This is a genomic window from Kitasatospora sp. NPDC001095 (genome assembly GCF_053598615.1).
On the sequence record NZ_JBSFKQ010000003.1, the window covers coordinates 114,528 to 225,312 of the forward strand.

Sequence of the window (110,785 nt, forward strand, 5' to 3'; positions counted from 1 at the left end):
AGGCGCCGTCCAGCGGCTTGCCGTCCATCAGGGCGCTGACCCAGGCCTGGAGGTTGCCGGAGTCACCCGACTGGGCGTACAGCGGCCAGTCGGTGCCGCGCAGCGCGAGCGAGACACCGGCCGCCAGCACGCCGGAGGACAGGCCCGCGACCGCGGCGGCGGCGAACCGGACCGGGACGTCCGCCCAGCGGCGCATCGCCGGCACCAGGACCAGCACGATGACGCCGAGCAGCAGCAGGAGGCGGAGCTGCAGCGCGGCGAGGCCGCTGACCTGGCCGATCCGCGACATGGGGTTGAGCTGGACGGACGTCGCCAGACCCGTCATGAGCAGGGCCGCCGTGACCGCGGTCAGGATCTCCGCGGCCCAGAGGACGGCGGGTCGGCGCAGGGCTGCCCGTCTTGCTCGGCTGGACGGTATGCCCTGTTGCATGCCCGGGGTGGAGGCGGGCTGCACGCTCGTCGTCACTGTTCGGTCCTTCTGCCTTCCGCAGCGATTCGGTGCGGAGGCGGTGTGTGGTTTCGGTGCCGGACACCGCGATTCTGCCAGCACCCCGGGCACGGGATCATCAGGGGCCGAACCACCCTGCCCTAGTAGGCCGTTGTCGTCCACGAGGCAGGAGCGCGTTGGCTCCGCCAGATGGCCGCGTGGCACACTGCCGATGCGCTTCGACTCGTGGTGGCGGGAACCGAGGCGCGCCGCCCGGAGCCGACCGGTGGCGGGAACCGAGGCGCGCCGCCCGGAGCCGACCACGACGAGATCGTCAAACTCATACAAGTAGGGAAGTGTCCCGGTGCAGCCGCTGATCGACTCTGCCCACACGTCCGACGGTCCGGACCGGGGTGAGGACGGCGGCACGAACGCGCCCGACACCCCGGTCGTGCCGGCCCGGCTGCGGGCGCTCGCCGCCCACCGCTGGTTCTGGCCGGTGGCCCTGCTGCTCGGGTACGGCGGGCAGGTGGTGTTCCGCCTGGTGCTGTCGATCCACAACTACTTCCCGTCGGTGCACGCCGACGAGGACTCCTACCTGGTGATCGCGCGGGTGCTGGCCGGCCGGTCGGCCACCGAGCTGCCGGTCGGCGTGGTGATCCCCGGCGGGTACCCGCTGCTGATATCGCCGGCGCTGCGGATCGCCGACAGCCCGGCCATGGCGTACCACCTGGTCATGGGCATCAACGCGGTGCTCAACGCGCTGGTGTTCCCGCTGGCCGTGGCGGCGGCGCGCCGGCTGGGCCTGTCCCGGCCGCACTCCTACCTGGTGGGCACCGCCGTGGCGCTGGTGCCGCCGGTGGTCTTCTACTCCCAGTTCGCCATGTCGGACACCGTGCTCCCGGTGCTCCTGCTGGCCTGGCTGCTCGCGATGCACGGCTGGCTCTCGCCCGGTACGACGGGCCGCCGCGCGCTGTACGCGGTGGGGATGGGCCTGACGGCCGGCTACTCGCTGGCCACCCACGACCGCGGCGGCGTGGTCGTGGCGCTGACCGCGCTGGTCCTGGTCGTGGTGCTGGCCTTCGGCTGGGCGCCGAGACTCGCCTCGTTGGCCGGCGTCGGCGCGCTCGGGGTGTCGTACCTGGGCGCGCAACTGCTGGCCGGCTTCGTCAGGAGCCGGTTCAAGGACGTGCCGCCGAGCGACGTCGGCAACAAGGTCTTCGAGAACCTGGGGGACAGCAAGTACATCGGCACGATCATCGCCCGCACGTTCGGACAGCTGTGGTACTTCATGACCTCCACGTACGGCTTCGGGGCGATCGCCCTGGTGCTGTGCGTGGTGGTGGTGTTCCGACGCCGGTACACGGTGGCCGAGCGGGTGGTGGCCTTCACCATGGTGGCGCTGCTGTTCGGCACCGCGCTGGCGTCCGCGGCCGGCCTGGCGGACAACGACCGGACCGACAACTGGGTGTACGCCCGGTACTGCGCGGTGCTGGTGCCGCTGTTCCTGGTGGTCGGCCTGGCCGCGCTGTGGCGGGCCGGGGTCCGGGCGCTGCTGTGGTCGGCGCTGGCCGGCACCGTGCTGATCGGGGTCATCCAGCTGTCGGTCGGGGCGTACGCGGGCTCCGCGCTCAAGCTCTGGGTCAGTCCGTGGACGGTGCCGGACGCGATGTTCCTGGCCTCCACCTGGGAGGGCCTGCACATGATCCGGACGACCTTCGGGGCGCTGGCGGTGCTGGCCGCGTGCCTGCTGCTGCGGGTGGCCGGCGGGCGTCGGGTGGTCGCCGCCGTGGTGGGGTGCGTGACCCTGTTCGCCGCCTACGCGACGGTCGCCGTCACCGGCAACGTCGCCGAACCGCACGCCAAGGAGCGCAAGTACCAGGCGGTCGGAATGGCCAAGGAGGCGGGCCTGCGCAAAGGCGACAACGTGGTCCTGGACATGGACCTCGACTGGGACGCCCGGATGTCGATGGCCTACGAGGTCTACTGGGGCCGGGTCTGGTCGGACGACCTGAAGGACGGCTCCAACCCGCCGCAGGAGGCCACCGCGTACCTGGCCGGCTGGGCCAAGGGCGCCCTGCCCCAGGCCAGCTGGCCGGACGCGCGGCCCGGCTGGCACATCGCGAAGTTCAACAAGGACAAGGGCTGGGTGCTCTGGCGCAGGGACTGACCTGGGCCGTCACCCCTCGGGGCCGGTGAGGAGCGCCTCACCGGCCCCGATTGGCATCCGGGCTGCTCCATGTGGCAGTATGTCCAAGTTGCTCGGTTGAGTGCCGATGCTGCGCGCCTCCCGCCGGGAGGACCGGAAGCGAGTCCCATGTACTCGTCGTTCCCGTGATGGCCGTCAAGCGTGAGTTCTACGCCACGGCAGCTGCGGGGCGAAAGTACGGGAATCTTCCGGGAAGCGTGAGCGGGGCCTCGACCCGGCACCCCACCACCCCGAAAGTTCGAAACCGACGAAGTACTTCGCCGGTTTTTTGCAAGCGCGAGTGCGACACGCCCGAGCGCGGGGGTCGGAGGGGGTCGTGCAGTGACTAAGGACAAAGGACTACTGAGTAGCCATGGCGGGACAGAAGATCCGCATCCGGCTCAAGGCCTACGACCACGAGGTCATCGACTCCTCGGCGAAGAAGATCGTCGAGACGGTGATTCGTACTGGTGCGCAGGTCGCGGGCCCGGTGCCGCTGCCCACTGAGAAGAACGTGTACTGCGTCATCCGCTCGCCGCACAAGTACAAGGACTCGCGCGAGCACTTCGAGATGCGTACTCACAAGCGTCTGATCGACATCCTCGACCCCACGCCGAAGACGGTTGACTCGCTGATGCGTCTCGACCTGCCGGCGGGCGTCGACATCGAGATCAAGCTCTGAGAGGCGCACCGAAGATGGCTAAGCAGATTAAGGGCATCCTGGGCGAGAAGCTCGGCATGACCCAGGTCTGGGACGAGAACAACCGGGTCGTCCCGGTGACCGTCGTCAAGGCCGGGCCGAATGTCGTGACCCAGGTCCACACCGCCGACAGCCCGGCCGGCTACGACGCCGTCCAGATCGGCTTCGGCGAGATCGACCCCCGCAAGGTGAACAAGCCCCTCGCGGGCCACTTCGCCAAGGCCGGTGTCACCCCGCGCCGTCACCTGGTCGAGCTGCGTACCTCGGACGCGTCCGAGTACACCCTGGGCCAGGAGATCACCGCCGAGCTGTTCGAGGCGGGTGTCAAGGTCGACGTGACCGGCACCTCCAAGGGCAAGGGCTTCGCCGGTGTCATGAAGCGCCACAACTTCCGTGGTCTCGGCGCCGGTCACGGCACCCAGCGCAAGCACCGCTCGCCCGGTTCCATCGGTGGCTGCGCCACCCCGGGCCGTGTGTTCAAGGGCCTGCGCATGGCCGGTCGGATGGGCCACGAGCGTGTGACCACCCAGAACCTGACCGTGCACGCGGTCGACGCGGAGAAGGGTCTGCTGCTCATCAAGGGCGCCGTCCCGGGCCCGAACGGCGGCCTCGTCCTCGTCCGCACCGCGGCGAAGGGGCTGTGAAGGATATGAGCACCATTGACATCCTGTCGCCGGCTGGCGACAAGACCGGCAGCCTCGAGCTGCCGGCTGAGATCTTCGACGCGAAGGTCAGCGTTCCGCTGATGCACCAGGTCGTCGTGGCGCAGCTCGCTGCGGCCCGTCAGGGCACCCACAAGACCAAGACTCGCGGCGAGGTCCGTGGCGGCGGCAAGAAGCCGTACCGCCAGAAGGGCACCGGCCGCGCCCGTCAGGGCTCGACCCGTGCGCCGCAGTTCGCCGGCGGTGGCGTCGTGCACGGTCCCGTGCCGCGCGACTACTCGCAGCGGACCCCGAAGAAGATGATCGCCGCCGCCCTGCGCGGTGCGCTCACCGACCGGGCCCGCCACAACCGCATCCACGTCGTCACCGGCGTGACCGCGACCGAGGCGCCGTCGACCAAGGCCGCCAAGAGCCTGTTCGGCAAGATCACCGAGCGCAAGAACGTCCTCCTGGTCGTCGAGCGCGAGGACGAGCTGGGCCTGAAGTCCGCTCGCAACCTGCCGCACGTGCACATCCTGGACGCCGGTCAGCTGAACACCTACGACGTGCTCGTCTCCGACGATGTGGTCTTCACCCAGGCCGCCTTCGAGCGTTTCGTGGCCGGTCCGGCCGCGTCCGCCAAGGCCGTTGCCGCTGAGGGCGAGCTCGAAGGGAGCGCCGCCTGATGAGCGACGTTACGAGCAAGACGTTCACGGACCCCCGTGACGTCCTGGTGAAGCCGGTCATCTCGGAGAAGAGCTACTCGCTCCTCGACGAGAACAAGTACACGTTCATCGTGTCGCCGGGCGCCAACAAGACCCAGATCAAGCAGGCCGTCGAGGCGGTCTTCTCGGTCAAGGTCGAGGCTGTCAACACGATCAACCGTCAGGGCAAGCGCAAGCGCTCCAAGACGGGCTTTGGCAAGCGCAAGGACACCAAGCGCGCCATCGTGACGCTGGCCGAGGGCAACCGCATCGACATCTTCGGTGGTCCGGTCTCCTGAATCAGGAGATCGTGATCGTCGATTAGGACGAGGACGAGAGAGCCAAATGGGCATCCGCAAGTACAAGCCGACTACGCCGGGCCGTCGCGGCTCCAGCGTGGCCGACTTCGTAGAAATCACGCGGTCCACCCCGGAGAAGTCGCTGGTTCGCCCCCTGCACAGCAAGGGCGGCCGCAACAACGCCGGTCGTGTCACCGCTCGCCACCAGGGTGGCGGTCACAAGCGCGCCTACCGCGTGATCGACTTCCGTCGTCACGACAAGGACGGCGTGCCGGCCAAGGTCGCTCACATCGAGTACGACCCGAACCGCACCGCGCGCATCGCGCTCCTGCACTACGCGGACGGCGAGAAGCGCTACATCATCGCGCCGCGCGGCATCGCGCAGGGTGACCGGATCGAGAACGGCGCTGGCGCCGACATCAAGCCGGGCAACAACCTGCCGCTGCGCAACATCCCGGTCGGTACCACCATCCACGCGGTGGAGCTGCGTCCCGGCGGCGGTGCCAAGCTGGCCCGCTCGGCCGGCTCCGGCATCCAGCTGCTGGCGCGTGAGGGCAAGATGGCGCACCTGCGCATGCCCTCCGGTGAGATCCGCCTCGTCGACGCGCGCTGCCGCGCCACCGTCGGCGAGGTCGGCAACGCCGAGCAGTCGAACATCAACTGGGGCAAGGCCGGCCGTATGCGCTGGAAGGGCGTCCGCCCGACCGTGCGTGGTGTGGCCATGAACCCGATCGACCACCCGCACGGTGGTGGTGAGGGTAAGACCTCCGGTGGTCGCCACCCGGTCTCGCCGTGGGGTAAGCCCGAGGGCCGTACCCGTCGCCCGAACAAGGCGTCGGACAAGCTCATCGTGCGCCGCCGCAAGACCAACAAGAAGCGCTAGGAGCAGGTCAGATGCCGCGCAGTCTCAAGAAGGGCCCCTTCATCGACGGCCACCTCATCAAGAAGGTGGACGCTCAGAACGAGGCGGGTACTCAGAACGTCATCAAGACCTGGTCCCGTCGTTCCGTGATCTCCCCGAGCATGCTCGGTCACACGATCGCGGTTCACGATGGCCGTAAGCACGTCCCGGTGTTCGTCACCGAGTCGATGGTCGGCCACAAGCTCGGCGAGTTCGCTCCGACCCGCACCTTCCGTGGCCACGTGAAGGATGACCGGAAGTCGAAGCGCCGCTAGAGAGCCCATCAGTGGCCCCTGGCCACGGGCTGAGCTTGCGCGCCAATAAGACTCAATGACTTACTCCATTAAGGGGACAACCATGGAAGCCAGGGCACAGGCGCGGTACATCCGCGTGACGCCCATGAAGGCCCGCCGCGTGGTGGACCTCATCCGTGGCATGAATGCCACGGAGGCCCAGGCCGTCCTGCGTTTCGCTCCGCAGGCCGCCACCGTGCCGGTCGGCAAGGTGCTCGACAGCGCCATCGCCAACGCCGCGCACAACTACAACCACTCCAACGTGGACGACCTCTACATCTCCGAGGCGTACGTTGACGAGGGCCCGACCCTGAAGCGGTTCCGTCCGCGTGCCCAGGGCCGCGCCTACCGGATCCGCAAGCGGACCAGCCACATCACCGTGGTCGTCAGCAGCAAGGAAGGGACCCGGTAATGGGCCAGAAGGTTAACCCGCACGGGTTCCGCCTCGGCATCAGCACGGACTTCAAGTCCCGCTGGTACGCCGACAAGCTGTACAAGGACTACGTCAAGGAAGACGTTGCCATTCGTCGCATGATGACGAAGGGCATGGAGCGCGCCGGCATCTCCAAGGTCGAGATCGAGCGCACCCGCGACCGCGTCCGCGTCGACATCCACACCGCCCGCCCCGGCATCGTCATCGGTCGCCGTGGCACCGAGGCCGACCGCATCCGCGGCGACCTGGAGAAGCTGACCGGCAAGCAGGTCCAGCTGAACATCCTCGAGGTCAAGAACCCCGAGCTGGACGCCCAGCTCGTGGCTCAGGGCGTCGCGGAGCAGCTGTCCTCCCGCGTCTCCTTCCGCCGTGCCATGCGCAAGTCGATGCAGGGCACCATGAAGTCCGGCGCCAAGGGCATCAAGGTCCAGTGCTCCGGTCGTCTCGGCGGCGCCGAGATGAGCCGTTCGGAGTTCTACCGCGAGGGTCGCGTGCCGCTGCACACCCTGCGGGCGAACGTCGACTACGGCTTCTTCGAGGCCAAGACCACCTTCGGCCGCATCGGCGTGAAGGTCTGGATCTACAAGGGCGACGTCAAGAACATCGCCGAGGTCCGCGCTGAGAACGCCGCTGCCCGCTCGGGCAACCGCCCGGCCCGTCCCGAGGGTGGTCGTCCCGCCCGCGGTGGCGACCGCCGTGGTGGCGAGCGCGGTGGCCGTGGCCGTCGTCCCGCCGCTGCCGAGGCCCCCGCGGCCCCGGCGGTCGAGGCTCCGGCTGCCGAGAACACCGGAACGGAGGCCTGACCCCAATGCTGATCCCCCGTCGGGTCAAGCACCGCAAGCAGCACCACCCGAAGCGCCGTGGCGCTGCCAAGGGTGGCACCGAGCTGGCGTTCGGCCAGTTCGGCATCCAGGCCGTGACCCCGGCCTACGTGACGAACCGTCAGATCGAGTCCGCTCGTATCGCGATCACCCGTCACATCCGCCGTGGCGGCAAGGTCTGGATCAACATCTACCCGGACCGTCCGCTCACCAAGAAGCCGGCCGAGACCCGCATGGGTTCCGGTAAGGGTTCGCCGGAGTGGTGGATCGCGAACGTGCACCCGGGTCGGGTCATGTTCGAGCTGTCGTACCCGAACGAGAAGGTTGCTCGCGAGGCGCTCACCCGTGCCGCGCACAAGCTGCCGATGAAGTGCCGGATCGTCCGGCGCGAGGACGGTGAGAGCTGATGTCGGCCGCTACCAAGGCTGCTGAGCTTCGTTCGCTGGACAACGAGGGTCTCGTTGCCAAGCTGCGCGAGGCCAAGGAGGAGCTGTTCAACCTCCGCTTCCAGGCGGCGACCGGGCAGCTCGACAACCACGGACGGCTCAAGCTCGTCCGTAAGGACATCGCGCGGATCTACACCCTGATGCGCGAGCGCGAGCTGGGCATCGAGACGGTGGAGAACGCCTGATGACTGAGAACACCAACGAGACGCGCGGTTTCCGCAAGACCCGTGAGGGTCTCGTCGTCAGCGACAAGATGGACAAGACCGTCGTCGTCGCCGTCGAGGACCGCGTCAAGCACGCTCTGTACGGCAAGGTCATCCGCCGTACGAACAAGCTGAAGGCGCACGACGAGGCCAACGCCTGCGGCATCGGCGACCGGGTCCTCCTCGCGGAGACCCGCCCGCTGTCCGCGACGAAGCGCTGGCGCGTCGTCGAGATCCTCGAGAAGGCCAAGTAACGAAGCCGATGAGGTACGGCCGTATGTGCACCGGGTCCCGCAGGGGCGCCGATGTGAGCAGCGGCCGGCCCGTCGACTCTCGTTGACGATCAGGAGAAAGCTGTGATCCAGCAGGAGTCGCGACTGCGCGTCGCCGACAACACTGGTGCCAAGGAGATCCTTTGCATCCGTGTTCTCGGTGGCTCCGGTCGCCGCTACGCCGGTATCGGGGACGTCATCGTCGCCACCGTCAAGGACGCGATCCCCGGTGGTTCGGTGAAGAAGGGTGACGTCGTCAAGTGCGTCGTCGTCCGCACCGTCAAGGAGCGTCGTCGTCCGGATGGCTCGTACATCCGTTTCGACGAGAACGCCGCGGTCGTTCTGAAGAACACCGAAGGTGACCCCCGTGGCACCCGCATCTTCGGCCCGGTGGGCCGCGAGCTGCGTGACAAGAAGTTCATGAAGATCATCTCGCTTGCGCCGGAGGTGCTCTAACTCATGGCGAACAGCATGAAGATCAAGAAGGGTGACCTGGTCCAGGTCATCACCGGCAAGGACAAGGGCAAGCAGGGCAAGGTCATCCAGGCCATGCCGGCTGAGAACAAGGTCCTCGTCGAGGGTGTCAACCGGGTCAAGAAGCACACCAAGCCGGGTCCGGGTACCCAGGGTGGCATCGTGACCGTCGAGGCCCCGGTGCACGTCTCCAACGTCCAGCTGGTCGTGGAGAAGGACGGCAAGAAGGTCGTCACCCGCGTCGGCTACCGCTTCGACGACCAGGGCAACAAGATCCGCGTTGCCAAGCGAACCGGTGAGGACATCTGATGTCTGAGACGTCTGTTGAGAAGGTGACCCCCCGCCTCAAGGAGCGTTACAACTCCGAGATCAAGGGTCAGCTGCAGGAGCAGTTCAAGTACGAGAACGTCATGCTGACGCCCGGCCTGGTCAAGGTCGTCGTCAACATGGGTGTCGGCGAGGCTGCCCGTGACAGCAAGCTGATCGAGGGCGCGATCCGCGACCTGACCGCCATCACCGGTCAGAAGCCGGCCGTGACCAAGGCTCGCAAGTCCATCGCGCAGTTCAAGCTGCGCGAGGGCCAGCCGATCGGCACCCACGTCACCCTCCGTGGTGACCGCATGTGGGAGTTCCTGGACCGTCTGGTTTCGCTGGCTCTGCCGCGTATCCGTGACTTCCGCGGTCTCTCCCCGAAGCAGTTCGACGGCCGTGGCAACTACACCTTCGGTCTGACCGAGCAGGTTATGTTCCACGAGATCGACCAGGACAAGGTCGACCGTCAGCGCGGTATGGACATCACCGTCGTGACCACCGCTCAGACCGACGACGAGGGCCGGGCGCTCCTGCGCGCTCTGGGCTTCCCGTTCAAGGAGGCGTGAGCCAATGGCGAAGAAGTCCCTCATCGCGAAGGCCGAGCGTAAGCCGAAGTTCGGCGTCCGGGCCTACACCCGGTGCCAGCGCTGCGGCCGTCCGCACTCGGTGTACCGCAAGTTCGGCCTGTGCCGTGTCTGCCTCCGTGAGATGGCGCACCGCGGCGAGCTGCCGGGCGTGACCAAGAGCTCCTGGTAATCCAGGCGCTTTAGGCACACAGCGACGCAGAGGTGCCCGATCCCACACCGGTCCGTTTTGGGCCTGCCGTACGGAGTCCCGTAAGGTAGTGGGGTCGGGCCCCCTGCCGCGGCTTCCCCATGGACGTCCGTGGCCCTTCAGAGGAAGGGCTCGCACCCAGTCTTACTACGTCGTAGGTCCCCTGCGCTTGTGCCCCTGACGAACTCGGAAGAGTGCGGAAGGGGGACCTGGCGCGGAGAAACCACGGCGAGAGAGGCCTGAGGCCATCATGACCATGACCGACCCCATCGCAGACATGCTCACGCGTCTGCGTAACGCGAACTCGGCGTACCACGACACCGTGGCGATGCCGGCCAGCAAGATCAAGGCGCACGTCGCCCAGATCCTGCAGCAGGAGGGGTACATCTCCTCCTACAAGGTTGAGGAGCCGGCTGAGGGCGAGGTCGGCAAGAAGCTGACCATCGAGCTCAAGTTCGGCCCCAACCGTGAGCGCTCCATCGCCGGCATCAAGCGCATCAGCAAGCCGGGTCTGCGCGTTTACGCAAAGTCCACCAACCTGCCGAAGGTTCTCGGCGGCCTGGGCGTGGCGATCATCTCCACGTCGTCCGGCCTCCTGACCGACAAGCAGGCCGCCAAGAAGGGCGTAGGCGGAGAAGTTCTCGCCTACGTCTGGTAATTCGGGAAACGGAGGTACAGCAATGTCGCGCATTGGACGGCTGCCCATCCAGGTCCCCGCTGGCGTGGACGTCACCATCGATGGCCAGGCGGTCTCGGTGAAGGGCCCGAAGGGCTCGCTCACCCACGTCGTCGCCGAGCCGATCGGGATCGGCAAGGCCGAGGACGGCACTGTGCTCGTCTCTCGTCCGAACGACGAGCGTCGCTCGAAGGCCCTGCACGGCCTGACCCGCACGCTGGTGGCGAACATGATCACCGGCGTGACCGCGGGCTACCGCAAGTCGCTGGAGATCAGCGGTGTTGGTTACCGTGTGACCGCGAAGGGCTCCGACATGGAGTTCGCGCTCGGTTACAGCCACCCGATCCTGATCACCGCGCCGGAGGGCATCTCCTTCGTCGTCGAGTCGCCCACCAAGTTCCACGTGGACGGCATCGACAAGCAGAAGGTCGGCGAGGTCGCCGCGAACATCCGCAAGCTGCGCAAGCCCGACCCGTACAAGGCCAAGGGTGTCAAGTACGCGGGCGAGGTCATCCGCCGCAAGGTCGGAAAGAGTGGTAAGTAAGCGATGAGTGTCTCTGTCAAGATCGGCAAGGGCAACGCCTACAAGAGCGCCGCTCGCAAGCGCCGCGCGATCCGCGTTCGCAAGCGCGTCGTCGGCACCGAGGTGCGTCCGCGTCTCGTCGTGACGCGCTCGAACCGTCACATGGTCGCCCAGGTCATCGACGACGCCAAGGGTCACACCCTGGCGTCGGCGTCCACCCTCGACGTGTCCATCAAGGGCGCCGAGGGCGACAAGACCGAGCTGGCCAAGAAGGTCGGGAGCCTGGTCGCCGAGCGCGCCAAGGCCGCCGGCATCGAGTCGGTCGTCTTCGACCGCGCGGGCAACCGGTACGCCGGCCGCATCGCCGCCCTGGCGGACGCGGCCCGTGAGGCCGGGCTCGACTTCTAAGCCGCTCGTCGACTCTGTCGACGGACGTATTACGAGAGAGGTAAATCCAATGGCTGGACCCCAGCGCCGCGGCAGCGGCGCCGGTGGCGGCACCGGTGGCGAGCGGCGCGACCGTAAGCGTGACGACCGGGGCAACGCCCCCGCCGTCGAGAAGACCGCTTACGTCGAGCGCGTCGTCGCGATCAACCGTGTCGCCAAGGTTGTCAAGGGTGGCCGTCGCTTCAGCTTCACCGCGCTCGTCGTGGTGGGCGATGGCGAGGGCACCGTGGGTGTCGGTTACGGCAAGGCGAAGGAGGTTCCGGCCGCCATCGCCAAGGGCGTTGAGGAGGCCAAGAAGAACTTCTTCAAGGTCCCCCGTATCCAGGGCACCATCCCCCACCCCATCCAGGGTGAGAAGGCCGCCGGCGTCGTGCTGCTGAAGCCCGCCGCCCCCGGTACCGGTGTTATCGCCGGTGGTCCGGTGCGCGCCGTCCTGGAGTGCGCCGGCATCCACGACATCCTGTCGAAGTCGCTCGGCTCGGACAACGCGATCAACATCGTGCACGCCACCGTGGCCGCTCTGAAGGGCCTCGTGCGCCCCGAGGAGATCGCCGCCCGTCGTGGCCTGCCGCTGGAGGACGTGGCCCCCGCCGCTCTGCTGCGGGCGCGTGCTGCTGGGGTGAGCGCCTGATGGCTCGCCTGAAGATCACGCAGACCAAGTCGTACATCGGCAGCAAGCAGAATCACCGTGACACCCTGCGTTCGCTTGGTCTCAAGCGCATGCACGACGTCGTGGTGAAGGAGGACCGTCCCGAGATCCGCGGGATGGCCCACACGGTCCGTCACCTGGTGACGGTTGAGGAGGTGGACTGATCATGGGCGACAACCCGATCAAGATCCACAACCTGCGTCCCGCCCCGGGTGCCAAGACCGACAAGATCCGTGTGGGTCGTGGTGAGGGCTCCAAGGGTAAGACCGCCGGTCGTGGCACCAAGGGCACGAAGGCCCGCTACCAGGTTCCGCAGCGCTTCGAGGGTGGCCAGATGCCGCTCCACATGCGCCTGCCGAAGCTGAAGGGCTTCAAGAACCCGTTCAAGATCACGTTCCAGGTTGTCAACCTCGACAAGCTGGCCGAGCTCTACCCGCAGGGTGGCGAGGTCACCGTCGAGGACCTGGTCGCCAAGGGCGCGGTTCGCAAGAACTCCCTCGTCAAGGTGCTCGGCACCGGCGAGATCTCGGTCGCCCTCCAGGTTGCGGTGGACGCCGTCTCCGGTTCGGCCGCCGAGAAGATCAAGGCCGCCGGCGGTACGGTCACCGAGCTCATCTGAGCCCGCTGAATTCCGCCCACGAGCCCCGCACCTCCTTCGGGAGGTGCGGGGCTCGTGCCGTTCCCGGGGATTTCCGGCCCGACGGCGCTCGTTCTTTTGTGTGGCAAAACCGGGCATCCCGTACCCCATGAGTGGGGGACCGGCGGTACGCGCTTCTTCCGAGTGGCCGCGCACTGTTAGAGTCCGTGGAGTTCCCTTGTAGGCTGCGCGTAGGCTCGCCTGTGCCGTCTGTACGGGAGCCCGTACCGCAAAACTCCCCATTCAGGACCGACCCTCCCGCCGACGACGCGCGGGAGGCGCAGGAGGCACCGTGCTCAGTGCGTTCGCGCGGGCGTTCCAGACGCCCGACCTGCGCAAGAAGCTGCTGTTCACGCTGGGCATCATGGTGCTGTTCCGGCTGGGCTCGCACATCCCGATTCCGGGCGTGAGTTTCACGGCCGTGAACGAGTGCGTGAAGGAGACCAAGAACAGTGGCCTCTTCGGACTCGTCAACCTGTTCAGCGGTGGCGCGCTCCTCCAGCTGACGATCTTCGCCCTCGGCATCATGCCGTACATCACGGCGAGCATCATCCTCCAGCTCCTCACCGTCGTGATCCCGCGACTGGAGATGCTGAAGAAGGAGGGGCAGGCCGGCCAGGCGAAGATCACCCAGTACACCCGGTACCTGACCATCGCCCTCGCCGTGCTCCAGGGCACCGGCATCGTGGCGACGGCCTCCAGCGGCGCGCTGTTCTCCGGCTGCCCGCTGGCCAACCAGATCGTCCCGGACACCAGCGTGTTCCGGATCGCCGTCATGGTCCTCACCATGACCGCGGGCACCACGGTCATCATGTGGCTGGGCGAGCTGATCACCGACCGCGGCATCGGCAACGGCATGTCGCTGCTGATCTTCACCTCGATCGCGGCCCAGTTCCCGTCCTCGATGTGGGCGATCAAGCAGTCCGGCACCATCGGCGACGGCTGGGTCGAGTTCCTCTCCGTGGTCGCGGTCGGCATCATCGTCGTGATGCTGGTCATCTTCGTCGAGCAGGCCCAGCGCCGGATCCCGGTCCAGTACGCGAAGCGGATGATCGGCCGCCGGGCGTTCGGTGGGACCTCGACCTACATCCCGCTCAAGGTGAACCAGGCCGGTGTCATCCCGGTCATCTTCGCCTCGTCGCTGCTGTACATCCCCGCCCTCGTGGTCCAGCTGACCAACAGCCAGGCGGGCTGGGCCACGTGGATCCGGACGAACTTCGTCAAGGGTGACCACCCGATCTACATGGCCACCTACTTCCTGCTGATCGTCTTCTTCGCCTTCTTCTACGTCGCCATCTCCTTCAACCCCGAAGAAGTTGCCGACAACATGAAGAAGTATGGTGGGTTCATCCCGGGTATCCGGGCCGGCCGACCGACGGCCGAGTACCTGAACTACGTGCTGACCCGAATCACGTGGCCGGGTTCGCTCTACCTGGGCCTGATCGCGTTGATCCCGATGATCGCCCTGGTCGCCTTCGGACAGCAGACCAACTTCCCGTTCGGCGGCACCAGCGTGCTCATCGTCGTCGGCGTCGGACTCGAAACTGTGAAGCAGATCGAGAGCCAGCTCCAGCAGCGCAATTACGAAGGGTTCCTCCGCTGATGCGTATCGTCCTCGTTGGTCCTCCCGGGGCCGGGAAGGGTACTCAGGCGCACCTGCTCGCCAAGACCCTGTCCATCCCCCACATCTCCACCGGCGACCTGTTCCGTGCGAACATCAGCCAGGGCACCCCGCTCGGCCTCGAGGCCAAGAGCTACATGGACGCGGGACACCTGGTGCCGGACGAGGTCACCATCGGGATGGCCAAGGACCGAATGCTCCAGGAGGACGCCGCCAACGGCTTCCTGCTCGACGGCTTCCCCCGCAACCTGGGGCAGGCCAAGGCGCTGGACGAGTTCCTCGCCGAGCAGGGCATAAAGCTGGACGGTGTGCTGGACCTGGAGGTCCCCGAGGACGAGGTCGTCCGCCGGATCGCCGGCCGTCGCCTGTGCCGCAACGACGGCGGCCACGTCTTCCACGTGGACTACAACCCGCCGAAGGTCGAGGGCGTCTGCGACGAGTGCGGCGGCGAGCTGTACCAGCGCTCGGACGACACCGAGGAGAAGGTGCGCACGCGCCTGGAGGTCTACCACACGGAGACCGAGCCGATCATCGACTACTACGTCCAGCAGGGCCTGGTGGCGACGATCTCGGCCCTCGGCAAGGTGGACGAGGTCACCGCCCGCTCGATCGAGGCGTTGAAGCAGGACAGCTGAGTCTCTCGGCGAACGTACGACGGTACGGCCGGGTCGCCCGTGAAGCGGGTGGCCCGGCCGTTTCGGCGTCGTACGGTGGTAGCAGTGGTAATCCGGACTTGGAAGGCGTGACCAGATGGTGGAGATCAAGACCCCCGAGCAGATCGCGAAGATGCGAGCGGCCGGGCTGGTCGTCGCCGAGGCCCTGAAGGCCTGCCGCGAGGCTGTCGTCCCGGGGGTGACCACCCAGGAGCTCAACGACATCGCGGACAAGGTCATCACCGACCACGGCGCCACCTCGAACTTCCGCGCCCACCACGGCGGGCTCTGGTTCCCGGGCGTCATCTGCGCCTCGGTGAACAACGAGGTCGTGCACGGCATCCCCGGCGAGCGGGTGCTCCAGGAGGGTGACGTCATCTCGATCGACTGCGGCGCCATCCTGGACGGCTGGCACGGCGACTCGGCCATCACGGTGGCGGTCGGCGAGGTCCGCCCGGAGGTCGAGATGCTGAGCCGGGTCACCGAGGGCTCGATGTGGGCCGGCATCGCCCAGATGAAGAAGAACAACCGTCTGGTCGACGTCTCCAAGGCGATCGAGGGCTACATCCGCCGCCAGCCGCTGCCGCCTAAGGGCAAGTGGGGCATCACCGAGGGCTACGGCGGCCACGGCATCGGCACCGCGATGCACATGGAGCCGCACGTGCTGAACTACGTCGAGCGCGGCCGTGGCAAGGGCCCGAAGCTGGTGCCGGGCACCGTGCTGGCGATCGAGCCGATGGTCTCGCTCGGCACCCCGCACACCACCGTGCTGGAGGACGACTGGACGGTCGTCACCAACGACGGCACCTGGGCCTCGCACTGGGAGCACTCGGTGGCCGTCACCGAGCAGGGTCCGCTGGTGCTGACCGCCTTCGACGGCGGCAAGGCGGAACTGGCCAAGCTGGGCATCACCGCAGCTCCGGACCCCCTCGCGTAGTCACGGCGGCGCCCAACCGCCGCCGCTGACAAGGGATCAGAGCCCTGGAGGTTTGGACCTCCAGGGCTTTTGTCCTATTTTTATCCGCTGGCAGTGGTCAGTAGTGGTCAGCAGTGGCTTACGAGCGAGCAGGAGACAGCACGTGCTCAAGGGATTCCGCGACTTCATGATGCGCGGCAACGTCGTCGACATGGCGGTCGGTGTGGTCATCGGTGCCGCGTTCACCGCGGTGGTGACCGGCTTCGTGTCCGCCTTCCTCACCCCGCTGGTGGGTGTGGTGGTCGGCGCGGCCGGCGACTTCAGCTCGTACAAGGCGCACATCGCCGGAGTGACCTTCCCGTACGGGCAGTTCCTCAACGTGCTGATCGCGTTCTTCATGACCGCCGCGGTGCTGTACTTCTGCGTGGTGCTGCCGATCACCAAGGCGACCGCGCGCTACATGCCGAAGAAGCCGAAGGCGCCGAAGCGCCCGTGCCCCGAGTGCCTGACCGAGATCCCCGAGGCCGCCCGCCGCTGCTCGGCCTGCACCGCCCACGTCGAGCCGCTGACCGTCACCACCCGGGCCTGACGGAACGGGTGTGACGGCTACCGCTTTCCGGGGCCCCCGTTTTGGTCCACCGCACGCGCTGGCGTAGGATGGACCGTCGGCTCACTCGTAGCGTGCTTCAGCGCGCCCTCTTCCCTCCGGGGTAGGGGTGAACCCAGGTTCGCACGAGCGTTCCGCATACGGTAGCCGGTCCCGGAAGGTGGATCTCGCAGTTCATGGCTAAGAAGCAAGGCGCCATTGAGATCGAGGGCACCGTGATCGAGTCTCTTCCGAACGCGATGTTCAAGGTCGAGCTGCAGAACGGTCACAAGGTCCTCGCGCACATCAGTGGCAAGATGCGCATGCACTACATCCGCATCCTGCCGGACGACCGGGTCGTCGTGGAGCTCAGCCCCTACGACCTCACGCGCGGGCGGATCGTCTACCGCTACAAGTAAGAACGTCAGATCTAGACCCGGAGAACCTGAAACATGAAGGTCAAGCCGAGCGTCAAGAAGATCTGCGACAAGTGCAAGGTGATCCGCCGCCACGGCCGGGTCATGGTGATCTGCGACAACCTGCGCCACAAGCAGCGCCAGGGCTGATCGCTCTCCAGCATTTCTCGTAGTACTTCGCGCGACGCGAAAACGTCATAAGCGGGCTACCCGATCCGTCCCCTCGTGGACGGACTGCCACCCCCGGTCAGAGGCCGGGGCTCCATCGTCGAGAGGCGAAGGAGTAGGTAGCACGCAAGACCTCTGAAGAACCACAGGAGCCTTGAATGGCACGCCTCGCCGGCGTTGATCTCCCCCGTGAGAAGCGGATCGAGATCGCCCTCACCTACGTGTACGGCATCGGCCGTACCCGCGCCCAGCAGACCCTGGCCGAGACCGGTGTCAACCCGGATGTCCGCGTTCGCGACATCTCCGAGGACGACCTCGTCAAGCTGAGCCAGTACATCGACGCCAACTACACGGTCGAGGGTGACCTCCGCCGTGAGGTGGCCGCCGACATCCGCCGCAAGGTCGAGATCGGCTGCTACGAGGGTCTGCGTCACCGCCGTGGCCTGCCGGTCCGCGGTCAGCGCACCCACACCAACGCGCGTACCCGCAAGGGCCCGCGTCGCGCGATCGCCGGCAAGAAGAAGCCGGGCAAGAAGTAGTCCGTCCCGTAACCGGACATCCCTCCGGCCCGCGGGTCAGCGGACCGACCACCTCAGTAGGAGAACAGACTTATGCCCCCCAAGGGTCGTCAGGCTGCCGGCGCGAAGAAGATCCGCCGCAAGGAAAAGAAGAACGTCGCTCACGGCCACGCGCACATCAAGAGCACGTTCAACAACACCATCGTTTCGATCACCGACCCCGCGGGCAACGTGATCTCCTGGGCCTCCGCCGGCCACGTCGGCTTCAAGGGCTCGCGCAAGTCCACCCCGTTCGCCGCGCAGATGGCCGCCGAGGCCGCTGCCCGTCGCGCGCAGGAGCACGGCATGCGCAAGGTTGACGTCTTCGTGAAGGGTCCGGGCTCCGGCCGCGAGACCGCGATCCGTTCGCTCCAGGCCACCGGCCTGGAGGTCGGCTCGATCCAGGACGTCACCCCCACCCCGCACAACGGCTGCCGCCCGCCGAAGCGCCGCCGCGTCTGACGCAGCGCCTTCGGGCTCGCAGTACCTGCTGTAAACCTCGTACGGGGTCCTGCTTCTCGGCGGGACCCCGTACGCTTGGTCCTGTCGGCATCAAATAGTGGGTGCCGAAGACAACCGGAGGATTTCCCCCATGCTTATCGCTCAGCGTCCTTCGCTGACCGAAGAGGTCGTCGACGAGTTCCGCTCGCGGTTCGTGATCGAGCCGCTGGAGCCGGGCTTCGGCTACACCCTCGGCAACTCCCTGCGCCGCACGCTCCTGTCGTCGATCCCGGGTGCCGCTGTCACCAGCATCCGCATCGACGGCGTCCTGCACGAGTTCACCACCGTGCCGGGCGTCAAGGAGGACGTGACCGACCTCATCCTCAACATCAAGCAGCTGGTCGTCTCCTCGGAGCACGACGAGCCGGTCGTGATGTACCTGCGCAAGCAGGGCCCGGGTGTCGTCACCGCCGCCGACATCGCCCCGCCGGCGGGTGTCGAGGTGCACAACCCCGAGCTGGTCCTCGCCACGCTGAACGGCAAGGGCAAGCTGGAGATGGAGCTGACCGTCGAGCGCGGTCGCGGCTACGTCTCCGCCGTCCAGAACAAGGCCTCCGGCCAGGAGATCGGCCGCATCCCGGTCGACTCGATCTACAGCCCGGTGCTGAAGGTCACCTACAAGGTCGAGGCCACCCGTGTCGAGCAGCGGACCGACTTCGACAAGCTGATCGTCGACGTCGAGACCAAGCCCGCCATGCGTCCGCGCGACGCCATGGCCTCGGCCGGCAAGACCCTGGTGGAGCTGTTCGGCCTCGCCCGCGAGCTGAACATCGACGCCGAGGGCATCGACATGGGCCCGTCCCCGACGGACGCCGCCCTGGCCGCCGACCTGGCGCTGCCGATCGAGGAGCTGGAGCTCACCGTCCGCTCCTACAACTGCCTCAAGCGCGAGGGCATCCACACCGTGGGTGAGCTCGTCGCCCGCTCCGAGGCCGACCTGCTCGACATCCGCAACTTCGGTGCGAAGTCGATCGACGAGGTCAAGGCGAAGCTGGCCGGCATGGGCCTGGCCCTCAAGGACAGCCCGCCCGGGTTCGACCCGACCGCTGCCGCCGACGCCTTCGGCGCCGACGACCTCGACGACTCGCACTTCGCCGAGACCGAGCAGTACTAAGAGAATTGGCCGCGGGGGCGGTTCCACGGAACCGCCCCCGTCGTCCTGAAAGCCGTACGGGCACAGTGCCCGTACGCCCGCTGCGGTACCTGGTACGGCCGCAGTCGGAGATTCGAGGAGTAATTCCATGCCGCGTCCCACCAAGGGTGCCCGCCTGGGCGGTGGCCCGCACCACGAGCCGCTGCTGCTCGCCGGTCTGGCCCGTGAGCTGTTCCAGTACGGCCGCATCACCACCACCGAGGCCAAGGCCCGCCGCCTGCGCCCGCTGGCGGAGAAGCTGATCACCAAGGCGAAGAAGGGCGACATCCACAACCGTCGCCTGGTGCGCAAGACCATCACCGACGTGTCGGTGCTGCACACCCTCTTCACCGAGATCGCGCCGCGCTACGAGAACCGCCCGGGTGGCTACACCCGCATCACCAAGATCGGTCCCCGTCGTGGCGACAACGCCCCGATGGCCGTGATCGAGCTGGTCGAGGCGCTGACCGTCGCGCAGACCGCCGTCGGCGAGGCCGAGGCCGCCACCAAGCGTGCCGTCAAGGAGGCCGACGCCAAGGTCGAGGCCACCGAGACCGAGGCCGCCGAGCAGGCCTGACACCACTAGGTGTTGTTGCGGGCCCGCTTCCCCAGCGATGGGGGAGCGGGCCCGTTCCTCATGTCCAGGGAGTGAAGAGCAGTGGTCAACGATTGCGCCGAGCGGCCGCCGGCGAAGGACGGCCCGGCCGACGGGTACGTCCGGGTCCGGCTGGACCTTGCCTACCAGGGCGCCGAGTTCTCCGGCTGGGCCCGACAGAAGGGCGGCCGCCGGACGGTCCAGGAGGAGATCGAGACCGCGCTCCAGATCGTCACCCGCAGCTCGGAGCTGTTCCCGCTGACCGTGGCCGGGCGCACCGACGCCGGGGTGCACGCCCGCGGCCAGGTCGCCCACGTCGACCTGCCGGCCGAACTGTGGGAGGCGCACCGGGAGAAGCTGCTGCGCCGACTGGCCGGCCGGCTGCCCGGGGACGTCCGGATCTACCGGGTCGGCGAGGCGCCGGCCGGGTTCGACGCCCGCTTCTCGGCGATCTGGCGCCGGTACGCGTACCGGGTCGCCGACCACCCCGGCGGGGTCGACCCGCTGCTGCGCGGCCACGTGCTCTGGCACGACCGCCCGCTGGACGTGGACCGGATGAACCGGGCGGCCGAGCTGCTGCTCGGCGAGCACGACTTCGCCGCGTACTGCAAGAAGCGCGAGGGCGCCACCACCATCCGCACCCTGCTGGAGCTGCACTGGGACCGCGTCCCGGTGGACTCCTACGCCGCCCAGGAGGGCTCCCTCGCGGTCGCCACCGTCCGGGCCGACGCCTTCTGCCACAACATGGTCCGGGCGCTGGTCGGCGCGATGCTGCTGGTCGGCGACGGGCACCGGCCGGTGGAGTTCCCCGGCGAGGTGCTGGCCGGCGGGGTGCGCAACTCCGCCGTCAACGTGATCCGGCCGTACGGGCTCACGCTGGAGGAGGTCGGCTACCCGCCGGACGACCAGCTGGCCGAGCGCAACCGCGCGGCCCGGCGGATGCGCACCCTGCCGGGGCGGAGCGCGTAGTGAGGTAATCCGTTTTGGCCCGGCGCGTCCGCTTGGGAGAATCGCTCCCATGGGACACGTCGAGATTTCGCACCTGGAGTACTACCTGCCGGACGGGCGCGTCCTGTTCGACGACGCGTCCTTCCGGGTGGGCGAGGGAGCCGCGGTCGCCCTGGTCGGCGCCAACGGCGCCGGCAAGACCACCCTGCTGCGCATGATCGCGGGGGACATCCAGCCGCACGGCGGCTCGGTGACGATCAGCGGCGGGCTCGGCGTGATGCGCCAGTTCGTCGGCACCACCGGCCGCGAGGACCAGCAGGCCACGCCCGGCGCGCTGCCGGCCGACGCCTCGGTGCGCGACCTGCTGGTGTCGGTCGCCCCGGAGCGGATCGCCAAGGCGGCCCGCGCGGTGGACGCCGCCGAGCTGGCGATGATCGCCCAGGACGACGAGAAGACGCAGATGGCCTACGCCCAGGCGCTCTCCGACTGGGCCGACGTCGGCGGCTACGACTACGAGACCGACTGGGACGTCTGCACCATGGCGGCCCTGGGGATGCCCTTCGACAAGGCCCAGTGGCGCGGCCTGAACACCCTCTCCGGCGGCGAGCAGAAGCGGCTCGTCCTGGAGGCGCTGCTGCGCGGTCCCGACGAGGTGCTGCTGCTCGACGAGCCCGACAACTACCTGGACGTCCCGGCCAAGCGCTGGCTGGAGGAGGCCATCAAGGCCACCTCGAAGACCGTCCTGTTCATCTCGCACGACCGCGAGCTGCTCTCCAAGACCGCGGACAAGATCATCGCCGTCGAGACCGGTGCCACCGGCAGCAGCGTCTGGGTGCACGGCGGCGGCTTCGACACCTTCCACGAGGCCCGCAAGGCCCGCTTCGCGCGCTTCGAGGAGCTGCGCCGCCGCTGGGACGAGGAGCACGCCAAGCTCAAGAAGCTGGTCGTCACCCTGCGCCAGGCCGCCGCGGTCAGCCACGAGATGGCCTCCCGCTACGCCGCCGCCCAGACCAGGCTGAAGAAGTTCGAGGACGCCGGCCCGCCCGAGACGCCGCCGCGCGAGCAGACCATCACCATGCGGCTCAAGGGCGGGCGCACCGGCGTGCGCGCCTTCACCATGGAGCAGCTGGAGCTCACCGGCCTGATGCAGCCCTTCGACCTGGAGGTCTTCTACGGCGAGCGGGTCGCGGTGCTGGGCGCCAACGGCGCCGGCAAGTCGCACCTCCTGCGGCTGCTGGCCGGTGACGGGTCGGTCGCGCACACCGGCGAGTGGAAGCTCGGCGCCCGGGTCGTGCCCGGCCACTTCCGGCAGACCCACGCCCACCCGGAGCTGTTCGGCCGCACCGTGCGGTCGATCGTCGAGGAGGAGCACGCGCTCAGCCGCGGCGCCGCGATGGGTGCGCTGCGCCGGTACGAGCTGGACCGCCAGGAGGAGCAGAAGTTCGAGTCGCTGTCCGGCGGGCAGCAGGCCCGGCTGATGATCCTCAAGCTCGAACTCTCCGGCGTGACGGCCCTGTTGCTCGACGAGCCGACCGACAACCTGGACCTGGAGAGCGCCGAGGCCCTGCAGGCCGGCCTGGAGGCCTTCGACGGCACCGTGCTGTGCGTGACCCACGACCGCTGGTTCGCCAAGACCTTCGACCGCTTCCTGGTGTTCGGCGCGGACGGCCGGGTGTACGAGTCGCCGGAGCCGGTCTGGGACGTGACCCGGGTGGAGCGCGAACGCTGAGTGACGGCGGGGGTCGGTCCCGGGCGCTTTTGACCCGCCCCCGCCCTGCCGGTAACCTGGACGCTTGATGTGCGTATTGGCTCGCTCTATCTCACGTGAGAGGTCGGTACGCCGGAGACATCAGGTCGTCGACCAGCGGTCCCCCTTGAATTGCGTCCAAGGATGGCCAGGCTGCTCTTCCGTCCGGGTGCTCCTGTCAGGACTCACTCACTGAAAAGCGAAGGCTACGACCGTGCGTACGTACAGCCCCAAGCCCGGCGACGTCCAGCGTCAGTGGCACGTCATCGACGCGACCGACGTCGTGCTGGGCCGCCTGGCCTCCCAGGCCGCCAACCTCCTCCGGGGCAAGCACAAGGCGATCTACGCGCCGCACGTTGACACTGGTGACTTCGTCATCATCATCAACGCCGACAAGGTGCACCTGTCCGGTAACAAGAAGACCCAGAAGCTGGCCTACCGCCACTCGGGCTTCCCGGGCGGTCTGCGCTCGGTGCGCTACGACGACCTGCTGGCGAACAACCCGGAGAAGGCCGTCGAGAAGGCCATCAAGGGCATGATCCCCAAGAACAGCCTGGGCCGCCAGATGCTCTCGAAGCTGAAGGTCTACTCGGGCGACCAGCACCCGCACGCTGCCCAGCAGCCGGTGCCGTTCGAGATCACCCAGGTCGCGCAGTAATTCGGCCACCAAGCCCCCCAACACTGAAAAGAGCTGAGGAACACCGTGGCCGAGACCACTGAAACCCTTGAGGTCGACTTCGACGAGACCGTCGTCGAGGGCGAGTACACCTCCGAGGAGAGCTACACCTCCGAGTCGCTGGCCGGCCGCTTCGGCGAGGCCGTCCCCGGCGCCGGCCTGGGCCGTCGCAAGGAGGCGATCGCCCGCGTGCGCATCGTCCCCGGCACCGGCCAGTGGAAGATCAACGGTCGCACCCTCGAGGGCTACTTCCCGAACAAGGTGCACCAGCAGACCGTGAACGAGCCCTTCAAGCTCCTGGAGCTGGACGGCCGTTACGACGTCGTCGCCCGCATCAGCGGTGGCGGCGTCTCCGGCCAGGCCTACGCGCTGCGCCTCGGCGTCGCCCGTGCCCTGAACGAGGCCGACGTGGACAACAACCGCGGCGCGCTGAAGAAGGCCGGCTTCCTGACCCGTGACGCCCGCGCCGTCGAGCGCAAGAAGGCCGGTCTGAAGAAGGCCCGCAAGGCGCCGCAGTACAGCAAGCGCTAATCGCCTCCCCGGGGGTGCGGTCCGCCCTGGCGGCGCACCCCCTGGTTGCGCGAAACCGTCGCCCCGGAGTACCTCGCGTACTCCGGGGCGACGTGTTCCCCGGCTACTGTGCGGCGGCCGGGATCATCGGTTGGGTTCCGAGCAGTGGTGATGGAGGACGGGACAGTGGGACGACTCTTCGGTACGGACGGCGTGCGCGGGGTGGCCAACGAGGGCCTGACGGCGGAGCTGGCCCTCGGCCTGTCGGTCGCGGCGGCCCATGTGCTCGGTGAGGCCGGCGCCTTCGACGGCCACCGGCCGGTCGCGGTGGTCGGCCGTGACCCGCGCGCCTCGGGCGAGTTCCTCGAGGCCGCCGTCATCGCCGGTCTGGCGAGCGCGGGCGTCGACGTCCTGCGGGTCGGCGTCCTGCCCACCCCGGCCGTGGCGTACCTCACCGGCGCGCTCGGCGCCGACTTCGGCGTGATGCTGTCCGCCAGCCACAACGCCATGCCGGACAACGGCATCAAGTTCCTCGCCCGCGGCGGCCACAAGCTGGACGACCGGATCGAGGACGCGATCGAGACCCACTACCGCAAGCACTCGCTCGGCGACGAGGACTGGAACCGTCCGACCGGCGCGGCCGTCGGCCGGGTGCGCGAGTACACCGAGGGCTTCGACAAGTACGTCGCCCACCTGATCGGCGTGCTGCCCAACCGCCTGGACGGCGTCAAGGTCGTCATCGACGGCGCCCACGGCGCGGCCGCCTACGTCGCCCCCGAGGCCTTCGCCCGGGCCGGCGCCGAGGTGGTCCACACCCTGGGGGCCGAGCCCACCGGCCTCAACATCAACGACGGCGTCGGCTCCACCCACCTGGACCGGCTGCGCGTCGCGATGAAGGAGCACCAGGCCGACCTGGGCATCGCCCTGGACGGCGACGCCGACCGCTGCCTGGCCGCCGACGCCGAGGGCAACGAGGTGGACGGCGACCAGATCATCGCCATCCTCGCCGTCGCCATGAAGGAGGCCGGCACCCTGCGCCGCAACACCGCGGTGGCCACCGTGATGTCCAACCTCGGCTTCAAGCTGGCGATGGAGCGCGAGGGCATCGAGCTGGTGGAGACCGCCGTCGGCGACCGCTACGTGCTGGAGGCGATGAAGGAGCACGGCTTCGCGCTGGGCGGCGAGCAGTCCGGCCACGTGATCCTGCTGGACCACGCCACCACCGGCGACGGCACCCTGACCGGACTGATGCTGGGCGCCCGGCTGGCCGCCACCAAGCAGCCGCTGGCCGACCTGGCCGCCGTGATGACCCGGCTGCCGCAGGTGCTGATCAACGTCAAGGGTGTCGACAAGTCCCGGGTGCGGACCAGCACCGAGCTGGCCGCCGCGGTCGCCGGCGCCGAGGCCGAGCTGGGCTCCACCGGCCGGGTGCTGCTGCGCCCGTCGGGCACCGAGCCGCTGGTCCGGGTGATGGTCGAGGCCGCCGACCCGGCGCAGGCCGAGGCGGTCGCGCAGCGGCTGGCCGAGGCGGTGCGCACCCACCTGGGCTGAGCCCCGTACGGCACGAGGCCCCCACCGGGTTCCGGTGGGGGCCGTCGGTGTTGCTCCGAGGACGCCTCAGAGCTTGCGCAGCAGCGCCCGGCGGACCTTGTGGTCCTGGCCCTTCTGGAGGATCAGGGTGGCCCGGCCGCGGGTCGGCAGGACGTTCTCCAGCAGGTTGGGCTTGTTGATGGTGCGCCAGACCTGCCGGCCGTACTCCATCGCCTCCTCCTCCGGCACCTCGGTGAAGCGGCGGAAGTAGGAGTTCGGGTCCTGGAAGGCGGTCTGCCGAAGCTTGCGGAAGCGGTCCAGGTACCAGTGCTCGATGTCGTCGGTCCGGGCGTCGACGTAGATCGAGAAGTCGAAGTAGTCGGCCACCGCGAGGCGGGTGCGGCCGTCGGTGCCGGGCAGGGCCGGCTGGAGCACGTTCAGGCCCTCGACGATCAGGATGTCCGGGCGCTCCACGGTGAGCCGCTCGCCCTGCACGATGTCGTACACCAGGTGCGAGTAGACCGGCGCGCTGACCCGCTCCTTGCCCGCCTTCACGTCCGCGACGAAGCGCATCAGCGCCCGGCGGTCGTACGACTCCGGGAAGCCCTTGCGGGCCATCAGGCCGCGGCGGCGCAGCTCGGCGTTGGGCAGCAGGAAGCCGTCGGTGGTGACCAGTTCGACCCGGGGGTGCTCGGGCCAGCGGGCGAGCAGCGCCTGGAGCAGACGGGCGGTGGTCGACTTGCCGACCGCGACGGAGCCGGCCACGCCGATGATGAACGGGGTGCGGGTGCGCTCGGTGTCCGGGGTGTCCAGGAAGGTGCCCAGCGCGCCGCGCAGCTCGTGCGTGGCGTGGATGTACAGGTTCAGCAGTCGCGACAGCGGCAGGTAGACGTCGCGGACCTCGTCCAGGTCGAGGGCGGTACCGAGGCCGCGCAGCCGCTCCACCTCCTCGGCGCTCAGCGGCAGCGGCGTACGCTCGCGCAGCGCGCTCCACTCGGCCCGGCTGAGGTCCACGTAGGGAGACGGGGACGGGCCGGGCGTGGCGGCGCCCCGCGTACAGAGTTCGGTCAGCACATGCTCCATTGTGAGCCGTCGCGACGTTCACGGTTGCTGTGGTGTCGGTCACGCAGCGTTCGCGCGCGGCGGGAAAACGGCCACAGAACCGCCCTTATGCTGGCACGCATGTGCGGAATTGTTGGATACGTGGGCGCTCAGTCCGCCCTCGACGTAGTAATCGCAGGCTTGCAGCGCCTGGAGTACCGGGGTTACGACTCGGCCGGTGTCGCGGTGCAGGTCCAGGACTCCGAGGGGCAGTGGAGTCTGGCCACGGACAAGCGGGCGGGCAAGCTCGCCAACCTGGAGAAGTCGCTCGCCGAGTCCCCTCTGCCCGGCGGCACCACCGGCATCGGCCACACCCGCTGGGCCACCCACGGCGGCCCGACGGACGCCAACGCCCACCCCCACCTGGACGACCGGCAGCGGGTGGCCGTGGTGCACAACGGCATCATCGAGAACTTCGCCCAGCTGCGCGCCGAGATCGCCGAGCGCGGCCACACCCTCCGGTCCGAGACCGACACCGAGGTCGTCGCCCACCTGCTGGGCGAGGCCTACGCGGGTGACCTCGCCGAGGCCATGCGGGTGGTCTGCCGTCAGCTGGAGGGCGCCTTCACCCTGGTGGCCGTGCACGCGGACGCGCCGGACGTGGTCGTCGGCGCCCGCCGCAACTCGCCGCTGGTGGTCGGCCGCGGCGAGGGCGAGAACTTCCTCGCCTCGGACGTCGCCGCCTTCATCGCCCACACCCGCGAGGCGATCGAGCTGGGCCAGGACCAGGTGGTCGAGCTGCGCCGCGAGGGCGTGACCGTCACCAACTTCGACGGCACCCCGGCCGACGTGCGCGAGTACCACGTCGACTGGGACGCCTCCGCCGCCGAGAAGGGCGGCTACGACTACTTCATGCTCAAGGAGATCGCCGAGCAGCCGAAGGCGGTCGCCGACACCCTGCTCGGCCGGATCGGTACCGACGGCCGGCTCACCCTCGACGAGCTGCGGATCTCCGACGCCGACCTGCGCTCGGTCGACAAGGTCGTCATCGTGGCCTGCGGCACGGCCTTCCACGCCGGCATGATCGCCAAGTACGCGATCGAGCACTGGACCCGCATCCCCTGCGAGGTCGAGGTCGCCTCCGAGTTCCGCTACCGCGACCCGATCATGGGCCCGGGCACGCTGGTCATCGCCATCTCGCAGTCCGGCGAGACCATGGACACCCTGATGGCCCTGCGGCACGCCCGCGAGCAGGGCGCCAAGGTGCTGGCGATCTGCAACACCAACGGCTCCACCATCCCGCGCGAGTCGGACGCGGTGCTGTACACCCACGCCGGCCCGGAGGTCGCGGTCGCCTCCACCAAGGCGTTCCTGACCCAGCTGGTCGCCTGCTACCTGGTCGCCCTGTACCTGGGCCAGGTGCGCGGCACCAAGTGGGGCGACGAGATCTTCGCCGTCATCAAGGAGCTCGGCGACGCGCCGAAGCAGGTCGAGCAGGTCCTGGAGACCATGGAGCCGGTGCGCGAGCTGGCCCGCTCGCTCGCCGACGCCCGCTCGGTGCTGTTCCTCGGCCGCCACGTCGGCTTCCCGGTGGCCCTGGAGGGCGCGCTCAAGCTCAAGGAGCTGGCGTACATGCACGCCGAGGGCTTCGCGGCGGGCGAGCTCAAGCACGGCCCGATCGCGCTGATCGAGGAGGGGCTGCCGGTCGTGGTGGTCGTGCCCTCGCCGCGCGGCCGGTCGATCCTGCACGACAAGATCGTCTCCAACATCCAGGAGATCCGGGCCCGCGGCGCCCGCACGATCGTGATCGCCGAGGAGGGCGATGAGGCCGTCGTCCCGTACGCGGACCACCTGATCCGCATCCCGGCCACCCCGACCCTGCTCCAGCCGCTGGTCGCCGCCGTCCCGCTCCAGGTCTTCGCCTGCGAGCTGGCCACGGCCAAGGGCCACGAGGTCGACCAGCCGCGCAACCTGGCGAAGTCGGTCACCGTCGAGTAGTGACGACCACGACGCCCCTGCGGTGGCTGTGCCCTACCGCAGGGGTGCCGTGTCGAGCGTGAAGGAGAACGGGGCGGGTGGCCCTTCTCCCTCCGGTGGGTCCGTGCCGAGCCACAAGGTAGGCGTACGGGCGGACACCGGCGGGGCATCCAAGTGGGTGTCACTCGAAAGTGTGCCGCAGTCCGGCCTGCCGTGGGGCCGCGGCGCGGGCTAGCGTCGGTGGTACGCCGATCGCCGAGGGAGACCCGCCATGCGTCATGCACACCCTGTGGAAACCGTCCGGGCCGCGGAGGCGGAGCTGATGGCGCGGCTGCCGGAGGGCACGTTGATGCAGCGGGCGGCGGCGGGGTTGGCGGCGACCTGTGCGCGGCTGCTGACGCGGCGTCGGGGGCGGGTGTACGGCGGTCGGGTGACGGTGCTGGCGGGCAGCGGGGACAACGGGGGTGACGCCCTGTACGCCGGGGCCGCGCTGGCCCGGCGCGGGGCGCGGGTGACGGCGGTGCTGCTGACGCCGGAGAAGGCGCACCCGGGCGGGCTGGCCGCGCTGCGGGCCGCCGGCGGACGGGTGACGGTGGAGGAGGAAGTCGGCCTGGCCGACTTCTCGCGCGCGGACCTGGTGCTGGACGGCATCGTCGGCATCGGAGGCCGGGGCGGGCTGCGCCCCGAGGCGGAGCCGTACGCGCGGGCCCGGCGGTCCGGGACCGTGGTGGCGGTGGACCTGCCGAGCGGGGTGGACGCCGACACCGGCGAGGTGCCGGGCGCGGCGCTGCGGGCGGACGTCACGGTCTGCTTCGGCACGTACAAGCCCGGGCTGCTGGTCGACCCTGGGGCCTCGTACGCGGGCGTGGTGCAGCTGGTCGGCATCGGGCTGGAGCCGCCCGCCGGGGAGGTGACGGCGCTCCAGCACGCGGACGTGGCGGCGCTGCTGCCGGTGCCGGGCGCGGAGAGCGACAAGTACCGGCGCGGCGTCGTCGGGGTGGCGGCCGGCTCGGCGACGTACCCGGGGGCGGCGCTGCTGGCCGTTGCGGGGGCGCTGCACGGCGGCGCGGGCGCCGTCCGGTACGTGGGCACGGCGGCCGAGGAGGTGGTGCGGCGCTTCCCGGAGACGCTGGTCACCGAGGGCGGCCCGGCCGGTGCCGGGCGGGTGCAGGCCTGGGTGGTCGGGCCGGGCGGCGGTGAGGGGGCGCGGCAGGCGCTGACCGAGGCGCTGGCGAGCGACGTCCCGGTGCTGGTGGACGCGGACGCGCTGACCGAGCTGGGCCGGCTCGGCCCGGGCGCGCTGGCCGGCCGCACCGCGCCCACCCTGCTCACCCCGCACACCGGCGAGGCGGCCCGGCTGCTCGCGGGCGCCGAGGGCGGCGCGCCGCCGGCCGCCGACGACCTGGCCGCGGCCCGGCTGGCCACCGCCCGCCGGCTGGCGGCGCACTACCGCGCGACGGTGCTGCTGAAGGGCTCCACCACGGTGGTCGCCGACCCGGGCGGGGCCGTCCGGGTGAACCCGACCGGCACCTCCTGGCTGGCCACCGCCGGCAGCGGCGACGTCCTGGCCGGGCTGGCCGGCTCCCTGCTGGCGGCGGGCCTCGCGCCGCTGGACGCCGCGTCGGTGGCCGCCTACCTGCACGGCCTGGCCGGCCGCGAGGCGGCGGGCGCGCCGGGCGCCCCGACGACGGCGCTCGCGGTGGCCGGGGCGCTGCCGGCGGTGTGGCGAGCGGTCCGCGAGGGGTGGGCGCCGGAACCGGAACGTCCGGTCGCGGCGTCCTGAACGGGGTGAACGGGCGGTCCGCCGCACGTCGGCGCGTCGTAGGGGGCCGTCGTGTCCGACGGGCCGTTCGGCGAGGACTCCGGGACGTCTGGGAGACTGACCCTGATGACAACTGCGAACACGACCGGCACGGCCACCCTCACCGACGGCGTACGGGCCGAGGCGACCATCGATCTCGCCGCCCTGCGCGGCAACCTCGCGGCGCTGCGCGAGCGCGTCGGCGACGCGGCGGTGATGCTCGCGGTCAAGGCGAACGCCTACGGCCACGGCGCGGTCGAGTGTGCCCGGGAGGCGGTCGCGACCGGCGTCGGCTGGCTCGGCTGCGCGACCCCGGACGAGGCGCTGGCACTGCGGGCCGCGGGCATCCGCCCCGAGCGGGCCCGCATCCTGTGCTGGCTGTGGACGCCGGGCGGCCCGTGGCGCGAGGCGCTGCGCGCGGACCTGGACATCTCGGTCAGCGGCCAGTGGGCGCTGGACGAGCTGCTGCCCGCCGTGCGCGAGACCGGCATCCCGGCCCGGGTGCACCTGAAGGCCGACACCGGCCTCGGCCGCAACGGCTGCCAGCCGCGCGACTGGCCGCAGTTGGTGGCCGCCGCCCGCCGGGCCGAGGCGGAGGGACTGCTGACGGTCGTCGGCGTCTGGTCGCACTTCGCCGCGGCGGACGAGCCCGGCCACCCGTCGATCCAGGCCCAGCTGGACTCCTACCGCACCGCGCTGGCCACGGCCGAGTCCGCCGGGCTGCGCCCCGAGGTCCGGCACCTGGCGAACTCCCCGGCCGCCCTGCTCCTGCCCGAGGCGCACTTCGACCTGGTCCGCACCGGCCTGGCCGCGTACGGGCTGTCGCCGGTGCCCGAGGTGGGCTCCCCAGCGGACTTCGGGCTGCGCCCGGTGATGGCGCTGACCGCGCGGCTGGCGCTGGTCAAGCACGTTCCCGGCGGACACGGGGTCAGCTACGGCCACCACTACACGACGCCGGGCGAGACCACCCTGGGCCTGGTGCCGCTCGGCTACGGCGACGGCATCCCCCGGCACGCCAGCGGCGCCGGCCCGGTGCAGATCGACGGCAAGTGGCGCACGGTGGCCGGCCGGGTCGCGATGGACCAGTTCGTGGTGGACCTCGGCGGCGACACCCCGGAGATCGGCGACGAGGTGCTGGTGTTCGGCAACGGCGAGCGCGGCGAGCCCACCGCCGAGGACTGGGCCCGCGCCTGCGGCACCATCTCGTACGAGATCATCACCCGGATCGGCGCCCGGGTGCCCCGCCGCTACCTGGGCGGCAGCCACACCGAGGGCCCGTCGGCATGACCGACGCACCGGCCGAGCGAGGTCCGGTCGCCAAGGCGGCCGGCGCCGCCGGGGTGAGCCGGGCGGGAGTGATCGGGATCTCGGTCGGCGTGCTGGCGGCCGGGGCGGCCGCGGGCGTCGCGATAGAGCGGCTGACCGTCGGCCGGGCGACGCGCCGCCGGGCCCGGGCCGAGCTGGACGCGAACGCCCCGTACGGCTCGCTGCGCGGCCGTCCGCGGACGGTGGCCGCGCCGGACGGCACCGAGCTGTACGTCGAGCTGGACGGCACCGGCTGGAGCGAGCCGGACGGCGACGGCCGCGCGGCGAGCCACCACCCGGAACCGCTGACCGTGGTGTTCTGCCACGGCTACTGCCTCAACCAGGACAGCTGGCACTTCCAGCGGGCCGCGCTGCGCGACGGCATGCGGCTGGTCTTCTGGGACCAGCGCAGCCACGGCCGCTCCGAGCGCTCCCGCTCCTACCTGGCGGGGGAGCCGGCCGGCATCGACCAGCTGGGCGGCGACCTCAAGGCGGTGATCGACGCCGTCGCCCCGACCGGGCCGCTGGTGCTGGTGGGCCACTCGATGGGCGGCATGACGGTGATGGCGCTGGCCGACCAGCACCCGGAGCTGTTCCGCGAGCGCGTCACCGGCGTGGCGCTGGTCGGGACCCTCGCCGGGGACTGGAACGACGTCAGCCTGGGCCTGCCGAAGGCCGGCGCGAAGCTGTTCAAGAAGGTCGCGCCCGGGATGGTGAAGCTGCTGGGCCGCCAGGTCGACCTGGTCGAGGCGACCAGGCGGCTGGGTTCGGACGTGGCCGCGTTGTTCTACCGGAGGTTCTCCTTCGGCGGCCGGGACGTCGACCCCGGCGTGGTGCGCTTCGCCGAGCAGCTGCTGGACGCCACCCCGATCGACGTGGTCGCCGAGTTCTACCCGGTGTTCGGGGCGCACGAGAAGTACGAGGCGCTGGTCGCCCTGCGCGGCCTGCCCGCGCTGGTGCTGGCCGGGACGAAGGACCTGCTGACGCCCTCGACGCACAGCGAGGCGATCGCCGAGCGGCTGCCCGGCGCCGAGCTGGTGCTGGCCGAGGGCGCCGGGCACCTGGTGATGCTGGAGCGCCCCGAGCTGGTCGACCACGAGCTGGCGCGGCTGCTGCGCCGGGCCGGCGGCTTCGCCGGGGCGGCGCCGCTGCCCGCGGCCGTCCTCGACCTGGCCCGGGAGCGGGCCGCGGGCAGCGTCGCCGATCCGGTGTGATCCCGGGCCCGGCTCAGGGCCCCGCCCGCCGCACGGGGGCGCGCGGATGTGGCACGGTAGCGGTGGCGGCCGGTGGTCGGTGCGCCGGTACGGACCGAAGGGCAAGACACGCGCATGGGCTCGCACGCCACTCTCACCGTCCCAACCCCGGAGCGGATGGGCCGGCTCGGCCGGGAGCTGGCCGCGCTGCTGCGGCCGGGGGACCTGGTGCTGCTCTCCGGCGAGCTGGGGGCGGGGAAGACCACGCTGACCCGCGGCCTGGGGGAGGGCCTGCAGGTCCGCGGGGCGGTGACCTCGCCGACCTTCGTGATCGCCCGGGTGCACCCCTCGCTGGTCGGCGGCCCGGCGCTGGTGCACGTGGACGCGTACCGGCTGGGCGGGGACCTGGACGAGATGGAGGACCTCGACCTGGACGTCTCGCTGCCCGAGTCGGTGGTCGTGGTCGAGTGGGGCGAGGGCAAGGTCGAGCGGCTGTCCGAGGACCGGCTGGAGGTCCGGATCGAGCGTGCCATCGGTGCCACCGCGGACGGCGACGACCAGGACCCGCGCCGGGTGGTGCTGACCGGCATCGGCCCGCGCTGGGCGGACGCGGCGCTGGCGGACCTCGGATAGCCGACGCGTTGCCGACACGTTGCCGACAAGCTGTCGGCAAGATGTTGCGGGCGGGGTGCCGGGCGTGGTGGGATGGGTGCTGCGGTTAGGTCTGCCTAACTAGGGAGGCGCCATGTCGAGCCCCACCCCCGTCCCGAAGCGCGCGGTCCCCGCCGCCGGGGCCGGAGACTCCGCCCGCCGCGCTCCGGGAGAGCCGATGCGGGCGCTGCTGGCCGCGTGCGCGGCCGCCGAGGCGGTGTCCACTCCGCCCGAACCCCGGCCCGGGCAGCACGAACGGCCCGAGGCGCGGACGCCCCGGGCCGCGTGAGGCCGGTCCTCCCGGCCCCCGAGCGGGCCGCCCGGATCAGGCGATCACGACCACCTTGGTGTCCTTGGGCGCGAAGTCCCAGAGCAGCTGCCCCTCCGGGCGGCCGCTGCGGATGCCGCCGGTCTTGGCACTCGGGTCGACGGTCGGCGTCGCGCCGTCCACCGCCGCGCTGAAGCCGAACACCACGCCGTTCTGCTGCGCGAAGCGCACCACGTGCTCGATCTGCTTGCCGTCCGACCCGGTGGTGGTCTGGGTGCGGCTGTACACCGCGTAGCTGCCGGGGGCCGGCTCGACCGAGCCCGGGGTGACCGGGAAGGCGGCCGCGACCTGCGGGGTCTTCTTCGGGTCGACCAGCCAGACGTAGTGGCTGCCGATCGAGTACACCACCCGGATGCCGGTGCCCGAGACGGCGCCGGCCGGCAGCGCCGGGACGGTCGGGGTGGGTGCGGCGGTCGGCGCCGCGGCGGTGGCCGTGCCGGTCGCCGTGGTGGTGGTGGTGGGCTTGGCGCCGCCCGCCCGGTCCTGGGCGCCGTTGGCCTGGAAGGCCAGCAGGCTCACCACCGCCAGGGCCCCCAGGGTCAACCCCGTGACCACCACTCCAGGACCCATCTTCGCCACGTTGCCGCTCCCGCCGCCGTCCCTTTACGTACGGCCCCATCGTGCCAGGTTCATCCGCGCGGGTCGCAGCGCCTCGGATGTGTGTTCCTGGGTGGTACACCTTGCCGATCGGCCGGTCGGCCCAACGTCGGTCTAACCTTGACCCCGTGCTGCTGCTCGCGTTCGACACCGCTACCCCCGCCGTCACCGCCGCCGTCCACGACGGCACGGCCGTCCTCGCCGAGACCCACCAGGTCGACGCCAGGCGCCACGGCGAACTGCTGCTGCCCGCGATCGACCAGGTGCTGCGGGCCGCCGGTGTGGACAAGCACCGGCTGACCGGCATCGCCGTCGGCGTCGGCCCCGGCCCGTACACCGGCCTGCGGGTCGGCCTGGTGACCGCCGCCGCGCTCGGCCACGCGCTCGGGCTGCCGGTGCACGGCGTCTGCACCCTGGACGCGATCGCCTTCCAGGCCCGCGCCGAGGGGCTGGCCGGGCAGCCGTTCACGGTCGCCACCGACGCGCGCCGCAAGGAGGTCTACTGGGCCTCGTACGACGCCGAGGGCCGCCGCACGGAGGGCCCCGGCGTGGACCGCCCGGCCGAGCTGACCCCGCAGGAACGCTCCGTCGGCGCCGGCGCGCTGCTCTACCCCGACGCCTTCCCCGGCGCCCACGGCCCCGCGCACGTCTCGGCCGGCGCGCTGGCCGGCTTCGCCGCCGCCGAACTGGCCGCCGGGCGCGAGCTGCTGCCGAACCACCCGCTGTACCTGCGCCGCCCGGACGCCCAGGTCCCCGCGGGCTACAAGGCGGTGCTCCCGGCGTGAACCACGGCACCACCCTGCGCCCGATGCGCTGGTGGGACATCGCGCCGGTGCTGGAGCTGGAGCTGCGGCTCTTCCCCGAGGACGCCTGGTCCGCCGGGATGTTCTGGTCCGAGCTGGCCGAGTCCCACCCCGGCGGCACCCGCCACTACACCGTCGCGACCGCCCCGGACGGCCGGATCGTCGGCTACGCCGGGCTGATGGCGATCGCCGGCGAGGGCGACGTCCAGACCATCGCCGTCGACGAGCGCCACCAGGGCGCCGGCCTCGGCGCGGCGCTGCTCACCGACCTGATCCGGGAGGCCGCCCGGCGCGAGTGCGCCGAGCTGCTGCTGGAGGTGCGGGTGGACAACCCGCGCGCCCAGCGGCTGTACGAGCGCCACGGCTTCGAACCGGTGGGCATCCGGCGCGGCTACTACCAGCCCGCCAACGTCGACGCGCTGGTGATGCGCCTCGACCACCCGAGCACTGACAGCACCGACCCGAAGGACATTGAGGACCCCCGCCATGGCTGACGAACCGCTCGTCCTCGGCATCGAGACCTCCTGCGACGAGACCGGCGTCGGCATCGTGCGCGGCACCACGCTGCTGGCCGACGCGGTCGCCTCCAGCGTCAACGACCACGCCCGCTTCGGCGGCGTCGTCCCGGAGATCGCCAGCCGGGCGCACCTGGAGGCGATGGTCCCGACCATCCAGCGCGCGCTGGACACCGCCGGGATCAAGGCGACCGACCTGGACGGCATCGCCGTCACCGCCGGCCCCGGCCTGGCCGGCGCGCTGCTGGTCGGCGTCAGCGCCGCGAAGGCGTACGCATGGGCGCTGGACAAGCCGCTGTACGGGGTCAACCACCTCGCCTCGCACATCTGCGTCGACCAGCTGGAGCACGGCCGGCTGCCCTCGCCGACGATGGCCCTGCTGGTCTCCGGCGGGCACTCCTCGCTGCTGCTCAGCGAGGACATCACCAGCGACGTCCGCCCGCTCGGCGCGACCATCGACGACGCGGCCGGCGAGGCCTTCGACAAGGTCGCCCGGGTGCTCGGCCTCGGCTTCCCCGGCGGCCCGATCGTCGACCGCACGGCCCGCGAGGGCGATCCGAAGGCGATCGCCTTCCCGCGCGGCCTGAGCGGCAGGAACGACCCGGAGTACGACTTCTCCTTCTCCGGCCTGAAGACCGCCGTCGCCCGCTGGGTCGAGGCCAAGCGCCGGGCCGGCGAGGAGGTGCCGATCGCCGACGTGGCGGCGTCCTTCCAGGAGGCGGTCACCGACGTGCTCACCCGCAAGGCTGTCAAGGCGTGCAAGGACAACGGCGTCGACCACCTGATGATCGGTGGCGGCGTGGCGGCCAACTCGCGGCTGCGCGAGATGGCCCAGCAGCGCTGCGACCGGGCCGGCATCCGGCTGCGGGTGCCCCGGCCGGGCCTGTGCACCGACAACGGCGCGATGGTCGCGGCGCTGGGCTCCGAGATGGTGTGGCGCGACCGCACGCCGTCCGCCTTCGACCTGTCGGCGGACTCCTCGCTGCCCGTCACCGAGGTCCACGTGCCGCACACGGACTTCCACGGCCAGGCCTACGAGGCCCTCGGCGGTGGCGCGGCATGACCGTCGCCGCGATGTGGGAGGCCCGGGCGGCCGCCGGCCGGGGGGCCGAACTCGCCGCCTGGGTACGGGAGTCGGCGCTGCCCGGACTCCGCGGCTCGGCCGGGCTGGAGCGCCTCGAACTGCTCTCCGCCCCGGGTGAGAGGGTGCTGCTGATCGCCTGGTGGACCGGCGAGCCGGTGCCCGTCGCCGACCCGCCGGCCGAACTGCTCGGCCGCCCGGTGCACCGCTGGTCCTTCACCAGCGAGCACGTCGAGCAGTCCGTCGAGCAGCCCTCCGAGTAGTCCGTCGAGTAGCCCCCGGTCGGGAACCGTGGGCCCGGTCGTTACCGTGCTTAGCTGATAGAAGGCTGAACGGGAACCGGGAGCGGGCTGCGGTGATCAGGGACGGGCGGAGCAGGACCAGGACGTACGCGGTGGGGGCGCTGGCCGTGCTGGCCCTCGCCACCGCGTGCGGCGGCAACGGGGGCGGTGGCGGCAGCGCCGCCCCCGCCGCCACGAGCGCGCCGACCGCACCCCAGAGCGCCGCGCCGGCGCCGACCCCCTCGGCCGGCGCCCCCGCGGGAGCGGCCGCGGCGGCCTGGGCCAAGTGGAACCTCACCCCGCTCGCCCCCGCCCCGGCGCCGCCCGCCGACAAGCCGATCAAGCTCGAACGGACCGGCCCCGTACCGGTGTTCAGCGAGGTGAAGACGAGCGACAAGGTCGTCTTCATCACCATCGACGACGGAGCCGAGAAGGACCCGAAGTTCGTCGAGATGCTCACCGACCTCAAGGTGCCGATATCGATGTTCCTGACCCGGGACATCGTCAAGAACGACTACGGCTACTTCAAGCCGCTCCAGGCGCTCGGCAACCACGTCCAGAACCACACCGTCGACCACCCGGTGATGAGCAAGATCCCGGCGGAGAAGCAGAAGTCCGAGATCTGCGACGCGCAGTCCGCGCTCACCCAGCAGTACGGCACGCCCCCACTGCTGTTCCGTCCGCCGTTCGGCGACGGCGCCAACACCCCGACGCTCAACACCTCCGTCCAGCAGTGCGGCCCGCGGGCGATCGTGCTGTGGCGCGAGTCGATGCAGATCCACGACATGCAGTACCAGTCGGGGGACAAGAAGCTGAAGCCCGGCGACATCATCCTGGCGCACTTCCGCGGCCCCAAGGAGCTCAAGGGCGCCACGATGACCCAGATGTTCGGCGACCTGCTGGCCCGGATCCAGGAGCAGGGCTTCTCGGTGGCCCGGCTGGAGGACTACGTCCAGGCGCCCGCGTCCTGAGGAGCCCGTACGGGCTGCCCCAGCATCATCAGCGGTCCGTGGTCGGTGCGGCTGAGGATCACCGTGACGGTGTTCGGCCCGGAGGGCTTGAGCTGGCGGCGCAGCTCCTCCGGGGTGATCGCCATCCCGCGCTTCTTGATCACCACCGTGCCGACCGCGCGCTCGCGCAGCAGCGCCTTCAGCCTCTTGATGTTGAACGGCAGCACGTCGGTGAGCTCGAAGGCGTGCGCGTACGGGGTGGCGACCAGCTCGTCCGAGGTCAGGTAGGCGATCTTCGGGTCGATCAGCCGGCCGCCCACCTGCCCGGCCACCTCGGCCACCAGGTGGGCCCGGATCACCGCGCCGTCCGGTTCGTACAGGTACCGCCCGACCGGGCCGGCCGGCGGGTCGGGCAGGTCGCCGCCGGTCAGGCTGGCGCCCTGCGGCAGCAGGGTGGCGCGGTGCGGGCTCGCGGCCCGGGTGCCGAACCAGAGCACCGCCTCCTTGACGTCGCCGTGGTCGGAGACCCACTCGGCCTCGGCGTCCTCGGGCACGGCCTCGTGCGGGATGCCGGGGGCCACCTTCAGCGCGCCGATCGGGGTGCGCCGGCCCGCCTCGATCGCCCAGGAGAGCGGCGGGGCGTACGCCTCCGGGTCGAACACCCGGCCGCGCGAGGTGCGCCGGGCCGGGTCGGTGAACACCGCGTCGTAGCCGGTGACGTCCACCTCGGCGACGTCCGCGCAGCGCACCTCGACCAGCTCGGCCAGGCCCAGCGCGGCGGCGTTGGCCGCGGTGGCGGCGCAGGCCGCCGGGTCCTTGTCCACGGCCAGCACCTCGATGCCCGCCCTGGCCAGCGCCAGCACGTCGCCGCCGATGCCACAGCACAGGTCCGCCAGCCGTCGTACGCCGAGGTCGGCGAACCGTCGCGCCCGCCACTCGGCGACGCTGCGCCGGGTGGACTGCTCGACCCCGTTGGGCGTGAAGTACATCAGGTCGGCGTCCGCCCCGAACTTCGCCCGCGCCCGCTGCCGCAGCCGCGCCTGCCCGAACGCCGCCGACACCAGCTCCGCCGGGTGCTCCCGCCGCAGGCGCGTCGCCAGCGCCAGTTCCTCCTCGGGGGTGAACTCGCGCAGTTCGGCGAGCAGGGCCTGGCCCTCGGGGGTCAGCAGCGGCTGGAGGTTCTCGGTGTCCACGAGGCCATTCTCGCCGGTCGGGCGAGGAGGAACGCGGTCACGGCCACGCCGGACGTCGTCACCGCCACAGGACGCCCGAGGAGAAGAGCGCCGGCAGCACGAGCGGGGAGAGCGCGGCGGTGACGGGGAGGAAGCGGTAGCCGGACCGCCGGGTGCGGAAGGCGACCACGAGGCCCACGGCCAGCGTGACGACCGGGGCGGCCAGCATCCCGATGCCCAGGAAGGCCCAGATGAGCCCGTCCCCGTCGTCACCGTGCCCGGGGCCGCTGCCGAGGCAGACGACGAAGGAGAAGACGACGAACGGCAGTACGGCTCCCAGCAGCGGCAGTGCCAGCAGGGAGAGCGCCGCGTCCTTGAGCCTGGACGGGTCGATACGGGCCGGGATCGGGGTCATGGCAGGGAGTCTGTCGGGGCGGGCCGCCTCGCACATGAGTACGGCTACTCATCCGCGAACCGGGGGCCCGAGGGCGCGCCGTTGGCACTCTGGTTGACTGAGTGCTAACACGGCCCTATGGTCGTCCTTGGCACTCCCCACCAGGAGAGTGCTAACGCGACGACGCGTGTCTGACCCCCGCGACGGCAGACCCGCAGGATCGCCCCTACCCGTTAGAAAACCCCGTAATCTCCGAAGGGGAGCTCGGACGTGACCACCAGCAGCAAGGTTGCCATCAAGCCGCTCGAGGACCGCATCGTGGTCCAGCCGCTCGACGCCGAGACCACCACGGCCTCCGGCCTGGTTATCCCGGACACCGCCAAGGAGAAGCCCCAGGAGGGCGTCGTCCTGGCCGTCGGCCCGGGCCGCTTCGAGGACGGCCAGCGTCTGCCGCTCGACGTCGCCGTGGGTGACATCGTCCTGTACTCGAAGTACGGCGGCACCGAGGTGAAGTACCAGGGCGAGGAGTACCTGGTGCTCTCCGCCCGCGACGTTCTCGCGATCATCGAGAAGTAAGACGTCCCGACCCGCCCCGGATCCGTGTCCCAAGTGACAGGGGCCCGGGGCGTGGTTGTTGGTTCACGTAGTTCGGCGGCCGGTGGCCCGGCCGCAGCCCCGAGGGAATAGGGAACATGGCGAAGATCCTGCAGTTCGACGAGGACGCCCGCCGCTCGCTGGAGCGCGGTGTCAACAAGCTGGCCGACACCGTCAAGGTGACCATCGGCCCCAAGGGCCGCAACGTCGTCATCGACAAGAAGTTCGGCGCCCCGACCATCACCAACGACGGTGTCACCATCGCCCGTGAGGTCGAGCTGGACGACCCGTACGAGAACCTTGGCGCGCAGCTCGTCAAGGAGGTCGCCACCAAGACCAACGACGTCGCGGGCGACGGCACCACCACCGCCACCGTGCTGGCCCAGGCCCTGGTCAACGAGGGCCTGCGCAACGTCGCCGCCGGCGCCGGCCCGGCCGCCCTGAAGAAGGGCATCGACAAGGCCGTCGCCGCCGTCTCCGAGCACCTGCTCTCGGTGGCCCGCGAGATCGAGGGCAAGGACGACGTCGCCGCCGTCGCGTCCCTCTCCGCCCAGGACACCCAGGTCGGCGAGCTGATCGCCGAGGCGATCGACAAGGTCGGCAAGGACGGTGTCATCACCGTCGAGGAGTCGAACACCTTCGGCGTGGAGCTGGACTTCACCGAGGGCATGCAGTTCGACAAGGGCTACCTGTCGCCGTACTTCGTCACCGACGCGGAGCGGCAGGAGGCGGTCCTGGAGGACCCGTACATCCTGATCAACCAGGGCAAGATCTCCTCCATCCAGGAGCTGCTGCCGCTGCTGGAGAAGATCCTCCAGGGCGGTTCCTCCAAGCCGCTGCTGATCATCGCCGAGGACGTCGACGGCGAGGCGCTGTCGACCCTGGTCGTGAACAAGATCCGTGGCACCTTCAACGCCGTCGCCGTCAAGGCCCCGGGCTTCGGTGACCGCCGCAAGGCGATCCTCGGCGACCTGGCCGTCCTGACCGGTGGCCAGGTCATCTCCGAGGAGGTCGGCCTCAAGCTCGACCAGGTCGGCCTGGACGTGCTGGGCACCGCCCGCCGCGTGACCATCACCAAGGACGAGACCACGGTCGTCGACGGTGCCGGTGACGCCGAGGCCGTGGCCGGCCGCGTCGCCCAGATCAAGGGCGAGATCGCCGCGACCGACTCCGACTGGGACCGCGAGAAGCTGCAGGAGCGCCTGGCCAAGCTGGCCGGCGGCGTCTGCGTCATCAAGGTCGGCGCCGCCACCGAGGTGGAGCTGAAGGAGCGCAAGCACCGCCTGGAGGACGCCATCTCGGCGACCCGCGCCGCGGTCGAGGAGGGCATCGTCGCCGGTGGTGGCGCCTCCCTGGTCCACGCCGCCAAGGTGCTGGAGGACGGCCTGGGCCTGTCGGGTGACGAGGCCACCGGTGTCGCCGTGGTCCGCAAGGCGCTGCACGAGCCGCTGCGCTGGATCGCCCAGAACGCCGGCCTGGAGGGCTACGTCATCACCTCCAAGGTCTCCGAGCTGGAGATCGGCCAGGGCTACAACGCCGCCACCGGCGAGTACGGCGACCTGGTGAAGGCCGGCGTCATCGACCCGGTCAAGGTCACCCGCTCTGCCCTGGAGAACGCCGCCTCGATCGCCTCCCTGCTCCTCACCACCGAGACCCTCGTGGTGGAGAAGAAGGAGGAGGAGGCCGACAACGGTCACGGCCACTCGCACGGCCACGGCCACTCGCACTGAGGCTCCGACGCCTGACCGGAGGCCCGGTCCGCGCCCCGCGAGGGGAGGCGGGCCGGGCCTCCGGCGTTCACCTTCACGCTTCAACTATCAGTAGAATTTTGCAGAATGCAAAGTTTGCCTTATAACTAAGGCATGATCGAGGCCCGCCACCTGCGCGTCCTGCGTGCCGTCGCCCGCACCGGCTCCTTCTCCGCCGCCGCCCGCGAGCTGGGGTGTACCCAGCCCGCCATCAGCCAGCAGATGAAGGCCCTGGAGAAGTCGGTGGACACCCCGCTGGTGGTCCGCTCGGGCCGCGGGATGCAGCTCAGTGAGGCCGGGCGGGTCCTGCTCAAGCATGCCACCGGAATCCTGGCCGGGCTCTCCGCGGCCGAGGAGGAGGTGGCCGCGATCGCCGGGCTGCGGGCCGGGCGGGTGCGGCTGGTCTCCTTCCCGACCGCGAGTTCCACCCTGGTGCCGCCCGCGGTCGCCCGCCTGCGGGACAGCCATCCGGGGGTGCGCGTGTCGCTGGTCGAGGCGGAGCCGCCGGAGTCGCTGGCGATGCTGCGCGGGGGCGAGTGCGAGATCGCGCTGGCCTTTCGCTACCCGCAGTCCGACGGCGCCGTCGCGCTCCCGGCGCCCGCCCACGGCACGCCGCGCGAGGCGCGGGCCGAGGCCAATCTGGAGGCGCAGCAGCTGACCGCCGGCACGGACTGGTCCGACCTGGTGGTCACCCCGCTGCTGGACGACCCGCTGGTGGGCCTGCTGCCCGCCACCCATCCGCTGGCCGGGCAGGGCGTGGAGCTGGCCGAGCTGGCGGGGGAGCAGTGGATCGCCGGCTGCCCGCAGTGTCGGGGGCACCTGGTGGAGCTGTGCGCGGGAGCGGGTTTCGAGCCCCGGATCGACTTCGCCACGGACGACTACCCGGCGGTGGTCGGCCTGGTGGCGGCCGGGCTGGGGGTGGCGGTGCTGCCGCGGCTGGCGCTGCGGTCGGTGCGCCCTGACGGCGTGTCGACGGTGCCGGTGCGGACGGCCTCCGGGGCGCCGGCGGTGCGCCAGGTGGTCGCGCTGACCCTGCCGGACCTGGCCGAGGTGCCGGCCGTCGCTCTGATGCTGGAGCGGCTGGCGGGGGCGGCCGCCGATCGCTGACGGTGGGTGACGAAGCCGCCGTGGTGCCGCACCCAGGGTGAACTGGCGGGCGTACGGTGGGCCGACAGGCTGAAGCGCCGCGAAGAAACGTTTCTTCACTGCGCTCGTAGGGGCGGGTCTAGCGCTGGGCGACCGCCGGCGGGGCGAGCGGGACCTCGACCAGCCGGTGTCGTGAGCGGCCCAGCATCTCCTCGCGTTCGTCCTCGGTCATCCCGCCCCAGACGCCGTACGGCTCGCGGACCGCCAGCGCGTGCGCCGCGCACTCGGCGATCACCGGGCAGCGCATGCAGACCTCCTTGGCGCTGGCCTCGCGCGAACTGCGCGCGGCCCCGCGCTCGCCCTCGGGGTGGAAGAAGAGCGAGCTGTCCACGCCACGGCAGGCTGCGGAGAGCTGCCAGTCCCAGAGGTCCGCGTTGGGACCGGGGAGGCGGGAGAAATCTGCCATGGCTCATTCCCTTCAGAGGCTGTCGGCCGTGGGCCGGGCGTTCGGCGGGTCTGCTGCCGAGCGGTGCGGCGGGCTTCTGCACTGGTGTGGACACCTGGAAATATGACTTAAGGCAACTCCATGGACAAGTCACCCACACACTGGCACAACAGTCAATGACCATACGAAAGCTATAAAAACGGGCATAGTGGGCAAGGGCTCCGCCGGGCGCGGGCGTGGCAATCGGGTGGCCGACGGGCGCACGACGTGCCGAATCGGTGTGCGGGTCGTACGCCGACCGCGCGCGAGCTGCGCAAAAGTGCGGCGTGTGCACCGCGATGCGGCTGATCGGTAATGGATTGGCCACGTACAGTGGTGGAGGTGGCTCCGAAGGCCGTAACTCATTCGAGTGACGGTCGTTGGAAGTGCGGAGGCGGTTAGCGGGCGCCGGACGTCGGGAACGATCGCGGGCAGGTTGGGGCGATCGCACGGAGTCTGTCGCCGATCGGCCGTGTCGGAGAGGTTCGTACCAGCCAGGAGGCTCAACGTGACGCGGATCAGCTGCGGAGGACGACGGTCATGACTTCCGTTCTCGTTTGCGACGATTCCCCGCTCGCCCGCGAGGCGCTTCGCCGCGCGGTCGCGACCGTACCCGGTGTGGACCGGGTCACCACCGCGACGAACGGGGAGGAGGTCCTCCGCCGCTGGGTGGCCGACCGCTCCGATCTCGTTCTGATGGACGTCCGGATGCCCGGCCTCGGCGGGGTCGAGACGGTCCGGCGGCTGCTGTCCGCCGACCCGGGCGCGCGGATCATCATGCTCACCGTCGCCGAGGACCTCGACGGGGTCGCGCTGGCGGTCGCCGCGGGTGCCCGCGGGTACCTGCACAAGGACGCCTCGCGCGCCGAGCTGCGGGCCACCGTCACCCAGGCCCTCGCCGACCCGACCTGGCGGCTCGCCCCGCGCCGGCTGCGCAGCCCCGACATGGGTGCCGCGCCGACGTTGACGGCGCGTGAGATCCAGGTGCTGGAGGGCATGAGCCACGGCCGCAGCAACGCCGAGATCGGCCGCGAGCTGTTCCTCTCCGAGGACACCGTCAAGACCCATGCCCGACGGCTGTTCAAGAAGCTCGGGGCCTCCGACCGGGCGCACGCGGTGGCGCTGGGCTTCCGCTGGGGCCTGGTCCGCTGACCACCGGCGGCGCCGCCGGTTGCGGCGTGCCGCCGGAGGTTCCCGGAGCGGGTCCCGCACGGGCGTGTGACGTTACGGTCCCGAGGTTGCACCATGGAGGAGTGGAGCACCTCGGGGACCAGCGGACAGGCACTGCGGCGAACCACACGGCCGCGGGGCACTCGGCGGACGGCGCGACGGACGGGACCACCGACGGCGACGGGGCGGGAGGCGGCACGGTGCAGGAGGGGCCGGTGGTGCGCGGTACGCCGTACGGTGCCGCAGCGCATAACGTTCCGGTGCACAACTCCGGACGCGGTGCCGCGTTTTCCCGCTCGACCAGGCACCATGGACCGATGCGTGACGACGTCGCCGGTGCGGCCGGCCAGGCGGACCCGGTGGAGGCCGAGCCCTCCGGTCCGGGCCACGATCCGTCGTACGCCGATCCCGGCGGTCCCGCCGGGGAGACCGGTCCTGGCCGCCCGCCGGTGCTCGGCACGGGCGGCTCGCCGCTGGTGGGCGAGCTGGTCGCGGCCGCGGTGCGCGGCGAGGGCCCGGCGATCGACGCGCTGCTCGCCTACGTCCACCCGCTGGCGCTGCGGTACTGCCGCGCCAGGCTGGTCCGGCTGCCCGGCGGGGCCCGGCACCACGTGGACGACGTCGCGCAGGAGGTCTGCGTCGCGGTGCTCTGCGCGTTGCCCCGGTACAAGGACCAGGGGCGCCCGTTCGAGGCCTTCGTGTACGGGATCGCCGCGCACAAGATCGCCGATCTCCAGCGGGCCGCGATGCGCGGGCCCGGCTCGACCGTCGTGCCGCAGGACGACCTGCCCGAGGTGCCGGACGAGGCGCTCGGCCCGGAGGAGCAGGCGCTGCTGAGCAGCGACGCGGCCTGGGCGAAGGAACTGCTCTCCAACCTGCCGGCCCGTCAGCGCGAGCTGGTGCTGCTGCGGGTGGCCGCCGGGCTCTCGGCGGAGGAGACCGGGGAGGTACTCGGGATGTCCCCCGGTGCCGTCCGGGTCGCCCAGCACCGGGCGCTCAGCCGGCTGCGGGCGCTCGCGGAGGAGTCCTCCTGACCTGGCGGCCCGAGCCGTCCGGCCGTCCGGGTTCGTGCCGGTTCCTCCGGTTGCGGGGGGAATGAGCCCCGGGACGGGGATGTTGTCAAGGGCACACGAGGGCACATTCGCGGTGCCAGTACCATTGGGTATCGGCGCCTGGGCGGGTTGCCAAAGTTTGACGGGTGCGCGCGGGGTCCCCTTGGAGGATCCTCCCATTGCACCCGGCTTCGGCGGTCTGCGCGAGTGAGCGATGAATGCGCCCCCACCCTCAGGGCGTGAGCGGATAAGGCCGGCCACGGAAGGTACCCCCCAAATGTCTTACAACGCCGCAGGCGTACCCGAGAAGTTCGCCATGCTCGGGCTCACGTACGACGATGTGCTGCTGCTGCCCGGGGCCTCCGAGGTGCTGCCCAACCAGGTGGACACGTCCTCGCGGGTCTCCCGGAACGTGCGCGTCAACATCCCGCTGCTCTCCGCGGCGATGGACAAGGTCACCGAGTCGCGCATGGCCATCGCGATGGCGCGCCAGGGCGGCGTCGGCGTGCTGCACCGCAACCTGTCGGTCGAGGACCAGGCCAACCAGGTCGACCTCGTGAAGCGGTCCGAGTCCGGCATGGTCACCGACCCGATCACGGTCGGCCCCGAGACCACCCTGGCCGAGGCCGACGCGCTGTGCGCCAAGTTCCGCATCTCCGGCGTGCCGATCGCCGACGAGGCGGGCAAGCTGCTCGGCATCGTCACCAACCGTGACATGGCCTTCGAGTCGGACCGCAGCCGCCAGGTCCGCGAGATCATGACCCCGATGCCGCTGATCACCGGCAAGGTCGGCATCTCCGGCGTGGACGCGATGGCCCTGCTGCGCCGCCACAAGATCGAGAAGCTGCCGCTGGTCGACGACGAGGGCCGGATCAAGGGCCTGATCACCGTCAAGGACTTCGTGAAGGCCGAGCAGTACCCGAACGCCGCCAAGGACGCCGAGGGCCGTCTGCTGGTCGGCGCCGCCGTCGGTGCCAGCGCCGAGGCGTTCGACCGGGCCCAGGCCCTGGTCGAGGCCGGTGCGGACTTCCTCGTGGTGGACACCTCGCACGGCCACAGCCACAACGCGCTGGCCTGGATCGAGAAGATCAAGTCGGCCGTCGGTATCGATGTGGTCGGCGGCAACGTCGCCACCCGGGACGGCGCCCAGGCGCTGATCGACGCCGGCGTGGACGGCGTCAAGGTCGGCGTCGGCCCCGGCTCCATCTGCACCACCCGCGTGGTCGCCGGCATCGGCGTCCCGCAGATCACCGCCATCTACGAGGCCGCGCTGGCCTGCCAGGCGGCCGGCGTGCCGGTCATCGGCGACGGCGGCCTGCAGTACTCGGGCGACATCGGCAAGGCGCTGGCCGCCGGTGCCGACACCGTGATGCTCGGCTCGCTGCTGGCCGGCTGCGAGGAGTCCCCGGGCGAGCTGCTGTTCATCAACGGCAAGCAGTTCAAGTCCTACCGCGGCATGGGCTCGCTGGGCGCGATGCAGTCCCGCGGCCAGGGCCGCTCGTACTCCAAGGACCGCTACTTCCAGGCCGAGGTGGCCTCGGACGACAAGCTCGTCCCCGAGGGCATCGAGGGCCAGGTGCCGTACCGCGGCCCGCTGTCGGCCGTGCTGCACCAGCTGGTCGGCGGTCTGCGTCAGACCATGGGCTACGTCGGCGCCGCCACCGTCGCCGAGATGGAGAGCAAGGGCCGGTTCGTCCGGATCACCTCGGCGGGCCTCAAGGAGAGCCACCCGCACGACATCCAGATGACCGTCGAGGCGCCGAACTACTCGGCCCGCTGAACGGTGTGAACGACCGAGGGGCCCGCTGCCGCACTGCGGTGGCGGGCCCCTCGCGCTCTCGGGGCCGTGGGGCGTCGGGGCGGGACCAGCGGTAGTACGGGATACTGGGGTGCGGCCGGGGTGACCCGGTGGGCATGAGCAACAAAGCAGAAGGGCTCGAAGTGACTGAGATCGAGATCGGGCGAGGCAAGCGCGGCCGACGGGCGTACGCCTTCGACGACATCGCCGTCGTCCCCAGCCGGCGCACGCGTGACCCGAAGGAGGTCTCGATCGCCTGGCAGATCGACGCCTACCGCTTCGAGCTGCCGTTCCTGGCCGCCCCGATGGACAGCGTGGTCTCGCCGCAGCAGGCCATCCGGATCGGCCGCCTCGGCGGTCTGGGCGTGCTGAACCTCGAGGGCCTGTGGACCCGCTACGAGGACCCGCAGCCGCTGCTGGACGAGATCGCCGCGATCACCGACGAGTCCACCGCGACCCGCCGGCTCCAGGAGATCTACGCCGCGCCGATCCGCGCCGAGCTGATCAAGCAGCGGATCCAGGAGGTCCGCGACTCCGGCGTGGTCACCGCCGCCGCGCTGTCGCCGCAGCGCACCGCCGAGTTCTCCAAGGCCGTGGTGGACGCCGGCGTCGACGTCTTCGTCATCCGTGGCACCACCGTCTCGGCCGAGCACGTCTCCAGTGCCGCCGAGCCGCTCAACCTCAAGCAGTTCATCTACGAGCTGGACGTGCCGGTGATCGTCGGCGGGTGCGCCACGTACACCGCGGCGCTGCACCTGATGCGGACCGGCGCCGCCGGTGTGCTGGTCGGGTTCGGTGGGGGCGCGGCCCACACCACCCGGAACGTGCTGGGCATCCAGGTGCCGATGGCCACCGCCGTGGCCGACGTGGCGGCGGCCCGTCGTGACTACATGGACGAGTCCGGTGGGCGCTACGTGCACGTGATCGCCGACGGCGGGGTCGGGTACAGCGGGGACATCCCGAAGGCCGTCGCCTGCGGGGCGGACGCGGTGATGATCGGTGCGGCGCTGGCGCGGGCCACGGACGCTCCCGGCAAGGGGTTCCACTGGGGGATGGAGGCCGTCCACGAGGAGCTGCCGCGGGGCAAGCGGGTGGACCTCGGGACGGTCGGCAGCACCGAGGAGATCCTGACCGGGCCCTCGCACACTCCGGACGGGACCATGAACCTGTTCGGCGCGCTGCGGCGGGCGATGGCCACGACGGGGTACACGGAGCTCAAGGAGTTCCAGCGGGTCGAGGTGACGGTGAACCCGGCGCTGGACCACCGCTGACGTCGAGGTGTGGTGACGAGGGCCCCTGCCGGTGGTGGAGGCCTTCGGGCTTTTCGGGCGCGCGGGCTCCGGCCCGCGCGCCCGTGGGCCTTCCCGGGTGCGGGGTGGTCAGCTGCGGGTGGCGGCGCGGCGGGTGAGGAGGTAGCCGCCGATGAGGGCGATGGCGTAGAAGGCGGCGTCGAGGGGGCGGAGGTCGGCGCGCCAGGTGGTGACGGTGTCGTTCAGGAGACCGTGGGGGGTGGGGGCTCCGGGGTGGACGCGGCGGAGGTGTTCGATCAGTTGGCCGAGGAGGAGGGCGCCGGCGGCGAGGAGGGCGCCGAGTAGGGGGAGTAAGCGGCCCTGGCCGCCGAGGCGGCCGAGCGGGAGGGCGACCAGGCCGGCGGGGGCGATGGCCAGCCAGCCGAGGCTGTCGGCGGCGCGCAGGGGGGCGCTGCCGTAGGCGAGGCCGCCGAGGAGCATGGCGAGCAGGGCCAGGGACACGGCCAGGGCGGTGCGGCGGCGGGGGGCGGGGCGGGGTGCGGGTTCGGCGGGTTCGAAGCCGGGGACGTGGGCGCCGGGCATGCCGGGGGCGATGTAGCCCTCGGGGGCGGCCGGGAGCGGGGCGACCGAGTAGTGCTGGGCGGTGCGCGGCCGGGTCGATGGGCCGTCAGTGCCCGGTGCGGGTGCGGTCATGGGCGTCGAATCCCCCCGGAAAGACGATGAGCTGCCGAACGGTAGCAGTGACCGGGGCAGATCTTGGCGAGTTTTCGATCACAGATCGGGCACGGAGCGCCGCACCCGTTCCGGTTCGTCCCGGCTTGTGGCGGGGGGTGGGTGGTCGAGGGCCCTCGGGACAGGGGATGATGGAGGCTTGGGCGTTCGGGACCCAGGTCGGGCCGACGCGCCGTCACCACGACCGCCGGCAGCACATGGGGGAACGTTCCGAATGACCCAGGCGCAGGGTTCCACCGGCCGCCTCCTGGCGGGCCGCTACCGCCTGAACGGCGTGCTCGGGCGCGGTGGCATGGGTACGGTCTGGCGCGCCGAGGACGAGATGCTGGGCCGGACCGTCGCGGTCAAGGAACTGCGGATGAACGCCAGCGTCGAGGAGGAGGAGAAGCACCGGCTGATCACCCGGACGCTGCGGGAGGCGAAGGCGACCGCGCGGATCCGGCACAACTCGGCGGTGACGGTCTTCGACGTGGTCGACGAGGACGACCGGCCGTGGATCGTCATGGAGCTGGTCGAGTCCCGTTCGCTGGCCGACGTGGTGCGGGAGGACGGGCCGCTGTCGCCCGGCCGGGCCGCGGAGATCGCGCTGGACGTGCTGGGCGTGCTGAGCGCCGCGCACGCGCTGGGCATCCTGCACCGGGACGTCAAGCCGTCCAACGTACTGATCGGCGAGGACGGCCGGGTGGTGCTCACCGACTTCGGCATCGCCAGTGTGGAGGGCGACGCCTCGGTCACCTCGACCGGGATGCTGGTCGGCGCGCCCTCGTACATCTCGCCGGAGCGGGCCCGTGGGCAGAAGCCCGGGCCGCCGGCCGACCTGTGGTCGCTGGGCGGCACGCTGTACGCGATGGTCGAGGGACGGCCGCCGTACGACCGGGGCTCGGCGCTGGCCACGCTGACCGCGGTGATGACCGAGGACCTGGTCCCGCCGGTGAACGCCGGGCCGCTGCTGCCGGTGATCGAGGGGCTGCTGGCGAAGGACCCGGCCGAGCGGCTGGACGCCTCGCAGACCCGGTCGATGCTCAAGCGGGTGGTCGCGGAGTCGACCTCGCGGGCCGAGTCGACCACCCAGCACGCGGTGCCGTTGGAGAAGCCGGTCGAGGCTCCGGAGCCCGCGGAGAAGGAGAAGGAGCCGGAGCAGGCGGAGGACGGCAGCAAGCGTCCCGTGGGCGGGCTGCTGGGGACGGTGCGGGTCGGTAGCCGGGCGCAGGACGGGGAACCCGCCGAGAAGCCGTCGGGGGATCCGGCGCCGGAGTCGATCCGTCCGGTGACCAGCGAGTGGACGATGGGCGCCACCCAGGCGGCCGGGGCCGATCCGCGCACCGGCCGGCGGCGGCTGGCCATCGCCACCGTGATCGTGGTGCTGCTGCTGATCGCGGGCGTGGTGGCGGTGATCCGGATGGTCGGCAACGGGGACGCCGGGTCGGGCGACGGGGCCACGCGGAGCGCGGGGGCCACCGCGCCGGTGGTGGCCGGTACGGAGCCGGCGGCGAGCGAACCCGCGCCGGCGCCCGCCCAGCCGACCAGTGAACCGGCCGCGGTGCCGGACGCGCCCGTGCAGTCCGCCGGTTCGCCGGCGGCTCCCGCGCAGCCCCCGGCGCCGGCGCCGGCGCAGCCCGCACCGGCGCAGCCCACGCCGGCGGGGGTGCCGGCCGGGTACCACGAGTACAAGGACCCGAGCGGCTTCTCGGTCGTGCTGCCGGACGGACTGCAGCCGACCGGGTCGGACGCCAACCGGCGGATCTTCAAGAACGCGGCCGACGGCAGTCAGCTGCGGATCGAGTGGACCACGTCGCCGGGGGCGAGCGCGGTCGCGGACTGGCAGGAGTCGGAGCCGAACGTCCGCGGTCAGGTCAGCAACTACCAGCGGCTGAACCTGGCGGCGATCACCTACCGGCAGTGGACCAACGCGGCGGACTGGGAGTGGACCAACGGCACGCCGAAGACGCACTCGCTCAACCGCGGCTTCGTGACCGGCACCCCGGCCAAGTACGGGTACTCGATCTACTGGATCGTCCCGGACACCGAGTGGGCCGCGCAGGCCCCGGTCCGGGACGTCGTGTTCAACAGCTTCCAGCCGGCGCCCTAGGTGTAGAACTGCCGGTCGACGACGGGCCCTAGCCGATCAGGCGCTGCTTGGCGCGGGTGAACTCGTCCTCGGTGAGGGCGCCGGAACCGTGCAGGGCGGCCAGTCGTTCCAGCTGGCCGATCAGCTGTTCGCCGGTGGCGTCCGCGGCCGGTGCGGTGGGGAGGGCCTTCGGGGTGTTGCGGGCGGTCCGGGCGGCGGCCCGGAGCTGTTCGGCGAAGAAGTCGGCCTTGACCACGTCCTCGAAGCGGTGTGAGCCGGTGAGCGCCACCACCAGGAGCACTTCGCCGTTGAGCTTGGTACGGGTCACGGTGACGTCGGTGACGGCGGCGAGCGGAACCGGGACCGGCGGCTTCCCGTCCTTCAGGAAGAGCAGTCGATGGGTGGTCAGCACCAGCACTCCCTTGCGGAAGTGGTCGGGGTGGCGCCCGGCGGTCGAGGCGACCGGCTTCTCGCCGTCGATGATGTTCGCCTCGACGTTGCGGACCGCCTCGGCGCGGTTGCCCCTGCTGTTTCCGGATGCCTCGAAGGCGGTGTCGATCAGATCGGTCCAGTCCATGGGATCGAGCCTAAGGGAGCCGCTCAGTAGGCTGGTCGGCGAGCGAGAGGAACTGGCATGCGAGGCGGCCCCGGGTTGTTGCTGGCGGGGCGGTACCGGCTGACGGACCGTCCCGAACCGCTGCGCGCCCGCGCGGTGGACGAGCGGACCGGTGAGTCGGTGCTGCTGAGTGCCCTGGAGCTGCCGGCGGTGCTGACGGTGGGCCAGGATCCGGACGAGGCCGCCGCCGCGCGGGCGGACCGGCTGGTGCGGCGGGTGGCGGCGGTCGGTTCGGCCGCGCCGGTCGGGCACCCGCGGCTGCTGCGCGGGGTCGGCGCGTTCGTCGAGGACGAGCTGCTGTGGACGGTGGAGGAGCGGCCGGCCGGGTGGACGGTGGCCGAGCTGCTCGCCCAGGGGCCGCTGCCGCCGTACCGGGCGGCCGAGTTGGCGGCGGACCTGGCCGGGGCGCTGCGGGCGCTGCACGCGGCCGGGCTGACCCACGGCGCCCTGGCCGCGGAGTCGGTGCTGGTCTGCGAGGACGGCGCGGCGATGCTCGGCGGGCTGCTCGCCGGGGTGGCGGAGGAGGCGTTGGCCGAGGAGCTCGGCGGGCCGGGCGGGCGGCAGCGGTACGAGGTGCGGGCCACCCTGGTCGGCCCGGTGGCGGAGCGCTGGCCGTTGGACGGCGGCCCGGCGGGCGACTGCTGGGCGCTCGGGGTGCTGACGCAGCGACTGGTCACCGGCCGTGCGCCGTACCCGGAGCGGGACGTGCCGGAGTTGGTGACGGCCGTACGGGACGGGCGGCGGGAGCCCTCGGTGGTGTGCGGGCCGCTCGGGCCGCTGGTGGAGCGGCTGCTGCAGCCCGATCCGGTGCGGCGGCCGACGGCGGAGGCGGTGCGCGGGGAACTGGCGGAGCTGTTGGCGGGGGCGCCGGAGCCGGTCGACGAGGAGCGGGCGGCGGCGGTCGCGGCGCTGGACCCGGCGGCGCCGGCGGTGCCGCGGCAGCCGCGGGTGCGGGGCGGGAGGGCCGGGCGCTCCGGGGCGCGGGGGAGTGCCCGAAAGGGCGGCAACGGCGGGGACTTCGGGGCAGGAAACGGGGCGAAGCCGCCCCGGATACCCCCCTCCCTCTTGGGGCCGCTGCTGGTGGGCGGGGTGTTTGTGCTGCTCGCGCTGGGAATTGTCGCGGTGGTGCTGTTCGCGGGCTGACGATCCGCTCGGATTCCGGCATTGCGGTCCAGGGGGTGGGCGTGATTACCGGGGGCGGCAAGGTGCGCCTAATGTGTGCGTGGGATTTGTTCGAACAGTGGTCTGCACCAGGCCCTCCGTCGCGGTGACGGCAGGCGGAATGTGTGGGGGAGCGGGCGCAGATGGGCGTGCAGGACCGGCCGGAGGCGGCCGAGGCGGAGCGGTTGCTGGCCGGGCGGTACGAGCTCGGCGAGCGGCTCGGCCGGGGCGGCATGGGCACCGTCTGGCGGGCCTGGGACCGGATGCTCGACCGGGAGGTCGCGGTCAAGGAGCTGACCGTCAACCACCTGCCAGAGGAGGACCTCCAGATCCTGCACACCCGGATGAAGCGCGAGGCCAGCGCGGCCGCGCGGATCAAGCACCCCGGTGTGATCACCGTGCACGACGTGCTGGAGCAGGACGGCCGGCCGTGGATCGTGATGGAGCTGGTCGACGGCCGCTCGCTGGCCGACGTGATCAGCCAGGACGGCACCCTGCAGCCGCGCGCCGCCGCCGAGGTCGGCAGCCAGGTGCTGGCGGCGCTGCACCGCGGCCACCAGCTGGGCGTGCTGCACCGGGACGTGAAGCCGGCCAACGTGCTGCTGGAGCGCGGCACCGGGCGGGTGGTGCTGCTGGACTTCGGCATCGCGAAGTACGAGGGCTCGACCGAGCTGACCCGGCCTGGCGACCTGGTCGGCTCGCCGGACTACCTGGCACCCGAGCGGGCCCAGGGCGAGCGGCCCGGGCCGGCCTCGGACCTGTGGGGCCTCGGGGCGACGCTGTACGCGGCGGTCGAGGGCCAGTCGCCGTTCCGGCGGGACTCGCCGATCACCACGCTCGCCGCGGTGGTGGACGAGCCGCTGCCGGAGTCGCGGCGGGCCGGGCCGCTGGGGCCGGTGCTGGCCGCGCTGATGGCGAAGGACCCGGCGGAGCGGCCGACGGCGGACGAGGCGGCCCGGATGCTGGCCGAGGTGCAGGCCGGGCACACGATGGGCCTGAAGTCGGTGGCGTCGGTGCGCACGCCCACCCAGTCGGTGCCGGTGGTGGACCGCAGCGAGGGGCCGACGCCGGCCGCGGAGCCGGTCGAGGGCTCCGAGGAGCCGACCGAGCCGAAGGCTCCTGCCCCCGCCCCCGCCGAACCGGACACCACCGAGGGCGCACAGGACGCGGCCCGGGCGCACACCGCGCCCGTCGCGCCGGTGCCGCACCCGTACGCGCCCGCGCGTGGACCGGCCAAGCGCCGCAACCTGCTGAAGATCGTCGGCATAGCCGTGGGCGTCGGGCTGCTGGCCGCCGCGGGCACCTTCCTCGTCACCCGGCACGTGGTGGGCGGCGGCCCCGTCGAGGACCCGACGCCCACCGCGGTCGAGTCCACCGGGCCGGAGCCCACCAGCGACGCCTCCCCCGCGGTGGCGCCGCCCAACGGCTACCACTGGGTCGACGACCCGGCCGGCTTCCGCTTCCCGCTGCCGAACGGGACCCCGTCCTGGCAGCGGATCAGCTCCGGGGACAACCAGATCTACTACACCCCCGACGGCAAGGTGCACTACCTCCAGTTCGCCGTCACCGTCGGCCAGTCGGTCAAGCCGCTGGAGCACATGCGGCAGATGGAGGCCAGCCTCTCCAAGTCGCTCAAGGACTACAAGCAGCACCGGATGGCCGGCACGGCGGTGAAGGGCCAGGAGGCGGCGGTCTGGGAGTTCAGCTACGCGGCCAAGGAGGGCGGCCGCCGGCGCGCGATCGAGACCGAGTTCATCAGCCAGGACGGCACCAGCTACGCGATCTACTCGTCCAGCCCGGAGAAGGGCAGCGAGTGGAACGAGGCCGAGCAGCGCTTCTACGCGGTGCTCAACAGCTTCACCCCGATCCGCTGACCGGGCCGGGCGGCGCCCGCTTTCACCCGACTGGGGCAGATTCTTGTTACCGACGGGTACCGGACCGGCCGCCGAGCGCCTAGGCTGCGCCGTATGTCGGACCTCACAGCAGATGCAGTGGCCACCGAACACTCCGGCGCCGGCAACCCGGCGGCCCCCGGCGGCGGCCGGACCGTCACCGCGGCCGTTCCGCCGTCCCTGGTCGCCAGGCTGGCCTCCGGCGTCACCGCCACCGGCGAGCCCGACCTGGTGGAGACCGTCGCCCCGCTGACCGGCGAACGGCTGGCCAGCCTGCCGCAGTCGACCCCGGCCGACGTCGAGGTCGCCTTCCAGCTGGCCCGCCGCGCCCAGGCCGCCTGGGCCGCGCTGCCGGTGCGCCGCCGGGCCGCCGTCCTGCTGCGCTTCCACGACCTGCTGCTCAGGCGGCAGGACGAGGTGCTGGACCTCATCCAGGCGGAGACCGGCAAGGCCCGGCTGCACGCCTTCGAGGAGGTGCTGGCCGTTGCCATGGCCGCCCGGCACTACGGACGGGCCGCGCACGGCTACCTCAAGGACAAGCGGCGCGGCGGCGCGCTGCCGGTGCTCACCCACGCCGTCGAGGCCCGCCGCCCCAAGGGCGTGGTCGGCCACATCTCGCCGTGGAACTACCCGCTGGAGCTGTCCATCGGCGACGCCCTGCCCGCCTTCGCGGCCGGCAACGCGGTGGTCAACAAGCCCGACACCCAGACCGCGCTGACCGCGCTGTGGGCCCGGGAGCTGCTGGTCGAGGCCGGGCTGCCGGCCGACCTGTGGCAGATCGTGATCGGCGACGGACCGGTGATCGGCCCCGCCGTGGTGGAGCACGCCGACTACGTCTCGTTCACCGGATCCACCCGCACCGGCCGCGACGTCGCCCAGCGCGCCGCCGCCCGGCTGGTCGGGGCCTCGCTCGAACTCGGCGGCAAGAACGCCATGTTGGTGCTCGCCGACGCCGACCTCGACGCGGCCGCCGCGGGCGCCGTCCGGGCCTGCTTCTCCTCCGCCGGACAGCTGTGCATCTCGATCGAGCGGCTGCTGGTGCACCGCTCGGTGGCCGACGAGTTCCTGGAGCGCTTCGCCGCCCGCACCCGGGCGCTGCGCCTGGGCGGCGGCCTCGCGTACGGCGCGGACATGGGCTCGCTGGTCTCCGCCCGTCAGCTGGAGACCACCACCCGGCACGTGGACGAGGCGGTCAAGGCGGGCGCCACCGTGGTGGCCGGCGGGCGCGCCCGGCCGGACCTCGGCCCGTTCTTCTTCGAGCCGACCATCCTCGACGGCGTCACCCCGGACATGGCGGTCTGCGCCGAGGAGACCTTCGGACCGGTCGTCTCCCTCTACCGCTTCGACACCGACGAGGAGGCGGTCGCCGCCGCCAACTCCACGCCGTACGGCCTGAACTCCAGCGTCTGGACCAGGGACCTGCGGCGCGGCCGGACGGTCGCGGCCCGGCTGCGCACCGGCACGGTCAACGTCAACGAGGCCTACGCCGCCGCGTACGGCTCGGTCGGCTCGCCGATGGGCGGCATGGGCGACTCCGGGCTGGGCCGCCGGCACGGCGCCGAGGGCATCCTGCGCTTCACCGAGGCGCAGACCATCGCGACCCAGCGGCTGGTGCCGCTCGCGCCCTCGTTCGGCCTGGACGACAAGCAGTTCGCCGCCGTGATGACCGGCGGGCTGCGGGCGCTCAAGGCGCTGCGCTTCAAGTAGGACCCGACCGCGAACCGGGCCCCGCCGGACGGTCGGGGCCCGGTTCGCGGTACCCACAGGCAGGTTCACCCGGCGAAGGAGCGGTGGCAGATGGTGCAGTCCGGCGGTGCGGCGGAGTTCGACTACGACGTGGTGGTGGTCGGGTCCGGCTTCGGCGGTTCGGTCGCGGCCCTGCGGCTGACCGAGAAGGGCTACCGGGTCGCCGTCCTGGAGGCCGGGCGGCGCTTCGACCGGGACGAACTGCCCAGGAACTCCTGGGACCTGCCGAACTACCTGTGGGCGCCGCAGCTCGGGCTGTACGGCATCCAGCGCATCCACCTGCTGGCCAACGTGCTGATCCTGGCCGGCGCCGGGGTCGGCGGCGGCTCGCTGAACTACGCCAACACGCTGTACGTGCCGCCGAAGGCCTTCTTCGAGGACCGGCAGTGGCGCCACATCACCGACTGGCAGGAGGAGTTGGCGCCGTTCTACGACCAGGCGCAGCGGATGCTCGGGGTCCGGCTCAACCCGACCGTCACCCCCTCGGACGTCCACCTCAAGGCGGCCGCCGAGCGGATGGGCGTCGGCGACACCTTCCACATGGCGCCGGTCGGGGTCTTCTTCGGCGACGGCGGGGACGCCGGGGGCAGCGCCAAGGCGGCGCCCGGCGGCGAGGTCGCCGACCCGTACTTCGGTGGCGCAGGCCCGGCCCGCAAGGCCTGTGTGGAGTGCGGCGAGTGCATGACCGGCTGCCGGCACGGCGCCAAGAACATGCTCACCGAGAACTACCTCCACCTGGCCGAGAAGGGCGGCGCGCAGATCCACCCGCTGACCACGGTGGCCCGGATCCGGGAGATCGGCGGGGCCGACGGGAGCCGCGGCTACGCGGTGGACGTGCGCCGCACCGACGCGCGCTCGAAGACCGACCGGGTGAAGGCGGGCGCGCGGACGATCACCGCGGCCCGGGTGGTCGTCGCGGCCGGCACCTACGGGACCCAGTCGCTGCTGCACCGGATGCGGGACGGCGGCCACCTGCCCCGGATCTCGGCGCGGCTGGGCGAGCTGACCCGCACCAACTCCGAGGCCCTGGTGGGCGCGCAGACCACCGACCGGTGCTACGGCGCCAAGGCGGACTTTACCAAGGGCGTCGCGATCACCTCCTCGATCCACCCGGACGCCAACACCCACATCGAGCCGGTCCGCTACGGCAAGGGCTCCAACGCGATGGGCGCGCTGTCCATCGCCCAGGTCAAGGGCGGCGGAACGATTCCGCGCTGGCTGCGCTACCTGGCGAACTCGGCGCTCCACCCGTTGACCTTCGCCCGTTCGATGGACCAGCGCCGCTGGTCCGAGAAGACGATCATCGGCCTGGTGATGCAGTCGCTGGACAACTCGATCACCGTCTCGCTGAAGAAGGGCCCGCTCGGCAAGGCCCGGCTCACCTCCACCCAGGGCCACGGCGAACCCAACCCGACCTGGATCCCGGCGGCCGAGCGGGGCGCCCAGGCGCTGGCCGACGAGATCAACGGCTTCGCCGGCAGCACCGTCGGCGAGATCTTCGACATCCCGATGACGGCGCACTTCCTGGGCGGCTGCCCGATCGGCGACGCCCCCGAGACCGGCGTGGTGGATCCGTACCACCGGCTGTACGGCTACCCCGGGATCAGCGTGGTGGACGGTTCGGCCGTCTCCGCCAACCTGGGCGTCAACCCCTCGCTCACCATCACCGCGCAGGCCGAGCGTGCCCTGTCGATGTGGCCGAACAAGGGCGAGGCGGACCCGCGCCCGGCCCAGGGCGAGGAGTACCGGCGGGTCGCGGCGGTCGCGCCGGTGCGGCCGGCCGTGCCGGAGGGCGCGTTCGGCGCGCTGCGGCTGCCGCTGCTGCCCGTCCCGGAGGTCCCGAAGAAGCGCGACTGAACCCGTCCTGCGGGCCAATCCGCCTGCCCCGGTTCCCGGTTGACATCCGTTCGGGTCCGATGGGATAAACGGGCTCCCTGGGGCCGCCAGGGACTCGTCGATCGGGGGGAGCGCGGGCCATGGCCGACTGCGCATCGTGCGGCGCGACTTCGCAGGAGGGGGCGGTCGTCTGCGGTTCGTGCGGGCGGCCGTCGGCGCCCCCGCCCCCGCCCCCGCCGGCGGGCGCCCCGCCCGCCGCACCGCCCGTCCCGCCCTCGTACGGTCCGCCGCCCGGTGCCCCCGGGTACCCGCCGCCCCCGCCGCCGCCCGTCGCCGGGCCGCCCGCGGTGGGCAGCTGGGGCAGCGGGAACCCGTACGAGCCGCGGCGCGGGCCCTCGCCGGTGATGCGCTGGCTCACCGGATCGGACTGGCGCCCGGCGCTCCGGGCCGCGATCGCCCCGACCGGCGTGCTGCTCGTGGCGGCGCTGATCACGGCCGTCCCGAGCGGCTACGACTACGACGCGTTCATCGCCTCGCCCGGCTACGGCGACCGGTTCGGCGCGGCGCTGGCGATGACCCTGAACGCCTTCGGCGCGCCGTTCCGGCTGACCGGGCACCCCGCGTCCAGCCGCGACACCCTGGACGACCTGGAGCTCGCGTTCCGGGTGCTGCCGATGACCGTCACCGTGCTCTGGGCACTGGCGCTCTGGCTCGGCCTGCGGGCCGGGGCCCGCGGGCGCAAGGCGGCCGGCGCCCAGCTGACCCGCGGCCAGGCCGGTGGCGAGGCACTGCGCACCGCCGTGGTGCTGGCCGGGGTGGCGCTGCTGATCGGGCTGGTCGGAGGAACGACCTGGCATCCGGCGGACCGGTTCGACGACGAGTCCGGCTACCCCCTGCGGAGCACCGGCATGAGCTTCGGCGCGGACTCGGGCTGGGTGGAGGCGGTCGGGTGGACGGCCCTGCTGGCCGCCGCACTGGCCTTCGCCGTCCACGGCACCGACGCCCTGCGCTGGGCGGCCTGGCGCAACCGGTCGGTGCGCGGCTGGGCGGTGGCCGCGCTCACGGCGGGCCAGGCGCTGGCGCTGGCGGTCGGCCTGGCCGCACTGGTGGCCTTCGTGCTGGTCGCGGCGAACAGCAAGGAGGGCGTGGAGACGGCGGTCTCGCTCGCTTTCCTGCCCAACCTGGGCCTCCTCCTGCTCGGTTTCGGCTCGGGGTCGACCTGGCGGGTGCACTCCGGGCTGTCCGGCCAGGGCGAGAGCTGGGGCGACCGCAGCAGCGACGCGGAGATCTCCTTCCTCGACCTGCACGACGCGGCCGCGGACTGGCGCTGGTGCGGCCTGCTGGCGCTCGCCGCGGCGGGCCTGCTCGGCTGGTCCGCGTACCGGCGCCGACTGGACGCGGCCGACCGGCTCCGGCTGGCGGCCGTGTACGGGGTGGCGCTCACCGCGCTGATGGCGGTGGCCGGTGCGCAGATGACCAGGACGATGTCGATGCGGGGCTGGACCTCCTCGGCCCGCGTGGACATGTCCCAGGAGACCTCGGTCGGCCTGGTGTTCCTCAGCGTGCTGCTGGCCAACCTGGTCTGGTCGGTGGTCGGCGCGGTGCTGGTGCCGCCGCTGCTGGCGGCCGTCCGCGGCCGGGGTGTGGGCGCGCCGCAGACCGCGGTGCCGTACGCCGAGTCGCCGTTCGCGTCCGCCCAGGGCGCTGGAGCCCAGGGCGCCGGCGTGCAGGGCGCCGGGGCCCAGGCCGGCGGGCCGTACGCGCAGGTGCCGCCGCAGGCGCCGTACGCGACGCCGGGGGCGCCGGTGGCACCGGGCCACGGCGTGCCGCCGCAGTCCGGCGGGCCGAGCGAGGTGCTGGACTCGCACCCGGCGCCGCCCGCTCCGGCCGGCGGGACGTCGGCGCCCGGCGCGGTGCCGCCGCCCCCGGGCCAGGAGCCGGTCGACCCGAGCGTCTGGCGCGAGCACCCCTGACTCCGGGCGCCCCTGACTCCGGGGCTCCCGAAAAGGGCAAAGGGCCCCGCGGGGGAACGGGGCCCTTTGTCGTTCAGCACTCGGCGTCAGGGCCGCGCCGGTGCTGCGGTGACGGCGCCGGGGGAGGAGCGCCGTCGTGTCGGTTGGCTTCGGGGTGCGCCGTGCGGCTCCGGCGTGGGTGGCCGGTCGCGCGGGGCGCGGACGTCCGTGGGCGGCGGGTCGGTGCGCAGGTCTGCGCCGGGCCCGCGCTCACGGAGTGTGAGCGGTAAGCCGCTGCCGCCTCCCTGCGGCGCGGCTGCGGAGAACGCCGTCGCGGGCCTCCTCGGCGAGCCGTGAGGCGCCGGGAGAACCGCTTACAACGAGCATCGTGCTGGACGAGGGGCTCGCTCTGCAACCGGTTCGGCACAGTTCGGCACAGAGCATTTCCCGTCGAGCCCGCCGCTGATGATCACGGTGAGTAGCGGTTCGGGTGGTTGTGGCGCACGGGGACGCGCGTAGCGGCGCCGGCTGGACGGGGGAGTGCGCTCGGGCGCGCACCGGATCGGACCGGGGGTGTGACGACCGGTCCCGGGCGTCCCCGGACCCCGGCCGTCCCACCTCTCGGCCCAGTCGCGGCCGGGTTCGCTGTCCCCTGCTGGCCGGCCGCGGCACCCGCGCACGGTCCCACGGAGCCGTGCGCCCGGCGGGCCGGGCGGCGGCACCACGTGCGCCGGTGTACTGGGGTGAAGCTCCACGCGTGGTCCTGCTGCCGTACGGCGGTGCCCCCGCGGGGGCGGCGGCGCGTCTGGCGGACGCGGCGCGGCCGTACGTTCGTCAGAAGCAACGAACCGCCGCCCCGCGCGGTCACGGTCCATTGGACGTGCAGACGAGTGAAACCGGACAGCCCGGTAGAATCGGTGTCCAGACACCCCACACCGTCCGCCGCAGCCGCAGCCCCGCCGGGGAGGCGGCCACGCGCGACACCTCGATACCGCTGCCGGAAGGCCGTCCGTGTCCTCTGCAATTCCCGTCCAGTCCGCGCCGGACAACGACCCCGTCCTGGTGGTCGACTTCGGCGCCCAGTACGCCCAGCTCATCGCCCGTCGGGTGCGTGAGGCGCGGGTCTACAGCGAGATCGTGCCGAGCAGCATGCCGGTCGCCGAGATGCTCGCCAAGAACCCCAAGGCGATCATCCTCTCCGGCGGCCCGTCGTCGGTCTACGAAGAGGGCGCGCCGCAGATCGACCGCTCGATCTTCGAGGCCGGTGTCCCGGTCTTCGGCATGTGCTACGGCTTCCAGCTGATGGCCAAGAGCCTCGGCGGCACCGTCGACAACAACGGCGCCCGCGAGTACGGCCGCACCCCGCTGACCGTCTCCCGCACCGGCTCCACCCTGTTCGAGGGCGTCCCGGCGCAGCACTCGGTGTGGATGTCGCACGGCGACGCCTGCTCCGCCGCCCCGGAGGGCTTCACCGTCACCGCCTCCACCGACCTGGTCCCGGTCGCGGCCTTCGAGAACGACGAGGCCCGGCTCTACGGCGTCCAGTACCACCCCGAGGTGCTGCACTCCGACCACGGCCAGCAGGTCCTGGAGCACTTCCTCTACCGCGGCGCCGGCATCGCCCCGACCTGGACCACCGGCAGCGTGGTCGACGAGCAGATCGCCCTGATCCGCGAGCAGGTCGGCGACAAGCGCGCGATCTGCGGCCTGTCCGGCGGCGTGGACTCCGCGGTCGCGGCCGCCCTGGTCAACAAGGCCATCGGCGACCGGCTGACCTGCGTCTACGTCGACCACGGCCTGATGCGCAAGGGCGAGACCGAGCAGGTCGAGAAGGACTTCGTGGCCGCCACCGGCGTCCAGCTGAAGGTCGTCGACGCCTCCGAGCGCTTCCTGAACGCGCTGAAGGGGGTCACCGACCCCGAGGAGAAGCGCAAGATCATCGGCCGGGAGTTCATCCGGGTCTTCGAGCAGGCCCAGGCCGAGATCGTCGCCGAGGCCGGCGAGCAGGGCGAGTCGGTCGACTTCCTGGTCCAGGGCACCCTGTACCCGGACGTGGTGGAGTCCGGCGGCGGCACCGGCACCGCCAACATCAAGTCCCACCACAACGTCGGCGGCCTGCCCGAGGACCTCCAGTTCCAGCTGGTCGAGCCGCTGCGCAAGCTGTTCAAGGACGAGGTCCGGATGGTCGGCCAGGAGCTGGGCCTGCCGGAGGAGATCGTCCAGCGCCAGCCGTTCCCGGGCCCGGGCCTGGGCATCCGGATCGTCGGCGAGGTCACCAAGGAGCGCCTGGACCTGCTCCGCGACGCCGACGCGATCGCCCGCGAGGAGCTGACCGCGGCCGGTCTGGACCGCGAGATCTGGCAGTGCCCGGTCGTGCTGCTCGCCGACGTCCGCAGCGTGGGCGTGCAGGGCGACGGCCGCACCTACGGCCACCCGATCGTGCTGCGCCCGGTCTCGTCCGAGGACGCCATGACCGCCGACTGGTCGCGCCTGCCGTACGACGTGCTGGCGAAGATCTCCACCCGGATCACCAACGAGGTCCGCGACGTGAACCGCGTCGTCGTCGACGTCACCAGCAAGCCGCCGGGCACCATCGAGTGGGAGTAGCACTCCCACCGGCCGCCGGGAGGTTTCCGCGTCCCTGAGGCCGATGCCTGAACGGCCGCGCCGTCGTTCCCGTAACGGAGGGAGCGACGGCGCGGCCGTTTGTGGTGCGGGCGCCGCTCGTCGGGAGGGACCTCCCACCGAAAGCGGCCGGGAGCGGGCAGAATGCGGACCGGACCTGTCAGGCGGTGGCAGGCGGCGAGGGAAGGTGTGAGGGATGTCGGAGGCCAGCAACCCGGTGCCGGCAGGCGGGGGAGCGGCCGGTCCGGCCGCCCGGGCCGCGCAGCTGAGGGCGCGCGCGTCCAGGTACGCGCTGCTGCCGCTGCGGCTCTTCCTCGGCGTCACCTTCGTCTACGCCGCCCTCGACAAGCTCTCCGACGCCCACTTCCTGGCCGGGGCGGGCGACCCGGCCTCCTTCGTCTCGCAGACCCAGGCCGCCAAGGCGGGCGGCAGCCCGGTCTCCTTCCTGCTCGGCCCCGCCCTCGGCCACCCGACCCTGTTCGCGCTCGCCGTGGCCTTCGGCGAGCTGGCGGTGGGCCTCGGCACCCTGCTCGGCCTGTGGGGCCGGGTCGCCGCGCTCGGCGGCGCGCTGCTCAACCTCAGCCTGTGGCTGACGGTCAGCTGGAGCGTCTCGCCGTACTACCTCGGCAACGACCTGGCCTACCTGATGGCCTGGACCCCGCTGCTGCTGGCCGGCACGCCGGACCTGTCGGTGGACGGCTACCTGGCCCGCCGGGCCGCGCGGGACCGCGAGCGCGGGCTGGGCGAGGACCACGTCAAGCGCCGGGCCCTGGTGGACGGCGGGATCGCGGCCGTCGCGATCGGCGGGGCCGGGCTGCTCACCGGCTCGCTGACCCGTACCTTCGGCCGGGACGAGTCGGCCGCCGCCAAGCAGTCGGCGGCCCCGGTCGCCGACGCGCCGGCCCCCGACGCCGCGGTCTCGAACGCCCCGGCGCAGGCCCCCGCGGTGCCCGCCGCGAGCGTGCCGGTCGGCGGCGCGGCCCAGGTCAAGGACCCGGCCACCGGGGACGCCGTCTACATCGTGCAGCCCAAGGCCGGCCAGTACTGCGCCTTCTCCGCGGTGTGCACCCACTCGGGCTGCGCCGTGGACGCGCCGAAGAACGGCCAGCTGTACTGCCCCTGCCACGGCTCCCGGTTCGACGCCGCGACCGGTGCGGTGGTCAACGGGCCGGCGGTCAAGCCGCTGCCCAAGTACGCCGTCAGCAAGAACGGGGACCAGCTGACCCTGGGCCCGCAGCAGAGCTGAGGACCCGGGGCCGGGCGGGCGCGCTCGCGGCGCTCAGGGGGCGGTCAGTCCTCGCGGTCGGGCCGGCCGCGCCGGGCCACCGCCGCGACCGCGCCGGCCAGGCCGCCGACGCCGAGCACGATGAAGGCGACGGGGATGACGATCCGCCCGTTCACCGACCGGTCGTTGAGCGCCGCGACCAGGTAGACCACGGCGATCACGGTGAACAGCGCACCCGCGATCAGCGAGAACAGGTCGAGCCGGTGCTTCCTCACTGCTGGACCACCTTGATGTTGCCGAGCCCGAGTCCGAGTTCGAGATTGAGGGTGCCCTTGGCCGGCTGCCCGTTGGCAGGACCGATCAAGTAGGTGTGCCGTCCGGTGCTGTCGCTCCGGTCGTCGGGGGCGGAGACGTTGCCCAGGCCGACCCGGGCCACCACGTTCACCGTCACGTCGTCCGGCACGGTGACGGTGATGTCGCCGACGCCGAGGTCGACCTTGGTGGAGAGGGTGGCCCCGGCCGGGTCGACCGCGGACAGGTTCAGGTTGATCTTCCCGGCGGCCAGGTTGTACCGGTCGTGCAGGTCGGCCGCCGAGGCGACGGTCCACTCGCGGTCGCCGACGGCGTTGCGCATGGAGTCCGGCGCGTGGCCGACGAAGGCCAGCGCCAGGGTGAGCAGCATGCCGGTCACCGCCAGCCGGCGGGCCCGGCCGAACTTCGCGCCGACCAGCAGGGTCAGGCCCACCACCAGCAGCGCGGTGGCCAGCACCGTCGCGCCCAGCACGGTGGGGTTGTGGTGGTCGGCGGAGGCGGCCCAGACCGCGGCGCCGGCGCCGACCGCCAGCAGGAAGCCGAAGAAGCCGAGCGCCGAGCGCTCCCGGGGGTGCCGCACGGCGGCGGGCGCGGGGCGGCGCTGGGCGTTCTCCTTGCGCAGCGGGTCGCCCTCGGGCAGGTCGGCGCGCTGCCACCAGGGCTGGGCCGGGCCGCCGGCCGGGGGCACGGGGGTGCCGTACGGCGGGGTCGGGCCGGCCGGGGAGGCGCCCCCGTACGGGTTGCGCTCGGGGTGGCGCGGGTCCCACAGGTAGCCGCCGGGGCCGGGGGCCGGGCCGTCGGCGGGGGTCCGGCCGGCGGGCCGGGCGGCCTCGTCCTGCTCCGGCCGCGGCCAGCGGTAGGCCCCGGTGCCGTCGGCGCTCGCGGCGCCGCCGGTGACCCCGGTGCCCTCCTGCCCGGGGAAGTGGCGGTCGTACGGGCCGCCGCGGCGGCGCTCGCGCCCCCGGCCCCGGCGGCGCTCCGGGTCGTAGCGCACCGCGAGGAAGACCAGGGCGGCGAGCAGCAGCAGCGGGAACATCTGGTCCCCGTCGCCCATCGAGGAGAAGAACACCCCGGTGCCGATCACCGTCAGCAGCACCGCGCCGACCGACTGGCCGTCCACCCGTCCGGTGAGCACCCGCTGGAGCTCGGTGCGCCCGCCGCGGCCCTTGGGCTCGCCGTCCGTCGGGACGATCAGCCAGGCCAGGCCGTACAGGAACAGCCCGAGGCCGCCGGAGAGGCAGAGCACCACCGTGACGATCCGGAACACCACCGGGTCGATGTCCAGGTGCCGGCCGAGGCCGCCGCAGACGCCGGCCACCACGCGGTGGCGCTCGGCCCGGGTCAGTGGCGGGCGGTCCGGTTCCGGCGGGGCGGCGGGCCCGGCCTCCTCGATGCGGGGGTCCTCGGTCATGGGCACCATCCTTCCGGCAGGGGACGGCCCGGCCCAACCGGGTCGATCCCTGTCCGTACCCTGACTTGTCCCTGATACGGGATGGGGACACACCCTGATGCGCCCGCGGGCGCCCGCGTGGAACCATCGGTGGCGTGGCAGCCCCCGGTACCGATCCCCGAACCATCGCCCCCGACGCCGTGCCGTCGGCCGGCGCCGACCCGAGCGCGCCCGACGGCGGTCGGCCGCCCTACCGGCGGCTCTACCGCAGTCCGCGGGGCCGGATGCTCGGCGGCGTCGCGCACGGCCTGGCGGTGCACCTCGGGCTGCCGGTGCGGTGGGTGCGGATCGCCTTCGTCGTGCTGTTCTTCGCGCAGGGGATCGGCGCGCTGCTGTACGCCGCGTTCTGGTTCGTGGTGCCGATCGGCATCGGCGAGCCCTCGCAGCGCGGCGGCGCCCAGTGGGTGTACGTCAACGGGGCGTTCGTCCCGGCCTCGCCCGGGGTGCAGGGCGGGCTGCTGAACAAGGGCGGCCAGGCCACCGGCTGGGTGGGCCGGATGCGCCGGCTGCTCCAGCACACCCTGCAGGGCGAGCCGGTGACCGCCCCCGCGGAGGGGGAGGAGGCCGGGTCGGCCGGCAAGGCCGGGCAGGGCGGCCTCGGGCAGCTCGCCGCCCTGGTGATGACCGTGATCGGCGTGATCGCGCTGCTCAACGTGCTCGGCTGGCAGACCGCCAAGCCGTACACCTGGCCGCTGCTGGCGATCGGCGTCGGCGTGGCGCTGGTCTGGCGGCAGGCCGACGACTCGCGCTGGCAGCGCTGGTTCGGCATCGAGGAGGGCGAGAAGCGGCGCGGCGCCTACACCCGGGTCGGCGCGGGCGTGCTGCTCGCGGTGGTCGGCACCATCGCGCTGCTCGCCATGCAGGGCAGCGGCTCCACGCTCGGCTCGGTGATCGAGGCCTCGCTCGCGGTGCTGGTCGGCGTGCTGGTGCTGCTCGGCCCGTACGGCCTGCGGCTCTGGCAGGACCTCGGGGCCGAGCGCACCGCCCGCATCCGCGCCCAGGAGCGGGCCGAGATCGCCGCGCACATCCACGACTCCGTGCTGCACACCCTGACCCTGATCCAGCGCAGGGCCGAGGACCCCAAGGAGGTGCTGCGGCTGGCGCGCTCGCAGGAGCGCGAGCTGCGGCTGTGGCTGTACCGCCCGGAGGCCGCCGCCGAGGCCGCGCCGGACACCATGGCGGAGACCCTGCGGGCCGCCGTCGCCGAGGTCGAGGACCGGCACGGCGTCCAGGTCGAGCTGGTGATCGTCGGCGACTGCCCGATGGACGAGAGGATCGCGGCACAGATGCAGGCCGCGAGGGAGGCGACCGTCAACGCGGCCAAGTACGGTGGCGGGGGACCGGTCCAGGTCTACGCCGAGGTGGAGGGGAGGACGGTGTCGGTGTTCGTCCGCGACCACGGCCCCGGCTTCGACCCCGACACGGTGCCCGAGGACCGGATGGGCGTACGGGAGTCGATCATCGGCCGGATGAAGCGCAACGGCGGCACCGCTCGGGTGCGGCCGGCGGCGGGCGGCGGTACCGAGGTCGAGCTGGAGATGGAGAGAACGGATGACTGAGGCAGCTCCGATGGGGGTGCCCCCAGCCGAAGGCCGGGGGCGGACCGCGCGGGTCGTACTGGTGGACGACCACCGGATGTTCCGGACGGGGGTCAGGGCCGAGATCGGCCGTACCGAGGTGACCGGCATCGACGTGGTCGGCGAGGCCGACGACGTGGACTCGGCGGTCCGCGTGGTCGCCGAGACCAGGCCGGACGTGGTACTGCTCGACGTCCACCTGCCGGGCGGCGGCGGCGTCGAGGTGCTGCGCCGCTCGGCCGGCGTGATGGGGGAGCAGGGAGGGGTCAAGTTCCTGGCGCTGTCGGTGTCGGACGCCGCCGAGGACGTCATCGGCGTCATCCGCGGCGGCGCGCGCGGCTACGTCACCAAGACCATCACCGGCACCGACCTGGTGAACGCGGTCTTCCGGATCGCCGACGGCGACGCGGTGTTCTCGCCCCGGCTGGCCGGCTTCGTGCTGGACGCCTTCGCCGCCACCGACACCCCGCCGGTGGACGAGGACCTGGACCGGCTCACCCAGCGCGAGCGCGAGGTCCTGCGGCTGATCGCCCGCGGCTACGCCTACAAGGAGATCGCCAAGCAGCTCTTCATCTCGGTGAAGACGGTCGAGAGCCACGTCTCCGCCGTGCTGCGCAAGCTCCAGCTGAGCAACCGCCACGAGCTGACCCGCTGGGCCACCGCCCGCCGCCTGGTCTGACAGGTCCGGGAGCCGAAGCCCGCCCGCCCCGGATCCTTCGGGGCGGGCGGGCTTGTCGGTGGGTGGCCATAGACTCGATGTGCCATGAGTAGCCTCTTTGACGACCTTCCGCTCCCCGGTTTCGAGGCCCCCGCCGCCGGGTCGAAGCAGCCCGCCGCTCCCGTGGACGAGGAGCCCCCGCCGTACGAGGACGACCTCCCGTACGACGCGTACGAGGAGGCCATCCCGGACGGGCTGTTCCAGACCGACCACGCCGCCGAGACGGAGCGGGACGCCTGGTACCGCAACGGCGCCGCCCGGGCGGTGATCGACCCGGCGCAACTGCTGGAGGGGATGAACGACCCGCAGCGCGAGGCGGTGCTGCACGCGGGCTCCCCGCTGCTGATCGTGGCCGGCGCCGGCTCGGGCAAGACCCGGGTGCTGACCCACCGGATCGCCCACCTGCTGGGCGCCCGCGGCGTGCAGCCGGGGGAGATCCTGGCGATCACCTTCACCAACAAGGCGGCCGGCGAGATGCGCGAGCGCGTCGAAGCGCTGGTCGGCCCGCGCGCCCGGGCGATGTGGGTCTCCACCTTCCACAGCGCCTGCGTGCGCATCCTGCGCCGCGAGTCCAAGCAGCTGGGCTTCACCTCAAGCTTCTCGATCTACGACTCGGCCGACTCGCAGCGGCTGATGTCGCTGGTCTGCCGTGACCTCGACCTGGATCCGAAGCAGTTCCCGCCGAAGTCCTTCACCGCGAAGATCAGCAACCTCAAGAACGAGCTGATCGACGAGGAGACCTTCGCCGACCAGGCCGCCAACCCGATGGAGAAGAAGCTCGCCGAGGCGTACGCGCTCTACCAGCGGCGGCTGCGCGAGGCCAACGCGCTGGACTTCGACGACATCATCATGACGACGGTGAACCTGCTGCAGGCCTTCCCCGACGTCGCCGAGCACTACCGGCGCCGGTTCCGGCACATCCTGGTCGACGAGTACCAGGACACCAACCACGCCCAGTACATGCTCGTCCGGGAGCTGAGCGGCGGATCCGTCGCGGCCGCGCCGAAGCGCACCGCGGATGGGGACTTCGTGAACCCGGCGGCCGCGCACCTCGCCGAGGTGCCGCCGGCCGAGCTGTGCGTGGTCGGTGACGCGGACCAGTCGATCTACGCCTTCCGCGGCGCGACGATCCGCAACATCCTCCAGTTCGAGGAGGACTACCCGAACGCGACCACGATCCTGCTGGAGCAGAACTACCGCTCCACCCAGACGATCCTGAGCGCCGCCAACGCCGTCATCGAGCGCAACGCCAACCGCCGCGAGAAGAAGCTGTGGACGGCCGGGGACCACGGCGAGAAGGTCGTCGGCTACGTCGCGGACGACGAGCACGGCGAGGCCCAGTTCATCGCCGACGAGATCGACCGGCTCACCGACAAGGGCGAGGCCAAGCCCGGCGACGTCGCGATCTTCTACCGGACCAACGCCCAGTCCCGCGTGTTCGAGGAGGTGTTCATCCGGGTCGGCCTGCCGTACAAGGTGGTCGGCGGGGTGCGCTTCTACGAGCGCAAGGAGGTCCGGGACGTCCTGGCGTACCTGCGGGTGCTCTCCAACCCCGAGGACACGGTGCCGCTGCGCCGGATCCTCAACGTGCCCAAGCGCGGCATCGGCGAGCGGGCCGAGGCGATGATCGACGCGCTCGCCGCGCGGGAGCGGATCTCCTTCGCCCAGGCGCTGGTGCGGGTCGACGAGGCGTACGGGATGGCCGCGCGCTCGGCCAACGCCGTCAAGAAGTTCAACACCCTGATGGCCGGGCTGCGCCAGGTGGTCGAGTCGGGCGCGGGCCCGGCGGCGGTGCTGGAGGCCGTCCTGGAGGAGACCGGCTACCTGGCCGAGCTCCAGGCGTCGACGGACCCGCAGGACGAGACCCGGGTGGAGAACCTCCAGGAGCTCGCCTCCGTCGCCCTGGAGTACGAGCAGGACCCGGGCGAGCGTCCGGACGCCGGGGAGGAGGGCACGCCGCCGGTCGGCTCGCTGGCCGACTTCCTGGAGCGGGTCGCGCTGGTCGCCGACTCCGACCAGATCCCCGATGAGGACGAGGACGGGCAGGGCGTCATCACGATGATGACCCTGCACACCGCCAAGGGCCTGGAGTTCCCGGTGGTCTTCCTGACCGGCATGGAGGACGGGATCTTCCCGCACATGCGGGCGCTCAACCAGGTCAAGGAGCTGGAGGAGGAGCGCCGGCTCGCGTACGTCGGCCTCACCCGGGCCCGCGAGCGGCTGTACCTGACCCGCTCGGTGCTGCGTAGCGCCTGGGGGCAGCCGGCCTACAACCCGGCCTCGCGCTTCCTGGAGGAGATCCCGGAGGCGCTGGTGGAGTGGAAGCGCACCGGGGCGGCCCAGGCGCCGGTCCAGCGCGGCTACTCCTCGGGCGCGTCCTGGGGCAAGTCCTCGTCCGGCGGCGGGAGTTCGCGCTCCTCGTCGTCGGCGGCGTCGCCCAAGGCCGGCTGGGGGCAGTCGGCGCGGCGCGGCGGCGGCCGGTTGGTGGAGCGCGAGGCCGTCTCGCTCGCGGTCGGCGACCGGGTCACCCACGACAGCTTCGGGCTGGGCACCGTGGTGGCCGTCACGGGCGTCGGCGACCGGGCACAGGCCACCGTCGACTTCGGCACCGACGGGCGCAAGCAGCTGCTGCTGCGCTACGCGCCGGTCGAGAAGCTGTAGGGCGTTCTAGCGCGGGTCCAGGCCGTTCGAGAGGAACCAGGGCAGCGGGTCGATCGGCCCGCTGCCCTGCGGCCGGATCTCGAAGTGCAGGTGCGGGCCGGTGCTGTTGCCGCTGCTGCCGACGAAGGCGACCACGTCGCCCTGCTTCACCGGGCCCTTGCGCACCTTGTACGCCCGCAGGTGGCAGTACCAGGCCTCGGTGCCGTCGGACATCTTGATGATCGTCATGTAGCCGTAGAACGGGTTCCACTGGGTGCGGAGGGTGCCGTCGGCCACGGCGTAGACCTCGGAGCCGCCGTCCACCGGGAAGTCGATGCCGGTGTGCCGGTTGGCCCAGTGGGTGCCGGCCTCGCCGAACACCTCGCCGAGGCCGTGCCGGGCGACCGGCATGACCACCTTGGGCTTGACCGGCTCGGGCGCCGGCTCGGCGGTGGGCTGCGCGGTGGGGGCCTCGGCGGGGGCGTCGGCGGGCTGGGCGCCGGCCAGCGGCCGGCGGGCGTCGCCGCGCGAGGCCTGGGCCGGTGCGCCGGCCCAGGCCGCCTGGGCGGCCGCCGTCCGCGCGGCCGCGGTGTCCGGGGCGTTGTCCGTCGCCGTCTGCGGCACTCGCCCGGCGGCCTGGGCGCGCTGCTGGTCGGCCTCGCCCTGCACGGTGACCGCCGCTGCGGCGGCCACGCCGAGCGCCGCCACCGACGGCAGCGCGACCCGCAGCAGTGCCGTCCGGGTGGCCGCCTTGGCGGCGCCGCGGCGCTGGGCACGGGACTGTTCGCGGGCCGCGAGGCGCAGCTCCGCACGGGTCGGACGGGCGGCTGCATCGGGAGCCATCGGGGGCTGCCTCCTCGGTGGGCCTCGGACGTCGTCGGGCGAGGGGGAGAACAGCCGTGACTGTAACCGCAAGGTCGACGCTCCGGAAAACCCTCCGGATGTCAAGGGGGCGGCCGGGGGGTCTGTGCGGAGGTTGCGGGAAGGAGGGGTATACCCGCTGGTAGCAAGGCCCGGAGCTGTGACTTTGCCCTCCTCTTCGGGGGTGGCACGGTCAACCGTGCCCGGTGGCGCTAACCTCCCCTCAGATTGGTTATTGACCGTTAACCGCGCCGGCGGCCCACGAGGCCCGGTCGGATGGTGGACGACGATGTCCAGGAGGCAGTCATGAGTGTGTCGGGGCCGATCCGTGTGGTGGTCGCCAAGCCCGGGCTCGACGGTCACGACCGTGGTGCCAAGGTCATCGCGCGTGCCCTGCGCGACGCCGGTATGGAGGTCATCTACACCGGACTGCACCAGACGCCCGAGCAGGTCGTCGACACCGCGATCCAGGAGGACGCGGACGGCATCGGGCTGTCGATCCTCTCCGGCGCCCACATGACGCTGTGCGCGCGGGTGCTGGAGCTGCTGAAGGAGCGCGACGCGGAGGACATCAAGGTCTTCTGCGGCGGGATCATCCCGGACGAGGACATCGCCGAGCTCAAGGCGATGGGCGTCGCGGACATCTTCACCCCGGGCACGCCGACCCGGGACGTGGTCGCCTGGGTCGAGTCGAACCTGCGGGCGGGCTGAGCCACCGGGCGTCGAGCGGGCCGGCCCCTCCCGGGACCGGCCCGCTCCGTCGTGTCCGGTGCTCCGCCGGGTTCAGCCCGCCAGCTCCGCGAGCATCGCCGCCCGGAAGCGCAGGGTGCCGGCCAGCCGGGCGAAGGTCTCGGACCACGCGGAGTCCGGGGCGGCCTCGGCGGCCAGCTCCTCCACCGCGGCGGCCGACTCCGGGGAGAGCGCGCGCTCCGTCATCCCGAGCACCCCGCTGTGGCTCCACGGGTACGCCCCGGAGGCCGCCGCCCGGGCCAGCGCCGTCACCACGGCGGTGGACAGCGGCGGCGTCCACGGGGTGGCGCAGGCGCCGAGCAGTTGGAAGGCCTCGCCCAGTCCGTGCACCGTGATGAACGCGGCCGTCCAGGCGGCCCGCTCCTGTGGCGGGAGGACGGCCAGCAGCTTGGCCGGGGCGCCGGTGGCCCGCGGCGAGCGGGTCCGGGCGCCGCGTCCGGGCGGGGCCGGGGCCGGGCCGAGCAGCGCCCGGGCCCAGTCGGCGTCCTGCTGACGGACGGCTGCCCGCGCCCAGGCCTCGCGCAGGTCGTCGGCCCAGCTGCTGCTGGCCTCGTCGAGGCTGTCGCCGACCCGCAGGGCGAGCAGCTGCTCGGGCGTCAGCCCGGTGCTCGTCGACCAGGTCGCCAGTGGCGCGGCGGCCACCACCTCGCCGAACCACCAGGCCCGTTCGCCGCGCCCGGTGGGCGACTTGGGGGCGATCCCGTCGCGCTGCATCCGGGCGTCGCACTCGGCGGGCGGGGTGACCAGCAGGTGGGTGCCGGTGTCGGCGAGCCGGACGGCGGCCCGGGCCCGCTCGGCCATCCGGTGGGCCAGCGCCGAGTCGGGCAGGGCGGAGAGCAGCTCGGCGGCGGTGGCCCGGACGTTCTTGCTGCGGTCGCCGAGGGCGGCCTCCAGGAACGGTTCGTCGGCGGGGGAGAGGCCCTCCTGGAGGGCGTCCAGGAAGAGCAGACGGTCCTCGGCGCGCTCGGTGGCCCAGGTGCCGCGCAGCAGTTCCAGGCCGGCCGCGGGATCGCGGCGGCGCAGCAGCGTGAGGTGGGTGACCCGCTCGGCGAACAGGCCCTCGTGCCAGAGCCGGTCGTCCGCGCACTCCTGCGGCAGCTCGGGCGTGGTGGTGCGCAGCACGAACCGCCAGTCGGGGTTCTGCTCGGCCAGCCAGCGGCCCAGCGGACCGGCCAACGCCACGGCGTCGGGCCGCAGTTCGCTGCGGGCGCGGGCGGCGTCGAGCAGGCCGGGCACCAGCGCGGCGGGCGGGCGCAGGCCGCTCGCCCGGGCGGCGGTGAGCCACTGGGGCAGCAGCTCGGCCAGGTTGGCCAGGGTGCCGCCGCCGGCGCCGGTCCGGCCCGAGAGCAGGACGGCCAGGCGGCGGGCTGCGGGCTCCGGCAGTTCCGGGCGGGTGTCCTCGGCCGCGGGCGGGCCGGGCGGCTCGGCGGCCGGTACGGGCAGCGCGCCGGCCCGGCGGCGGACGGCGGCCAGCGCGGCCAGCTCCAGCAGGGCGGCGGCCTGGTCGCCCCGGTCCACGGCGTCGGCGAGCGGCAGGGCGGTGGCCGGGAGCGGTCGGCGGTCGGTCCCGAGCAGGGCGCTGGTCTGCAGGGTCTCCCAAGGGTCCTGGGTGGTCGTCATTCTCGGTGCTCCTAAGCGTTGGTGAGGCCGACCGGGCGTCGGCCGGCAGCCCAGGCCGTGACCGGGGCGAAGCCCTGGTGGCCGTACTCGCCGAAGACCGTGAGCGGGCGGCCGGTGGAGACCGCGGCCAGCCGCCACAGCGCGGCCTCCGGGGCGGTCGAGGTGCGGACCGGCACGGTGTGGTGGCCGTCCGTCAGGAACCAGCCGTCCGGGGCGCGGACCGGGACGACGTCGCCGAGCACCGTCGGTCGGCTCTCCAGCCACGGGTCGTCGGCGACGGCGGTGCCGTAGCCGGCCACCGCCTCGGCGACCGTCAGCCCCGCGGGCGGCCCGGCGGGGCCCGGCTCGGGGGCGCCGTAGCGCTTGCAGAGGGTGGCGCGCAGCGGATGGGCGCCGGGGTAGTAGGCGAGCTGGGCCTCCACCAGGTGGCCGGTGGGCAGGGCGAGGGCGGGCGCCTGGCCGGAGTGGCCGAAGGCGAGCAGCAGGGCCGGGCGGCCGGTCTTGGCGCCGCGCAGCCAGACCCGGCGGGTGGTGAGCCGCTCGACCGTGGTGTCCCGGCTGCCGAGCACCAGCCAGCGGTCGCGGACGCCGGTCCCCAGCGTGCTGTCGTCCGCGGGGTACCCGACCCGGGTGCGGACGGTGGCGGCCAGTTCGGGCGGCAGCTCGTCCATCCGGGTGGCGGCGGTGGCGAGCAGGTGCAGCATCGCGTACTCCTCCAGCAGCCGCTCCTGCGGCAGCGCGTCCAGTTCGCGGACCCGGGTGGCCAGGCCGGGGGCCTGCGCGTCGACCATCCGGGCGGCGACCTCCTCCCAGGGCCCGGCGGTGGACTGGTCGGCCAGGCCGTGCCGGACCCGGTCGGTCAGCCGCAGCCGCAGTTCGGCGGCCCCGGCGGCGACCCGGGCGCCGCGCTTCTCGGCCCGCCGCCGGGCGGCCTCCGGGTCGACCGGCTCCGCCGCGCGCTTCTCCGTGCGCTCCTGGCGGGACTTGAGCCACTCGGCGACCCAGTCGGCGGGCTCGCCGGCCGGGACGGCCTGCGGGGTGCCGCTCCACAGCAGGAGGAGCCCGAGCGCGTGCTTGCACGGGAACTTCCGGCTGGGGCAGCTGCACTGGTAGGCGGGCGTGGCGAGTTCGATCGCGGTGCGGTACGGCGTGCGGCCGCTGCCCTTGCACTCCCCCCAGAGCGCGGTGCCGTCGGTGCCGGTGCCGGACCACGGCGCGGGCGCGGAGAGCTTGCCCGCCGCCTTCTGCGAGGCGGCGTCAGGTGCCAGGGACAGGACGTGTTCGGTGCTCCAGCGTTCCTCCATGCGACCGACCGTAGGTGGCGGCACTGACAGCGGCTGACGGGCCGTCCGCGGGCCCAGCCGGGTTGTCAGTGGCTCGGTGCAGGGTTGTTCCCAACAGGTCCTGACTCCCCGATCACCATTGCGCCCGGGGCACCCGTGTGCCCGGGGCCGACCCGAAGGAGCCCGAGATGGCCGACGTTCTGCGGCAGCACGCCGAGGACGCGTTCGCCGGTGAACTGGCCGCACTGGCCGCGCAGGACGACCGTCCGCGCCCCGAGCGCTGGAAGCTCTCGCCGTGGGCCGTGGCGACGTACCTGCTCGGCGGTGAACTGCCCGACGGCACCCGGATCACCCCCAAGTACATCGGCCCGCGCCGGGTCGTCGAGGTCGCCGTGACGACCCTGGCGACGGACCGCGCGCTGCTGCTGCTCGGCGTGCCGGGCACCGCGAAGACCTGGGTGTCCGAGCACCTGGCGGCGGCGATCAGCGGCGACTCCACGATGCTGGTGCAGGGCACCGCCGGCACCCCCGAGGAGGCCGTCCGGTACGGCTGGAACTACGCCCAGCTGCTCACCCACGGGCCCAGCCGGGACGCCCTGGTGCCCTCGCCGCTGATGCGGGCGATGGCCGACGGCAAGATCGCCCGGGTCGAGGAGCTCACCCGCATCCCCGCCGACGTACAGGACAGTCTGATCACCATCCTGTCCGAGAAGACGCTCCCGATACCGGAGTTGGGAGCCGAGACCCAGGCGGTGCGCGGCTTCAACGTGATCGCCACCGCCAACGACCGCGACCGCGGCGTCAACGAGCTGTCCAGCGCGTTGCGCCGCCGCTTCAACACCGTGGTGCTGCCGCTGCCGGGTTCGCTGGACGAGGAGGTCGACATCGTCACCCGCCGGGTCAACCAGCTCGGCCGCTCCCTGGACCTGCCCGAACTGCCCGGCGGCGCCGAGGAGATCAGGCGCGTGGTCACCGTCTTCCGCGAGCTGCGGGCCGGGATCACGGTGGACGGCCGGACGAAGGTCAAGACCCCGAGCGGCACCCTCTCCACCGCCGAGGCGATCTCGGTGGTGACCAACGGGCTGGCCCTGGCCGCCCACTTCGGCGACGGCGTGCTGCGCGCCGGGGACGTGACGGCCGGCATCCTCGGCGCCGTCGTCCGCGACCCGGTGGCGGACCGGGCGGTCTGGCGCGAGTACGTCGAAGGGGTGGTGCGCGAGCGCGACGGCTGGAAGGACTTCTACCGCGCCGCCCGCGAGGTGACGGCGTGACGTCCGAGGTCGCCCTGCTGGGCATCCGCCACCACGGCCCCGGATCCGCCCGGGCGGTGGCCGCCGCGCTGGCGCGGTGGCGGCCGGACGCGGTGCTGATCGAGGGCCCGCCGGAGGCCGACGCGATCGTCCACCTGGCCGCCGAGAAGGACCTCGTCCCGCCGGTGGCGCTGCTCGCCCACGCGGTGGACGACCCGGCGAGGGCCGCCTTCTGGCCGTACGCCGAGTTCTCCCCGGAGTGGGTGGCGATCCGGCACGCCGTCGACCACGACCTGCCGGTCCGCTTCATCGACCTGCCCGCCGGGTACGGCTTCGCGCCGGAGGAGGAGGGCACCGAAGCGGGGGGCACCGAGGAGGACGGCGCGCGGGAGGGCGCCGAGCCGGTCGCCGACCCACTGGCGCTGCTCGCCGAGGCGGCCGGGCACGACGACGCCGAGCGCTGGTGGGAGGACGTGGTCGAGCACCGCGCGCCCGGCGGCGACGCGCTGGCGCCGTTCGCCGCCGTCGCCGAGGCGATGGGCGCGCTGCGCGCGGAGGGCCTCGGCGAGTCCCGCCGGGACCGGCTGCGCGAGGCGCACATGCGCCAGCAGATCCGCGCCGCCCGCCGCGCCGGGCACCGGCGGATCGCCGTGGTCTGCGGGGCCTTCCACGTCCCCGCGCTGGAGCGGATGCCCACCGTCGCCCACGACCGGGCGCTGCTCGCCGGGCTGCCGAAGAAGGTGCGCACGGACATCACCTGGGTGCCGTGGACGCACCGCCGGCTCTCCCAGTCCGCCGGCTACGGCGCGGGCGTGCAGTCGCCCGGCTGGTACCACCACCTGTTCACCACCGACGGGGACCCGGTCCCGCGCTGGCTCACCCGGGCCGCCGAACTGCTGCGCGCCGAGGACCACCCGGTCTCCTCCGCGCACGTGATCGAGGCGGTCCGCCTCGCCGAGACGCTGGCCGTGCTGCGCGGCCGCCCGCTCGCCGGGCTGACCGAGACCCTGGACGCGGTGCGCGCGGTGCTCTGCGAGGGCTCGGACGTCGCCCTGGAGCTGGTCCGGGACCGCCTGGTGGTCGGCGACGCGCTGGGCGAGGTCCCGGACGCCGCGCCGGCGGTACCGCTCCAGCGCGACCTCACCCGGCTGCAGCGCTCGCTGCGGCTCAAGCCCGAGGCCGCGCCGAAGGACGTCGACCTCGACCTGCGCAAGGACACCGACGCGGCCCGCTCCCGGCTGCTGCACCGGCTGCGGCTGCTGGGCGTGGACTGGGGCGTGCCCGCGCGGTCCTCGGTGAACTCGACCGGGACGTTCCGGGAGAGCTGGCGGCTGTGCTGGCAGCCCGAGTTCGCGGTCCGGATCGCCGAGGCCGCCCAGTGGGGCACCACGGTCGAGGAGGCGGCGGTCAACAAGGCCGTCGGCACCGCCCGCGCCGCCGAGGAACTCGCCGAGCTGACCGGCCTGGTGGAGACCTGCCTGCTGGCCGGGCTGTCCGGGGCACTGCCCGCCGTGATGCGGGTGCTCGCCGACTGCGCGGCCCTGGACACCGACGTCGCGCACCTCGCGGGCGCGCTGCCCGCGCTGGTCCGCGCGCTGCGCTACGGCGACGTGCGCGGCACCGACCACGGGGCGCTCGCCGAGGCGGCCTCGGGCCTGGCCGAGCGGATCTGCGTCGGACTGCCGCCCGCCTGCGTCGGTCTGGACGCGCAGGGCGCGGAGGCGATGCGCGGCCGGCTCGACGAGGTGCACGGCGCGATCGGGCTGCTGGCCGCCGATCCCGCCGCCTCCGCCACCACGGAAGACGCCGCCGTCGAAGAGGCCGCCGTCGAAGAGGCCGCCGTCGAAGAGGCCGCCGAAGGCACCGCACCGGATCCGGAAGGCCTGGCCGGCCTGGCCGACCGCTGGGCCGCCGCCCTGCGCTCGCTGGCCCGCCGCGAGCCGGCCGGCGGACCGGCCACCGGCGCCCCCGGGCTGCTGCGCGGTCGCGCCGTGCGACTGCTGCTGGACGACGGCCGGCTCGACTCCGAGGAGGCCGGCCGACGGCTGCGGCTGGTGCTCTCCGTCGCCAACGCCCCGGCGGACGCGGCCGGTTGGGTCGAGGGCTTCCTGACCGGCGGCGGCGCCCTGCTGCTGCACGACCCCCGGCTGCTCGCCCTGCTGGACGAGTGGCTGACCGGGGTGAGCGGCGAGGTCTTCACCGACGTCCTGCCGCTGCTGCGCCGCACCTTCGCCGGACTGGAGGCGGGCGTGCGCACCACCATCGGCGGCCGGGTCGCGGCCGGCCCGCTCGGCGAGCTCCCGGCCGCCCGGGCCGAGTCCGGCGAGCTGGACCGGGCCCGCGCCGACGCCGCCGTCCCCGTGGTGGCCCTGCTGCTCGGGCTCCGTCCGACGATCCCCCGGCAGGCCGCCGGCCGCGACACCTGACACCGCCGCACCGCCGTACCGAACGCCGGGCGCACCGCCGCCGGCCCCACCGCCGCGCCGAACGCACCGCCGTACCGAACGCCTGCCCCACCGCAGGACCCGCTGAAGAGGAGGACGAGATGGCAGCGCCCACGACCGACGAACGGCTGCGCCGCTGGCGGCTGGTGCTCGGCGGCGAGGCCGACGGCACCGGCTGCACCCTGCGCGGCCGCGACGCCGCGATGGACGGCGCCCTCGCCGCGCTCTACCGGGGCGCCCCCGAGGAGGGCGCCCGGGGCGGTTGCGGCGGCCGCCGCAGCGCCGGGCTGGGCGGCTCGGCCCCGCAGGTGGCCCGCTGGCTGGGCGACATCCGCGAGTACTTCCCGTCCACCGTCGTGCAGCTGATGCAGCAGGACGCGATCACCCGGCTCGGCCTGGACCGGCTGCTGCTGGAACCGGAGATGCTGGAGGCCGTCGAGCCGGACGTGCACCTGGTCGGCACCCTGCTGTCGCTCAAGCACGCGCTGCCCGAGACCACCCGGGAGACCGCGCGGGCGGTGGTCGGCAAGGTGGTCGCCGACCTGGAGCGCCGGCTCGCCGACCGCACCCGGGCCACCCTCGGGGGCGCCCTCGACCGCAGCGCCAAGGTCAACCGGCCGCGCCACCGGGACATCGACTGGGACCGCACCATCCGGGCCAACCTGAAGAACTACCTGCCCGAGCACGGCACCGTCGTCCCCGAGCGGCTGGTCGGCTACGCCCGCGCCCAGCAGGCCGTGAAGAAGGACGTCATCCTCTGCATCGACCAGTCCGGCTCGATGGCGCCCTCGGTCGTCCACTCGGCGGTCTTCGGCGCGGTGCTCGCCTCGATGCGCACCCTGGACACCCGACTGGTCGTCTTCGACACCTCGGTGGTCGACCTCACCGAACAGCTCACCGACCCGGTCGACGTCCTGTTCGCCACCCAGCTCGGCGGCGGCACCGACATCAACCGCGCGCTCGCCTACTGCCAGTCGAAGATCACCCGGCCCTCCGAGACCGTCGTGGTGCTGATCAGCGACCTGTACGAGGGCGGCATCCGGGACGGCATGCTCAAGCGGGTCGCCGCGATGAAGGCGGCCGGCGTCCAGTTCATCGCCCTGCTCGCGCTCTCCGACGAGGGGGCCCCGGCGTACGACCACGCGCACGCCGCCGCCCTGGCCTCGCTCGGCGCGCCGGCCTTCGCCTGCACCCCCGACGCGTTCCCGGAGATCATGGCGGCGGCCATCGAGAAGCGTCCGATCCCCGTGCCGGACCAGAGGGCGTGAGGATTCACCCGAACGCGGTAATCCGCCCGATCGGTGGACCGGCCGCCCGCCCCGGCCTTCCGGGCATTCTGTGACGGTTCTCACCCAAGGCGGGCAGGCTCCCGGGCGGAACAGGCCCGTCCCACGGGGATAACCTGCCAGACGGACGTGACGCGCGTGTTGATTGACGTGTGCGCCCGTGGCTGTGTGGGCCGCAAGGCCGTATCTCTGCGTACCCGCACCGCCCCGACGACCCGCAGCGAAGATCCTGCCGTGGCACGCTCGTAGAGACACAATCCGCGACCACGAACAAGGACAAACACGTGGACCTGTTCGAGTACCAGGCGAGGGACCTCTTCGCCAAGCACGGTGTACCCGTGCTTGACGGCGATGTCATCGAGACCGCCGCAGACGCTGCCGCCATCGCGGAGCGCTTCGGCGGCCGCGCCGTCGTCAAGGCTCAGGTGAAGGTGGGCGGCCGAGGCAAGGCCGGCGGCGTCAAGCTCGCCGCCGACCCGGCGGACGCCGTCGCCAAGGCCGAGCAGATCCTCGGCATGGACATCAAGGGCCACACCGTTCACAAGGTGATGCTGGCCCAGACCGCGGACATCAAGGACGAGTACTACGTCTCGTTCCTGCTGGACCGCACCAACCGCACCTTCCTGGCCATGGCCAGCGTCGAGGGCGGCGTGGAGATCGAGGTCGTCGCCGAGCAGAACCCCGAGGCGCTCGCCAAGATCCCGGTCGACGCCAACGAGGGCTGCACCCCGGAGAAGGCCGCCGAGATCGTCGCCGCGGCGAAGTTCCCGGCCGAGGTCGCCGACCAGGTCGCCGAGGTCCTGCAGAAGCTGTGGACCGTCTTCATCAAGGAGGACGCCCTCCTCGTCGAGGTCAACCCGCTGATCAAGTCCGGCGACGGCAAGATCATCGCGCTCGACGGCAAGGTCTCCCTGGACGACAACGCCGAGTTCCGCCAGCCCGAGCACGAGGCCCTGGAGGACAAGGCCGCGGCCAACCCGCTGGAGGCCGCCGCCAAGGCCAAGGGCCTGAACTACGTCAAGCTCGACGGCCAGGTCGGCATCATCGGCAACGGCGCGGGCCTCGTCATGAGCACCCTCGACGTGGTCGCCTACGCCGGTGAGAAGCACGGCGGCGTCAAGCCCGCCAACTTCCTCGACATCGGCGGCGGCGCCTCCGCCGAGGTCATGGCGAACGGCCTGGAGATCATCCTGGGCGACCCCGACGTCAAGTCGGTCTTCGTCAACGTCTTCGGCGGCATCACCGCGTGCGACGCGGTCGCCAACGGCATCGTGCAGGCCCTGGAGCTCCTGAAGAGCAAGGGCGAGAACGTCACCAAGCCGCTGGTCGTCCGTCTGGACGGCAACAACGCGGAGCTGGGTCGCAAGATCCTCGACGACGCCAACCACCCGCTGGTCCAGCGCGTGGACACCATGGACGGCGCCGCTGACCGCGCCGCCGAGCTGGCCAACAAGTAAGGAAGGGGACTACACACCATGGCTATCTTCCTTACCAAGGACAGCAAGGTCATCGTCCAGGGCATGACCGGCTCCGAGGGCATGAAGCACACCCGCCGCATGCTCGCCTCCGGCACCCGGATCGTCGGCGGTGTCAACCCGCGCAAGGCCGGCACCACGGTCGACGTCGACGGCACCGAGATCCCGGTCTTCGGGTCGGTCGCCGAGGCGATGGAGAAGACCGGTGCCGACGTCACCGTCGTCTTCGTCCCGCCGGCGTTCACCAAGGCCGCCGTCGTCGAGGCCATCGACGCCGAGATCGGCCTGGCCGTCGTCATCACCGAGGGCGTCCCGGTGCACGACACCGCCGCCTTCTGGGCGCACGCCGGTGCCAAGGGCAACAAGACCCGCATCATCGGCCCGAACTGCCCCGGCCTGATCAGCCCCGGACAGTCGAACGCCGGCATCATCCCGGCCGACATCACCAGCTCCGGCAAGATCGGCCTGGTCTCGAAGTCCGGCACCCTGACCTACCAGCTCATGTACGAGCTGCGGGACATCGGCTTCACCTCGGCCGTCGGCATCGGTGGTGACCCGGTCATCGGGACCACCCACATCGACGCGCTCAAGGCCTTCCAGGAGGACCCGGAGACCGAGCTCATCGTCATGATCGGTGAGATCGGTGGCGACGCCGAGGAGCGTGCCGCGGCCTTCATCGCCGAGCACGTCACCAAGCCGGTCGTCGGCTACGTCGCGGGCTTCACCGCCCCCGAGGGCAAGACCATGGGCCACGCCGGCGCCATCGTCTCCGGCTCCTCGGGCACCGCCCAGGCGAAGAAGGAGGCCCTCGAGGCCGCCGGTGTCAAGGTCGGCAAGACGCCGTCCGAGACCGCCCGCCTGGCCCGCGAGATCATCGCCGCCCAGGCCTGATCCCGCCCCGCGTGTGACGAGCGCCCCCGCCCTTCCCGGGCGGGGGCGCTCGCCGTTCCGGCACGCCCCGGGCGGCTCAGTGCGCCCTCGGCCCCGTCGTGCAGGGCAGCGGCGACCACAGCCGGCAGACCACCGGGCCCTGCGGCGGGGGAGCGGCCGCCCGGCCCGCCGCCGGCAGCTCCCAGCGCGCGGCCGCCCGCGGCCGCGGCTCCACCAGGACGGCCTCCAGACCGGGCGCCGGGCTGCACCAGATGCTGGTGATGCCGTTCGGCGCCCCTCCGGGCAGCAGCGGCACGCTCGGCTCCGCCCCCTGCGCCCCGGCGGACAGGGCGGCGGGCAGGCACACCGCGGGTGCCGGCGGGTCGACCGACCGGAACAGCACCGCCGGGCGCACCCCCGACAGGGTCGCCAGCATCGCCCCGGCCACCGCGAACGTCAGCAGCGCCGCCGCACCCGTGCGGCTCGCCGTCCAGAGCCGGTGCCGGGCCCGCAGCACCGGCACCGGTGCCCGGTGCGGCTGCGGGCAGCCGCGCACCGCCGCCCGGTGCAGCTGCCGGCTCAGCCCGTCCGCGAAGCCCGGTGCCGCCGGGTCCGGCCCGACCAGCTCCGGCACCCACTGCGCCAGCGCCGCCCGGGCGGCCCACACCCGGCTCTCGGCCGCCACCCGCGTGGACTCCACCTCCACCGCGACCGCCGCGGCCGGCAGCCCCAGCCCGTCGTGCAGCACCAGCGCCCGGCGCTGCGGGCGGGACAGCCGCTTGAGCGCCTTCAGCAGCGCCCGGTCCCGGTCGGTCAGCCGGTCGTGGTCCGGCAGCACCGCCTGCGCCTCGTCGGCCGGGCGCACCCTGATCCGCCGGTGCGGCAGCGCCCACGGGTGCGAGCGGCGGGGCCCGCCCCGGTGCCACGGGGACAGCGCCAGCTCGCAGGCCCGCACCCGTACCCACCCCTCCGGGTTCCCCGAAGCGGCCACCGCGCCCCAGCGCCGCCGGGCCTCCCCGAACGCCAGCCGTACGCAGTGCACCGCCCGGTGCCGGCAGGCGGTCAGCAGGAACACCTGCTGCACCAGCCGGGTGTGCGCGGTCTCGTACAGCTCCTCGAACCTCACCGCCGGAGGCTGCGCGTCGAGGTCGTCGTCCCCGACCGAGGGCGCGGCGGCCAGCGCCACCCGGCCGGGACTGGCGGAACCGGGCCCGGTCGGGGCGGCGGCGGGGTACGGGTGCTCGCCGCGGTCGGCGGTGGTGCCGCCCGTGGAGGTGTTCGGCCCGGGGCCCGTGCTCGGGGACGTGGCGCGACGGTGCTCGGCCGGGTCGTGGAGGCGGGCCGTGGGCGTGGCGGTGGCGTCGCTTGTCCGGTCGGGGCCGACGGCCTTCGACCGCCCGCCGTCAGCCCGCCGCCCGGCCGTGGCGAAGTGTCCCGCGTGTTCCGGCGGGCTCTCCCGCGCCTGGTCGGGCTCGGCGGCCTGTGGCTGCCTGCCGTCGGACTCCTGCGTGGCCGGGGCCCGGCGTGACGTGTCGCCGGGGCGGGCGGCCGTGCCCGCGGGTGCCTGCGGCCCACGGCCGTCGCCGCTGCCGTTGCCCGGGGACGGGCGGCCGCTCGAGGTGGGGACGTTCTCCGGCCGATCCTGTTCGGTGCCGGGGTCAGTGGGCGTCGTCGGCCCACTTCCGCCGTCTGCGCCCCGGGCCCGCGCCTGTCCGGCGCCGGGGGCGCCGCCGCGCCTCCCGGGGGACGCGGGAGGCGTCGGCCCGCCTCCGCCGCCGCCGGGGCCCGCCGGCTCGTGGTTCCCGGCGGTCGGCTGACGCCGCGCGCCGACCGTCGCCGGTGCGGCCAGCGGCGCCCGTGGCACGGCGGCGCCGCTCGCCTGGCCCCCGGGCGCGCGGCCCTCGTGCGCGCGCCCCGGGGCGGCGCTCTTCGCGGGGGCCGGCGGCCTGCCGGAGGCCGGGCGCGGCTTCTCGGCCGGAGTCCGACGCGCCGCGCCGCCGTCCGCGTCCCGCGCCGGGCGGGCCGCCTTCCGGGCGTCGTCGGTGCGTGGGGTGGGCTTCCCGGCTCGGGAGGGGCGCCGTTTCCTCGGCACGTCCCCACCCGCTGCCACATCGGCCGACGGGCGCCCGGCCCCGCGGACAGGGGCGGGTTCCTCGGGGCGCGTCAGGGTGCCGGCCAGCAGGGCGAGGGCCTCCGCCTCGGTGCGGGTGCCGAGCTTGCGCAGGGCGCGCTGGAGGTAGCTGCGGGCCGTGGTGGGGGTGACTCCGAGGGCGACGGCGGTGCGCGGAAGGTCGTGGCCGACCGAGAGGTGGGCCAGGACCTGGACCTCACGGGGGGTCAGTTCCCGTGGCGGACGGCCCGCGTCGGTCCCGGCACGGGCGGGCTTGCGCCGGCGCTCCGGGATGGGGGAGTCGGCGGTGGTTGGCGTGGTCATCAGACGCTCCGGGCCGGGGCGCCGGCGGCTTGGGGGCAGGGTCTGAAAATGCGCATAAGCCAATAATCTGGGACACGGCGGCGGTTTGGCGCTTCACGGAGCATGGCGAGTCGCCTTGGCACCATGTGGCCCATGACGCAGCTGATGGGCCGTCCGATCCTGCAATCGCCCGGTGAATCGGGTGGACGCCCCGCGCTGGCCGACCTGTTGACGGGAGTGCGGACGGCGCTGGTCGGCCTGGCCGTGGTCGGGGCGCCCGTGCTGGCGCTCTGGGTGGTGTCGCCGTACGCGGAGGACGGCGCGGCCGCCGTCACCCGGTTGGCAGGGGTGCTCTGGCTGCTCGGGCACGGCGCACCGGTGCTGCGCGGCCCGACGGACGCCCCGCTGACCGTCACTCCGCTGCTGCTCGGCGTCCTGGCCGTGGTCCGGCTCCACCGGGTGGCCGCCGGGGTGGCGGCGCGGCGCGGGCCGCGCTCGCGCTGGAGCGGTCCGGTGGCGGTCTGGGCGGGGTACTGCGCGGTGGCCGTCGGGGTGACGCTGCACTGCGCGGGGGGCGGGCTGTTCCGCAGCCGGGTGCTGCCGGACGTCCTGGCGGTGGCGCTGGTGGCGGGCCTGGCGACGGCCGCCGGGGCCCGTTCGGTGGCCGTCCTCGACCGGCAGGCCGATTCCCCGCTGGACCGCCTCCCGCCGCCGTACCGCCCGGTCGACGCCGGGCCGACGGTACGGGCCGCGGCGCTGGCGGCCGGAGCCGGGCTGGTCGCGGCGGGCGGCCTCCTGGTGGTGTCCTCGGCGGTGCTGGACGCGGTGGCCGGCGGCGGGCGCGGCATGGCGCTGCTGGGGAGCGGGCCCACCGCGCTGGCGGGGCTGGTGCTGCTCGCGCTGGTGCTGCTGCCGAACGCGGTGCTGTGGGGTGCGGCGTACGCGCTGGGCCCGGGTTTCGGGGTCGGCACCGGGACGGTGGTGTCGCCGGCCGCTACGGCGCTGGGTCCGGTGCCCGAGTTCCCGCTGTTCGCGCTGCTGCCGGCGGACGGCCCGGGCGGCTGGCGGCTGGCGGTGTCGGCCCTGCCGCTGCTGGCCGGGGTGGTGCCGGCGGTCCTGCTGGGGCGCGCGGCGGCGGGCCGGCGGCTGCCGGGCAGGGCCGGGGAGCGGCCCGAGCCCTGGTCGCCGGCCGCCACGGCGGTGGCCGCGCTGGCGGCGGCGCTGTCGGTCGGGGCCGGGGCGGCGGTGCTGGGCTGGCTCTCCGGCGGGGCGTTGGCGGGGGAGCGGCTGGCCTGGGTGGGGCCGGTGCCGTGGACGGGTCCGGCGGCGGCGGGCTGGATCGCGCTGGTCGCCGTCCCGGGCGCGCTGCTGGTCCGGCACCGCACGCTGGGCCCGGCGGACGGCGTGGACGTGTGCGCCCGGCTCGCGCGGCGCGTCCGCCGGGGCGTGCTGGCGCTGCGCGCCGGTACGCACGCCCTCGTGCTGCGGCTCTCCGGAGTGGGTGTCAGGAGCGTCGGCGGACCGGGCCCCGACGAGCGGGACCCGGTCGACCGGGTGGATCAGGACGACTGACCGGGGCCGACCGGCCGGACGACTGACCGGCCCCGGACGTCGGCCCGGCTACTCGGTGTTCCCGGTGAAGTCCACGTACCACTGCGGCGCGTACCGGTCGCAGTTCTGGGCGCCGACGCTGGTCAGCGAGTCCTGCACGCAGGTGACGTAGTCGCGGTAGTGGTACCCGAGGCCGATCACCGAGGTGGCGACCACGATGGTCATCGCGCCGGTCAGGATGCCGGCGAGCGCGGCCGGGGTGAGCGGGTTCGGTGCCGGCGCCGCGGGGAGCGGGCCGCCCGGGCCGGCGACCGTGGCGGCGGCCGGGGCGGCCCGCCGGGTCCGCAGCGCGCCGACACCCCAGACGATGCCGAGCGCCCCGATCAGCAGCGCGATCCAGTGGAACCCCATGAACAGGCAGACCAGCGCGAACGGCCCGGCCAGCGCGGCGTTGCGCGCCTTGCGGTGGGCCGGGTCGGCGAGGTCGAGCCGGGGCGGCTGCGGGGCCGGCGGCCGCCGGCCGGGTCGGCCGTCGTCGCCGGGGCCCCACGGCGGCGGCAGAACCGGACGCTCGCCGCCCTGGCCGTCGGGGTCGCCCGGCCCGTCGGCGCCGGGGCCGGCCCAGGGGCTGCGCGGCTGCCACGGCTGGTCCGGGGCATCCGCCGGCGGCGGCGCGAAGGGGTTGCGCTCACCGGTGTCGTCGCCGCTGCTCATGGATTCAGCCATTCCTTCTCGGTCGGAGCTCGTTCGGAGGTTCTCGCGTCGGAGCGGTCTCCCGCGCCCCCAATGATCCCGCAGCCGTCCACCGGGCCACCGGCGGCCCGCGTCGAAGGGCCGGGCGGGACCGGATGGGGCTGTCGGCGGGGCCGTCGGCGGGCCGGTGCGGGCCGGGGCAACTCCGGTGCGGCGGGCCGGAGGAGATCCCCGTCTCAACTACGCGCGTAGCGCCGCCGGGAGGGTGCGGAGGCCGTCCGACCAGCCGTTATCGTGGTGACGGTCAGCAGCCCACAGAGGTTCCCCGGGCCCGCGTCGCGGCGGGTTTTCCCGGAGTTCCCCCTCGCTCGACCTGCCGTTCGTAGTGGCCCCACCGCCGGTGGACGTACCAGCGGACGGCGCCCGACCTACGGAGAAACGCGCAGTGGCCGCCGCCCCCGCCCAGCACTTCCCGCCCCGTAAGCCCGGACCGGCCCGCCTGGTGGTGCTGGTCTCCGGCTCCGGCACCAACCTGCAGGCGCTGATCGACGCCACGGCCGACCCGGCGTACGGCGCCGAGATCCTCGCCGTCGGCGCGGACCGGGACGGGATCGTCGGCCTGGACCGCGCGGAGAAGGCCGGCCTGCCGACCTTCGTCCACCGGGTGAAGGACCACCCCGACCGGGCCGAGTGGGACCGCGCGCTGACCGCCTCCGTCGCCGAGTACCGGCCCGACCTGGTGGTCACGGCCGGCTTCATGAAGATCCTCGGCCCCGAGTTCATCGCCGCCTTCGCCGGGCGGATCGTCAACACCCACCCCGCACTGCTGCCCTCCTTCCCCGGCGCGCACGGCGTCACCGACGCGCTCGCGTACGGGGTGAAGGTCACCGGCTGCACCGTCCACCTGGTCGACTCCGGCGTGGACACCGGGCCGATCATCGCGCAGGGCGTCGTCGAGGTCGTCGACGCCGACCACGCCGATGGCGGCGACGCGCTGCACGAGCGCATCAAGACTGTCGAGCGCAAGCTGCTCGTCGACGTCGTGGGCCGGCTGGCCCGCGAAGGTCACCGCATCGAGGACCGAAAGGTATGGATCCCGGCATGAGTGCCAGCTCCACCACCACGCCCGTTTCGGAGAACGTCCGTCCGATCCGTCGCGCGCTGATCAGCGTGTACGACAAGACCGGTCTGGAGGAGCTGGCCCAGGGCCTGCACGCCGCCGGGGTCGCCATCGTCTCCACCGGCTCGACCGCCGGCCGGATCGCCGCCGCCGGCGTCCCGGTGACCGAGGTCTCCGAGCTGACCGGCTTCCCGGAGTGCCTCGACGGGCGCGTGAAGACGCTGCACCCCCGCGTGCACGCCGGCGTGCTGGCCGACCTGCGGCTGGAGTCGCACCGGGCGCAGCTGGCCGAGCTGGGCGTCGAGCCCTTCGACCTGGTCGTGGTGAACCTCTACCCGTTCAAGGCCACCGTCGCCTCCGGCGCCACCCCGGACGAGTGCGTCGAGCAGATCGACATCGGCGGCCCGAGCATGGTCCGCGCCGCCGCCAAGAACCACCCCTCGGTGGCCGTGGTGGTCGACCCGGCCCGTTACGGCGACGTGCTGACGGCCGTCCGGGAGGGCGGCTTCGACCTGGCCACCCGCAAGCGCCTGGCCGGTGCCGCGTTCGCCCACACCGCCGCCTACGACGTGGCCGTCGCCTCCTGGTTCGAGGACGGCTACGCCCCGAGCGACGCGCACTTCCCCGAGTTCCTCGGCTCGACCTGGGAGCGGCAGAACGTGCTGCGCTACGGCGAGAACCCGCACCAGGGCGCCGCTCTGTACAGCGACGGCACCGGCGGCCTGGCCGGCGCGCAGCAGCTGCACGGCAAGGAGATGTCGTACAACAACTACGTCGACACCGACGCCGCCCGCCGCGCCGCCTACGACCACGCCGAGCCGGCCGTCGCGATCATCAAGCACGCCAACCCGTGCGGCATCGGGACCGGCGCCGACGTCGCCGAGGCGCACCGCAAGGCGCACGAGTGCGATCCGGTCTCCGCGTACGGCGGCGTGATCGCCGTCAACCGCCCGGTCACCGTCGCGCTGGCCGAGCAGATCGCCCCGATCTTCACCGAGGTCGTCGTGGCCCCCGGCTACGAGGAGGGCGCCCTGGAGGTGCTCACCCGCAAGAAGAACCTGCGGGTGCTGCTCGCCCCCGAGGCCCCGGCCAACCGCCAGGAGGTGCGCCCGATCTCCGGCGGCGTGCTGCTCCAGGACGCCGACCGGGTGCACGCCGAGGGCGACGACCCGGCGAACTGGACCCTCGCCAGCGGTGAGGCGCTGTCCGCCGGCGAGCTGGCCGAGCTGGCCTTCGCCTGGCGGGCCTGCCGGGCCGTCAAGTCCAACGCGATCCTGCTGGCCAAGGACGGCGCCTCGGTCGGTGTCGGCATGGGCCAGGTGAACCGGGTGGACTCCTGCAAGCTCGCGGTCGAGCGGGCCGGAGAGCGCGCCAAGGGCTCCTACGCGGCCTCGGACGCCTTCTTCCCGTTCGCGGACGGCCCGGCGATCCTGATCGCGGCCGGCGTCAAGGCGATCGTCCAGCCCGGTGGCTCGATCCGCGACGAGGAGGTCGTCGCGGCGGCCGCCGAGGCCGGCGTGACCATGTACTTCACCGGTGCGCGGCACTTCTTCCACTGACACCGGTCCCGCCGTCGGCGGGACGGCGTGACGGAACGGCAGAGCGGCCCGGCCCCCTCCGAGGAGGGAGCCGGGCCGCTCTGCCGTTCCGGCCGGTCAGTACCGGGGCCGGTTGAACCACTTGACGCTGTCCTGGAGGCACATGGCGGTGATCCAGATGATGCTGACGGCCAGCCAGAGCAGGCCCGCGAGCAGACCCGTCGCGGAGCCGCTGCCGAGGGCGCCCAGCAGGATCAGCAGGCCGACCAGGCCGCCGAGCGAGCCGTACACGATGGTGGTGACCCGGACGGCGTTGCCGCCCTTGCCGAACTTCACGCCGAGCGTGATGGAGAGCGCGGCGAACAGCCCGAACACCACGCCGACGACGATCAGGACACCGCCGACGGCGTCGCCCAGCGCGAGGAACGAGTCGTCGCTGGTGGTCTTGCTGACCTGGCTGGTGGCGTCCTTGGCGACCGCCCCGAGGATCACGTAGCCGAACGCGGCGAGCGTCTGCACACCGCCGACGATGAACAGCAGCACCCGGGCGGCCGTCATCAGGCTCGGCATGGACACCGGGGCCACCGGCGCGTACCCGTAGCCCGGGGCGGCCTGCGGGTAGCCGTAGCCCGGGGCGGCCTGCGGCGGCGGGGCCTGCTGCGGGTAGCCGTAGCCGGGCGGGGCGGCCGGTGGCTGGCCGTACGGGTTGTTCGGGTCGGGCGGGTAACTCATGGATGCCTCCGGGCAGATTGCGGGGACGCGGGGACGGGACGCTGACGGCCCGGTGCGGTCGGTCGGTCGGGTCACCGACCGAAGGGGACGTTAGCGGAGCGGGGTGACAGCCCGGCGGCGGTGACGGGCGCCGCGGCTCGGCGGTGTGGTGAGCGTCAGGGGCGCGAGACGGTCGACGGGTTCGGTGCGGGCGGGACGGTGCCGCCGCGGTCGGACTGCTCGTTCTGCTGTGATCGGCTCACTGACTCTTTCCCCCGGGTACGCCCCGCCGCGGTGATCCGTCGGCCCGTCACCGGGCCGGTACACGGCGGGAATGCCCGCTTATCGTCATCCGGACGACGGGGCCGTGTCCAGCCGGTTCCGCGCGCCGGGCCCAGACTGTGGCGCAACCGCAATGTGCGGCGGACCTTCGTACCCGTCCGTTCACCCTCGCGTCCACCTGCGCCCCCACCCGTGCGCCCGTTCGCCGGGCGTCCTCCCGCCCCGTTCGCAGGACGTCCTCCCGCCCCGGCCGGGAGGTCCTCCCGTACCGGTCCGGGCGGCCCGCCCCGCCGTCCCGGACCGCTCGTCGGGGCGGACCGCCGCCCTCGGTACGGAGACCCCCGGCGATCCGGGAGAATGGGGTCATGACTGCCCAGATTCTCGATGGCAAGGCCACCGCCGCCGCGATCAAGTCCGAACTCGCCGCCCGCGTGGCGGCCCTCAAGGCGAAGGGCGTCACGCCCGGCCTCGGCACCGTCCTGGTCGGCGACGACCCGGGCAGCCGCTGGTACGTGAACGGCAAGCACAAGGACTGCGCCGAGGTCGGCATCGCCTCGATCCAGCGCGAGCTGCCCGCCACCGCCACCCAGGAGGACGTGGAGAACGTCGTCCGCGAGCTCAACGCCGACCCGTCCTGCACCGGCTACATCGTCCAGCTGCCGCTGCCCAAGGGCCTGGACCAGAACCCGGTCCTGGAGCTGATGGACCCGGACAAGGACGCCGACGGCCTGCACCCGACCTCGCTCGGCCGGCTCGCCCTGGGCATCGACGGCCCGCTGCCGTGCACCCCGCTCGGCATCGTCGAGCTGCTGCGCCGCCACGACGTCGAGATCAACGGCGCCGAGGTGGTCGTGGTCGGCCGCGGCATCACCGTCGGCCGCTCGATCGGCCTGCTGCTGACCCGCCGCAGCGAGAACGCCACCGTCACCCTGTGCCACACCGGCACCCGGGACCTCGGCGCCCACCTGCGCAAGGCCGACATCATCGTGGCCGCCGCCGGTGTGCCGCACCTGGTCAAGCCGGAGGACGTCAAGCCGGGCGCCGCGGTGCTGGACGTGGGCGTCAGCCGCAGCGAGGGCAAGATCGTCGGCGACGTGCACCCGGGCGTGGCCGAGGTGGCCGGCTGGATCTCCCCGAACCCCGGCGGCGTGGGCCCGATGACCCGCGCGATGCTGCTCAACAACATCGTCGAGGCGGCCGAGCGCCGCGCCGGCATCTGACACCCCAGGGACGGCGAGCATGACTGAACCGCGACCGGCAGGCTCCCGCCGCAGGCCGGTCAAGACCACCGGCACCCTGCCGCCCGAGGGCTCGGCCGCGGCCCTCGGACGCGAGCACGCCCTGCCGGTGCGGCAGTGGCCGATCACGCTGGTCCTGCTGGTCGTCGGCGCCGGCCTCGCGGTCACCTGGTTCGCCGACTTCAAGGACGGGTTCAAGTACGGGCTGCTGATCCTCGGCGCCGGCGTGCTGCTCGGCGCGGTGCTGCGGCTGGTGCTGCCCGAGGTCGGGATGCTGGCGGTGCGCAGCCGCTTCACGGACGTGATCGTGCTGAGCTTCCTGGGCATCTCGATCGTGCTGCTGACCCTGGTGGCGCAGCCGAACCCGTGGCTGCAGATCCCGCTGCTCGACAACATCGGCCAGCTGATGGGCCGGCCCAGGCACTGAGGCCCCGGGCACTGAGGCCCGGACGCCGGGCCCCGGGCACCGAGTGCGCCCCGGGCACCGCTCCGCGGCCCCGTGACGGCCCCCGCCCACGCCCATGGAAACCCAGGGCGTGGGCGGGGGCCGCCTTCTTCTGTGATGCATCAGCCATGCCGGGACACCCGGCGTACGCTTCCCTTTGCGATAACCTGACGCCGGTCTCTCGACGTCGAGAGATCATCCTGGCTCCAGCGCCGGTGTGCCTGGGGCGCCTGGCGATTTGCTGGAGAAGGTAGAAATGACTCGCACCCCCGTCAACGTCACCATCACCGGAGCGGCCGGTCAGATCGGCTACGCGCTGCTCTTCCGCATCGCCTCGGGCCACCTGCTCGGCGCCGACGTGCCGGTGAACCTGCGCCTCCTGGAGATCCCGCAGGGCCTCAAGGCCGCCGAGGGCACCGCCATGGAGCTCGTCGACTGCGCCTTCCCGCTGCTGCGCGACATCACCATCACCGACAAGCCGGCCGAGGCCTTCGACGGCGCCAACGTCGCGCTGCTGGTCGGCGCCCGTCCGCGCACCGCGGGCATGGAGCGCGGCGACCTGCTCCAGGCCAACGGCGGCATCTTCGGCCCGCAGGGCAAGGCCATCAACGACCACGCCGCGGACGACATCAAGGTCCTGGTCGTCGGCAACCCGGCCAACACCAACGCCCTGATCGCCCAGCGCAACGCCCCGGACGTCCCGGCCGAGCGCTTCACCGCGATGACCCGCCTGGACCACAACCGCGCCGTCGGCCAGCTGTCCGCCAAGACCGGCGCCCTGGTCTCCGACATCAAGCGCGTCACCATCTGGGGCAACCACTCCGCGACCCAGTACCCGGACGTCTTCCAGGCCGAGATCGCCGGCAAGCCGGCCTTCGAGGCCGTCGGCAGCGACCTGGGCTGGCTGGAGAACGACTTCATCCCGACCGTCGCCAAGCGTGGCGCCGCCATCATCGACGCCCGTGGCGCCTCCTCGGCCGCCTCGGCCGCCAACGCCGCCATCGACCACGTGTACACCTGGGTCAACGGCACCGCCGAGGGCGACTGGACCTCCATGGGTGTCGTCTCCGACGGTTCCTACGGCGTTCCGGAGGGCCTGATCTCCTCGTTCCCGGTCACCACCAAGGACGGCGAGTTCAAGATCGTCCAGGGCCTGGAGATCTCCGACTTCTCGCGCGCCCGCATCGACGCCTCGGTCCGGGAGCTGGTCGAGGAGCGCGACGCGGTCCAGGAGCTGGGCCTCATCTGAGCCCGCCCCGCACGGCTTCACCGGCGGCCCGTCGCTTCCCTCCCGGAAGCGGCGGGCCGCCGCCGCGTCCGGCCCCTGACCCGCCGCCGCGTCCGCCCGGGGCCGCCGCCGCGTCCGGCCCGGCCGGTTCCGGCCGTCCTACACTGGCCCGCTGTGAGCGAAACACTCGGGGACGCCGCGCTCGTCCTCGTCTTCATCCTGCTGGGCGGGCTGTTCAACGTCGCCGAGATCTCGCTGATCTCGCTGCGCGAGGGCCAGATCCGGACGCTGGAAGCGCGCGGGACCCGGCGCGCGGCCCGCGCCGCGCACCTGGCGGCCGACCCCAACCGCTTCCTGGCCGCCGTCCAGGTCGGGGTGACCTGCATGGGCTTCCTGTCCGCCGCCTTCGGCGCGGACACCCTGTCCGGCAAGGTCGCCCCGCTGTTTGTCCGGGCCGGGCTGTCCGAGGGCGTGGCCGACGCGGTGGCCCTGGTCGGCCTCACCCTGGCGATCAGCTACGCCTCGCTGGTGCTGGGAGAGCTGACCCCCAAGCGGATCGGCCTGCAGCGCGCCGAGTCCATCTCGGTCGTCGCCGCCCCGGTGGTGGACGTGATGTCGGTGGTGCTGCGGCCGGTGATCTGGCTGCTCGGCCACTCCACCAACCTGATGGTCCGGCTGCTCGGCGGGGACCCGACGGCGGGCCGCGGTTCGATGAGCTCCGAGGAACTGCGCGGCCTGGTCGCCGCCAACACCGAACTCGGGAGCGACGAACGGGCGTTGATCGCCGACGTGTTCTCCGCCGGAGAGCGCCAGCTGCGCGAGGTGATGGTCCCGCGCACCGAGGTGACCTTCCTGGACGCCGAGCGCCCGCTGGCCGCCGTCCGGCACCAGGCCGACACCTCCCCGCACTCGCGCTACCCGGTGGTCGAGGGCAGCGCCGACGCGGTGGTCGGCTTCGTCCACGTCCGCGACCTGTACGGCGCGCGCGGCGAGCAGGCCGTCAAGGTCCGCGACCTGGCCCGCCCGGTCAAGCTGCTGCCCGGCACCAAGCTGGTGCTGGAGGCGATGGGCGAGATGCGCCGGGAGGGCCACCACCTGGCCATCGTGGTGGACGAGTACGGCGGCACCGCCGGGATCGTCACCCTGGAGGACCTGGTCGAGGAGGTGATCGGCGAGATCCGGGACGAGTACGACCGCCCGGAGTCCGCCCCCACCCGCCGGCTGGCCGGCGGCGGCATGGAGCTGGACGGCCTGCTCAACCTCGGCGACTTCGCCGAGGAGACCGGCGTCGTCCTGCCCGAGGGCCCGTACGAGACGGTGGCGGGCTGCCTGGTGGCCGCGCTCGGCCGGCTGCCCAGGGACGGCGACCAGGTGCGCGTCCCGGTCGAGGGCGGCGGCGGGGTGCTGCTGACGGTGGCCAAGGTCGAGGGCCGGCGGATCGCCCGGGTGGGGGTGAGTGCGGTCACACTGGCCGAGCCTCCGGGGTCGGAGGTTTCCTGAGCGAGCGGTGGAACTGGAACAATGGCGCGCATGGTCAACGCAGCGGTCACTGGTCCGGTCAAGGACCGTCCCCGGGTGCTCTCCGGCATCCAGCCCACCTCCGGCTCGTTCCACCTCGGCAACTACCTGGGCGCGGTGCGCCAGTGGGTGGACCTCCAGAAGGCCAACGACGCCTTCTACATGGTCGTCGACCTGCACGCGATCACGGTGCCGCAGGACCCGGTGACGCTGCGCGAGAACACCCGGGTCTCCGCCGCCCAGCTGCTCGGCGCGGGCCTGGACCCGGACAACTGCACCCTGTTCGTCCAGTCGCACGTGCCCGAGCACACGCAGCTCGCCTGGGTGATGAACTGCCTCACCGGCTTCGGCGAGGCCTCCCGGATGACCCAGTTCAAGGACAAGTCCTCCCGCTACGGTGCCGAGGGCACCACGGTCGGCCTGTTCACCTACCCGATCCTCCAGATCGCGGACATCCTGCTCTACCAGGCGGACGCCGTCCCGGTCGGCGAGGACCAGCGCCAGCACGTGGAGATCACCCGCGACATCGCCGAGCGCTTCAACACCCGCTACAGCCCGACCTTCACGGTCCCGAAGCCGTACATCCTCAAGGAGACGGCGAAGATCCAGGACCTCCAGGACCCGGCCGTCAAGATGAGCAAGTCGGCCTCCTCGCCCAAGGGCCTGGTGAGCCTGCTGGACGAGCCGAAGGCCAGCGCCAAGAAGTTCAAGAGCGCCGTCACCGACACCGGCACCGTCGTCTCCTACGACGAGGAGGGCAAGCCGGGCGTCTCCAACCTGCTGCGCATCCACTCCGCGCTCAGCGGCCAGTCGGTGGACCAGCTTGTCGAGCACTTCGAGGGCAAGATGTACGGCGCCCTGAAGACCGAGCTGGCCGAGCTGTTCACCGAGTGGGTGACCCCGTTCCAGGAGCGCACCCGCAGCTTCCTGGACGACCCGGCGGAGCTGGACCGGGTGCTGGCGATCGGCGCCGAGAAGGCCCGTGAGGTGGCGTCGGTGACGCTGGAGACGGTGTACGACCGGATCGGCTTCCTCCCGGCCGCCAAGCGGTGACTCCCCTCACACGCCTGCCCGATGGTGGCGACCTCCCCGAGGTCGTCACCATCGGCGTGTCCGTGAGCATCCCGGACCCGTACGGCACGGCGATCCAGGACGCCCGGGCCGGGCACGGCGACCCGCTGGCGCGGTCGATACCCACGCACGTCACCCTGCTGCCGCCGACCGAGGTGCCCGCCGAGCTGCTGCCGAAGATCGAGGAGCACCTGGCGGCGGTGGCGGCCGCGCACCGGCCGTTCCGGATGCTGCTGCACGGCAGCGGGACCTTCCGCCCGGTCTCCCCGGTGGTGTACGTCCGGGTCGAGGAGGGCGCGCAGGAGTGCCGGCTGCTGGAGGCGGACATCCGCTCCGGCCCGCTGGCCCGCGAGCTGGCCTTCCCGTACCACCCGCACGTGACGGTCGCCCACGGTCTGCCGGACGACGTGCTGGACCAGGCGTACGAGCAGGCGCGGGACTTCCGGGCGGACTTCCTGGTACCGGGCTTCGGCCTCTCCCGCTTCGGTGCGGACGAGGTCTGGCGGCCCTGGCGGAGCTACTCGTTCGGGTGAACCGGGGCGTGCGCCGCAGCACGGACCGGAGTGTGGGCCGGCGGGTGAACCGGCCTCCCCGCCCGCCGAGTTCGACCGTCCGGCGGGCCGCGCCGCCGTAGTCCTGCGTACGGTGCCCGGCCCGACGCCCGGCACCGTCCGGTGCCGGGCGCCCGCCGGAGCGTACGCGGAGGACTACTCCTTGCGGAGCATCGCGTCGACCACCCGGGCGGCGGCCTTGCCGTCGTCCAGGTCGCAGTACGCCTCGCGGAACGCGGTGGCCCGGTCGGCGTACTCCGCCGCGACCTCGTCCAACCGGCCGAGCACGGAGACGAGCTCCTCGGAGGTGGCCGGCATCGGGCCGGGCGCCTCGGCCTCGAAGTTCAGGCTGAAGCCGCGCAGGTTGTCCCGGTAGTGCTCCAGGTCGTAGGTGAAGAGCACGATCGGCTTGCCGGTCGACGCGAAGTCGAAGATGCTCGCCGAGTAGTCGGTCACCAGGACGTCGGCGATCAGCAGCAGCTCCGCCATGTCGGGGTAGCTGCCGACGTCCCAGACGTAGCCGTTGCCGGCTCCCGGGATCTGGCCGCACATCAGGTGGTGCCGGCGCACCAGCAGCACCTGGTCGTCGCCGAGCGCGGCCCTGGCCGCCGCCAGGTCGATCCGCAGGTCGATCTGGTAGCCGTCGTCGGGCCGGCGCCGGTCCTCGCGCCAGGTCGGCGCGTAGAGCACGACCTTCTTGCCCTCGGGCAGGCCGAGCCGCTCCCGGACCTGCTCGGCGGTCTTCTCCCGGTCGGCCGCGAACAGCAGGTCGTTCCGGGGCAGACCGCTCTCCAGGATCTCGCCCTTGAAGTCGAAGGCGCGCCGCAGCACCGGGGCGGACCAGCGGTTGCCGGCCACCAGCAGGCTCCAGTTCGGGACCTCCCGGGCCAGGCTCTTCAGGTACTTGGAGTCGGTGAACCAGACCTTCTCGAAGTCGAAGCCGATCTGCTTCAGCGGGCTGCCGTGCCAGGTCTGGACGACCACCTGGTCGGGGCGGCGGACGAAGAAGTCGGGCAGGTGGGTGCCGGCCACGATGTACTTGGCGGTGGCCAGCGCCTCGTACCACTCCGGGCCGCGGTACCGCAGCGCGCTCGCGGTCCGCGGCAGCTCGGCCTGCATGTCGTCGGTGCCCCACAGGTGCTCCAGCGGCAGGCCGCGGCGGACCAGCTCCTCGTGGACGGCCCGGGGCGAGTCGGCGTACGCGCCGTACTTGCCGGTGTGGTACACCACCGCGTCGCGCAGCGGCAGCCGGCGGGCGGCCGGGTAGTCCACGCTCTGCAGCCGGCGCTGGCGGTAGCGGGCCCGCTCCTCGGGCAGCAGCACCGAGTCCGACAGCAGCGACAGGCCGTCGTGGCGGCGGCGCTCCAGCAGTATCCGCTTGCCGCGGGACTCCACCGCGACCGGCAGGGCGTCGAAGCAGTCCGGGGTGACCAGCGCGGCGGCGTCCGGCAGTTCGGGCACCGGGACCCCGACCGGACGGAACACGACGTGCCAGATGCCCCGGGAGAGCGGCACCCGGCCGGCGAAGGAGGCCGTCGGCACGGCGGGCAGCGCGGTGCGGAACCGGCCGTCCGAGATCTCCACCGGGTAGGCGTGCTCCTCCTCGCGCCACTTGTGACGGACCACCAGCTCCCAGCGGTGCGCGCCGGGCAGCGGGAACGAGCCGCTCAGCAGGAAGCCGTCGGCGCCGCGCGAGGAGACCTCGTCCACCAGCGGCTGGAGCACCTGGTCGGCGAACTGGAGGCGCCCCTCGGGGGAGGGCTTGGAGTAGAGGGCCCGGCGCTCGGCGACCGGGGCCTGCGGGTTCAGCGCCAGGTGCAGCCGCTCGGGGGCGTTGCGGTCGTCCCAGGCCAGCGGGACGGTGCTGCCGTCGGCCAGCAGCAGCGCGCCGGTCCAGTGGTCGCGGCTGCGCTCGGCGGCCACCGGGTCCAGCTCGGCCCAGGCCTCGCGGACGGCGGTCAGCTCGGCGACCGGGAAGACCGCGGTGAACGGCTGGAGCGAGCCGACCGGAGCGCCCAGCTCCAGCGGGAAGGTCAGCTGGCGGTCCGACTCGGCGTGGGTGAGCCGCAGCCGCGCCCCGGCGAAGCTCGGGCCGGAGCGGGCCGCGCCCGAGACCTCCACCCGGTCGCCCTGCGCGGCCAGGCCGGTCACCCGGGCCTTGACCGTCTCCACCCGGAGGTAGACGAAGTTGTCCCGGACCCACGGCACGATCCGCACGTCCGGTTCGACCCAGTGCCACGGCAGGAACAGCGCGCTGTCGTTCTCGCCCGCCGAGATGCGGCCCTTGTAGACCCCGCCCTTGCCCGCGCCGGCCACCAGGACGCGCCAGTTGCCGTCCTTCCACTGGCCGCGGTGCCGGAGCTTCCTCGGGTCGACGGACACGGTGAAGCCGGACCAGTCGCAGCTGTACAGGTCGTGCCGGCAGCTCGCGGTGGCCTGGGGGGCGTACGTGGTCTTCATCGGCACCGCGATGACCCGGCGGCCCTTGGCCTCGCGCAGCACCAGGGTGCGGACCATGTCGTGCTTGCCGGCCGCGCCCAGCTGCTCCGGGTACGCGTGCCCGGTCAGCCGGAGCTTGCCGTCCACCCAGGAGCTGTCGTACAGCCGGCTGCGGATGACCAGCGAGTTGTCCAGCTTGAGCACCCCGGCCGGCACGCTCTTGCGTCCGCCGCGCAGGAACGGGTAGTCGGCGTACGGGCGCAGCAGACCGCGGGCCTGGACGCCGCCGCCGCTCTCGCGCTCGTAGGTGATCTGCTCGACCAGCTCGTCCATCCGGCCCGAAAGGGTCAGGTGGTACTTCAGCCGCACCGGCGCGCGCAGCTTGGCGACCTGCTCGGCGCCGATCGCCCGGAGCAGCCGGCCGACGTGCTGGACGTAGGCGTCCCGGTACTCCTTGTCGCCCTCCACGAGGGACCAGAAGAACATCGGGATCTCCTCGACGAGGGTGTTCTCGTCGTAGGAGCGCAGGTACTCGGCGAAGCGCGGCTCGGTCTGCTTCAGCAGCCAGGCGCGGACCAGCTCGACCGAGGCGACCCGGTCGATCAGGCCCTTCGGGTTGGTGCGCATCTGCGTGATCGACATCTCGCCGACCTCGCGCTCGCGCCAGTGGTAGATCGGCTCGGAGAGCACGTCCACGCTCTTCGCCAGGTAGTGGTGCGGCACGCTGACCGGGGCGTCCTCGTACAGGATGCCCTCGGGGTAGAGCAGGCCGGCCGCGTCGAAGAACGAGCGGCGGTACACCTTGTTCCACGCGGTGCGGTCGGTGACCAGCGCCGGGATCTCGGTGATGTGGGTCTTGAGCCTGGTCTCCTTGAACGGCTTCAGGTGGCCGGTGGACGGGTAGTAGCCGACGGCGCGGAAGCGCAGCACGTTGCCGGTGCAGAAGTCCGAGCCGGTCTCGTCCAGCGTGTTGATCATCAGCTCGTACGCGCTCGGCGGCATCGAGTCGTCGCTGTCCACGAAGCACAGGAACTCGGAGTCCGGGTCGATGTGCCGGATGCCGGTGTTGCGGGCCGCGCCGAGGCCCTTGTTCACCTGTCGGACCAGCCGGAACCGGGAGTCCTTGGCCGCGTACGCCTCGGCGAGCGCCGCGCTGCCGTCCTTCGAACCGTCGTCGACCATGACGCACTCGAAGTCCGTGAAGGTCTGGGCGGCGATCGAGTCGAGGCATTCCACGAGGTAGCGCTCGACGTTGTAGATCGGGACGACGATGGAGAGGCGGGGAGCCATCGGCTACGCAGGCCTTTCTCTGGAGGAGCGTGGCAGCCCGTACGGGGCCTGGCCGCACTTGGATCGGTGCGTACGTGCGCCCCCGATCCTACCTCCGGGGACCTCGCCCACCGGGGGACCACTACGCTGGGCCCGTGGCCCGTTTCAGCGTGATCGTCCCCGTGTACCAGGTGCAGGACTACCTCGGCGAATGCCTCGATTCGGTGCTCTCCCAGGACGGCCCGGACTTCGAACTGATCGCGGTGGACGACCGCTCCCCGGACCGCTGCGGCGCCATGCTGGACGAGGCGGCCGCCGCGGACGCCCGGATCCGGGTGCTGCACCTGCCGGAGAACGTCGGCCTCGGCCGGGCCCGCAACGCCGGCCTGGAGGTCGCCACCGGGGACTACGTGATCTTCCTCGACAGCGACGACACCCTGACCCCCGGACTGCTGAAGCACGTCGACGAGCGGCTCACCGCCACGGGTGACCCGGACGTCCTGGTCTACGACTACGCCCGCACCTACGCCGACGGCCGGATCACCCGGGCCGCCTCCGCCCACGTCTTCGGCGCCGCCTCCCCGGACGTCTTCGACCTCGACGCCCGCCCCGACCTGCTCGACCTGCTCCAGGTCGTCTGGAACAAGGCCTACCGCCGGGGCTTCGTCACCGAGCAGCGGCTGGTCTTCCCGGCCGGCTACTACGAGGACACCCCCTGGACGTACCCGGCGCTGCTCGCCGCCGCCCGGATCACCCTGCTCGACCGGGTCGGCGTGCACTACCGCCAGCGCCAGGAGGGCGGCAACATCCTGGCCACCGCCAGCCGCAAGCACTTCGACGTGTTCGACCAGTACGACCTGGTCTTCGCCTTCCTCGACGGCCGCCCCGACCTGGAGCGCTGGCGCCCGGTCGTCTACGGCCGGATGCTGCACCACCTCAACACCGTGGTCTCCAAGCCCGGCCGGGTCCCGTCCGGCGACCGCCGCGAGTACTTCCGCCGCGCCGCCGAGCACTGCGCCCGGCTGCGGCCGGCCGGCTACCGCCCTCCGTCCGGCGTGGACGGCGTGCGCACCGAGCTGCTCAGCCACGGCCGCTACGGCGCCTACCAGGCGGTCCGCGCCCTCGCCAAGGCCCGCCGACTCGTCAAGCGGTAGACCCGATCTGACGCCCGTTCGGGCGACATGCCGGTATAACCGGTGGGTGGACTTCCTGACCCGCCTGCCGGTCGTCGGCCCGCTCGTGGCCCGGGTGCTGCGCAGCCGCCCGTACCTGGTGTACGAGTACCTCACCGCCGCCCGGGGCAACCGGCTGGCCGGCGCCGTCACCTTCTTCGGCTTCCTCGCCCTCTTCCCGCTGCTCACGGTGGGTCTGGCGATCGCCGCCGCGGCGCTGAGCGACAGCCGGGTGCACGAGCTGCAGGAGCACGTCTCCGACCAGCTGCCGGGGATCTCCGACGCGGTCGACCTGCCCGCCCTGGTGTCCAACGCGGGCACCGTCGGCCTGGTCGGCGGGGCGCTGCTGCTGGTCTCCGGCCTCGGCTGGGTGGACACCATGCGCACCTCTATCCGGGACCTGTGGCAGCTGCCCCACGAGGACGGCAACCCGGTGCTGCGCAAGGCCTGGGACGTGGCGGTGCTGGCCGGCCTCGGCCTGGTCTCGCTGTTCTCGCTGGCCGCCTCCGCCGCCGGGACCACGCTGGCCGGCCGGATCGCCGACGCGCTCGGCCTCAACAGCGGGTACCTGCTGACCGCGGTCGGCGTGCTGATCGCCATAGCGTGCGACATGCTGCTCTTCGCCTACCTGCTGGCGCCCTTCCCCGGGATCACCGACCAGCGCCGCCGGGACCTGGTGCAGGGCGCGCTGATCGGCTCGGTCGGCTTCGAACTGCTGAAGCTCCTGCTCGCCTCCTACCTGGGCTCGGTCGCCGGACGGAGCGTGTACGGGGCGTTCGCCACGCCGGTGGCGCTGCTGCTGTGGATCAACTTCGTCTCCCGGCTGCTGATGTACTGCGTGGCCTGGACGGCGACGGCCGACCCGGTGGCGGCCCGGGAACGGACCAGGGCGCACGGGCGGGCACTGCTGGAGGCGGCCGACGAGGCACAGCGGGCGGCGGAGGCGGACGCGGCGGAGAAGGCCGCCCGGGCCGAGCGGCGGAAGAAGGGGAACGGGAAGGCGAACGGAGAGGTCCGGCCCCAGGACTGAGACCGGACCCTCTCGCGGCTCCGCGGATCAGCCGGCGGAGCGCCGCCACAGCACCACCGCGCCGTATCCGAGCGCGACCCCGGCCAGCACCACGGCCGTCCAGCCGCCGAGGGCGAGCCCGTCGCCGCCGCCCGTCGCCGCGGGGGCCGCGACCGCCGGGTCGGCTGCCGCGGTGGCGGGCGGCGGCGCGGGCGTTTCCTCGGCGCCACCGGCCTGGGCGGTCGGCGCGGCGCCGGCGGGCGGGACCTCGTCGACCAGCCGGCCGACCGGCTGGACCTTGCCGGCCGCGGCGAAGCCCCAGTCCAGCAGGGCCGCCGTCTCGTCGTAGACCTTCTGGTAGCTCGCCGGGTGCATCACCGTCACCAGCAGGGTGCGGCCGCCTCGCTCGGCGGCGCCGACGAAGGTCGAGCCGGCGTTGGTGGTGGTGCCGTTCTTCACGCCGATCAGGCCCGGGTACTTGCCCAGCAGCCGGTTGGTGTTGGCGATCCCGAAGCTGCCGCGCCGGCCGGTGGCGCGGTCGACGGCGCCCGGGAACATCGCGTCCCGGGTGGCGCAGTACATCCGGAAGTCCGCGTTGCGCAGGCCGGCCCGGGCGAACAGCGACAGGTCGTAGGCCGAGGAGACCTGGCCCTCCATGTCGTAGCCGTCCGGGGAGACCACCCTGGTGTCCCGCGCCTGGAGCGCGTCGGCGCGGGCCTGCATCTCGGCGACGGTCTGCCGGATGCCGCCGTTCATGTGCGCCAGGACGTGCACCGCGTCGTTGCCGGAGCTCAGGAACACCCCTCGCCACAGGTCCTCGACCCGGTAGTCCAGGTCCTCCTTGATGCCGACCAGGCTGCTGCCGGGGCCGATCCCCTGGATCTCCTCGTCGGCCACCCGGTGCACCGCGTTGCGGTCGAACTTGGGCAGCACGGTGTCCGCGAAGAGGATCTTCAGGGTGCTCGCCGGGGGCAGCCGCAGATGCGGGTTGCTGGCCGCCAGCACGTCCCCTGACGCCAGGTCGGAGACGATCCAGGACTGCCCGGTGAGATCGCCGGGCAGCGACGGGGCGCCCGCCATCGGGGCGACCTGCACCCCGGGGAGCCCCAGCCGCTCGCCGCCGATCGCGGCCGACGGGGGCGGCTGCTGCGGAGCCGCGCCCGCCGGGGCGGCGAGCAGTACCGGTAAGGCCGCGGTGACCGCGGCGCACAGGCGCGCGAGCGTCAGTCGGGGAGTGGACACCAGCTGACCGTACCCACTCCCGGCCTCCGGTGCCCGCCCCCCGGGGCCCGTCCTCCGCAGGAGGGGCCCGCCCTACGCCGATCGGCGGCCCGCGCATACTGGGGATGCACACCGCCTTCACACGCCGAGGACCGCCATGAAGCTCAGCCGCCGCACCTCCTGGTTCCTGACCGCCTTCGGGGTCTGGTCGATCATCATCTGGACGACCTTCGTGAAGAACCTCTGGAAGGACTCCGGCGGCCAGGCCTTCACCGGCGGCGACCACTCCCAGCCCACGGCGTTCTTCTGGATCCACCTCCTCCTCGCCGTCACCTCCTTCGCCCTCGGCATCGCCGTGGGCGGCATCGGCGTGCGCGGCCTGCGCGCCGCGCGCCGCACCCCGGCCACCGACTGATCCGGCGCGGGCGACGGTGACGGCCGAGCGGCACCCGGTGCGGTACGGCGGCCGGAGCGGCCCGACCGACCTCGGCGCCCTGCGCCGGGACGCGCGAAGGCCCCCGCCCGATCCTCCGATCGGGCGGGGGCCTTCGCGTCGTCAGGCCGGGATCAGAAGCGGCGGGTGACCAGCGCCCGCTTCACTTCCTGGATCGCCTTGGTGACCTCGATGCCACGCGGGCAGGCCTCGGAGCAGTTGAAGGTGGTGCGGCAGCGCCACACGCCCTCACGGTCGTTGAGGATCTCCAGGCGCTGCTCGGCACCCTCGTCGCGCGAGTCGAAGATGAAGCGGTGCGCGTTGACGATGGCGGCCGGGCCGAAGTACTGGCCGTCGTTCCAGAACACCGGGCAGGACGACGTGCACGCGGCGCACAGGATGCACTTGGTGGTGTCGTCGAAGCGCTCGCGGTCCTCGGCGGACTGCAGGCGCTCGCGGGTCGGCTCGTTCCCCTTGGTGATGAGGAACGGCATGACGTCCTTGTACGCCTGGAAGAACGGGTCCATGTCCACGACCAGGTCCTTGAGGACCGTCAGGCCCTTGATGGCCTCGATCGTGATCGGCTTCTCCGGGTTGACGTCCTTGATCAGGGTCTTGCACGCCAGCCGGTTGCGGCCGTTGATCCGCATGGCGTCGGAGCCGCAGATGCCGTGGGCGCAGGAACGGCGGTAGGTGAGGGTGCCGTCCTGCTCCCACTTGATCTTGTTGAGCGCGTCCAGGACGCGCTCCTTCGGGTCCATCGTCAGCTGGTAGTCCACCCACACCGGGTCCGGGTGCTCCTCCGGGTTGAACCGGCGGATCCGGAAGGTGACGGTGATCGGCTGGACGGCACCGGCTTCGACCGCGTCCAGAGCGGCCGAGTGCTTCTCCACGGTCGGAGTGCTCATCAGTACTTACGCTCCATCGGCTGGTAGCGGGTCGTGACGACCGGCTTGTAGTCGAGGCGGATGGAGGTGCTGCCGTCGGCGGCGACCTCCTGGTACGCCATGGTGTGCTGCATGAACTTCACGTCGTCACGGGTCGGGAAGTCCTCGCGGTAGTGGCCGCCGCGGGACTCCTCGCGGGCCAGCGCGGAGACGGCCAGCACCTCGGCCAGGTCGAGCAGGTTGCCCAGCTCGACGGCCTCCAGCAGGTCCGTGTTGTACCGGAAGCCCTTGTCCTGGATGGAGACGTTCTTGTAGCGCTCCTTCAGCGCGGCGATGTCCTCGATCGCCTGCTTCAGGGTGGCGCCGGTGCGGTAGACCATGGCGTTGGTGTCCATGGTCTCCTGCAGCTCCTTGCGGATCTGCCCCACGGACTCGGTGCCGGTGCCCTCGCGCAGGCCGTCGACCAGGGCCTGGACCTTCTCGGCCGGGTTCTCGGGCAGCTCGACGAAGTCGTGCTCGTTGGCGTAGTCGGCGGCGGCGATGCCCGCGCGACGGCCGAACACGTTGATGTCCAGCAGCGAGTTGGTGCCCAGGCGGTTGGCGCCGTGCACGGACACGCAGGCGACCTCGCCGGCCGCGTACAGGCCCGGGACGACGTCCGTGTTGTTGCGCAGGACCTCACCCTCGACGTTGGTCGGGATGCCGCCCATGGCGTAGTGCGCGGTGGGCTGGATCGGGATCGGGTCCGTGTAGGGCTCGATGCCGAGGTAGGTGCGCGCGAACTCGGTGATGTCCGGCAGCTTGGCGTCCAGCTGCTCCGGCGGCAGGTGGGTCAGGTCCAGGTAGACGTGGTCGCCCTCAGGACCGCAGCCGCGGCCCTCGCGGATCTCGGTGTAGATCGCGCGGGAGCAGACGTCACGGGACGCGAGGTCCTTCATGACGGGGGCGTAGCGCTCCATGAAGCGCTCGCCGTCCTTGTTGCGCAGGATGCCGCCCTCGCCGCGGGCGCCCTCGGTGAGCAGGATGCCCATGCGCCAGATGCCCGTCGGGTGGAACTGGAAGAACTCCATGTCCTCCAGCGGCAGGCCGCGGCGGTAGACCAGGGCCTGGCCGTCACCGGTGAGGGTGTGGGCGTTGGAGGAGACCTTGAAGAACTTGCCGGTGCCGCCGGAGGCGAACACGACCGACTTGGCCTGGAAGACGTGGATCTCGCCGGTGGCCAGCTCGTAGGCGACGACGCCGGCCGTCTTGCCCTCGTTGATCAGCAGGTCGAGGACGTAGAACTCGTTGAAGAACTCGACGCCGTGCTTGACGCAGTTCTGGAACAGCGTCTGGAGGATCATGTGGCCGGTGCGGTCGGCCGCGTAGCACGAGCGGCGGACCGGGGCCTCGCCGTGGTTGCGGGAGTGACCGCCGAAGCGGCGCTGGTCGATCCGGCCCTGCTCGGTGCGGGAGAAGGGCAGGCCCATCTTCTCCAGGTCGAGGACGGCGTCGATGGCCTCCTTGCACATGATCTCGGCGGCGTCCTGGTCGACCAGGTAGTCACCACCCTTGACCGTGTCGAAGGTGTGCCACTCCCAGTTGTCCTCCTCGACGTTGGCGAGGGCGGCGCACATGCCGCCCTGGGCCGCGCCGGTGTGGGACCGGGTGGGGTAGAGCTTGGTCAGGACGGCGGTGCGGCTGCGCTGCGTCGACTCGATGGCCGCGCGCATGCCGGCGCCGCCGGCGCCGACGATGACGGTGTCGTACTGGTGAATCTGCATGGGGGGTTAACTCGCCTCTGGCCTCTGTCGATTTCCGATTAGATGTTCGGGTCGAAGGTGAAGATCACCAGGGTGCCGAGCAGCACGGTGAAGACCGTGGCGGTACCCATGAGGCCCTTCAGCCAGAGCCGGGTCGAGTCCTTCTCGGCGTAGTCGTTGATGACCTGACGCATGCCGTTCGCGCCGTGCAGCATGGCGAGCCAGAGCATCAGGAGGTCCCAGCCCTGCCAGAACGGCGAGGCCCAGCGGCCGGCCACGAAGGCGAAGCCGATCTTGGAGACGCCGCCGTCGAGCACCAGCATGATCAGCAGGTGGCCGAGGATCAGCACGACCAGGACGATGCCGGACAGGCGCATGAAGAGCCAGGCCAGCATCTCGAAGTTGGTGCGGGTGCGGCGCGGGGTCTTCTTGCTCCGCTGGCGCGGAGGCTCGATGACGAACGCGTCGGCCGGGTTGCCGGTGCCCAGTCCCTTGCCGGTGTGCGCCTGCTTGGAGGGGACGACGATGGCGTCGGAGATTTCCGTGGACATGTCTCGGCTCACTTCCCGAACCAGGAGATCAGCGTGTGCTGGAGGATCCCGTAGAAGGAACCGGCCATCAGGACGACCCAGACTCCGACGACGGTCCAGAGCATCTGCTTCTGGTACTTCGGGCCCTTGGCCCAGAAGTCCACCGCGACGACCCGCAGGCCGTTCAGGGCGTGGAACAGGATGGCGGCCACCAGGCCGTACTCCATCAGGTTCACGAGCGGAGTCTTGTACGTCTGGATGACGGTGTCGTAGGACTCCGGCGACACTCGCACGAGGGCGGTGTCCAGGACGTGGGCGAACAGGAAGAAGAAGATGAGGACGCCGGTGACTCGATGAGCCACCCAGCTCCACATGCCTTCCCGGCCGCGGTACAGCGTTCCAGCCGGCACGGAAAAACCCTCCGGAAGCGATTGGGGGCTCGGCCGGCTTCGGTGTCGGTCAGCCCGGCCGGGTACGGTCCACCGGCCGCCAGCATCCTATCGACGCCTCGTTGTGAACCGCCTCCGGGGGCCCCAGATGTGATCAATCAGGCACTTCTGGCCTAGCGGGGCGGGAACCAAACCCGAGGTCGTCACGATGGGTGACGGCATGCTCGCGCCCCGCACCGGGTGGTGCGGGGCGCGAGGAGGACCGGACTCACCCGTCCGGGTGGATTCGCGGGCGAAGCCCCCCGGACGGGTGAGTCCTAGCGGGCCGCGGCCGCCGTGTGGGTGGCGACCAGGTGCTCCAGCCGGCTGAGGGCGATCCGGCGGAGTTCGTCGGCCGAGATCAGCCGCTCCTCGTCCGGGTCGTTGGCGAGGCGGGTGCGGATGGAGGAGAGCACGGTGTCGAGCATCTCCTCCGGGGCGACCCCCTCCAGGCAGACCACGAAGACGTGGCCGAACCTGGCCTCGTACGCGGCGTGCGCCGCCCGCAGCGCGGTGTGCGCGGCCTGGCTGCCGGGGGCCCGCATGCCGACCAGCGGCTGCGGCATCCAGCTCTCGTCCGCCAGCGCCTCGGCCAGGTCGGCCGGGCGGAGGTCGTAGGAGGCCTCGCTGGCGGCGGCCAGCAGGGACGCTATGTCGGGGTAGGGCCGGTGCGCGGTGAGCCGCAGGGCCCAGCGGTGGCTGCCGCAGCAGGCCAGCAGGGCCTCCTCGGCGGCGCCGGCGTCGGCTTCGTTGAAGCGGTGCAACCCGAGGAGTGTCGGCTCGGTTCTGACGTCGAGCCGCTGTGACGGGATCTCGCTGGCCAGCGGGTCCTCCTCGTGAGGGCGGGAAGGTGCCGGTGGAGTGGGGTGGTGAACAGGCGGAACGGGGGCTGGCGAGGGGCGCGCGGGCGTCGGTCGGTCAGCGCCTCAAAGGTAGTTGAGCGATCATCAGTTGGGGAGGGCGCGCGCCGAATTCATCCGGACGAGCTATCAAGTTGTGACGTTGACGCTCTTGCGTCAGCGCGCCCTCCCCCACCTGGCCCGGCTCAGCCGCAGCGGGTGCCCGGGGCCGGCATCGTGCCCGCGGTCAGGTAGGCCGCCAGGGCCTCGTCGATGCAGGAGTTGCCCCGGCCGAAGGCGCCGTGGCCCTCGCCGACGCGGGTGAGCAGGGTGGCGTTGGCGAAGCCCTTGGCCAGCGCCTCGGCCGAGGCGTACGGGGTGGCCGGGTCACCGGTGGTGCCGACCACCAGGATCGGCGCGCTGCCCTCGGCCCGGACGGTGTGCGGCGTCTCCGTGGTCTTGAACGGCCAGTAGGCGCAGCCGGCCTCGCTGTAGTCGTCCACCGTGACGCCCTTGGAGATCAGCGGCGCCTCGGCGAGCAGCCGGTCCACGGCGGCCTTGGCGTGCTCGGGGGTGGGCGCGGGGCGGGCGGCGTCGGCGCAGCTGATCGCGCTGTTGGCCTCGTCCACCGGGCTGTAGTGGCCGTTCTCGTCCCGGCCGTTGTAGTCGTCGGCGAAGGCCAGCAGGTAGTCGCCCTTGCCGCGCATCATCGCCCAGCCGAGGGAGTTGCGCAGGTACTCCCAGGAGGTCTTCTCGTCGCCGTAGAGCAGCGAGATGGTGCCCGTCCAGGCCTGGTCGCGGCCGAGCTTGCGGCCGTCCTTGGTGGTCAGCGGGTGGTCGTACAGTCCGTCGAGGAAGTCGGCGGCCTTCTTGGCGGCCTTGGTCCCGTCCTTGCCGAGCGGGCAGGTGTCGGCGTGGTTCTCCACGCAGTCGACGGCGAAGCGCTCGAAGGACTTCTCGAAGCCGACCTGCTGGTCGACCCCGTGGTCGAGCCGGTCCTGGCCCGGGTCGACGGCGCCGTCCAGGATCAGCCGGCCGGTGTTCTTCGGGAACTCCTCGGCGTAGAGCGCGCCGAGGTACGTCCCGTAGGAGATGCCGAGGTAGTTGAGCTGCTTGTCGCCGACCGCGGCGCGCAGCACGTCCAGGTCGCGGGCGGTGTTGCGGGTGCCGACGAAGGGCAGCAGCTTGCCGGCCTTGGCCTGGCAGGCGGCGGCGTGCTCGGTGGCCTGCCTGACGTGCTCGGCCCTGCGGGTGGCCGGGTCGAGCGGGGCGTCCGTCTGGTTGAGGGCGTCGTGCTGCTTGTCGTCGTAGCAGACGACCGGGGAGCTGTCGCCGGTGCCGCGGGGGTCGAAGCCGATCACGTCGAAGCGGTCGTGCACGGTGCCGGCGAACTGCTTGGCGCCGAACTTGACCATCCCGAC

108 protein-coding genes and 1 pseudogene (2 of these 109 only partly in view) are annotated in these 110,785 nt (G+C 72.5%); 85 read left to right on the top strand and 24 right to left on the bottom strand.

Translation table 11 applies throughout. From position 1 onward, the window contains the following. Positions 1-466: the start of a hypothetical protein gene (locus tag ACWDBB_RS04485; RefSeq protein ID WP_449788175.1), read on the bottom strand. Its footprint begins 1,286 nt before the window's first position; 466 of the gene's 1,752 nt are visible here — the first part of the coding sequence; it begins with the start codon at positions 464-466; its stop codon lies beyond the left edge, outside the window. Positions 467-791: 325 nt separating this feature from the next. On the opposite strand from ACWDBB_RS04485, the gene ACWDBB_RS04490 reads away from it, so the two are divergent. The 37 genes from ACWDBB_RS04490 (at position 792) to glmM (ending at position 25,397) form a co-directional block, all read left to right on the top strand. Further along, a complete protein-coding gene (locus tag ACWDBB_RS04490; RefSeq protein WP_449788176.1) occupies positions 792-2,597 on the top strand; it encodes a hypothetical protein in 1,806 nt (601 codons plus the stop codon). Between the two features lie 391 nt (positions 2,598-2,988). After that, entirely contained in the window at positions 2,989-3,297 is a 309-nt protein-coding gene (gene rpsJ, locus ACWDBB_RS04495) for a 30S ribosomal protein S10 (RefSeq protein WP_012785157.1), read from the top strand. Between the two features lie 14 nt (positions 3,298-3,311). Next, positions 3,312-3,959 carry a 50S ribosomal protein L3 gene (gene rplC / locus ACWDBB_RS04500; protein ID WP_153460994.1) on the top strand — a complete coding sequence of 216 codons (648 nt, stop codon included), beginning with the start codon at positions 3,312-3,314 and terminating at the stop codon, positions 3,957-3,959. 5 nt (positions 3,960-3,964) lie between these two features. After that, positions 3,965-4,642 (top strand): 50S ribosomal protein L4, encoded by a 678-nt coding sequence (gene rplD / locus ACWDBB_RS04505; RefSeq protein WP_031063053.1) that lies wholly within the window; start codon positions 3,965-3,967, stop codon positions 4,640-4,642. Beyond that, entirely contained in the window at positions 4,642-4,959 is a 318-nt protein-coding gene (rplW, locus tag ACWDBB_RS04510; protein ID WP_030280768.1) for a 50S ribosomal protein L23, read from the top strand. Before rplD ends, rplW begins: the two co-directional genes overlap by 1 nt. Before the next feature lie 46 nt (positions 4,960-5,005). Further along, positions 5,006-5,842 carry a 50S ribosomal protein L2 gene (rplB, locus tag ACWDBB_RS04515; protein ID WP_030232466.1) on the top strand — a complete coding sequence of 279 codons (837 nt, stop codon included), beginning with the start codon at positions 5,006-5,008 and terminating at the stop codon, positions 5,840-5,842. A gap of 11 nt (positions 5,843-5,853) precedes the next feature. Beyond that, positions 5,854-6,135 (top strand): 30S ribosomal protein S19, encoded by a 282-nt coding sequence (gene rpsS, locus ACWDBB_RS04520; protein ID WP_035848164.1) that lies wholly within the window; start codon positions 5,854-5,856, stop codon positions 6,133-6,135. A gap of 82 nt (positions 6,136-6,217) precedes the next feature. Next, positions 6,218-6,565, top strand: coding sequence for a 50S ribosomal protein L22 (gene rplV / locus ACWDBB_RS04525; protein ID WP_030280773.1), 348 nt, complete (start codon positions 6,218-6,220; stop codon positions 6,563-6,565). Next, a complete protein-coding gene (gene rpsC, locus ACWDBB_RS04530; protein ID WP_355253411.1) occupies positions 6,565-7,389 on the top strand; it encodes a 30S ribosomal protein S3 in 825 nt (274 codons plus the stop codon). Before rplV ends, rpsC begins: the two co-directional genes overlap by 1 nt. 5 nt (positions 7,390-7,394) lie before the next feature. Next, positions 7,395-7,814, top strand: coding sequence for a 50S ribosomal protein L16 (gene rplP / locus ACWDBB_RS04535; protein ID WP_030232476.1), 420 nt, complete (start codon positions 7,395-7,397; stop codon positions 7,812-7,814). Continuing rightward, positions 7,814-8,038: a 50S ribosomal protein L29 gene (rpmC, locus tag ACWDBB_RS04540; protein WP_030232478.1), complete on the top strand. Its 225-nt coding sequence runs from the start codon at positions 7,814-7,816 to the stop codon at positions 8,036-8,038. The genes rplP and rpmC overlap by 1 nt, the downstream gene beginning before the upstream one ends. Further along, complete coding sequence (gene rpsQ / locus ACWDBB_RS04545; RefSeq protein ID WP_030055826.1) at positions 8,038-8,310, top strand: 30S ribosomal protein S17; 273 nt, start codon at positions 8,038-8,040, stop codon at positions 8,308-8,310. The genes rpmC and rpsQ overlap by 1 nt, the downstream gene beginning before the upstream one ends. Positions 8,311-8,412: 102 nt before the next feature. After that, positions 8,413-8,784 (top strand): 50S ribosomal protein L14, encoded by a 372-nt coding sequence (rplN, locus tag ACWDBB_RS04550; protein ID WP_030232481.1) that lies wholly within the window; start codon positions 8,413-8,415, stop codon positions 8,782-8,784. A 15-nt stretch (positions 8,785-8,799) separates the two neighbouring features. Then, positions 8,800-9,111: a 50S ribosomal protein L24 gene (rplX, locus tag ACWDBB_RS04555; RefSeq protein WP_030263484.1), complete on the top strand. Its 312-nt coding sequence runs from the start codon at positions 8,800-8,802 to the stop codon at positions 9,109-9,111. Continuing rightward, the gene (gene rplE, locus ACWDBB_RS04560; protein WP_359820418.1) at positions 9,111-9,680 is read left to right on the top strand and encodes a 50S ribosomal protein L5; all 570 of its coding nucleotides are present in this window, start codon (positions 9,111-9,113) and stop codon (positions 9,678-9,680) included. Before rplX ends, rplE begins: the two co-directional genes overlap by 1 nt. Positions 9,681-9,684: 4 nt before the next feature. Next, positions 9,685-9,870: a type Z 30S ribosomal protein S14 gene (locus tag ACWDBB_RS04565; RefSeq protein ID WP_030393303.1), complete on the top strand. Its 186-nt coding sequence runs from the start codon at positions 9,685-9,687 to the stop codon at positions 9,868-9,870. A 268-nt stretch (positions 9,871-10,138) separates the two neighbouring features. Further along, positions 10,139-10,546, top strand: a complete 408-nt coding sequence (gene rpsH, locus ACWDBB_RS04570; RefSeq protein WP_350503566.1) for a 30S ribosomal protein S8 — start codon at positions 10,139-10,141, stop codon at positions 10,544-10,546. 22 nt (positions 10,547-10,568) lie between these two features. Continuing rightward, the gene (rplF, locus tag ACWDBB_RS04575) at positions 10,569-11,108 is read left to right on the top strand and encodes a 50S ribosomal protein L6 (protein ID WP_392867340.1); all 540 of its coding nucleotides are present in this window, start codon (positions 10,569-10,571) and stop codon (positions 11,106-11,108) included. Between the two features lie 3 nt (positions 11,109-11,111). Further along, positions 11,112-11,495, top strand: coding sequence for a 50S ribosomal protein L18 (rplR, locus tag ACWDBB_RS04580; protein WP_030280785.1), 384 nt, complete (start codon positions 11,112-11,114; stop codon positions 11,493-11,495). A gap of 49 nt (positions 11,496-11,544) precedes the next feature. Continuing rightward, positions 11,545-12,165, top strand: a complete 621-nt coding sequence (gene rpsE / locus ACWDBB_RS04585) for a 30S ribosomal protein S5 (protein WP_350573992.1) — start codon at positions 11,545-11,547, stop codon at positions 12,163-12,165. Then, positions 12,165-12,347, top strand: coding sequence for a 50S ribosomal protein L30 (gene rpmD, locus ACWDBB_RS04590; protein WP_030055835.1), 183 nt, complete (start codon positions 12,165-12,167; stop codon positions 12,345-12,347). Before rpsE ends, rpmD begins: the two co-directional genes overlap by 1 nt. A 2-nt stretch (positions 12,348-12,349) precedes the next feature. Beyond that, positions 12,350-12,802: a 50S ribosomal protein L15 gene (gene rplO / locus ACWDBB_RS04595; protein ID WP_392867334.1), complete on the top strand. Its 453-nt coding sequence runs from the start codon at positions 12,350-12,352 to the stop codon at positions 12,800-12,802. 310 nt (positions 12,803-13,112) lie between these two features. Then, the gene (gene secY / locus ACWDBB_RS04600) at positions 13,113-14,423 is read left to right on the top strand and encodes a preprotein translocase subunit SecY (protein WP_392867331.1); all 1,311 of its coding nucleotides are present in this window, start codon (positions 13,113-13,115) and stop codon (positions 14,421-14,423) included. Further along, complete coding sequence (locus ACWDBB_RS04605; protein ID WP_402406061.1) at positions 14,423-15,076, top strand: adenylate kinase; 654 nt, start codon at positions 14,423-14,425, stop codon at positions 15,074-15,076. Before secY ends, ACWDBB_RS04605 begins: the two co-directional genes overlap by 1 nt. A gap of 115 nt (positions 15,077-15,191) precedes the next feature. Continuing rightward, positions 15,192-16,031 carry a type I methionyl aminopeptidase gene (map, locus tag ACWDBB_RS04610; RefSeq protein WP_355261350.1) on the top strand — a complete coding sequence of 280 codons (840 nt, stop codon included), beginning with the start codon at positions 15,192-15,194 and terminating at the stop codon, positions 16,029-16,031. 142 nt (positions 16,032-16,173) lie between these two features. After that, the gene (mscL, locus tag ACWDBB_RS04615) at positions 16,174-16,599 is read left to right on the top strand and encodes a large conductance mechanosensitive channel protein MscL (RefSeq protein WP_449788177.1); all 426 of its coding nucleotides are present in this window, start codon (positions 16,174-16,176) and stop codon (positions 16,597-16,599) included. Between the two features lie 194 nt (positions 16,600-16,793). After that, the gene (gene infA / locus ACWDBB_RS04620; RefSeq protein WP_003956442.1) at positions 16,794-17,015 is read left to right on the top strand and encodes a translation initiation factor IF-1; all 222 of its coding nucleotides are present in this window, start codon (positions 16,794-16,796) and stop codon (positions 17,013-17,015) included. Positions 17,016-17,048: 33 nt separating this feature from the next. Continuing rightward, positions 17,049-17,162 carry a 50S ribosomal protein L36 gene (gene rpmJ / locus ACWDBB_RS04625; protein ID WP_003956441.1) on the top strand — a complete coding sequence of 38 codons (114 nt, stop codon included), beginning with the start codon at positions 17,049-17,051 and terminating at the stop codon, positions 17,160-17,162. 176 nt (positions 17,163-17,338) lie between these two features. Continuing rightward, positions 17,339-17,719, top strand: coding sequence for a 30S ribosomal protein S13 (gene rpsM, locus ACWDBB_RS04630; protein ID WP_188306769.1), 381 nt, complete (start codon positions 17,339-17,341; stop codon positions 17,717-17,719). Positions 17,720-17,791: 72 nt separating this feature from the next. Next, complete coding sequence (gene rpsK, locus ACWDBB_RS04635) at positions 17,792-18,199, top strand: 30S ribosomal protein S11 (RefSeq protein ID WP_030232513.1); 408 nt, start codon at positions 17,792-17,794, stop codon at positions 18,197-18,199. 130 nt (positions 18,200-18,329) lie between these two features. Beyond that, a complete protein-coding gene (locus tag ACWDBB_RS04640; protein ID WP_049649049.1) occupies positions 18,330-19,352 on the top strand; it encodes a DNA-directed RNA polymerase subunit alpha in 1,023 nt (340 codons plus the stop codon). Between the two features lie 127 nt (positions 19,353-19,479). After that, positions 19,480-19,947, top strand: a complete 468-nt coding sequence (rplQ, locus tag ACWDBB_RS04645; RefSeq protein WP_396300203.1) for a 50S ribosomal protein L17 — start codon at positions 19,480-19,482, stop codon at positions 19,945-19,947. Between the two features lie 81 nt (positions 19,948-20,028). Next, positions 20,029-20,934: a tRNA pseudouridine(38-40) synthase TruA gene (truA, locus tag ACWDBB_RS04650; protein WP_449788178.1), complete on the top strand. Its 906-nt coding sequence runs from the start codon at positions 20,029-20,031 to the stop codon at positions 20,932-20,934. 49 nt (positions 20,935-20,983) lie between these two features. Beyond that, the gene (locus ACWDBB_RS04655; protein ID WP_449788179.1) at positions 20,984-22,642 is read left to right on the top strand and encodes an ABC-F family ATP-binding cassette domain-containing protein; all 1,659 of its coding nucleotides are present in this window, start codon (positions 20,984-20,986) and stop codon (positions 22,640-22,642) included. A gap of 232 nt (positions 22,643-22,874) precedes the next feature. After that, positions 22,875-23,318, top strand: a complete 444-nt coding sequence (rplM, locus tag ACWDBB_RS04660; RefSeq protein ID WP_030055846.1) for a 50S ribosomal protein L13 — start codon at positions 22,875-22,877, stop codon at positions 23,316-23,318. 45 nt (positions 23,319-23,363) lie between these two features. Continuing rightward, positions 23,364-23,867: a 30S ribosomal protein S9 gene (rpsI, locus tag ACWDBB_RS04665; RefSeq protein ID WP_224273932.1), complete on the top strand. Its 504-nt coding sequence runs from the start codon at positions 23,364-23,366 to the stop codon at positions 23,865-23,867. A 165-nt stretch (positions 23,868-24,032) separates the two neighbouring features. Next, entirely contained in the window at positions 24,033-25,397 is a 1,365-nt protein-coding gene (gene glmM / locus ACWDBB_RS04670; protein WP_449788180.1) for a phosphoglucosamine mutase, read from the top strand. A 66-nt stretch (positions 25,398-25,463) separates the two neighbouring features. Here glmM and coaA read toward each other — a convergent pair whose 3' ends face one another. Next, positions 25,464-26,459 carry a type I pantothenate kinase gene (gene coaA, locus ACWDBB_RS04675; RefSeq protein WP_392867308.1) on the bottom strand — a complete coding sequence of 332 codons (996 nt, stop codon included), beginning with the start codon at positions 26,457-26,459 and terminating at the stop codon, positions 25,464-25,466. Between the two features lie 99 nt (positions 26,460-26,558). On the opposite strand from coaA, the gene glmS reads away from it, so the two are divergent. The 6 genes from glmS to ACWDBB_RS04705 all read left to right on the top strand — a co-directional run bounded on the left by glmS (position 26,559) and on the right by ACWDBB_RS04705 (position 33,633). Continuing rightward, positions 26,559-28,415 carry a glutamine--fructose-6-phosphate transaminase (isomerizing) gene (gene glmS, locus ACWDBB_RS04680; protein ID WP_449788181.1) on the top strand — a complete coding sequence of 619 codons (1,857 nt, stop codon included), beginning with the start codon at positions 26,559-26,561 and terminating at the stop codon, positions 28,413-28,415. Between the two features lie 250 nt (positions 28,416-28,665). Continuing rightward, on the top strand, positions 28,666-30,177 hold the full coding sequence (locus ACWDBB_RS04685) for an NAD(P)H-hydrate dehydratase (protein WP_449788182.1): 1,512 nt from the start codon (positions 28,666-28,668) through the stop codon (positions 30,175-30,177). 105 nt (positions 30,178-30,282) lie between these two features. Further along, positions 30,283-31,482, top strand: coding sequence for an alanine racemase (gene alr, locus ACWDBB_RS04690; RefSeq protein WP_449788183.1), 1,200 nt, complete (start codon positions 30,283-30,285; stop codon positions 31,480-31,482). After that, entirely contained in the window at positions 31,479-32,714 is a 1,236-nt protein-coding gene (locus tag ACWDBB_RS04695) for an alpha/beta fold hydrolase (protein ID WP_449788184.1), read from the top strand. Before alr ends, ACWDBB_RS04695 begins: the two co-directional genes overlap by 4 nt. 114 nt (positions 32,715-32,828) lie before the next feature. Next, entirely contained in the window at positions 32,829-33,326 is a 498-nt protein-coding gene (gene tsaE, locus ACWDBB_RS04700) for a tRNA (adenosine(37)-N6)-threonylcarbamoyltransferase complex ATPase subunit type 1 TsaE (RefSeq protein WP_449788185.1), read from the top strand. A gap of 112 nt (positions 33,327-33,438) precedes the next feature. Then, the gene (locus ACWDBB_RS04705) at positions 33,439-33,633 is read left to right on the top strand and encodes a hypothetical protein (protein WP_392867288.1); all 195 of its coding nucleotides are present in this window, start codon (positions 33,439-33,441) and stop codon (positions 33,631-33,633) included. A 36-nt stretch (positions 33,634-33,669) separates the two neighbouring features. On the opposite strand, the gene ACWDBB_RS04710 is transcribed toward ACWDBB_RS04705, so the two are convergent. Then, complete coding sequence (locus ACWDBB_RS04710) at positions 33,670-34,242, bottom strand: hypothetical protein (RefSeq protein WP_449788299.1); 573 nt, start codon at positions 34,240-34,242, stop codon at positions 33,670-33,672. A gap of 155 nt (positions 34,243-34,397) precedes the next feature. On the opposite strand from ACWDBB_RS04710, the gene tsaB reads away from it, so the two are divergent. From tsaB to ACWDBB_RS04735, 5 genes are all read left to right on the top strand, one after another. Then, positions 34,398-35,054 (top strand): tRNA (adenosine(37)-N6)-threonylcarbamoyltransferase complex dimerization subunit type 1 TsaB, encoded by a 657-nt coding sequence (tsaB, locus tag ACWDBB_RS04715; RefSeq protein WP_449788186.1) that lies wholly within the window; start codon positions 34,398-34,400, stop codon positions 35,052-35,054. A 23-nt stretch (positions 35,055-35,077) separates the two neighbouring features. Next, positions 35,078-35,566 (top strand): ribosomal protein S18-alanine N-acetyltransferase, encoded by a 489-nt coding sequence (gene rimI, locus ACWDBB_RS04720; RefSeq protein ID WP_449788300.1) that lies wholly within the window; start codon positions 35,078-35,080, stop codon positions 35,564-35,566. Further along, positions 35,559-36,650, top strand: a complete 1,092-nt coding sequence (gene tsaD / locus ACWDBB_RS04725) for a tRNA (adenosine(37)-N6)-threonylcarbamoyltransferase complex transferase subunit TsaD (RefSeq protein ID WP_449788187.1) — start codon at positions 35,559-35,561, stop codon at positions 36,648-36,650. The genes rimI and tsaD overlap by 8 nt, the downstream gene beginning before the upstream one ends. Then, the gene (locus ACWDBB_RS04730; RefSeq protein WP_449788188.1) at positions 36,647-36,931 is read left to right on the top strand and encodes a hypothetical protein; all 285 of its coding nucleotides are present in this window, start codon (positions 36,647-36,649) and stop codon (positions 36,929-36,931) included. The genes tsaD and ACWDBB_RS04730 overlap by 4 nt, the downstream gene beginning before the upstream one ends. Positions 36,932-37,023: 92 nt before the next feature. Then, complete coding sequence (locus tag ACWDBB_RS04735; protein WP_449788189.1) at positions 37,024-37,920, top strand: polysaccharide deacetylase family protein; 897 nt, start codon at positions 37,024-37,026, stop codon at positions 37,918-37,920. Here ACWDBB_RS04735 and ACWDBB_RS04740 read toward each other — a convergent pair. Beyond that, entirely contained in the window at positions 37,896-39,092 is a 1,197-nt protein-coding gene (locus ACWDBB_RS04740) for a THUMP-like domain-containing protein (RefSeq protein ID WP_449788190.1), read from the bottom strand. The genes ACWDBB_RS04735 and ACWDBB_RS04740 overlap by 25 nt on opposite strands. A 58-nt stretch (positions 39,093-39,150) precedes the next feature. After that, positions 39,151-39,486: a hypothetical protein gene (locus tag ACWDBB_RS04745; protein ID WP_449788191.1), complete on the bottom strand. Its 336-nt coding sequence runs from the start codon at positions 39,484-39,486 to the stop codon at positions 39,151-39,153. A 249-nt stretch (positions 39,487-39,735) separates the two neighbouring features. Between ACWDBB_RS04745 and groES the strand changes: the two genes are divergently transcribed. The 3 genes from groES to ACWDBB_RS04760 all read left to right on the top strand — a co-directional run bounded on the left by groES (position 39,736) and on the right by ACWDBB_RS04760 (position 42,914). Further along, positions 39,736-40,041, top strand: coding sequence for a co-chaperone GroES (gene groES / locus ACWDBB_RS04750; protein WP_014136232.1), 306 nt, complete (start codon positions 39,736-39,738; stop codon positions 40,039-40,041). A gap of 116 nt (positions 40,042-40,157) precedes the next feature. Continuing rightward, entirely contained in the window at positions 40,158-41,789 is a 1,632-nt protein-coding gene (gene groL / locus ACWDBB_RS04755) for a chaperonin GroEL (protein WP_449788192.1), read from the top strand. A 132-nt stretch (positions 41,790-41,921) separates the two neighbouring features. Then, entirely contained in the window at positions 41,922-42,914 is a 993-nt protein-coding gene (locus ACWDBB_RS04760) for a LysR family transcriptional regulator (RefSeq protein ID WP_449788193.1), read from the top strand. Positions 42,915-43,032: 118 nt separating this feature from the next. On the opposite strand, the gene ACWDBB_RS04765 is transcribed toward ACWDBB_RS04760, so the two are convergent. After that, entirely contained in the window at positions 43,033-43,359 is a 327-nt protein-coding gene (locus ACWDBB_RS04765) for a WhiB family transcriptional regulator (protein WP_049654358.1), read from the bottom strand. 558 nt (positions 43,360-43,917) lie between these two features. Here ACWDBB_RS04765 and ACWDBB_RS04770 point away from each other — a divergent pair. From ACWDBB_RS04770 to ACWDBB_RS04785, 4 genes are all read left to right on the top strand, one after another. After that, entirely contained in the window at positions 43,918-44,529 is a 612-nt protein-coding gene (locus ACWDBB_RS04770; protein ID WP_014136228.1) for a response regulator transcription factor, read from the top strand. A 335-nt stretch (positions 44,530-44,864) separates the two neighbouring features. Further along, positions 44,865-45,581 (top strand): sigma-70 family RNA polymerase sigma factor, encoded by a 717-nt coding sequence (locus ACWDBB_RS04775; RefSeq protein ID WP_449788194.1) that lies wholly within the window; start codon positions 44,865-44,867, stop codon positions 45,579-45,581. Positions 45,582-45,876: 295 nt separating this feature from the next. Then, complete coding sequence (guaB, locus tag ACWDBB_RS04780) at positions 45,877-47,379, top strand: IMP dehydrogenase (protein ID WP_449788195.1); 1,503 nt, start codon at positions 45,877-45,879, stop codon at positions 47,377-47,379. Between the two features lie 161 nt (positions 47,380-47,540). After that, on the top strand, positions 47,541-48,668 hold the full coding sequence (locus ACWDBB_RS04785) for a GuaB3 family IMP dehydrogenase-related protein (protein WP_392867258.1): 1,128 nt from the start codon (positions 47,541-47,543) through the stop codon (positions 48,666-48,668). Positions 48,669-48,776: 108 nt separating this feature from the next. Here ACWDBB_RS04785 and ACWDBB_RS04790 read toward each other — a convergent pair whose 3' ends face one another. Beyond that, complete coding sequence (locus ACWDBB_RS04790; RefSeq protein WP_449788196.1) at positions 48,777-49,340, bottom strand: hypothetical protein; 564 nt, start codon at positions 49,338-49,340, stop codon at positions 48,777-48,779. Positions 49,341-49,593: 253 nt separating this feature from the next. Between ACWDBB_RS04790 and ACWDBB_RS04795 the strand changes: the two genes are divergently transcribed. After that, the gene (locus ACWDBB_RS04795) at positions 49,594-51,468 is read left to right on the top strand and encodes a serine/threonine-protein kinase (protein WP_449788197.1); all 1,875 of its coding nucleotides are present in this window, start codon (positions 49,594-49,596) and stop codon (positions 51,466-51,468) included. A gap of 28 nt (positions 51,469-51,496) precedes the next feature. Here the strand turns inward: ACWDBB_RS04795 and ACWDBB_RS04800 are convergent, their stop codons facing one another. Beyond that, positions 51,497-52,024: an SHOCT domain-containing protein gene (locus tag ACWDBB_RS04800; protein ID WP_449788198.1), complete on the bottom strand. Its 528-nt coding sequence runs from the start codon at positions 52,022-52,024 to the stop codon at positions 51,497-51,499. A 57-nt stretch (positions 52,025-52,081) separates the two neighbouring features. Between ACWDBB_RS04800 and ACWDBB_RS04805 the strand changes: the two genes are divergently transcribed. From ACWDBB_RS04805 to ACWDBB_RS04840, 8 genes and pseudogenes are all read left to right on the top strand, one after another. Beyond that, positions 52,082-53,206: a protein kinase domain-containing protein gene (locus ACWDBB_RS04805; RefSeq protein WP_449788199.1), complete on the top strand. Its 1,125-nt coding sequence runs from the start codon at positions 52,082-52,084 to the stop codon at positions 53,204-53,206. 161 nt (positions 53,207-53,367) lie between these two features. Beyond that, the gene (locus ACWDBB_RS04810) at positions 53,368-55,098 is read left to right on the top strand and encodes a serine/threonine-protein kinase (RefSeq protein ID WP_449788200.1); all 1,731 of its coding nucleotides are present in this window, start codon (positions 53,368-53,370) and stop codon (positions 55,096-55,098) included. Between the two features lie 93 nt (positions 55,099-55,191). Beyond that, entirely contained in the window at positions 55,192-56,823 is a 1,632-nt protein-coding gene (locus tag ACWDBB_RS04815) for a succinic semialdehyde dehydrogenase (protein ID WP_449788201.1), read from the top strand. 90 nt (positions 56,824-56,913) lie between these two features. Further along, positions 56,914-58,719, top strand: coding sequence for a GMC oxidoreductase (locus ACWDBB_RS04820; protein WP_449788202.1), 1,806 nt, complete (start codon positions 56,914-56,916; stop codon positions 58,717-58,719). Between the two features lie 326 nt (positions 58,720-59,045). After that, a complete protein-coding gene (locus ACWDBB_RS04825; protein WP_449788203.1) occupies positions 59,046-60,671 on the top strand; it encodes a hypothetical protein in 1,626 nt (541 codons plus the stop codon). A gap of 990 nt (positions 60,672-61,661) precedes the next feature. Next, entirely contained in the window at positions 61,662-63,257 is a 1,596-nt protein-coding gene (gene guaA / locus ACWDBB_RS04830; protein WP_402416654.1) for a glutamine-hydrolyzing GMP synthase, read from the top strand. A gap of 214 nt (positions 63,258-63,471) precedes the next feature. After that, positions 63,472-63,999: pseudogene (locus ACWDBB_RS04835) on the top strand (DoxX family membrane protein); the annotation flags it as partial. A gap of 237 nt (positions 64,000-64,236) precedes the next feature. Next, positions 64,237-64,521, top strand: coding sequence for a QcrA and Rieske domain-containing protein (locus ACWDBB_RS04840; protein WP_392914443.1), 285 nt, complete (start codon positions 64,237-64,239; stop codon positions 64,519-64,521). A gap of 44 nt (positions 64,522-64,565) precedes the next feature. Here ACWDBB_RS04840 and ACWDBB_RS04845 read toward each other — a convergent pair whose 3' ends face one another. Continuing rightward, positions 64,566-64,775: a hypothetical protein gene (locus ACWDBB_RS04845; protein ID WP_449788204.1), complete on the bottom strand. Its 210-nt coding sequence runs from the start codon at positions 64,773-64,775 to the stop codon at positions 64,566-64,568. Continuing rightward, positions 64,772-66,223, bottom strand: a complete 1,452-nt coding sequence (locus ACWDBB_RS04850) for a PspC domain-containing protein (protein ID WP_449788205.1) — start codon at positions 66,221-66,223, stop codon at positions 64,772-64,774. Before ACWDBB_RS04850 ends, ACWDBB_RS04845 begins: the two co-directional genes overlap by 4 nt. A 263-nt stretch (positions 66,224-66,486) precedes the next feature. Here ACWDBB_RS04850 and ACWDBB_RS04855 point away from each other — a divergent pair, with 263 nt between their 5' ends. The 3 genes from ACWDBB_RS04855 (at position 66,487) to pcrA (ending at position 71,218) form a co-directional block, all read left to right on the top strand. Then, the gene (locus tag ACWDBB_RS04855; RefSeq protein WP_449788301.1) at positions 66,487-67,821 is read left to right on the top strand and encodes an ATP-binding protein; all 1,335 of its coding nucleotides are present in this window, start codon (positions 66,487-66,489) and stop codon (positions 67,819-67,821) included. Continuing rightward, complete coding sequence (locus tag ACWDBB_RS04860) at positions 67,814-68,518, top strand: LuxR C-terminal-related transcriptional regulator (protein ID WP_449788206.1); 705 nt, start codon at positions 67,814-67,816, stop codon at positions 68,516-68,518. Before ACWDBB_RS04855 ends, ACWDBB_RS04860 begins: the two co-directional genes overlap by 8 nt. 84 nt (positions 68,519-68,602) lie before the next feature. Further along, a complete protein-coding gene (gene pcrA / locus ACWDBB_RS04865; protein ID WP_449788207.1) occupies positions 68,603-71,218 on the top strand; it encodes a DNA helicase PcrA in 2,616 nt (871 codons plus the stop codon). Between the two features lie 6 nt (positions 71,219-71,224). On the opposite strand, the gene ACWDBB_RS04870 is transcribed toward pcrA, so the two are convergent. After that, positions 71,225-72,040: a M23 family metallopeptidase gene (locus ACWDBB_RS04870; protein ID WP_449788208.1), complete on the bottom strand. Its 816-nt coding sequence runs from the start codon at positions 72,038-72,040 to the stop codon at positions 71,225-71,227. A gap of 324 nt (positions 72,041-72,364) precedes the next feature. Here ACWDBB_RS04870 and ACWDBB_RS04875 point away from each other — a divergent pair, with 324 nt between their 5' ends. Then, entirely contained in the window at positions 72,365-72,769 is a 405-nt protein-coding gene (locus ACWDBB_RS04875; RefSeq protein ID WP_224285525.1) for a cobalamin B12-binding domain-containing protein, read from the top strand. Positions 72,770-72,841: 72 nt separating this feature from the next. Here ACWDBB_RS04875 and ACWDBB_RS04880 read toward each other — a convergent pair whose 3' ends face one another. Continuing rightward, a complete protein-coding gene (locus ACWDBB_RS04880) occupies positions 72,842-74,428 on the bottom strand; it encodes a DUF5691 domain-containing protein (protein WP_449788209.1) in 1,587 nt (528 codons plus the stop codon). Between the two features lie 11 nt (positions 74,429-74,439). After that, the gene (locus tag ACWDBB_RS04885) at positions 74,440-75,732 is read right to left on the bottom strand and encodes an SWIM zinc finger family protein (RefSeq protein WP_449788210.1); all 1,293 of its coding nucleotides are present in this window, start codon (positions 75,730-75,732) and stop codon (positions 74,440-74,442) included. Positions 75,733-75,899: 167 nt separating this feature from the next. On the opposite strand from ACWDBB_RS04885, the gene ACWDBB_RS04890 reads away from it, so the two are divergent. The 5 genes from ACWDBB_RS04890 to sucD all read left to right on the top strand — a co-directional run bounded on the left by ACWDBB_RS04890 (position 75,900) and on the right by sucD (position 83,057). Beyond that, positions 75,900-76,982 (top strand): ATP-binding protein, encoded by a 1,083-nt coding sequence (locus ACWDBB_RS04890; protein ID WP_402416679.1) that lies wholly within the window; start codon positions 75,900-75,902, stop codon positions 76,980-76,982. Beyond that, complete coding sequence (locus ACWDBB_RS04895) at positions 76,940-79,387, top strand: DUF5682 family protein (protein WP_449788302.1); 2,448 nt, start codon at positions 76,940-76,942, stop codon at positions 79,385-79,387. Before ACWDBB_RS04890 ends, ACWDBB_RS04895 begins: the two co-directional genes overlap by 43 nt. 119 nt (positions 79,388-79,506) lie before the next feature. Beyond that, on the top strand, positions 79,507-80,673 hold the full coding sequence (locus ACWDBB_RS04900) for a VWA domain-containing protein (RefSeq protein WP_449788211.1): 1,167 nt from the start codon (positions 79,507-79,509) through the stop codon (positions 80,671-80,673). A gap of 302 nt (positions 80,674-80,975) precedes the next feature. Next, positions 80,976-82,148, top strand: coding sequence for an ADP-forming succinate--CoA ligase subunit beta (gene sucC, locus ACWDBB_RS04905; RefSeq protein WP_449788212.1), 1,173 nt, complete (start codon positions 80,976-80,978; stop codon positions 82,146-82,148). Between the two features lie 18 nt (positions 82,149-82,166). Next, positions 82,167-83,057 (top strand): succinate--CoA ligase subunit alpha, encoded by an 891-nt coding sequence (gene sucD / locus ACWDBB_RS04910; RefSeq protein WP_449788213.1) that lies wholly within the window; start codon positions 82,167-82,169, stop codon positions 83,055-83,057. 76 nt (positions 83,058-83,133) lie between these two features. Here the strand turns inward: sucD and ACWDBB_RS04915 are convergent, their stop codons facing one another. After that, entirely contained in the window at positions 83,134-85,470 is a 2,337-nt protein-coding gene (locus ACWDBB_RS04915) for a LuxR C-terminal-related transcriptional regulator (protein WP_449788214.1), read from the bottom strand. A 132-nt stretch (positions 85,471-85,602) separates the two neighbouring features. Here ACWDBB_RS04915 and ACWDBB_RS04920 point away from each other — a divergent pair, with 132 nt between their 5' ends. Continuing rightward, the gene (locus ACWDBB_RS04920) at positions 85,603-87,021 is read left to right on the top strand and encodes a cell division protein PerM (RefSeq protein ID WP_449788215.1); all 1,419 of its coding nucleotides are present in this window, start codon (positions 85,603-85,605) and stop codon (positions 87,019-87,021) included. 48 nt (positions 87,022-87,069) lie between these two features. On the opposite strand, the gene ACWDBB_RS04925 is transcribed toward ACWDBB_RS04920, so the two are convergent. Continuing rightward, a complete protein-coding gene (locus ACWDBB_RS04925) occupies positions 87,070-87,714 on the bottom strand; it encodes a hypothetical protein (RefSeq protein WP_449788216.1) in 645 nt (214 codons plus the stop codon). Positions 87,715-88,138: 424 nt separating this feature from the next. On the opposite strand from ACWDBB_RS04925, the gene purN reads away from it, so the two are divergent. Both purN and purH read left to right on the top strand, forming a co-directional pair. Beyond that, a complete protein-coding gene (gene purN, locus ACWDBB_RS04930; protein WP_449788217.1) occupies positions 88,139-88,798 on the top strand; it encodes a phosphoribosylglycinamide formyltransferase in 660 nt (219 codons plus the stop codon). Next, positions 88,795-90,372: a bifunctional phosphoribosylaminoimidazolecarboxamide formyltransferase/IMP cyclohydrolase gene (gene purH, locus ACWDBB_RS04935; RefSeq protein ID WP_449788218.1), complete on the top strand. Its 1,578-nt coding sequence runs from the start codon at positions 88,795-88,797 to the stop codon at positions 90,370-90,372. The genes purN and purH overlap by 4 nt, the downstream gene beginning before the upstream one ends. A gap of 96 nt (positions 90,373-90,468) precedes the next feature. Here the strand turns inward: purH and ACWDBB_RS04940 are convergent, their stop codons facing one another. Continuing rightward, on the bottom strand, positions 90,469-91,083 hold the full coding sequence (locus ACWDBB_RS04940; RefSeq protein WP_449788219.1) for a hypothetical protein: 615 nt from the start codon (positions 91,081-91,083) through the stop codon (positions 90,469-90,471). Positions 91,084-91,709: 626 nt separating this feature from the next. Here ACWDBB_RS04940 and ACWDBB_RS04945 point away from each other — a divergent pair. The 6 genes from ACWDBB_RS04945 (at position 91,710) to ACWDBB_RS04970 (ending at position 97,377) form a co-directional block, all read left to right on the top strand. Then, the gene (locus ACWDBB_RS04945) at positions 91,710-92,564 is read left to right on the top strand and encodes a bifunctional methylenetetrahydrofolate dehydrogenase/methenyltetrahydrofolate cyclohydrolase (RefSeq protein ID WP_392867187.1); all 855 of its coding nucleotides are present in this window, start codon (positions 91,710-91,712) and stop codon (positions 92,562-92,564) included. A 19-nt stretch (positions 92,565-92,583) separates the two neighbouring features. Continuing rightward, a complete protein-coding gene (locus tag ACWDBB_RS04950) occupies positions 92,584-93,009 on the top strand; it encodes a DUF3017 domain-containing protein (protein ID WP_449788220.1) in 426 nt (141 codons plus the stop codon). 274 nt (positions 93,010-93,283) lie between these two features. Then, entirely contained in the window at positions 93,284-94,276 is a 993-nt protein-coding gene (locus tag ACWDBB_RS04955; RefSeq protein WP_449788221.1) for a malate dehydrogenase, read from the top strand. 153 nt (positions 94,277-94,429) lie between these two features. After that, positions 94,430-95,755 carry a hemolysin family protein gene (locus tag ACWDBB_RS04960; protein WP_449788222.1) on the top strand — a complete coding sequence of 442 codons (1,326 nt, stop codon included), beginning with the start codon at positions 94,430-94,432 and terminating at the stop codon, positions 95,753-95,755. 75 nt (positions 95,756-95,830) lie between these two features. After that, positions 95,831-96,826, top strand: coding sequence for a tryptophan--tRNA ligase (gene trpS, locus ACWDBB_RS04965; protein WP_449788303.1), 996 nt, complete (start codon positions 95,831-95,833; stop codon positions 96,824-96,826). Between the two features lie 62 nt (positions 96,827-96,888). Then, positions 96,889-97,377, top strand: coding sequence for a 2'-5' RNA ligase family protein (locus ACWDBB_RS04970; protein ID WP_449788223.1), 489 nt, complete (start codon positions 96,889-96,891; stop codon positions 97,375-97,377). A gap of 174 nt (positions 97,378-97,551) precedes the next feature. Here ACWDBB_RS04970 and ACWDBB_RS04975 read toward each other — a convergent pair whose 3' ends face one another. After that, positions 97,552-101,124, bottom strand: a complete 3,573-nt coding sequence (locus ACWDBB_RS04975) for a bifunctional glycosyltransferase/CDP-glycerol:glycerophosphate glycerophosphotransferase (RefSeq protein WP_449788224.1) — start codon at positions 101,122-101,124, stop codon at positions 97,552-97,554. 134 nt (positions 101,125-101,258) lie between these two features. Here ACWDBB_RS04975 and ACWDBB_RS04980 point away from each other — a divergent pair, with 134 nt between their 5' ends. Both ACWDBB_RS04980 and ACWDBB_RS04985 read left to right on the top strand, forming a co-directional pair. Then, entirely contained in the window at positions 101,259-102,257 is a 999-nt protein-coding gene (locus tag ACWDBB_RS04980; RefSeq protein WP_449788225.1) for a glycosyltransferase family 2 protein, read from the top strand. Positions 102,258-102,303: 46 nt separating this feature from the next. Further along, a complete protein-coding gene (locus ACWDBB_RS04985) occupies positions 102,304-103,305 on the top strand; it encodes a YihY/virulence factor BrkB family protein (RefSeq protein ID WP_449788226.1) in 1,002 nt (333 codons plus the stop codon). Between the two features lie 27 nt (positions 103,306-103,332). Here ACWDBB_RS04985 and ACWDBB_RS04990 read toward each other — a convergent pair whose 3' ends face one another. Further along, complete coding sequence (locus tag ACWDBB_RS04990; RefSeq protein ID WP_449788227.1) at positions 103,333-104,526, bottom strand: D-alanyl-D-alanine carboxypeptidase family protein; 1,194 nt, start codon at positions 104,524-104,526, stop codon at positions 103,333-103,335. A gap of 136 nt (positions 104,527-104,662) precedes the next feature. Here ACWDBB_RS04990 and ACWDBB_RS04995 point away from each other — a divergent pair, with 136 nt between their 5' ends. Beyond that, the gene (locus ACWDBB_RS04995) at positions 104,663-104,920 is read left to right on the top strand and encodes an SCO4848 family membrane protein (RefSeq protein ID WP_449788228.1); all 258 of its coding nucleotides are present in this window, start codon (positions 104,663-104,665) and stop codon (positions 104,918-104,920) included. Between the two features lie 152 nt (positions 104,921-105,072). On the opposite strand, the gene ACWDBB_RS05000 is transcribed toward ACWDBB_RS04995, so the two are convergent. The 6 genes from ACWDBB_RS05000 to ACWDBB_RS05025 form a co-directional block, all read right to left on the bottom strand. Continuing rightward, positions 105,073-105,846 carry a succinate dehydrogenase iron-sulfur subunit gene (locus ACWDBB_RS05000; RefSeq protein ID WP_224277932.1) on the bottom strand — a complete coding sequence of 258 codons (774 nt, stop codon included), beginning with the start codon at positions 105,844-105,846 and terminating at the stop codon, positions 105,073-105,075. After that, positions 105,846-107,588 carry a succinate dehydrogenase flavoprotein subunit gene (sdhA, locus tag ACWDBB_RS05005; RefSeq protein WP_449788229.1) on the bottom strand — a complete coding sequence of 581 codons (1,743 nt, stop codon included), beginning with the start codon at positions 107,586-107,588 and terminating at the stop codon, positions 105,846-105,848. The genes ACWDBB_RS05000 and sdhA overlap by 1 nt, the downstream gene beginning before the upstream one ends. Positions 107,589-107,626: 38 nt before the next feature. Then, the gene (sdhD, locus tag ACWDBB_RS05010; RefSeq protein WP_392914415.1) at positions 107,627-108,118 is read right to left on the bottom strand and encodes a succinate dehydrogenase, hydrophobic membrane anchor protein; all 492 of its coding nucleotides are present in this window, start codon (positions 108,116-108,118) and stop codon (positions 107,627-107,629) included. 8 nt (positions 108,119-108,126) lie between these two features. Next, positions 108,127-108,507, bottom strand: coding sequence for a succinate dehydrogenase, cytochrome b556 subunit (sdhC, locus tag ACWDBB_RS05015; protein WP_316523755.1), 381 nt, complete (start codon positions 108,505-108,507; stop codon positions 108,127-108,129). 296 nt (positions 108,508-108,803) lie between these two features. Then, complete coding sequence (locus tag ACWDBB_RS05020; RefSeq protein WP_449788230.1) at positions 108,804-109,289, bottom strand: 2-oxo-4-hydroxy-4-carboxy-5-ureidoimidazoline decarboxylase; 486 nt, start codon at positions 109,287-109,289, stop codon at positions 108,804-108,806. A 281-nt stretch (positions 109,290-109,570) separates the two neighbouring features. Continuing rightward, positions 109,571-110,785: the 3' portion of an alpha/beta hydrolase gene (locus ACWDBB_RS05025; RefSeq protein WP_449788231.1), read on the bottom strand. Its footprint extends 435 nt past the window's final position; only the last 1,215 of its 1,650 coding nucleotides appear in the window; the start codon falls outside the window, past its right edge; its stop codon occupies positions 109,571-109,573.

What these genes read in the sequence shown, in the direction of transcription:
- rpsJ (WP_012785157.1), top strand. Translation starts at nt 2,989, where the DNA reads ATGGCGGGACAGAAGATCCGCATCCGGCTCAAGGCCTACGACCACGAG.
- rplC (WP_153460994.1), top strand. Translation starts at nt 3,312, where the DNA reads ATGGCTAAGCAGATTAAGGGCATCCTGGGCGAGAAGCTCGGCATGACC.
- rplD (WP_031063053.1), top strand. Translation starts at nt 3,965, where the DNA reads ATGAGCACCATTGACATCCTGTCGCCGGCTGGCGACAAGACCGGCAGC.
- rplW (WP_030280768.1), top strand. Translation starts at nt 4,642, where the DNA reads ATGAGCGACGTTACGAGCAAGACGTTCACGGACCCCCGTGACGTCCTG.
- rplB (WP_030232466.1), top strand. Translation starts at nt 5,006, where the DNA reads ATGGGCATCCGCAAGTACAAGCCGACTACGCCGGGCCGTCGCGGCTCC.
- rpsS (WP_035848164.1), top strand. Translation starts at nt 5,854, where the DNA reads ATGCCGCGCAGTCTCAAGAAGGGCCCCTTCATCGACGGCCACCTCATC.
- rplV (WP_030280773.1), top strand. Translation starts at nt 6,218, where the DNA reads ATGGAAGCCAGGGCACAGGCGCGGTACATCCGCGTGACGCCCATGAAG.
- rpsC (WP_355253411.1), top strand. Translation starts at nt 6,565, where the DNA reads ATGGGCCAGAAGGTTAACCCGCACGGGTTCCGCCTCGGCATCAGCACG.
- rplP (WP_030232476.1), top strand. Translation starts at nt 7,395, where the DNA reads ATGCTGATCCCCCGTCGGGTCAAGCACCGCAAGCAGCACCACCCGAAG.
- rpmC (WP_030232478.1), top strand. Translation starts at nt 7,814, where the DNA reads ATGTCGGCCGCTACCAAGGCTGCTGAGCTTCGTTCGCTGGACAACGAG.
- rpsQ (WP_030055826.1), top strand. Translation starts at nt 8,038, where the DNA reads ATGACTGAGAACACCAACGAGACGCGCGGTTTCCGCAAGACCCGTGAG.
- rplX (WP_030263484.1), top strand. Translation starts at nt 8,800, where the DNA reads ATGAAGATCAAGAAGGGTGACCTGGTCCAGGTCATCACCGGCAAGGAC.
- rplE (WP_359820418.1), top strand. Translation starts at nt 9,111, where the DNA reads ATGTCTGAGACGTCTGTTGAGAAGGTGACCCCCCGCCTCAAGGAGCGT.
- ACWDBB_RS04565 (WP_030393303.1), top strand. Translation starts at nt 9,685, where the DNA reads ATGGCGAAGAAGTCCCTCATCGCGAAGGCCGAGCGTAAGCCGAAGTTC.
- rpsH (WP_350503566.1), top strand. Translation starts at nt 10,139, where the DNA reads ATGACCATGACCGACCCCATCGCAGACATGCTCACGCGTCTGCGTAAC.
- rplF (WP_392867340.1), top strand. Translation starts at nt 10,569, where the DNA reads ATGTCGCGCATTGGACGGCTGCCCATCCAGGTCCCCGCTGGCGTGGAC.
- rplR (WP_030280785.1), top strand. Translation starts at nt 11,112, where the DNA reads ATGAGTGTCTCTGTCAAGATCGGCAAGGGCAACGCCTACAAGAGCGCC.
- rpsE (WP_350573992.1), top strand. Translation starts at nt 11,545, where the DNA reads ATGGCTGGACCCCAGCGCCGCGGCAGCGGCGCCGGTGGCGGCACCGGT.
- rpmD (WP_030055835.1), top strand. Translation starts at nt 12,165, where the DNA reads ATGGCTCGCCTGAAGATCACGCAGACCAAGTCGTACATCGGCAGCAAG.
- rplO (WP_392867334.1), top strand. Translation starts at nt 12,350, where the DNA reads ATGGGCGACAACCCGATCAAGATCCACAACCTGCGTCCCGCCCCGGGT.
- ACWDBB_RS04605 (WP_402406061.1), top strand. Translation starts at nt 14,423, where the DNA reads ATGCGTATCGTCCTCGTTGGTCCTCCCGGGGCCGGGAAGGGTACTCAG.
- map (WP_355261350.1), top strand. Translation starts at nt 15,192, where the DNA reads ATGGTGGAGATCAAGACCCCCGAGCAGATCGCGAAGATGCGAGCGGCC.
- infA (WP_003956442.1), top strand. Translation starts at nt 16,794, where the DNA reads ATGGCTAAGAAGCAAGGCGCCATTGAGATCGAGGGCACCGTGATCGAG.
- rpmJ (WP_003956441.1), top strand. Translation starts at nt 17,049, where the DNA reads ATGAAGGTCAAGCCGAGCGTCAAGAAGATCTGCGACAAGTGCAAGGTG.
- rpsM (WP_188306769.1), top strand. Translation starts at nt 17,339, where the DNA reads ATGGCACGCCTCGCCGGCGTTGATCTCCCCCGTGAGAAGCGGATCGAG.
- rpsK (WP_030232513.1), top strand. Translation starts at nt 17,792, where the DNA reads ATGCCCCCCAAGGGTCGTCAGGCTGCCGGCGCGAAGAAGATCCGCCGC.
- ACWDBB_RS04640 (WP_049649049.1), top strand. Translation starts at nt 18,330, where the DNA reads ATGCTTATCGCTCAGCGTCCTTCGCTGACCGAAGAGGTCGTCGACGAG.
- rplQ (WP_396300203.1), top strand. Translation starts at nt 19,480, where the DNA reads ATGCCGCGTCCCACCAAGGGTGCCCGCCTGGGCGGTGGCCCGCACCAC.
- ACWDBB_RS04655 (WP_449788179.1), top strand. Translation starts at nt 20,984, where the DNA reads ATGGGACACGTCGAGATTTCGCACCTGGAGTACTACCTGCCGGACGGG.
- coaA (WP_392867308.1), bottom strand. Translation starts at nt 26,459, where the DNA reads ATGGAGCATGTGCTGACCGAACTCTGTACGCGGGGCGCCGCCACGCCC.
- glmS (WP_449788181.1), top strand. Translation starts at nt 26,559, where the DNA reads ATGTGCGGAATTGTTGGATACGTGGGCGCTCAGTCCGCCCTCGACGTA.
- ACWDBB_RS04685 (WP_449788182.1), top strand. Translation starts at nt 28,666, where the DNA reads ATGCGTCATGCACACCCTGTGGAAACCGTCCGGGCCGCGGAGGCGGAG.
- alr (WP_449788183.1), top strand. Translation starts at nt 30,283, where the DNA reads ATGACAACTGCGAACACGACCGGCACGGCCACCCTCACCGACGGCGTA.
- ACWDBB_RS04695 (WP_449788184.1), top strand. Translation starts at nt 31,479, where the DNA reads ATGACCGACGCACCGGCCGAGCGAGGTCCGGTCGCCAAGGCGGCCGGC.
- tsaE (WP_449788185.1), top strand. Translation starts at nt 32,829, where the DNA reads ATGGGCTCGCACGCCACTCTCACCGTCCCAACCCCGGAGCGGATGGGC.
- ACWDBB_RS04705 (WP_392867288.1), top strand. Translation starts at nt 33,439, where the DNA reads ATGTCGAGCCCCACCCCCGTCCCGAAGCGCGCGGTCCCCGCCGCCGGG.
- ACWDBB_RS04710 (WP_449788299.1), bottom strand. Translation starts at nt 34,242, where the DNA reads ATGGGTCCTGGAGTGGTGGTCACGGGGTTGACCCTGGGGGCCCTGGCG.
- rimI (WP_449788300.1), top strand. Translation starts at nt 35,078, where the DNA reads ATGCGCTGGTGGGACATCGCGCCGGTGCTGGAGCTGGAGCTGCGGCTC.
- tsaD (WP_449788187.1), top strand. Translation starts at nt 35,559, where the DNA reads ATGGCTGACGAACCGCTCGTCCTCGGCATCGAGACCTCCTGCGACGAG.
- ACWDBB_RS04730 (WP_449788188.1), top strand. Translation starts at nt 36,647, where the DNA reads ATGACCGTCGCCGCGATGTGGGAGGCCCGGGCGGCCGCCGGCCGGGGG.
- ACWDBB_RS04745 (WP_449788191.1), bottom strand. Translation starts at nt 39,486, where the DNA reads ATGACCCCGATCCCGGCCCGTATCGACCCGTCCAGGCTCAAGGACGCG.
- groL (WP_449788192.1), top strand. Translation starts at nt 40,158, where the DNA reads ATGGCGAAGATCCTGCAGTTCGACGAGGACGCCCGCCGCTCGCTGGAG.
- ACWDBB_RS04760 (WP_449788193.1), top strand. Translation starts at nt 41,922, where the DNA reads ATGATCGAGGCCCGCCACCTGCGCGTCCTGCGTGCCGTCGCCCGCACC.
- ACWDBB_RS04765 (WP_049654358.1), bottom strand. Translation starts at nt 43,359, where the DNA reads ATGGCAGATTTCTCCCGCCTCCCCGGTCCCAACGCGGACCTCTGGGAC.
- ACWDBB_RS04770 (WP_014136228.1), top strand. Translation starts at nt 43,918, where the DNA reads ATGACTTCCGTTCTCGTTTGCGACGATTCCCCGCTCGCCCGCGAGGCG.
- ACWDBB_RS04775 (WP_449788194.1), top strand. Translation starts at nt 44,865, where the DNA reads ATGCGTGACGACGTCGCCGGTGCGGCCGGCCAGGCGGACCCGGTGGAG.
- guaB (WP_449788195.1), top strand. Translation starts at nt 45,877, where the DNA reads ATGTCTTACAACGCCGCAGGCGTACCCGAGAAGTTCGCCATGCTCGGG.
- ACWDBB_RS04790 (WP_449788196.1), bottom strand. Translation starts at nt 49,340, where the DNA reads ATGACCGCACCCGCACCGGGCACTGACGGCCCATCGACCCGGCCGCGC.
- ACWDBB_RS04795 (WP_449788197.1), top strand. Translation starts at nt 49,594, where the DNA reads ATGACCCAGGCGCAGGGTTCCACCGGCCGCCTCCTGGCGGGCCGCTAC.
- ACWDBB_RS04800 (WP_449788198.1), bottom strand. Translation starts at nt 52,024, where the DNA reads ATGGACTGGACCGATCTGATCGACACCGCCTTCGAGGCATCCGGAAAC.
- ACWDBB_RS04805 (WP_449788199.1), top strand. Translation starts at nt 52,082, where the DNA reads ATGCGAGGCGGCCCCGGGTTGTTGCTGGCGGGGCGGTACCGGCTGACG.
- ACWDBB_RS04810 (WP_449788200.1), top strand. Translation starts at nt 53,368, where the DNA reads ATGGGCGTGCAGGACCGGCCGGAGGCGGCCGAGGCGGAGCGGTTGCTG.
- ACWDBB_RS04815 (WP_449788201.1), top strand. Translation starts at nt 55,192, where the DNA reads ATGTCGGACCTCACAGCAGATGCAGTGGCCACCGAACACTCCGGCGCC.
- ACWDBB_RS04820 (WP_449788202.1), top strand. Translation starts at nt 56,914, where the DNA reads ATGGTGCAGTCCGGCGGTGCGGCGGAGTTCGACTACGACGTGGTGGTG.
- ACWDBB_RS04850 (WP_449788205.1), bottom strand. Translation starts at nt 66,223, where the DNA reads ATGACCGAGGACCCCCGCATCGAGGAGGCCGGGCCCGCCGCCCCGCCG.
- ACWDBB_RS04855 (WP_449788301.1), top strand. Translation starts at nt 66,487, where the DNA reads ATGCTCGGCGGCGTCGCGCACGGCCTGGCGGTGCACCTCGGGCTGCCG.
- ACWDBB_RS04860 (WP_449788206.1), top strand. Translation starts at nt 67,814, where the DNA reads ATGACTGAGGCAGCTCCGATGGGGGTGCCCCCAGCCGAAGGCCGGGGG.
- pcrA (WP_449788207.1), top strand. Translation starts at nt 68,603, where the DNA reads ATGAGTAGCCTCTTTGACGACCTTCCGCTCCCCGGTTTCGAGGCCCCC.
- ACWDBB_RS04870 (WP_449788208.1), bottom strand. Translation starts at nt 72,040, where the DNA reads ATGGCTCCCGATGCAGCCGCCCGTCCGACCCGTGCGGAGCTGCGCCTC.
- ACWDBB_RS04875 (WP_224285525.1), top strand. Translation starts at nt 72,365, where the DNA reads ATGAGTGTGTCGGGGCCGATCCGTGTGGTGGTCGCCAAGCCCGGGCTC.
- ACWDBB_RS04880 (WP_449788209.1), bottom strand. Translation starts at nt 74,428, where the DNA reads ATGACGACCACCCAGGACCCTTGGGAGACCCTGCAGACCAGCGCCCTG.
- ACWDBB_RS04885 (WP_449788210.1), bottom strand. Translation starts at nt 75,732, where the DNA reads ATGGAGGAACGCTGGAGCACCGAACACGTCCTGTCCCTGGCACCTGAC.
- ACWDBB_RS04890 (WP_402416679.1), top strand. Translation starts at nt 75,900, where the DNA reads ATGGCCGACGTTCTGCGGCAGCACGCCGAGGACGCGTTCGCCGGTGAA.
- ACWDBB_RS04900 (WP_449788211.1), top strand. Translation starts at nt 79,507, where the DNA reads ATGGCAGCGCCCACGACCGACGAACGGCTGCGCCGCTGGCGGCTGGTG.
- sucD (WP_449788213.1), top strand. Translation starts at nt 82,167, where the DNA reads ATGGCTATCTTCCTTACCAAGGACAGCAAGGTCATCGTCCAGGGCATG.
- ACWDBB_RS04915 (WP_449788214.1), bottom strand. Translation starts at nt 85,470, where the DNA reads ATGACCACGCCAACCACCGCCGACTCCCCCATCCCGGAGCGCCGGCGC.
- ACWDBB_RS04920 (WP_449788215.1), top strand. Translation starts at nt 85,603, where the DNA reads ATGACGCAGCTGATGGGCCGTCCGATCCTGCAATCGCCCGGTGAATCG.
- ACWDBB_RS04925 (WP_449788216.1), bottom strand. Translation starts at nt 87,714, where the DNA reads ATGAGCAGCGGCGACGACACCGGTGAGCGCAACCCCTTCGCGCCGCCG.
- purH (WP_449788218.1), top strand. Translation starts at nt 88,795, where the DNA reads ATGAGTGCCAGCTCCACCACCACGCCCGTTTCGGAGAACGTCCGTCCG.
- ACWDBB_RS04940 (WP_449788219.1), bottom strand. Translation starts at nt 91,083, where the DNA reads ATGAGTTACCCGCCCGACCCGAACAACCCGTACGGCCAGCCACCGGCC.
- ACWDBB_RS04945 (WP_392867187.1), top strand. Translation starts at nt 91,710, where the DNA reads ATGACTGCCCAGATTCTCGATGGCAAGGCCACCGCCGCCGCGATCAAG.
- ACWDBB_RS04950 (WP_449788220.1), top strand. Translation starts at nt 92,584, where the DNA reads ATGACTGAACCGCGACCGGCAGGCTCCCGCCGCAGGCCGGTCAAGACC.
- ACWDBB_RS04955 (WP_449788221.1), top strand. Translation starts at nt 93,284, where the DNA reads ATGACTCGCACCCCCGTCAACGTCACCATCACCGGAGCGGCCGGTCAG.
- ACWDBB_RS04975 (WP_449788224.1), bottom strand. Translation starts at nt 101,124, where the DNA reads ATGGCTCCCCGCCTCTCCATCGTCGTCCCGATCTACAACGTCGAGCGC.
- ACWDBB_RS04995 (WP_449788228.1), top strand. Translation starts at nt 104,663, where the DNA reads ATGAAGCTCAGCCGCCGCACCTCCTGGTTCCTGACCGCCTTCGGGGTC.
- ACWDBB_RS05000 (WP_224277932.1), bottom strand. Translation starts at nt 105,846, where the DNA reads ATGAGCACTCCGACCGTGGAGAAGCACTCGGCCGCTCTGGACGCGGTC.
- sdhA (WP_449788229.1), bottom strand. Translation starts at nt 107,588, where the DNA reads ATGCAGATTCACCAGTACGACACCGTCATCGTCGGCGCCGGCGGCGCC.
- sdhD (WP_392914415.1), bottom strand. Translation starts at nt 108,118, where the DNA reads ATGTCCACGGAAATCTCCGACGCCATCGTCGTCCCCTCCAAGCAGGCG.